The sequence below is a fragment of the Cupriavidus alkaliphilus genome, from assembly GCF_014191175.1.
GTDB lineage: Bacteria > Pseudomonadota > Gammaproteobacteria > Burkholderiales > Burkholderiaceae > Cupriavidus > Cupriavidus alkaliphilus.
Genome location: NZ_JACHWE010000001.1, coordinates 1,181,572 through 1,295,588, shown reverse-complemented (window position 1 = coordinate 1,295,588; position 114,017 = coordinate 1,181,572). Strand labels below are relative to the sequence as shown.

The window sequence follows — 114,017 nt, the reverse complement described above, 5'->3', positions numbered from 1 at the left end:
GCCAGCATTGCCAAGCACCCGATCCATCCGATGCTGATCACCATCCCCATCGGCTTGTGGATCTTTTCCTTTGCCTGCGACCTGATCCGCTATTTCGGCGGCGACAGTCCCAACTGGCCGGTGGTGGCCCTCTATGCCATGGTCGGCGGCATCATCGGCGCGCTGATCGCGGCCCTGCCCGGCCTGGTCGACCTGCTGTCGCTGCCCAGCGGCATCCGCCGCATTGCGCTGCTGCACATGGGCATCAACCTGACGGTGGTCGCGCTCTATGTGATCAACGCCTGGTGGCGCATGCGCGGCGCCGGTGCCGGCGCCATCGTGCTGTCGGCGATCGCGATCGGCCTGCTGGTGGTGTCCGGCTGGCTCGGCGGGAAGATGGTGCATGTCCACGGCGTGGGCGTGCAGACGCCGCCCGCACCGCTACGGTGACCAGGCTGGCCCTTACAGCAGGTCGCGCAGCCTGTAGTACCACATCCCCAGCACCAGCGCCGGGGTCCTGAACAGCGCGCCGCCCGGGAAGCGGTGATGCCGGATGCGGGTAAAGACATCGAATCTCGAGGCATCGCCGCTCATCGCCTCGGCGATCAGTTTGCCGGCCATGCCGGCAAACGACAGCCCATGGCCGGAGAATCCCTGCGCATAGTAGAGGTTGGTGCCGATGCGGCCCAGGTCGGGCGCCCGGTTCATGGTGATATCGACGAAGCCGCCCCAGGAATAATCAATATTCAGGTCCGCCGTCTGCGGAAACACCTGCAGCATGCGCGCGCGGATGCGTTGCACCAGGTTGCCGGGCGGGCGCGCGCTGAAGGTCTCGCCGGCTCCGAACAGCAGGCGGTTGTCGGCACTGAGACGGAAATAATCGACGATCAGGTTGTTGTCGGATACCGCGACCCGGCTCGGCATCAGCGCGGCGGCACGTTGCGCATCCATCGGCTCGGTCGCGATCATGTACGTCCCCACCGGCATGATGCGCGCCGCGATTTCCGGCGCCAGATGGTCGCCGAACTCGCCCAGGTAGACGTTGCCCGCCAGCACCACCTGCCGGCACCGCACTTCGCCCTCGGCGGTCTTTACCACCGGCGCCTGGTCGCGCTCGACGCGATAGGCGGGCGAATTCTCGAATACCTCGACACCCTGCCGGCGCGCCGCATCGCCCAGCCCCAGGCAATACTTGAGCGGATGCAGGTGGCCCGAGTGCGGGTCATACGCTCCCGCGACGAAGCGGTCGCTGGCGACATGGCGGCCCAGTTGGGAACCCTCCACCCATTCGAGCGGATAGTCATAGCGCTCGCGCATATGGCGCACCCAGCGGCGCAGGCCGTCGACCTTGTGCGCCCTCGGCGCCAGCGTCATGTAGCCGCGCACGTGGTCGCAGGCAATGCCGTAGGCGGCGATGCGCTGCTCCAGCAGCCGCATGCCTTCGACCGATGCATTCCAGGCAGCCTGCGCCACCTCGGCCGGGCACTGGCGCTCGATCGCGCCCTCGCCTTCCGCACCGAAGCCCACGATGGCCTGGCCGCCATTGCGCCCGGAAGCGCCCCAGCCGATCCGATGCGCCTCGAGCAGCGCAACATCGAAGCCGCGCGCAGCCAGCTCCAGCGCGCACGACAGGCCGGCATAGCCGCCGCCCACCACGCACACCTCCGCATCCGTGCGTCCCTGCAACGGCCGGCTCGGCGCCGGCCGCGCGACGCTCGCCTCGTAGTACGAGTTCTCGATGACGCCCAGTTCTTTCTGCAGCAGCCCCGACATCGCCTTCGGCTCCGGTTGCGCCTGGCCTGTGCTACGGCACGCGCACGTTGACGAACTGCCAGGGGTCTTCGTCGCCCGCTTCCGGATACAGCTGCGAGTGCTGCGTCAGCGGCGTCCAGTCGCCATAGACGCCGACCAGCTCGCCCAGGTAAGGCCGCGCCACGCGCAGCACCGCTTCGTAATCCAGGTCATCGGGCTCGACCACGCCCGCGCGCGGATGCTCGAGCGCCCAGACCACGCCGCCCAGGATACCGGCGACCACCTGCAGGCTGGTGGCGGTGTTGTGTTCCACCAGTTGCCGGGCATGTTCCGTGGTCAGCCGGGACCCGTACCAGTAAACGCCGCGCGCATTGCCCATCAGCAACACCCCGAGCTCATCCCTGCCGGCGACGATGTCGTCGCGCAGGATGCGCTGGTGGTCCTGCTTGCGCCCGCCGTTGCCCATCAGCTCGTTGATCGACAGCAGCGCATCGTCGCAGGGACGGTAGGCATAGTGAACGGTCGGCCGGTAGACCACTTCGCCGCTGTCGCGCAGCGTCAGGTGATCGGCAATCGAAATCGATTCGCCGTGGGTGATCAGGAAGCCGTGGTAAGGGCCGCCCAGCGGCGTCCAGCTGCGCACGCGCGTGGCGAATCCCGGACGCGTCAGGTAAACCGCCGCATCCGAGCCGAACCCGTGCCGCCGCGCATCGGCCGGCCAGTGCCGTTCGTGCGTGCCCCAGCCGAGTTCGGCCGGTTGCAGCCCCTCCTCGATAAAGGCGTCGACCGACCACGTGTTGATGAACTCATTGGCGGCCTTGCGCCGCTCGCCGACCTGGGTATCCTGCTCGGCGATGTGGATGGCACGGATATCCAGCTGCCGCGCCAGTGCCGCCCAGTCCTCGAAGCTTGCCGGCGTTTCATGGTCGACGTCGTTGTCCGCCGCGATATTGATTAGCGCCTGCTTGACCAGTGCCGACACCAGGCCCGGGTTGGCGCCCTGCGTCAGGATCGCGGTGGGCCCGTCGCGCTTGTCGAGGCGGAACGCCAGCACGCCTTCGCGCAAGGCATAGTTGCTGCGGCGTGAGAGCGGCGCGGCCGGGTCCGTGGCCGCGCCCGCCCACGGCTCGATCGAGGTATCCAGGTACAGCGCGCCGTGCTCCCAGCAATAGCGCACCAGCGCCTCGCTCGAGACGTTGACCGACAGGTTCAGCAGGAAGTCGCCCTTGCCGACGAGATCCTGCAGCACCTGCTTGTGATTTTCCTCGGTCAGCGCCTTGCTCACTACGCGGATGCCATAACCCTGCGCAACGGAGAGATCGTTGCCCGCCGGACAGATCACGGTGATCTGCCCCGGCGTGATGTCGAGATGGCGCAGCAACACCGGCAACACGGAACGCGCGATGCTGCCGAAACCGACGACCAGCATGCGGCCGGCCAGTCCGCCGAACTTCTTGAAAGTGGTTGCCGGCGAGTCCATCGCGTGCTCCCGAGATACCGCCGCTGCGGAGATGACTTCTATCTCTCATAAGCAATCCGCATGCCGGTCCCTTGAGGCGCGCCATGCGCAGCGATATGTCGCTGCCTGCTGCCGCGCACACCGACCGATGTGGCCTCAGGTAACTATTGCCACCGGACACCGGCAAACCTTGCAACGGTGTGCGCGCCACCATGCGCGCCGGGCTGGAACGCCCCTTGCGGCTGCCGTGCTTCCAACGCAAGGAGACGACGATGAAAGCTCGGACATGGATGATGGCGTGGCTTGCCTGCACGGCGCTGGCCAGCGGCGCGGCACTGGCGCAGGGCGCGGGTGGTGCTGGCGGAGGCGCCGGCGGCAGCTCGGGCGGCGGCAGCGCCGGCACGGGTCCGTCGGGCACGACCGGCACGCCGGGCAGCCCGGGCACGCCCGGGACCGGCACCAGCATGACCGACGGCGGCGGCAAGGCCGCCAGCGGCGACACGCACGGCAGCTCGCGCTCGTCGGCCGGCAAACGACATGGCACCGATGCCGGCGCCGGCCGCGCGGCGGGGGCATCGGGCGTGGCCGCGCCCTCGGGCTCGACGGGGTCGCCGTCGGTTACCGGGCCGGGGACCACGCGTAGCGGCGGACTGGACGCGCCCAGCACGGGCACCGGCGGCACCGGCACCACCGGACCGTCGGGCGGCGCGCCCGGAACCGGCATGGGTCGCTGAGCAGCGCGCGACTGAGCGCGGACAGCGGCGCGGGCGCGGCGCCCCGGCTAGAACGGCGCCGCGAACGTCAGCCGCACGCCTTGCTGCAGCCCGCCCATGCCGACCATCACGTTGTAGTCGAGTCCAAACGTCATCGAGCGCGTGCGCAGCTTGCCGCCCAGCCCCAGCTGCAGGCGATCGCGCCCGTATGGCGCGTTGACCACCGTGTAAGCAGGTCCGGTGCCGGCAAGGTCCGCGTACGCCAGCCCGGCCCCGCTCTGGCCGCTGAAATCATGCTGGTATTCCAGCCGCGCGAACGGCAGGAACAGGCCCCATCGCGTCGCCGTGGCGTATTCCGTGCGCAGCCCGAGCGTGCCGGACACCGTGGTCACGGTCTGGCCGAAATACTTGAGCGCGCTGAACCCGGCGCCGGTCTCGGTGAACGGGTCGAGCGTGCTGTCGGACACTGACAGCCGTCCGTACGGCGACACCAGCCAGGCCTCGCTCCGGTACTCGTATCCCGCCGACAGCGAGGCGAAGATCTGGTGACCGTCGCGCTTGCCGTAGGCGAACGCGCTTTCGTCGCCCACCCAGCGGCGCGAATCGAAGCTGAGCGAGCCGTAGCCGGCGACGCCGTCGATAAACAGCGACGGCCGCGGCCGGTAGCTGCCGTACAGCGCGGCGCTGAAACTGTCCGCCGTGCTGCGCGTGCCGGCCGAACCCACGTCGGTGCTGTCGCGGCCATAGCCGAAGCCGATGCCGAGCGTGAGCTGGTCGGAGAAGCGATAGTCGGCCCCGGCCGTCACGCCCCCCGTGGTGAAGCGGAAGCCCGAGCGCTGCGTTCCCGCATTGGCGAAGCCGAAGTCGACGGTGCCCGCGGTCCAGAATGCCAGGCGCGCGTCGTCCGCGTCTGCCACGGCAGGCTGGCCGCCAGGGTCAGCGCCGCCGGGCAGGTCCGGCGCATTGCCGGGGCCATTGCCGGCGCCATTGCCGACGTCTGCCGCCGCGCGCGCGGTGCGCGAGCCAGCCGCAGGGTCGGTGGCGCGCCCGCGCTGGCCGGCTGATGCCGTGCCGCGCAGGCAGGCATCGCGCGCGGCGAAGCCCTCGACCGCCTGGCAGCGTTCCGGATCGGCCTGGGCGCGCGGCATCACCACCGAAATCTGGTTGCCCGACGGCGCCCTGCCCCTGCCGTGCAGCGCCTCCAGGCGCTGGTTGTAGTTGGCGATCTGCGCGGTGGCAAAGCGCCGGGCCGCCTGGATCTGCGCGTTGACCAGCCCCACCACGTCAGGGTCGGTGGACGGGTCCCGGCGCGCTGCCACGGCCACCTGGATCAGCGCCGGCGACGACGTCGCCACGGCATTGCTGAGCGTATAGGTCACCACCGCGGTACCGGCGAAGGCGGCCGCGGGTACGAAGTTGACGGTGTAGGCGGTGGCGGCGACCTGCTTGCCGTCCGCGGCCGGCGTCTTCGGCGCGGCGCTGGCGACGGTGGCGGTGCCGGCATCGGCGGGCACCACCGACACGATCGCCGCGCCGGTAAACGGACCGCCGCTTGCGCCCTCGGTGACATCCACATCGACGGGCCGGCCCGCCAGCGTCGACACCTGCCTCTGCGCCACCGGGACCGGCACCGCATTGACCGTGACGGTCACCGGAACCGGCGCCGAGGTGCCGGCGCTGTTGACCAGCGCATACGTGAACGTGATCGGGCCCGACGCGGTCGGCACCGGCGTATAGACGATGTCCAGTCCGTTCACCACGGCGCTGCCGCTGGGTGGTGGCGTGACGATGCTGACGCCGGAGAAGGGGCCGTTGGCGGCATTGGCGGCGGCATGGATCGTCACCGGCGCATTGGACAGCGTGGTCACCGCCACCGGTGGCGCCGAGGGTATGCCCTGCCCCGTCGCCAGCGTATAGACGCGGCTGGTGCTGTACGGGGCGCCGGCGCCGGTGCTGCTGTCGCTCACGCGCACCGTGAAGGTATGGCTGCCGGGCGCCGACGGCGTGCCGCTCAATACCCCGGTGGACGCGTTCAGCGACAGCCCCGCCGGCAGCGTTCCGGCAGATACGGCAAAGGTATACGGCGCGATGCCGCCACCCGCCGTGAACGCCTGGCTGTACGCAACGCCTGCGACCGGCGCAGGCAGCGTCGCCGGCGACAGGCTCAGCGCCGGCGCGCCTACGGCGAGCGTGTAGGCGCGGCTGCCGGTATAGGGCCCGGTGCCGGTGCTGCTGTCGGTGGCACTCACGGTGAAGTTGTAAGTGCCACCGGCGGTCGGCGTGCCCGACAGCACGCCGCCTGCCGACAGCGTCATGCCGGCAGGCAAGGTCCCCGCCGTGATCGCAAACGTGTATGGCGCCGTGCCGCTGCCTGCCGTGACAGCCTGGCTGTAGGCCGTGGCGACGGTCGCCTGCGGCAGCGTCGCCGGGTTGATGACGATGGTCGGCGCTCCGATCGTGAGGCTGTACGCGCGGCTTCCGGTAAAGCCGAGGCTGTCGGTCGCCTGGACCGTGAAGCTGTAGCTGCCGCCGGCCGCCGTCGTGCCGGCAATGGCGCCGGTCGTGTTGTTCAGCGTCAGGCCGGGCGGCAAGGCGCCCGCGATCACGCTGTAGGTGTAGGGCCCGGTGCCGCCGCTGGCTGTCACGCTCTGGCTGTAAGCGATGCCCAGCGCAGGATTGGCCAGCGTCGCGGGCGCCAGCACCACCGTCGGCGTGGCGATGGTCAGCGTATAGGCACCGGCCACGCTGTACGGCCCCGTCCCCGTGCTGCTGTCGTTGGCCTGGATGGTGAACGACACGGTCCCCGCCGTGCCCGGCGTACCAGCCAGCACGCCCGTCGCGCTATTGAACGCCAGCCCGGACGGCATGATGCCGCCGGTGACCGTCATCGCGTAGGCATAGGGAGCGGTGCCGCCGCTCGCCGCGAAGGCCTGGCTGAACGGCGTTCCCGCCACCGCGCTGAGCCCGCCTGGCGACGGCGACAGGTTCATCGCCGCACCGCCCAGCACCAGCGACAACGGGCCGCTGATGACACTGAAAGGCCCGGTTCCGGTGCTGCTGTCCGTCACCCGCACCGTGAAATTGAAGATGCCGCCTGCCGTTGGCGTACCCGCAAGCAAACCCGATGTCGACAGGGTCATGCCGGCCGGCAGCGTGCCCCCCGCCAGTGCATAGGTGTAGGGCCCGGTTCCACCGGTGGCTACTGCCAGCGAGTGGCTGTAGGCGACGCCCACCGAGGCCGGGGGCGGCGACGATGGCGCATACAAGAGGGTCGGGCTCGCCACGGTGATCGTCACGGTAGCTGGCGCCGAGGTGCCGGACGCGTTGGTGGCCGTATAGGTAAAGCTGTCCGGTCCGGCATAGGACGAGTTGGGTGTGTAGCTGATCGACGTACCGGCGACGATCGCCGAGCCGTGGCTGGGCGACGACGCCACGCTGACGCTGCTCGCCGCTCCGCCCGTGATGTTCAGCGTGATGGGATTGCCGGCGCTGCCGTAGGCCACCGTGGCACTGACGCTGTTGGCCACCGGCGGGCCCGAGACATAGGTGAACTGATCGGCGGCGCTGATGGCGCTGGTGCCGCCGGCGGTGGTCACGGTGACGTCGATGGTGCCGGCCGGGCGCGCCGGCGCCGTGGCCGTCAGCGAGGTCGGGCTGTTGACCACGAACGATGCGGCGGTACCGCCGAAGCTGACCGCAGTCGCGCCGACGAAGTTGGTGCCGGTAACGGTCACCGAGGTGCCGCCGCTGACCGGGCCTGACGAAGGCGTCACCGCGGTCACGGTCGGCGGGCCGCCCGCTACGTTGAATTGCACCGTGCCGGCGGGCGCCCAGCTCGCGCCATTGTCGCTGGTGAAGAAAGTTGCGCTGTCGGTGCCGATGAAATTGGCGGGCGGTGTATAGACAAAGCCGTTTTCGTTCTGGCCGTTCGGCAGGTTGCCGTTGTAGATGTACAGCATGCCGCCCTGGGATGTGGGGGTGGCCTGGGTCGATGCGCCGAAGTTGCCGTTGCCGATGGCGTCATAGGCGATGCCGAACTGGTTCGGATCACAGGCGGCGTAATCCGCGGCGGTGAAGGCATAGACCTTCTGCTGGTTGGACGTGGCGGCGATGTTCAGCGTGCACGAGACGGCAAATGCCGGCGCCGCAGACCCCAGCAGCAAACCCAGACACAGTGCCACCAGCACCGACCCGAGCCGGCAACGCCGGCCCTGCCACCACCGTTGGACACGTGCGACGGCCCCCGCCGCCTGCCCGGCACGCTCCGCGCCGGCGCAACCCCTGGCTTCTCTTGACACCCGATTTCTCCCGACACCCGCGGCTTGCGGCGGGTTGCCATTGCCGTCGTCGAGCGCGGCGCGCCGATACTTGGCCGGGCGGCTCGGGACGGGCGTTGTTATTTTTGTTGACTTTCCGCTGGCATCGCCAACACTTCGGTCTGTCCGTGAATCGCGCGGGATGGCTGCGGAACGGGCCGCAATACTGACGCGGCCCGGAGCAGAAAATACGTCAAATCGATCAATACGTAATTGATCAAATTTGATATCAGATATCAAATTTAATTAAATCAGTATTGGTGCGGCGCCGTTGGGCAGGCAGGCGCCGCGTCTTGGGGTGTTGTTCAACCGGGGAGGCAGATCTTGGACCAGTATCTGGGAGAAATCCGTCTGTGCGCGTTCGCGTTTGCGCCAAAAGGATGGGCGCTGTGCAACGGCGCCTTGTTGTCCATCGCGCAGAACCAGGCGCTGTTCAGCCTGCTCGGCACGCAATACGGCGGCAATGGCACCACCAATTTCGCCTTGCCCGACCTGCGCGGCCGCACGCCGCTGCACCGCGATCCCGACGGCATCGCACAGGGCCAGACGGCCGGGGTCGAGTCGGTCACGCTGACCACTTCACAGGTGCCCGCCCACACCCATCCGTTCAACGTCTCTTCCAGCCCGGCGACGGCGCTGAATGTCGGCGTGTCGCAGGACCGCGTGCTGGCGGCCAGCAACCTGTATAACCCCAACGATCCGTCGGTCTCCGGTCCGGGCGAACTGTTGTACGGCACCCCGGACTCGCTCACGCCATGGCTGGACGAAGCCTGCGGCAGCACCGGCGGCGGGCAGCCGCACGACAACATGCAGCCGTCGCTGGTGCTGAACTACATCATTTCGCTGGTCGGCATCTACCCGAGCCGGGGTTGAGGAGACATCATGGCGCAACCGTTCGTGGGTGAGATCCGCATGTTCGCCGGCAACTTTGCCCCGGTGGGATGGGAGTTCTGCGCTGGCCAGACGCTCAGCATTGCCGAGTACCAGCTGCTGTTCTCGCTGCTGGGCACGCTCTACGGTGGCGACGGCACCACCACCTTCAGGCTGCCCGACCTGCGTGGCAAGCTGCCGCTGGGCCAGGGCAGCGGGCCGGGACTGAGCCAGCGCACCATCGGCCAGGCCTTCGGCAGCCCGAGCATAACCCTGCTGCCGGGCCAGATCCCCGGGCACACCCATCCGATCCAGGCGACCAATACCATGGCCTCGACCGTGACGCCGGGACCAGGCGTACTGCCCGGCACCACGCCGTCGCCCAACGCCTTCTACGACGCCGGCACCGCCAACCCGCCCGGCAAGAACCCCTTTGCGGCCGGCACGCTCGGCATGAGCGGCGGCACCCAGCCACACAGCAACCAGATGCCGACGCTGTCGCTGAACTACATCATCGCCACGGATGGAATCTATCCGTCGCAAGGCTGAACACGGAGGCCATATGTCAGACCAGTACCTGGGAGAAATCCGCATCTTCGGCTGCAACTACCCGCCGGCCGGCTGGGCTGCCTGCGACGGGCAACTGATTGCGATCCAGCAGAACCCGGCGCTGTTTTCGCTGCTCGGCACCCAGTACGGCGGCAACGGCACCACCAACTTCGCCCTGCCCGACCTGCGCGGCCGCGCCGTGACCGGCGCGGTCGACAACCAGCTGGGCAATCCGCAGGGCACGGCCACGGTCACGCTCACCGCGGCGGAAATGCCCGCGCACAACCACGCGGCATACGGCGATACCGCGCGCGCGGTGTCCACCGAGGCCAGCGCCAGGCTGCCCGCCCGCTTCATGCTGCCCAACAACCAGAGCTGCATCCCCGTCAATGCCTCGCCGGCACCGGTCATGACCACCTTGTCGCCGCAGGCCGTGGGCACGGCCGGGGCCAGCCAGCCGCACGAGAACATGCAGCCCTGCACGGCGCTGATGTACTGCATCGCGCTGAGCGGCGATTATCCGCCGCGTCCGTAGGCCGCCGATGACCGCCATCGCCGTGCCCGGCATCGCGCTGCGGCCGGTCGCCGCGACGGATGAAGCCTTCCTGGCACGCCTGTACGCCACCACCCGGGACGCGGAAATGCACCGCACCGGGTGGAGCGAGGCGCAGCGTGCCGGCTTCCTCGCCATGCAGTTCAAGGCCCAGCAGCGCGCCTACCAGGCCTACCCGGATGCCGAGTTCCTGCTGATGCTGCGTCACGGCGAGACCATCGGGCGCCTGTACCTGCAGCACAACGCCTGCGCGCTGCGCGTGATCGACCTGTCCTTGCTGCCCGAACACCAGAACCGGGGCATCGGCGGCAGCGTGCTGGCGGCGGTGTTGGCGCTGGCCGGTAGCACGGGCAAGACCGTCGACCTGCATGTGGAACGGCACAACCGCGCCCAGGCGCTGTATCGGCGGCTCGGTTTCCGGACGGTGCAAGACAACGGCATCTATCGACGGATGGTCTGGAACGGTCCGCCCTCCCTTGCCGAAGGGCCTGCGCAGGCCTGAGTTAAACGCCGCTTACTGCCAACGGCCGGCACCCCGCCCTGCCCTCTCACCCTAATCCCGATGAGTAATGGCGACCGGCATGGCGCGATCCTATATTGCCCCAGCAGCATGCATGTCCGGCGCAACGCGCAACGCGACATCGCTGCACGGAGCGCGGGCCACAGCAAGTCCTTAGCCGCCACCCCGCGCTTGCGTCACGCATCCCGACCAATAAGGCGGCACATTGTTGCAGGGGTAAATGCCGTTCCCGTTGCTTCATGACCGATTCAAGATCCGAGGGGTAACACCATGAACGCTCCAACCGTCAGCGCATTCGACTTTTCATCGCCCGGCGCCGTGCAGTTCAATGCCGGCGCGCCAGCCATCATCCTGGGGGCCAGCACCGTGCACGTGCTGGCCTGGATCTACGTGGACAGCGCGGGACTGCCCGCCGACCAGAAAGTGTTTTCGCTCAGCCAATCGCTGATCCTGGGCGTCGGCACCGGCGATGGCGACGTGCCGATGCTCTATCCGGAGGTGTGGGACAACGCCGGCAACCGCTACACCTTCCAGGCCGGCCAGATCCCGACCGACCAGTGGAGCCTGGTGGAGATGATCTGGACCCAGGGCCAGAGCCTGGTGGGCCTGATCAACGGGGTGCAGGTGCAATCGGTGCCGGTGTCCGGCAATCCGCTGCAACAACCGGTCAGCAGCGGCACCAGCTACGTGGGCGCGTTCTGGGACGGCACTTCGTATCCGTTCTGCGGCATGGTGCAGTCGGTGCTGCTGACCAACGGCGCGGACCAGACCGCGACCCAGGGCTTTGTGCTCCAGCCATCGGGCGCCATCAGCAACTGGGGGCCGAGCGACCCGGTTTTCATGGGCAATGCCAGCACCGTGACGCTCGACACGCCACCGTCGACGCCCTACGTCGCGCCGGCCCAGCCGCCCGCGCCCACTTACGTCGGCGAGCAAATGCCGGGCACCGTGGCTGCCAGCACACCGTTCATCATGCTGGTGCCGGGTACGGACAGCAGCACCTACACCATCCTCAGCATCAGCCAGGTATGGCAGCAGCTGGTGGAACTGACCGGGCAGCCCGGCCTGGACACCGGCTACGAGGTCGACGTGACCACCGGCGTCAGCATCACCGACAGCGAAACGCAAACCCTCGGGGTCAGCCTGGGGCTGGAGTCGGGTTTCGACATCGGCGTGTTCAGCGCCAAGGTCAACCTGACGCTGTCCTATTCGATGTCGTTCACCGAAGAACTGTCGATCAGCGAGGCCACCACGATCGCGAAGAAGTTTGAAATCGACAAGCCGGAAGTGACCACGACCGGCGTCTGGTGGCAAGGCCTGCCCACCCTCACGACATTCCAGGTGATCGACAACATGAACACCGTAGGCGCCTGCGTGCAGGATCCGCTGCCGGAGATCGCCGCCACGGTCTATCCGCCGCAAAGCCAGCGCACGCTGAAGACCGTGACCAGCGCGCTGGCGGGCAAGTCAGACGCGGCGCGACCTTCGCTCAGGCTGTAGCGGTCAGGGTGGGCGCGGGCACGCGCCGGTCAGGCGGCGGCCCCTTGCGCGGGGGCGGCCGTAGGCAGCGTCCACAGCGGTGGCCACTGCGCGAACGGCGGCACGGTATGGGCAAGCGCCGCCACGCCGTGCCGTCCGTCCGCGCCGACCTTGTCGTAGATCACGCGCGCATGCACCTTCACGGTGTCGACGCTGACGCCGAGGATGGCCGCGATGTCCTCGTTCGACTTGCCTTGCGCCAGCCATCCGCACACCTCGAGCTGGCGCGGCGTCAGGGTCGGGAATGCCAGCCGCAGGCGCTCGGCCGGCCCCAGCCTGGCGACGGTGCGCTGCTGCGCCTGGCGATAGCAGCGCAGCAAGTGCGGGCGCAGCGCCTGCAGGCGGTCGCGGTCGCCGTCGCTGAACGGCGGGCTGCCGCTGACGCGAAAGCTCACCACGGTGACCGCATAGCCTTCGTGCTGGAACACGATCGCCAGCAGCCGCCGCGCATTCGACGGCAGCAAGGCTTCCCGCGCCATCGGCAGCGCCATGAACTCGTCGTCGCTGAAGAAATCCGATTCGCGCAAGGCGCGTTCGCCATAGAACGCGGGGTCGTACTGCCAGAACGGATGGCTGTGGCGGTGCCTGGCAAAGGCCTGCATGCCGCGCGCCCGCGCGGCGGGGTCGTCGTCCACCGAGACCAGCACGCGGAACGCCTGGCTGCGATGGTGGAATTCGGCATAGCCGATGACGTCGCCGTCGGTAAGCCTGGCCACGCCGGGGAACAGCACGCCCGGCAGCGCCAGCAGGTCGGGCTCGTGCTCGTACAGGGAGATCACTTCATCCCGGAATGCCTGCAGCTTCTTGTCCTCTGACGTCAGGGCGGTCGGTGAGGGGCGCATACTTGCCTTTCGCCTGCGGCGGCACAAGGGTAACGACAAGAATGATGAAAATGCCAGACCGTCGGATTGTAGCGTGCCGCACGCGCAGGCGACATGCGGCGGCGCCACGCGACCGGAGCCACGAACCGACCACCTGCGGCGAGTGCGACCGGTGCCGAAACTTTGCCCCCGGCTCCGCGTTCTAAATTTTCATATGCTGAGCAAATTGTCTGCCACATTGTCTGGGAAGCGGCACACCCTCCGGCACGCGATCTGGTTCTGGCTGGCGCTCGGGACCGTGGCCGTGCTGGTGGTCGCGGTCGCGATGTCGCCCGCCTTCAAGGATCTGGTCGGACAGGCGGTCGACTGGGCGCGCGAGATCATGGCACAGCACCCTGTGATGGGGGCGCTGGTGTTCTTCGTGTTCTCTGGGGTGTCGGCGATGCTGGCCTTTGCCTCGAGCGTGGTGCTGGTACCGGTGGCCAGCGAGGTATGGGGCAAGCCGCTGACGGTGCTGCTGCTGTGGGCCGGCTGGCTGGTGGGCGCGTGCGCGGCCTTCGGCATCGGCCGCCTGGCCGGTCCGCTGCTCGCCCGTATCGGCTACGCGGACAAGCTGGAGAAATACCGGGGCTATGTGTCGAAGCGGATGAAGTTCTGGGCGGTGCTGCTGTTCTGCATCGCGGTGCCTTCGGAAATCCCCGGCTACCTGTTCGGCACCATGCATTACCCCTTCCTGAAATTCCTCGCGGCCATGGCCCTCGCCGAAGCGGGCTATGCGTTCGGCATCGTGGTCGCGGGCGAAAGCCTGGCCATCGACCAGCCCCTGCACTTCCTGGTCGCCGTGGGTGTCCTCGCAGTGGTGGCGGTCGCGGCCGGCCTGGCGCTGCGTGCGCGCAAGCACCGCTCGCGCCGCCTGCCGCAGCGCTGAAACGACTGATATGCGGGGGCGTTGGCGCCACCCGCGGCGAGTTGGCCGAGCCCGGCATCTCACAGGTTTTGCCCGGTAATCCACAAATACAGGTAATAGCCTGTATGTATGAATAACAGGCCAAAGCTTGTAAATCCGTGCAACAGGCAATATCCTGTATCTGTCCGGCCGCCGGCCGGGTCCGGGATCGCGCCATGCACTACGCCATCAAGACCGTCCACCAGTTGCGTCCGATTCTGCAGGGATTCCGCAAGTCCCGCGGCATGACCCAGGCCGCGATGGCCGCGCACCTCGGGGTCACGCAGCAGACCTATGCCGAACTGGAAGCCAACCCCGCCGCCGTCAGCGTCGAACGCCTGCTGCGGGTGCTGCGCGTGCTCGGCGTCGAGCTCGTGCTGTCGCAGACGGAGGCTGGCGCCGCCGCGCAGCCCGCGCCCGCCCGCCCTCGTGCCAAGCCCGGGGCGCCGGCAGGCAAGACCGGGCCGGCCCGCCCCGCGACTGGCCGACGCCCGCGCGAGGACTGGTGACCATGGCGCGCGCGCGGCAAGGCAACCGCCTCGACCTGTGGATGAACGGCATCCCGGTCGGCCATTGGGAAACCGGCGCCGGCGGTGACCGGCTGGTCTATCGCGAAGACTGGATCGCCGACCCGCAGGGACGCCCGCTGTCGCTGTCGCTGCCGTTCACGCCGGGCAACCAGCCGCATCGCGGCCCGGCGGTGGCCAACTATTTCGACAACCTGCTGCCCGACAGCGATGTCATCCGCCGCCGCATCGCGGCGCGCTATCGGGCCGGCGGCACCGACGCCTTCGCGCTGCTGGCCACGGTGGGACGCGACTGCGTCGGCGCCATCCAGATGTTGCCGCCCGGCGAAGCGCCCGAGGCGCTGCAGACGGTCAGCGGCCGCGCGCTCAGCGACGAAGACATTGCGACGCTGCTGCACGAAACCACGTCGGCGCCCGTGCTGGGCCATCGCGAACCCATCGACGACCTGCGGCTGTCGATCGCCGGCGCCCAGGAGAAAACCGCGCTGCTGCGCTGGCGCGGACAATGGCAACTGCCCCAGGGCAGCACGCCGACCACGCACATCTTCAAGCTGCCGCTCGGGCTGGTGGGAAACATGCGCGCCGACATGCGCACCTCGGTGGAAAACGAATGGCTGTGCGCGCAGATCGTGGCGGCTTATGGCCTGCCCGTGGCGCAGTGCGAGATCGCCCGCTTTGCCGGCACCAAGGCGCTGGTGGTCGAACGCTTCGACCGCAGGCCGTCGAGCCGGGGCACCTGGCTGCTGCGCCTGCCGCAGGAAGACATGTGCCAGGCCACCGGCATCTCGGCGCTGCAGAAATACGAGTCCGACGGCGGACCCGGCATCCGGCAGATTGCCGAGATCCTGTCCGGCTCGCGCGCTGCGGCGACCGACCGCCGGCATTTCTTCATGGCGCAGGTGGTGTTCTGGCTGCTGGCCGCAACCGACGGCCATGCCAAGAACTTCAGCATCAGCCACCTGCCGGGCAGCCAGTATGAGGCGACGCCGCTGTACGACGTGCTGTCGGCGCATCCGGTGATCGGGCGCGGCCGCAACCAGCTGGCGCCGCAGAAGGCGCGGCTGGCAATGGCGCTGCATGGCCGCAACACCCACTACGCCATCCATGAGATCCGCGCGCGCCACTGGTTTGCGCAGGGACAGCGCATCGGCTTTTCTCCCGCCGAGGTGGAGGCCGTGCTGGACCACGTGACCGGGCAGACCGCACAGGTCATCGACCAGGTTGCGTCGGGATTGCCGGCGGACTTCCCGCTGGATGTGGCCGACGCGATCTTCGACGGCATGCGCCGGCACAACCGCAGGCTGGCGGCGCGGGCCGAGACGGACCTGTGATCGCGGGCGGACGCCGGCGCAGGCATCGATCAACCAAAAGGGAAATAAGGCGGAAGGGAAATGGTGCCCATGGGCAGGATCGAACTGCCGACCTCTCCCTTACCAAGGGAGTGCTCTGCCACTGAGCCACATGGGCGGGTGTTCCGGCGTGGGACCACGCGGAATCAAATGGAGCGGGAGACGAGTCTCGAACTCGCGACCTCAACCTTGGCAAGGTTGCGCTCTACCAACTGAGCTACTCCCGCATGCTGGCTCCCCGACCTGGGCTCGAACCAGGGACCTGCGGATTAACAGTCCGTCGCTCTACCGACTGAGCTATCAGGGAACATATCGCCGTTCAGCGAAGCGCGAATTCTACAACATCATTGCGCCGAATTGAAAGCCCGATTTGAAAGCTTTTGCAGCGTTGCCTCCAGGGCCCGCGCCGGCGCTCACGCCGCGCCGCGCAGGCCACGCCCCGGCGCATGCCGGTCGACGTCGATCACGGCCTGCGCAAACGCCGTGGGCGCCTCCTGCGGCGGATTGTGGCCCACCCCGCCGCTCAGGGTCCGGTGCTGGTACCAGCCGGTGAACTTGCTGGCATAGGCACTCGGCTTCGGATGCGGCGCGCCGTTGGCATCGCCCTCGATGGTGATGGTGGGCACGCCGATGGCGGGCGCCGTGGCAAGCCGCTGCTCGATCGCGTCGAACCTGGCCTCGCCGGCGGCCAGTCCCTGGCGCCAGCGGTAGTTGTGGATGGTGATGGCGACGTGGTCGGGGTTGTCGAGCGCCGCGGCGCTGCGCGCGAAGGTGGCGTCGTCGAAGTTCCACTGCGGCGAGGCCAGTTTCCAGATCAGCCTGGCGAACTGGTGCGTGTATTGCTGATAGCCGGCGCGGCCGCGGTCGGTGGCGAAATAGAACTGGTACCACCACTGCAGCTCGGCCTCCGGCGCCAGCGGCTGCCGGCCGGCGGCCTGGCTGCCGATCAGGTAGCCGCTGACCGACACCAACGCGCGCACGCGCTCGGGCCACAGCGCCGCCATGATGTCGGCGGTACGCGCGCCCCAGTCGAAGCCCGCGACCACGGCATTCTGTATCTTGAGCGCGTCCATCAGCGCGATCATGTCGGCGGCGATCGCCGAAGGCTGGCCGTTGCGCAGCGTGTCGGCCGACAGGAAGGTGGTCGAGCCATAGCCGCGCAGGTAAGGCACGATCACGCGATAGCCGCGCGCCGCCAGCAGCGGCGCCACGTCCGCAAAGCTGTGGATGTCATAAGGCCAGCCGTGCAGCAGCAAGGCCACCGGCCCGTCGGCCGGGCCGGCCTCCGCGTAGCCGACGTTGAGCACGCCGGCGTCGATCTGCCGGATCGAGGCAAAGCTGGTATGCGTGCCCGGCGCGATGGTCGGCAGCGCGTCCGCCGGCGACACACCGGCCTGTGCGCGCGCCGCGCGCGCCAGTCCGAGCGAACCGGCCGCCAGCGTCACCGCGGCGGCACCGAGAAAGCCCCGACGGGGCAGATTGATGGCGTTCGACATGTTGTTCTCCTGTATGCGTGGTGTGAATCCGAACGCAAGTCTAGGAGGCCCGTGCAAGCGGCATGTGTCTGAAACCGGGCCTTGTGTATCGCCGTGTATCGGGATGGGGATCGCCCCATACGGTGATACAAAGCGGCGATACAAAATGGCCCGTCGCTTCGGCGCAGCGCTACGCGTAGGTCTCGCAATTCCCTGTCATGGCGGCTTCGCTCCATGCCAGGCCCGGGCGGATGCGATGCCCGATCTCGCGCTCGGCCACCGCCACCGGCGGCACGGCATAACGCTCCCGATGGGGCTCCGGCTGGCGCTGCGGCCGCGTCGCCGGCTCGTGCGTCTCCAGTTCGAGGCAATGCCTGAAGTCGCTCGCCGCCAGGCGCGCGCCGATGAACTTGCCAAACGCATCGAGCTGGACCTGCGAGGTCATGCCGGCGCTGCCGCCGATCGCCGGACAGATGATCCACGTCGTGTCGCCCCGGGTGAAGAGGTGCAGGCGCCTGGCCTGGTCCGCCGGCCGCAGCGCGTGCTCTTCGCCGGCAACGCCGTCCAGCGAAAAGGCTTCGATATATTCGTCGGTATGGCGGTGGCTCAGGCAGATGACCACCTTCGGACGCCAGCGCTCGCAGGTCCTGGCGATAAAGCGGAAGCGTTCGCCCTCCCGGCACAACGCGACATAGCGCTTCTGCGGAATCAGTTCCGGCTGGCCCCGGAACGCCTTGGACCAGGTGGTTCTGCCGTCGACATGCGCGGGCAGCGGAAACAGGCTCAGCCTGAATTCCGCGCCCGCCGGCGAGTACAGATGGCCCCAGTAGTAATGTTCCCAGTCGTTGTCGCCGAGCCGCACCCCTAGCGCCTCCGCCCGCGCGGCGGCCATGATGCGCGCCACGCACTGGTGGCCGAACCACTTGGCCATGTCCTGTCGATGCTGCTGGCGGAATACGGCATCCCATGCCGGTGGTGCCAGGTGTGGATGAAGCGGTGCGACGATGGGCTCGGACCAGGCCGGGCTGCGGTCGCATATCCAGACGGCAGCCCCTGGATTGCCTCCTTCCATGCCGACGTAGGAGGCAAAATAACGGTCCAGTTCCTGGCGCGTGAACATCCGTGAATGCTGCATTTTATCCCTTGCTGCTTAGTGGGACCCCCAATATTTAATGCCGCAGCATGCCGCCGCCGCAACGGGCGTACGTACTGCCGTGGTCATATGCAAATTCTTTTTTATACAGGGCAGGAAAATAGACGGAGGCAGAATGCCCCTCCCCCGAGCGGCATGCTTCCATCGTTTTTTATAATGTCCCGTACGGCCTGCTTTACGGCCTGCCGAGTGATTGGAACAGGCGTGTTCCGGCGCGCGACGCCGCCCTGGCAGGCGGTTCGGTCGCGGCTGGGTCGAGCACCATTGGTGGCCCCGGGAGGACGCTTGGCGTCAGCGCTTAATTAATCAGGCTGCAACTTATTCATTATTTTACTTCCCCCATAAATACAAAAAATTACAAATGTTTCGAACCTGTAAAACGAAGCCGTGCACCATATAAGCGAGCACGCCGTCCATCAAACGCACCATGCCGGTGCCGGTTCGACTGATATAGGGTTCTTATAGCCCTTTGTTGATCGAGATGATTTTATCCAAAGCCTTCGGATATAGGAATTTCAATCTTCTAAGGTCTGAAATAAGCGATCTGCTGCGGCGCAATATATTTTGGGTGCGATTTTCCATCCCCTCGCCGGAGGGGATAAAAAACAGCTGACGAATTACCCAAAAGCCGGGCTGCGCCGCGCGCTTGCGGCTCAGAATCCGGAAAAGCGGATGCCGATCGAGCCGTAGCCGTAGTAGCGATCCAGCTTGCCGGCGGTGGTCGCGTTGTAGAGGAACGGGATGGTGCCGACGAAGTTGTACAGCGAGGCCTGCCCGCGCAGGAACACCTCGACGTTCTTGGCCACCCCATACGACAACTCCAGCCCCAGCGTATGGTTGGAGCGGATCGGCGCGTTGCCATAGGTTTCGGCGCGGCTGTCGACGTTGCTGCGCAGCAGGTACTGGAACTGGTAGCCCAGGCGCGCGGCGAAGCGCTCGTATTTCCAGCGCCACGAACCGCCCAGGTTCAGGTAGCCGGCGGTGTAGTTGAAATCGTCGTTGAAATCCAGCCCGAACTGGCTGGCATTGACCGAAAACGAGGCGGACTGCAGCGTGACGTTGCCCACGTTGCACGGCGCCGCGAGCTGGCCGTTGGCGAGATTGTCGGAGCCGATGGCAACATTGAAATTGCAGTTGCCGCGCTGCAGCCGGGTATTGAGGCTGCCGACCGTGACGCGGCTGATGCCGAGCCCGACAAAGCCGGTGAGCTGGTTGCGCTCGCTCAGCTCGCCCGAGAAGATCACGTCGGCCTGGGCCTGGACATCGTTGGCGTTGTTCACGGTGAGGCTGTTGAACGTGGTGTTCCGGACCATCACCGGCGACGAGCGCTCCAGGCTGCCGGCGTGGTCGCCCCACAGCGAGAAACGCAGCATGATGCGGTCGCGCGCGCCGGCCTCGGCCAGCGGGTCGTAGTGCATTGCCAGCATCCAGGTATCGATGTGGTTGCGGTCCTGCCCGTACTCGATGCCGCGGCGCCAGTAGGTGGCCGAGCCCGACCAGTGCGGCGAGAACTTGTAGCCCAGCATCAGCTTGCCGCCGCGGTAGTCGCCCGCATTGTCGGACACCGGGCCCTGGCGCCCGCGCAGGTTGAACACATCGACGGTGCGGTTGACCATGTCGTAGCTGGCCTCCACCCGCACCGAGGTGAACTCGCCGGTGGCGGGCTCGGCCTGCATGAACACATCGTCGGGGGCGGCCCTGGCCGTGCCGGCGGCACACAGCCCCAACATCAGGGCGCAGGCGCGGTCGAGCCGGCGCTTTCGAAGCAGCTGCATAGGAAACTCCGAGGCCGCTGGGCGAGCCTCATGCAGGGCGCGTTCCGCGAAAAGCGCCCGATGCAGGCAGAACATGACCCGGTCATCCTCGGCGCAACGCTTGCGGCATGCCGCACGCGATCGGATGACCGGGAACCTGGCCTTCCCCGTGCGGGCGGAAGGCCACCACTACGGCGCTACGCGCCGGTCACGGGTTGAGCGTGACCGTGGTCTTGAGGCCGTCGCCGACCACCATTTCAGCATCGGTCTTGACCAGTGCCGTCTTGGCGAATGCGATGTCGTTGTTGACCAGCATGCCCACGCGCACATCCCTGCCGGGCAGGCCGGTGGTGGTGGCGAACGTCACCGGGAAGGTGCTGGTCGCCTTGGGCGTGAGCGCGTCGACCTGCGCCTGGCTGAGCGCGCCGGAAGAGCGCAGCTTGCCCAGGAAGGTGGTGAACGGCAGGTTGAGCGAGCCACCGTTGGCGCTGGAGAACAGGCTGTCCGCGGCGGCGTTGGTCAGGCTTGCCGCGACCGACAGGCCGCCGCTGACACGGAACGAATACGCGGTGTTGGCCGGCACCACCGCATCGACCAGTTGCGAGCCGTTGAAGGTCAGCGTCACGTTCTCAATGATCACGTCGACCTGGTTGCCGTTATAGGTGTAGCTCAGCCCCGCGCGCACTTGCGTCGGCCCGCCGTTGAAGGCATCGCCGTTCTGTGCCACGCCGACCTGGATCGCATCGAGCGAGCCGCCGGTGGCGGTGATGGTGTCGGTGATCGGCTGCGACACACCGTTGATGGTCAGGTTGGAGAGCACCAGCGAGTTCTTCAGCCGGACCGCATCGGCCACGCTGTTGATGGCGCCGGCATCGACCACGCCGCCGAGGTTCGCCGCGACCTGCTGGATCTGGGCGGCACTGCCGCTCGATACGGCGTCGCCGAGCTGCGCGAGCCCCGCCGCGTTCGCGGCATTGGTCAGCGCGCTATCCGTGACCGCCTGCACCAGCGCCGTGGTCGTGGCCGCCTGGGCGCTCTGCGTGACGATGTTGATCGATCCGCCTTCGATCAGGGCCGACAGCGTTTCGGTGGGGCTGCTGCTGATGTCGATCGCTTCCAGCGCGGTGCTGACGCTATCCACTTCGCCGGCGATCACCGGCGCGGCCAGTGCGGCCACGTTGGTGGCCACAGCGCCGATGTTCGATTGCAGGCTGGCGGGCAGCCCCGCTTGCGCGTTCTGCACGGCGCTGGACACGACACCCGCCACCAGCGCACCGCTGCTCAGGTCCGCCGTGCCCGGCGCGCTCGCCACCGCGGTGGCGACCGCCTTCGACGCCGCCGCGGCCGAATCCGCCGGCGTCAGCGTGCCGCCCTCGCCCAGGCCGGTCAGCGTCTTGGTGACATGGTCGACCAGCTGCTGCACCACCACCGCCGCGCGCAGCGCTTGCGCATCCTGCATCGGGTCAAGCGTGGCCAGGTCCTTGCCGGCGAGGCCCAGGCCCGTTGCCAGCGGCGCGACCGAGCCTGCCCCGAGCTGCACCGCCAGCGTGGTCAGCGGCGATACCACCTGGGTCACGCCTTCGCGGAAATCGATCGCCGGCGCCTGCAGCACCCCGGCGAACGGCAGGTTGGTGCCGACGTCGGTGCCGCCGGTCAGCCTCAGCGCGCTCTTGGTGCAGCCTGCCGGGAACGTGAAGTCGCCCGTGGCATTGGTGACCGCGGTCTTGTTCTCGCAGTCAAGGAAGGTGACGGTCGAGCCCGACAGGTAGAAGTCCACCGCCTTGCCGCTGACCGTGGCCGACGGTTGGGACGGCTGGCCGGGCGCTGGCGCATCGTCGCCACCGCCGCCGCAAGCGACGAGCGTTGCCGCCGCGCCTGCCATGATGCCAAGGATGAAGATGTTCCGGGTTTTGGTTTGCACGCTGCTCTCCTGAGATCAATACTTCGCTACGACGAAACATGGTGGGGAAGCCTGCGACGGTGAACCTGCCGCACGCAGTCTGCGACGCCCTGCGCTGCCCCTGCTGCCACGCGCGACGCTGCAGGCCGATACCGCGGCAGCAGCTTGCAGGTCGCGGCAGCCCGCAGATAAACGCATCCACCAATCGGTGTCACCCCTACGTGGCGGGGGAAACTCAAAGCGTCGGCGCGGCACATGCCGGGGGCCGGGCTGGGGCGTCCATGACGCTCGCTGGCGAGGGTTCATGGCTGGCTCACCGGCTCCTGCGCCATGCCGATGACGTGTCCGGGGAAATCGTCCGGGCGCAGCCAGCGCGACAGGTACTGCCCCATCGCGTCGAGCAGCACGTCGGACATCATTCCCCCGGCCCCGGCCAGCGGCGGACAGATCAGCCACGTGGTGCCGTCGCGTTCCAGCACGCGCAGCGTCTTGGGCTGGTCGGCGGGTTGCAGCACGTGGTCGGTGGCGTGCGCCTGCGCCAGGCCGAAGGCCTGCGCGAAGTCGTCGGCATGGCGCTCGCCCAGGCATATCACCACCTTCGGCTTCCACAACCGGCGAATCCCGTCGATGAAGGCAAAGCGTCGGCCTTCGCGGCACAGGTCGAGATAGCGCTGCCGCGGAAACAGTTCGGGCTGGCCGCGAAACGCCTTCGACCACGGGATCTCGTCGGTCAGGCGCGCCGGCAGCGGAAACAGGCTGAGCTTGAACTCGGCGCCCTGCGGGCCGTAAAGGTGATGGTCGAAGTAATGCCTCCAGTCCTGCTCGCCCATGGTGGTCTTGAACACCCTGGCGCGCGCCGCGGCCATGATGCGCGCGATCTTCTGGTGCGATTGCCAGCGCTCCATGTGGTGCCGGTACTTGTAGCGGTAGGCAGCATCCCAGGCGGTGGGCCGCGCATGCGGAACCAGCGGTCCCGACAGCGGCGCCACGCCGGGATGCGGAGAGCTGTCGCAGAACCAGACCGCAGCGCCTGGATTGCCGCCTTCCATCCCTACGTACGACGCGAAATACGAATCCAGCTGTTCGCGCGTGAAGACCGTCAGTGGCTCTGTGTTCTTTCTCATTCCTCTACCGCGGTGGAGTGAAGGATGCCCGGACGCTGCACCGCATCCGCCGTGCCGGTGCCTAGCACCAGGCCGGCGGTTCCGGACCTGCTCGTCATCGCTTTTTATTCTCACCCCCGGAGCGAGGGGTGCGCTGCCCTGTCGTTTCCCTCCTTGCGCGGGGTAACGCAGAAGCCCGAATAGCGGCATTTTCGCGCGCGAAAAAACGCGCGAAAGTCGGTCACGTCCCCCACGATTTGCACTGCAGGCACCAGCGCAAGACCGGTTCACACGCGTGCGGAGTTTCCCTTCCGATGAAGGGTACCGACGCTTTTGGCCGCATCGCACTATTCGCTCCTGAAAACACCGAGCACGCCGGGGCCTTCAGCGCACCGGCAGAACGAGAGCGTTGCAGTTCCATGGACGGCCTTCATCGATGCGGCCCGTGGCAGGTCATGCGCTGACCGCCGCCACACCATGGAACCGCTGCCGCAAGGCAGCACCGCACGACTCTGCTTGATCACGCCATGAGCATGCACGCGCAGAGGCATGCCATGCGACGAGCCTGGCCGCCACTTCGCGCGGACCGGGAGTTCGGAGGAGACAACAAGGGCGTGGGCACTCGCATGGGTGCCCATTACTCAACGCTTCTGGGAGAAGCAATTGGGTATCTATCGCGATATGTTTGCCAGGCACCACGATCAGCTCGCGCTGATGGCTCGCCTGCTCGACGCCGGCGCCATCTGGGTGGCGGCAATCCTGGCCAGTGAAGCGCGGTTCGACACCGCGCAGGCGCCAATCCACCAGTTCATCCAGTACTTTGCCTGTGCCATTGCCTTCATCGTGCTGCCAGGCTTCGACGTGTACACGTCGTGGCGCGGACGCAGCCTGTTCTCGCTCGCCTGGCGGTTGTTGTCAGCGTGGAGCCTGGTCTGGCTGGTGAGCCTGCTGCTGACCTACCTGCTGCACCAGACCGACTCGCTGTCGCGCCTGTGGATGGTGTACTGGTACCTGTTCGCGCTGGCAGGGCTGGTGGCGCTGCGCGTGGTCAGCCGTGCCGTGCTCAACCTGCTGCGCGTTGCCGGCGCCAACAACAAGCGCGTCGTCATCGTCGGCTTCGGCCGCACCGGCCAGGAAATGTACCGCCGCGCCACCGCCAGCCACACTACCGGCTACAAGATCAGCGGCATCTATGCCGCCGAAGGCGAGCCCACGCCGGAAGGACGCCGCCGCATCAACGACAGCGCCGACATCGCCGCGTTCGCACGCGAGCACGGCATTGCCGAGATCTGGCTGACGCTGCCGATGAGCGAGCACCGCCTGATGCAGGAGATCGCCTTCTCGCTGCGCAATGACTTCATCGACATCAAGTGGATGCCGAGCGTGCTCGACTTCGACCTGCTCAACCACAACGTCGGCAATTTCCTCGGCATGCCCGCGGTGGAGATGAACAAGCCGCCGTCGCTGGGCGTGCGCGGCACCATCAAGGCGATCTTCGACCGCACCTTCGCCGCGCTGGTGCTGGTGGCGCTGTCGCCGCTGTTCCTGCTGATCGCCGTGCTGATCAAGCGCGACTCGCCCGGGCCGGTGTTCTTCAAGCAGGAACGTCTCGGCCTGGACGGACGCGTCATCCACGTCTACAAGTTCCGCAGCATGAAGGTGCATGCCGAACACGGCGTCGTCACGCAGGCCACCAAGGGCGACAGCCGCATCACGCCGATCGGCGCCTTCCTGCGCCGCACCAGCCTGGACGAACTGCCGCAGTTCATCAACGTGCTGAAGGGCGAGATGAGCGTGGTGGGCCCGCGTCCGCACGCGATGGCGCACAACAACATGTACAAGGAGCAGCTCGACTTCTACATGCTGCGCCACCGCGTCAAGCCCGGCATCACCGGCTGGGCGCAGATCAACGGCTATCGCGGCGAGACCGACACCCTCGACAAGATGGCCAAGCGGGTCGAGCACGACATCTTCTACATCCGCAACTGGTCGTTCTGGCTCGACCTGCGCATCATTTTCTGGACCGCCTTCCGCGGCTGGATGGGCAGCAACGCTTACTGAACCAGGCCAGCCCATGCCCATCCCTTCCGCGTCCATTCCGGCGCCTGTTTAGCCATCGAACCCGCAAGCCAATGATCAAAGTCCTGCACGTGACCGAGTGCCTGGGAGGTGTCGAGACCTACCTGCACCTGCTGGCCTCCCATATCAACGACCAGCGCATCAGCTTCCACTTCGCGCTGCCGAAGCAATGCTCGGTTTCGGCGATTGCCGATGCGCGCAATTTCGGCGTCAGCTACCTGCCGATTCCGCGCAAGCTCGATCCGCTCAACGACCTGAAGGCGGCACTGAACCTGCGCGCGCTGGTGAAGCGCGTGGCGCCGCAGATCGTCCACCTGCACAGCTCCAAGGCGGGGCTGGTGGGCCGGCTGGCCTGCATCGGCCTGAACGTGCGCGTGGTCTACACCCCGCATGCCTACTATTACCTGGGCCTGCGCGGCATCAAGCGCCGCGTGTTCCTGATGGCGGAGCGCTTCCTGCACCGGCTTACCGATGCGGTGCTGGCGACCTCGCCGTCGGAGCGCGACCGCGCCATCCATGAGGTGGGCCTGCCGCGCGAGCGCGCGCATTCCATCCTGAACGCCGTCGAACCCCGCTCCGTGCCGGTGGAAAGGCAGCTGGGCGCCGGCGTCAAGCGCGTGATCATGGTGGCGCGGATCAGCCCGCAGAAGAACATCCCCATGTTCCTGGACGTGGCCAGGCTGTTCCAGGGCCGTGCCGACATCGAGTTCATGCTGGTCGGCTACGGCCACTACGAGAACGACCGCGCCACGCTCGATGCCATGCTGCAGGAGCGCGGGCTGGTCGAGGGCAAGGACATCACCGCGATCGCCTGGATGAGCCGCGCCGAGCTGCTGGAACTGCTGGCGGATGCCGCGGTGGTGGTGCTGACCTCGCACTACGAGAGCTTCGGCTACGTGCTGGCGGAAGCCAATGCGCTGGCGATCCCGGTGGTCGGCACCGACGTCGACGGCATCAAGGACATCATCGTCGATGGCAGCAACGGCTTTATCGTGCCGGTGGACGACGCCCCCTCCATGGCCAGTTCGATCGAAGCCATCGTCGGCGATGCCACGCTGTGGCAGACCATGTCCGAACACGCCGTGACGCGGGCCAAGTCCGAGTTCAACATCGTGACCCAGGCCAGGAAGTTCGAGTCCTTCTACTCGCGCGCGGTGCTCGCCTAGCACCGCACCGGCCGTGCTGCCGTGCTGGTCAGGGCGGCGCATTGCCGCCGCCGGGCCAGCTGGCCAGCAGCATCCCGGCGTCGGCAAGCACGGTGCCGTCCTGCAGCGCCGCGCACGGGCGCGCGCCTGCGGCGCTGCCCAGGGCCCTCACCTTGCAGCCGTCCGGCCCCGCGTGCGCCAGCGCCTCGCGCAACAGCGCCCGCCCTTGCGGCCCCCAATAGATGCGATGCACCGCGCCATCCTTGCGCAGCGACAGCACGAAGCTGTCCTGGCGCTGGCGCCAGTGGGCGTCCTGCGCCCCGGCAAGCAGTCCCAGCAGGTCGCGCAGCATGGCGATGACCGGCTTCTCCGAGCCATCGTTCCTGAGCAGGCCGAAGTTCGCCTCGCGGTCCCATCTTGCCTGGCCGCGGTCGCGCCATGCATAGATGCCGAGCATGGGCACCTGCGCCATGACGCCGGCGAGCACCTGCCTGGCGATCAGCGTCGCCTGCGCGGCTTCGCTGCGCACCGGCAGGTACGAGGCATAGCCCCATTCGCTGACGATCAGTTGCGCGCCCGGACGCGGCGAATTGCGGATGCGGCCGCCCAGCTGCCGATAGTCGCGCAGCAGCGTCTCGGGCGTGGCGCGGTACGGATGGATGCTGAGCCCCTTCATGCAGCCCAGCCGCGGATCGGTCAGCAGGCGCGACAAGGACTGTTCCGCGACGGGATTTGCCGGCCCGGGCAGCCGCGCCAGGCCGAACAGGTAAACGGACGGCGGCGGCGCCGTGCCGGCCTGCGCCAGCGCGTCGCAGATCTTGCCGGCGGTCGAGAGCAGCCGCGAAATGGGTACCGACGGATGCAGGAAGGTCTTGTTGTCGGGCTCGTTCCAGATCTCGTACGACAGGTCCGGCCCGGCGTTGCGCTGCATGAACTGGCTGGCGAACGCGGCGAAGCTGGCCTCGCTGGCGTCGCTGCCACCGTCCTCGCCCTGGTCGCCCCAGATATACCGCCCGCCATACAGCGTGACCAGCATCTGCAGGCCGGCCTGGCGTGCCTGCGCAATGACCTGCGCGTAGCGCTGCGGCGCCAGGTGTCCGCGCACCACCCCGGGCCGCACGCCGAAACGCACGTGCGAGAAGCCGAGGCGCCGGATCTCGGCGAAGTCGCGGGCCGACACCGTGGCCGGATCGATCTGCACGGCAAAGGCCGGCATCGACGCAATCCGGCCGGAGGCCTGCCCGTTCTCGGCATGCGCCTGCCGGGCGGGCCACCAGCCCGAGACCGCGATCAGCGCGGCCAGCGCCAGCGCACGCGTCTGCGCCCCGCGGCGCGGCGATGCGGCGCTACGCGGCGACATGCCTGCGCAGTACGCCCATGGCGAGCGCACCGGTCTGGAACAGCGCGATGACGAGGAACGACACCAGCATGACCTGCGCCGCCACGAGGTAGTCCAGCTGCGGATATCGCCATGCCCCCAGCACGACGCCGGCAAGCAGGCCGATGCCCGCGGCCAGGAAGATGGCGCGCGCCATGCCGAATGCCTTCAGCAGGGTGCGCAGGCACATCACCACCGCAAACACGATCGGAAACAGCGAAAAGAAGCGCACGTCGAGATCCCCATACGCTGCGCCGAACAGCATGACCACGACCTGGTCGCCAAACAGCAGCAGCAGCACGCTCAGCGCGCCGGACAGCACCACGCCGCCCAGCACGAAGCCGGCCGCGTTCCGGGCCAGCGTCAGCGTGTCGTCCTGCCGGAACGACGCCGCAAACCTCGGCATCAGGTGGTAGCCCAGCGCCATCAGGATATATTGGGCCGGCAGCAGCACCGTCAGCAGGATGCGGAACTTGGCCGAATCGGCGAAGTGCCCGAGCGAGCCGAGCAGCACCACCAGGCCCGGCCCGACCAGCCAGCTCATCAGCTGCGCGCTGGCCGAGCTGGCACCGAACCCCAGCCACTGGCGCGGCGACTCCGGCCGGCCCGGGATCAGTTCGATGCGGCCGCGGCGGCGCAGCGTGGCGGCCGCGATCAGGGTCGGCAGCAGGATCGCGGCCGCGAGCAACAGCATTGCCGCAGGCGCCGGCTGCGTGCCGGAGGCCAGGCCGATCATGGCCACGCCGCCGCCGATCAGGGTGTGGCAGACCAGCAGGCCGGCATAGCCGCGCGTCTTCGCGCCCACCGTCCTGAGCACCCAGTACGCGGTGTAGCTGGCAAACAGCACCGCGGCGGCCGCGCAGGCCGACGTGCTCAGGCCATGCCCGTACAGGTAGAGGATGGACCCGGCCGCGACCGGAAGCACCGTCAGCACCGCGACTTCGGCCGAAAAGCGCACGCGCAGCTTGATCCCTTCGATCAGCGCGGGCTCGTGCAGGAACGAAACATAGAAGATGTTGATGAACACCACCAGCGATAGCACCACCGCCACCAGCCCATAGCCCGCCACGTCCATCGAGCGGGCCAGCGCCACGTTGATGCCGAACTGCACCGCCGTATATGCGGCCTGCTCGAACACCGCGCCCAGCGCCGACAGCATGCGGCGCATTACGGCGTCCCCTTGAGCGAAGGCGCCGCGTCGAGCGGCGCCGGCGCGGCCGGCGCCGCCAGCTTCTGGCTGAACAGCTGCGCCAGGCCTTGCGTAATCTCGCGGCCCAGCCGCGCCGAACGCTTGAACTGCGCCGCGCCCAGCGAGCGCGCGTAGGTGAGCCTTTCGATCACGTCGTCAGCACCGGCACTCTGCCGCACCGCGAAATCGCCGCGCCCGCTCAGCTTGAAGAACGACGCGACCTTGGTGTCCCAGACGATGCCGACGGAAGGCACGCCGAAGCTGAAGGCGATGATGTTGGCGTGCATGCGGTGCCCGACCATGCTGTGGCAGCCCGCGATGATCGATGCCAGCTCCGCCGGGGACCTGGGCAGCATGTAGTCCACGCCCTCCGCAACCGCCGCACCCAGCCGGCTCCTGACCGTGGCCGCGGCGAGGTTGTCTTCCTCGGCGCCGTTGGTGAACAGCACCACGCGCTGTCCGCCCTGGCGCAGCTTGTGCACCAGTTCCACGAACATGCCCAGCCCGGCGCCCTGCTCCGATACGGCGACGAGGTCCGCGTTGTAGTGCAGCGATTCGACGTCCGAGACGCAGATCCCCACGTCCCAGCGCTTCTCCAGCCCATGCTCCGCATACAGCGACGAACTCAGGATGGCGGGATCGGGAATGATGGCGACATCGCAAGGCTCGCCCGCGCCAAGGCCGACGATATTGCGCCGCGAGCTTTCATCCCGCACCGAAACGAATTGCGGCGCCGCCAGCGCGAAGAAGCGCGACACCAGGTAGCGCCCCAGGCGCGACCAGCCGGCCGCCACGCCCACCGACACCAGCGCGACCTTCGCGTTGCCGCCAAGGCAGCGGGCCAGCAGGTAGAGCTTGAGGGGGAAGTTCAGGTCCACGTCGCACAGCAGCTGGCCGCCGCCGACCACCACCATATCCGCATCGGCCAGCTGCTGCTGCCAGCGGGTGCGCCATTGCCGCCGGTATTTCAGCCAGATGGCAGCGGTCAGCACCGGCACCCGGGCCCAGCCAGGCAGCCGCGAGAAGAGCCGCATCAGGCGGCCCTTCTTCAGCGAGTTTTCGCCCAGCCGGGTGCGCCCGGCGATGTCCAGGAAGCTGACCCGGCAATCCGGCACCGCCTGGCGGATCAGGTGGGCCAGCGTTTCGGCGATCACCGCATCGCCGAGGTTGTCACTGTATGGCACCGCGCATATGACGACGTGCTTCATCTTGTTTGGCCGGCAAGGCACTTAGCAAAGGGATGAGGAACAAGCTGACCGAGGTGAGGTGGCGAACATAGCTGCCCAGGTCCGGCTCGAAGATAAACTGCACCAGGATATGCGCCACCACCAGCGTGGCGAACCAGCGGCGCTTGCGCCCGGCCGCGGTCGCCGCCGGCGTGCCGGACAAGCCGCGCAGCGCCACGCGCAGGATCGCGGCATGCATCAGCATCATGGCCAGGTCGACCGGAGCGCGGAAGCTGATCACCGGCAGCACGAACATGACCGCCGCGTACAGGTAGTTGACAATGAAATTCACACCGGATGTGGGCGGGTACAGGTTCCAGATCATGGTGCGGTTGTCGCTGCCGATGCTCAGCGCATAGTTGTTCGAGATATCCCGCGGCGACTGCAGGATAAACAGGATCTCGGACGGCGCCACCAGGATCGCGCCCACCACGCAGGCCAGCACGATGGCCTTCCATGCCGGCGACAGCCGCGCCGACGCGCGGATGCCCAGCGCCAGCACCAGGATCATCGCGTAGTAGTTGCGGATAAAGAGCGCGTAGCAGCCGTACAGCACCATGGTCATGACCACCAGCGCGCGGTACGACACGCCGCGCGACATCCCGCCCATGACCAAGACGATCGACATCGCGATCACCACGGTCTCCTTGCCCGGCGACAGCAGGTTCAGCAGCATGCAGGGCAGCACGAACAGCCAGCGCGTGGCGAGGTCGCGCAGGCTCGCCAGCCGGCTCGACGCCAGCGCAAGATAGGCCACGCCGACCGTGGCGGTGACGACATTCACATACTCCGCCCCGAACACCGAGAACACTTTGGCGGTGGCGGCGAACGAATCGTCAAGGTCGGTCGAGCCGCTGACCAGGAATTCCAGCATCTTGTTGGAATCGGTGACCCATTTTTCCGGCAGCGAGTCGCGCCCGAAGAAATAGATCGTCAGGTACAGCAGGCTCAGCACCAGGCTCGCCACCGTGGCCAGCCCGCGCTCGGCCAGGACCCAGTCGCGGTCCAGTCTCGCGGCTTGCATGGCTTACGCCTTCTCGCTCTGCGAGTAGCCGTAGTAGGCATAGCGATAGCGCCCGTACTTGGAGCCATAGCCGTAGCGGAAGGCGTTGGGGTCGAGGCCGTTGAAGATCACCCCCTTCACGCTCACGTTGACCTGCCCCAGCTGCTTGGCGCATTCCGAGATCTCGCCGATCGAGCTCTTGCCGAAACGCGTCACCAGGAACACCGTGGCGCAACGCTCGGCCAGGATCGCGGCATCGGCGACGGCCAGCACCGGCGGGCTGTCGATCATCAGCATGTCGTAGCGCGCGCTGAGCTCTTCCAGCAGCCTGACCATGCGCTCCTTCAGCATCAGTTCGGCCGGATTCGGCGGAATCGTCCCCGTGCCGATAAAGTCCAGTCCCTGCACCACGTCGCGGTGGATCACGTCTTCCAGCGACAGCTTGCCGGCCAGCACGTCGGACAAACCCGGCTCGCGGTCCTTGCCGAAGTACTGGTTCAGGTAGCCCTTGCGCATGTCGGCGTCGACCAGCAGCACGCGCTTGCCGCCGGAGGCCATCAACGCGGCCAGGTTGACCGAGACAAAGGATTTGCCCACGCCGGCGGTGGCACCGGTCAGCAGCACGCGGTTGTTGGGCGCATCCAGCATGGCGAACTGCAGCGAGGTGCGCAGGCTGCGCAGGCTTTCCACCGAGGGCTCGTTGGGGAAGCGGTCGGCCAGCAGATAGTGGCCACGCTTGCGCGCCTGGATGTCCTTGCTGATGGTGAGCTGGTGTTCGGACTGGGGCACCGTCGCGTAGACGTTGAGCCCGGTGTGTTCCTCGATGTCCTTGGGGTCGGTGATGCCGCCATACAGGGCATTGCGCACAAAGGCCACCACGGCCCCGGCCAGCACGCCAAGCACTGCCGCCAGCACGATCACCAGCGCCTTCTTCGGCTTGACCGGCTCCTCGGGCACCGGCGAGGTGTCGACCAGGCGCACGCTGCCGACCTTGCCCGCCTTCACCAGCTTGAGCTGCTGCATATTGTTCAGCATGCCGACATAGAGGTCGTTGTTGACCTGCACGTCGCGCATCAGGCGCACGGTATCCTGCTCCAGCGTCGGCAGGGTCTTGACCCGGCCAGCGACCGCTCCCACCTTGGCGGCAAGCGCGGCAATCTGCTTGTCGATGGCCTGCATCGACGGGTGGCCCGGCGCAAAGCGCGTCACCAGCTCGGCGCGCTTCTGCTTGAGTTCCAGCAGCGAGGTTTCGGCGGTCACGCTCTCCTGCAGGAAGGCCTTGCCCTCTTCGCTCAGGTTGAAGGTGCCGCGCTCATTGCGCATGGCGTTGTACTTCACTTCCGCGCGCTCGAGCTCGCCCTTCAGTTGCGGCAGCAGGTTATTGAGGAACAGCAGCGATTTTTCCGCTTCGGCGGCCTTGCGGTTGATGTTCTGCGCCACGTATTCGTCGCCGATCTCGTTCAGGATCGCCGCCGTCAGCCTGGCGTCATTGCCTTCCAGCGAAGCCCCGATCACGCCGCTCTGCTTGCCCTTCTCCGCAATGTTCAGCTGCTGCTGCAGCTGCTCCAGCGTCTTCAGCCGCGACTGGCGCACCAGGTTGAAGGCAATGCCAGGCTTGGCCTTCAGCGCCGTCACCAGCAGCCGGATCTCGCCCACCGCATGGCTGGCCTCGACCGCTTCGCCGACGCGGCCGACGATGGGCTTGTCCAGGCTGCTCTGCTCGAGCCGGTAGCGGCCATCGCCCAGGCTCACCAGCAGGAAGTTCTCGCCTTGCAGCGCCTCGGGCACGTCGAAGGTCGGCACCTCGATCGATTCCCCGGCCCACGCATAGCCGCCCATGCCGAACAGGCCGGGTTCGGACAGGCCCTTCGACTGGCTGGCGATCCACGGCCCGACCAGCGGAAAATACTTGGGCTTGGCATCGATATAGAGCCGCAGGTTGTCGACCGCCTTGCCGACCACCATGCGCGAGCGCAGGATCTCGATTTCCGCGGTCGCCTGCGTCTTGACGTCGAACAGCGACGAGACATCGCCCAGCAGGCCGTTGGGACTGTTCTGGCTGTCCTCGACCTGCACCATGATGTTGGCCTCGTACACCGGACGCGCCAGGAACGCATAGGCAACCCCCAGCATCAGGACGGCAAAGGCAATGGCCGCGATCAGCCAGCGGTTTGCCACCAGCACGTCGAGGTAGCGGACGACGGCAATCTCGTCCGACTGGGCCGGCGCCGCGACGGGAAGATAAGTGGACTGGTTCATGGCAGGCAGGACAGTATCGGTTTAACCCAGGGCCCGGATGCGCGGCACCCAGGACTCCACGCCGCGCTGGATCAGTTGCAGCGCGCTCTCGAATGCCGCACGGGGCTGGCGGTAAGGGTCTGGCACATCGAACTTTTCCAGCTCGCCCAGGCGGAATACCCTTCCGGTGGTCGCCGGATGCAGGCGCTGGATCTCCTGCCGCTGCGCGCCGTCCATCACCAGTATCAGGTCCGCGCGCCGGATCAGCACGTGATTGAGCTGCTGCGCCCGGTGCCCGGATATGTCCACGCCCTGGCGGCTCATCAGGTCCACCGCATGCGGATCCGCGGCATGCCCGGACAGCGCGCCGAGGCCGGCCGAGACCACCTCGCCCTCGGGCAGCGCCTGCCTGAGCAGGCCCTGTGCCATCGGGCTGCGGCAGATATTGCCGATGCAGACCACGAGTACGGTCTTGATCATTTGACTGCGTTCGCGGTGGACGTGAAGAAGTTGCCGCTCGGCACCAGCTGGTTGATCACGCGGCTCCAGCGCACCACGCCCGCGGCATCGACATAGACCACGTCGCGCGGCTTCAGCTCGAAGGCCTCGGCCAGGGCAAACGCGACCGGTGACTTGCCGTCGAGGTGGAACACCTCGGCCTGCCCGTCGGCGGCCTTGCGAATTACGTAGAGCTCCTTGGCGTTGGCCGAATTGGGGTTCAGGCCGCCGGCTTCACCGATTGCTTCGCTGAGCGTGAGCCGGCCGTTGCGCGGCATCACCGGCGTCGGCTTGACGACTTCGCCGGTCACGAAGACCTTGCTGTCCTCGCGCTGCTCCACGCGCACGATGTCCCCGTTGCGCAGCAGGATGCGCGCCGGGTCGATGCCTTGCTGCAGCAGCGCCGGCAGGCTGACGTAGTAGGTCTTGCCCTCGCGCGAGATGCGGATGCGGCTGTTGTCGCCGGTCAGCACGTTGATGCCGCCGGCGCGGTTGAGCGCCTCGACCAGCGTCATCGGCACGTCGTCGATATTCTGCGGACCCGGCGTCTTGACTTCGCCGTCGAGGTAGACCCGCTTGCTGCGAAACGCCAGCACGCGCACCGTGACCTGCGGCATCGTGACCACCGGCTTGAGCTGGGTGCTCAGCTGCCCGCGGATCTGGTCCGGAGTCTGGCCAAGCACCTTGAGCACGCCGGCATAGGGAAACTGGATGGTGCCGGCCGGGCTCACCACGTAGCCCGGAATGTTGGCCGCGCCGCTGTAGCTGGGGATCTCGTACGCGGCGCCGATCGAGTAGGTCTGCGTGGGGAACACCAGTTCCGGGTGATCCCACACCACGATCGAGAGAATGTCGCCGACCCCCACGGTATAGGGCCCGGGCTCGCCGAACAAGGCCTCGACGCCGGCGTTCGCGGGCGGCGTGGCGGCCTTCAGCGTGCGCACCAGCGCCGGCGTGATCTGCGTGACCTTGGGCACCGACTCCGGGTCCTCCGGATCCAGCGGGCGCTGCGGGTCGAAGCGCATGCCCGGCGCCAGCGCGCACGATGCCAGCAACGGAACGATCCCCAGGCACATGACGGCCCTGCCAAACCTCAAGCTGCTTGAAAGCTTTAGCACTCTCGATGATTCCCTTGTTTGCAAGAAGACCCGCATGGCCCGCCGCCACCCTGTCGTAACGCACAGCGGTGACCCCGCTGGTCCGACATGGCACCCGGGGGTGCCTGTCCGCTTGTCTGCACGGCTGCGGAACTGAACCTGGCGGTGTTGACTGGTTGTGCCCGGCGCGCTGGGCGCGCTCTTTTCTGCACTGCGTCATCCGTAAATGACCGGCGAAGTTTATGGCTCGCGGGACTACATCTTCAAGGCGCGGCCGGCGTTTTTACCAAGTTTCCGATCCCCCCATCGGAGTGGAAACGAATTCCGTCCCAACGCGTGAGGGGTACCGCGGGTGGTGCGACGCAGCACAATCGCGGGTGGCACCCCGTGCCGACTTAAGGGTGTAGGCGATTGATTCCCTGTTGCGCCTACACCCTCTTTCTTTGCCGGCGGATGAAGGCAGGCCTCGCCGCCATCGCACCGAGCATTGCCGAACCTTTGAAGGGAACCACTGAAATGACAAGTCGCGTTAGCAAGGCCGTCTTCCCGGTCGCAGGCCTGGGCACCCGCTTCCTGCCGGCCACCAAGGCCAGCCCCAAGGAAATGCTGCCGGTGGTGGACAAGCCGCTGATCCAGTACGCCGTGGAAGAAGCCATGGCCGCCGGCATCACCGAGATGATCTTCGTCACCGGCCGTTCCAAGCGCGCCATCGAAGACCACTTCGACAAGGCCTTCGAACTGGAAGTGGAGCTCGAAGCCAAGAACAAGCGCGCGCTGCTGGACGTGGTGCGCTCGATCAAGCCCGCCAACGTCGAATGCTTCTACGTGCGCCAGTCCGAAGCGCTGGGCCTGGGCCATGCGGTGCTGTGCGCGGCCAAGCTGGTGGGCGACGCCCCGTTCGCGGTGATGCTGGCCGACGACCTGATCGACGGCAACCCGCCGGTGATGAAGCAGATGGTCGATGCCTACGACCACTACAACTGCTCGGTGCTGGGGGTCGAAGAGATCCTGCCGGAGCAGAGCCGCTCCTACGGCGTGGTCGAGGGCCGCGAGTGGGGCGAAGGCGTGATCAAGGTCTCGGGCATCGTCGAGAAGCCCGCGCCGGAAGAGGCCCCGTCCAACCTCGGCGTGGTCGGCCGCTACATCCTGACGCCGCGCATCTTCGACCACCTGCGCGCGCTGAAACCCGGCGCCGGCGGCGAGTTCCAGCTCACCGACGCGATCCAGTCGCTGCTGAGCCAGGAACAGGTGCTGGCCTATCGCTACCAGGGCACGCGCTATGACTGCGGCAGCAAGCTGGGCTACCTGAAGGCGACCGTCGAGTACGCGCTCAAGCACCAGGAAACCGGCGCGCAGTTCCGCAGCTACCTGGAGCAGCGCGAGCCTCAGCTGTTCCACAGCCTGGCGGCCTGACGGTCCCCTGCTTCGCGCCCCCTTCGAACCGCACAGCAACCACAAGGCAGCCGCCACATGATCGACTGGATCCACCTGGGCAAGGCATTCTTTCTCGGCCTGCTCGAGGGCCTGACCGAATTCCTGCCCATTTCGAGCACCGGGCACCTGATCCTGGTCGGCGACTGGATCGACTTCACCTCGCACGAGGCGCGCGTGTTCGACGTGGTGATCCAGCTGGGCGCGATCCTCGCCGTGTGCTGGCTGTACCGTGCCAAGATCACGGATCTGTGCGAGGGCGTGGTGCGGCGCGACCCCGACGCACTGCGCTTCGCCACGGCGGTGCTGGTTGCCTTCCTGCCCGCCGCGATCATCGGCGCGCTGCTCATCGGCCCCATCAAGCACCACCTCTTCGATCCGGCCGTGGTTGCCGCCGCACTGATCGCGGGCGGGCTGGTCATCCTCTGGGTCGAGCGCCGCAGCGCCGTGCCGCGCATCCACGCCATCGAAGACTTTGGCTGGAAACAGGCCATCGGCATCGGCTTCGCGCAGTGCGTGGCGATGATCCCCGGCACGTCACGCTCCGGCGCCACCATCATCGGCGGCATGCTGTCAGGCGTATCGCGGCAGGCAGCGACCGAGTTCTCCTTCTTCCTCGCCATCCCCACCATGCTCGGCGCCGCCACCTACGACGCCATGCGCCACTACCACCTGCTCAGCCTGCAGGACATCTGGTCGATTGCTGCCGGCTTCACCGCCGCCTTCCTGTCCGCGCTCTTTGTCGTCAATGCGCTGGTGCGGCTGGTGGCGCGGCATTCGCTGCGGGTGTTTGCTTGGTATCGGATCGGGCTGGGGGTGGTGATCGGGGTGGTGAGTTTGGGGTGGTCGGTTTGAGCGGGAGAACAGTCTGGCGGGGTGCAGGCAGATGATTGCCTTCTGGTGGCACCCTCCGTCGCAAAAAAAAAAAGGCGCCGCGAAGGCGCCTTTTTTGTTTGATCGCGGATCTCCGCGCAATCACTCCCACTCGATCGTCGCCGGCGGCTTCCCCGACACGTCATACACGACGCGGTTCAAGCCCCGCACTTCGTTGATGATGCGGTTGGAGCAGCGGCCCAGCAGCGCATACGGCAGGTGCGCCCAGTGCGCGGTCATGAAGTCGGTGGTCTGCACCGCGCGCAACGCGACGACGTAGTCGTAGGTGCGGCCATCGCCCATCACGCCCACTGACTTGACCGGCAGGAACACGGCGAAGGCCTGGCTGGTCAGGTCGTACCAGCTCTTGCCGACCTGATCGGGCTCGCACAGGCCGGCGGCGGCGTCGTGTTCGGTGGCGATGGTCTTGCGCAATTCTTCGATGAAGATGGCATCGGCGCGGCGCAGCAGGTCGGCGTAGTCGCGCTTGACTTCGCCGAGGATGCGCACGCCCAGGCCCGGGCCCGGGAACGGGTGGCGATAGACCATTTCGGGCGGCAGGCCCAGTTCCACGCCGAGCTCGCGCACTTCGTCCTTGAACAGGTCGCGCAGCGGCTCCAGCAGCTTCAGGCCCAGCGTCTCGGGCAGGCCGCCGACGTTGTGGTGGCTCTTGATGGTGGTGGCCTTCTTGGTCTTGGTGCCGCCCGACTCGACCACGTCCGGGTAGATGGTGCCCTGCGCCAGCCACTTGGCGTTGGTCAGCTTGCGGGCCTCGGCCTGGAACACCTCGACGAACTCGCGGCCGATGATCTTGCGCTTCTGTTCCGGGTCGGTGACGCCGGCCAGGTGGCCCAGGAACTGCTCGGACGCATCGACATGGACCACCTTGGCGTGCAGGCGGCCGACGAACATCTCCATCACCAGCTTGCCTTCGTCCTGGCGCAGCAGGCCGTGGTCGACGAACACGCAGGTCAGCTGGTCGCCGATGGCGCGATGGATCAGCGCCGCGGCCACCGACGAATCGACGCCGCCGGAGAGGCCCAGGATGACTTCCTCATCGCCGACCTGCTCGCGGATCTTGGCGACCGCTTCCTCGATATGGTCGCGCATGACCCAGTCAGGCTTGCAGCCGGCGATCTGCAGCACGAAGCGCTCCAGCATCTGGCGGCCCTTGACCGTGTGCGTGACCTCGGGGTGGAACTGCACGGCGTAATAGTGGCGCGTCTCGTCGGCCATGCCGGCGATCGGGCAGCTCGGCGTGGATGCCATCAGCTTGAAGCCGGGCGGCAGGCCGGTGACCTTGTCGCCGTGGCTCATCCACACCTTGAGCATGCCGTGGCCTTCCGGCGTGCGGAAGTCCTCGATGTCCTTGAGCAGCTCGGTATGGCCATGGGCGCGCATCTCGGCGTAGCCGAATTCACGATGGTCGCTCCACTCGACCTTGCCGCCCAGCTGGACCGCCATGGTCTGCATGCCGTAGCAGATGCCCAGCACCGGCACGCCCAGGTCCCACACCGCCTGCGGCGCGCGCAGCTGGTGGTCTTCATAGGTGCTGGCGTGGCTGCCGGACAGGATGACCGCCTTGGGGGCGAATTCGCGCACGAACGCGTCGCTGACGTCGTTCGGGTGGATTTCGCAATAGACGTGCGCCTCGCGGACGCGGCGGGCGATCAGCTGCGTGACCTGCGAGCCGAAATCAAGAATGAGGATTTTGTCGTGCATGATGGGCCGATGGCGTGTCTTCCGGGATGGGCTCGGTCACGACTTCCGTGCCGGGGCCATAGCCCGGCGGCGGCGTGATGACCGGCTCGCGCCGGTATTCTGGGGTATTCGTGGGGCGCGCCGCGGGGGCAACGCCGGGTTCCTTCCTGCTTTCCTGTTCCTGCAGCGCGCGTTCCATCTTCCGTTGCTGTTCGCGCACGCGCACGCGCTTGGCCGCCGGGATCTGCACCACGGCAAAGAACAGCAGCACCACCGCCATGGTCGGCAGCCAGATCTTGCCGGCGCCTTCCAGCGGCAGCTCCAGGAACACCATCCAGCCGATGATGAGCACCGCGCTGGCCAGGTTCACGTAGCCTGCCGTGCGCGCCACCGGCACCGTCAGCTGGCCGTTGAAGGCGGCTTGCCACAGCAGCACCGACAGACCCACCAGCGCCACGCCCAGCAGCTGCCCGAACAGCGCAGGCTGGGGCTGCGGCAGCTGCAGCGCCGCGTACAGCGTGGTGAACGGGGACATCAGCAGCAGGATGCCCAGCAGCAGGTCCACCAGGGCATCGAAAAACAGCACGGCTCGCAGCAACACCTTCATTGGCGCTCCTCGTCTTGGCCCCGGCCGGTGGTGCGGCGGGCATCAGGACAACGCCTGCATGGCGCGCGGCCAGGTTCGGATGGGATGGCGGGTCGGGCGCGGGCACGCGCTGGCGCGCCCGCGCCCGGATGCCGGCGGCCGCGCACCGCCTGCAGGGACGGTGCGCGGCCGTGGGGCATCAGTCGATATGGTAGTTCGGCGCTTCCTTGGTGATCTGCACGTCGTGCACGTGCGATTCACGCATGCCGGCTGCCGTGATCTGGACGAACTGGGCGCTGTCGTGCCAGTCGGCAATCGACTTGCTGCCGCAATAGCCCATCGAGGCCCGCACGCCGCCGGTCAGCTGGTGGATGATGGCCATCACCGAGCCCTTGTACGGCACGCGCCCTTCGATGCCTTCGGGCACCAGCTTGTCGACGTTGGCGGTGTTGTCTTCCTGGAAGTAGCGGTCGGCCGCGCCGTCCTTCATCGCGCCCACCGAACCCATGCCGCGGTAGCTCTTGAACGAGCGGCCCTGGAACAGGAAGGTCTCGCCCGGCGCTTCCTCGGTGCCCGAGAACATGCCGCCCATCATCACGGTGTGCGCGCCGGCCGCGAGGGCCTTGGCCACATCGCCCGAGTAGCGCACGCCGCCGTCGGCGATCAGCGGCACGCCGGTGCCCTTGAGCGCTTCGGCCACGTTGGAGACGGCAGTGATCTGCGGCACGCCGACGCCGGCCACGATACGCGTGGTGCAGATCGAGCCCGGGCCGATGCCGACCTTGACGCCGTCGGCGCCATGCTCGACCAGCGCGCGCGCGGCGTCGCCGGTGGCGATGTTGCCGCCAACCACCTGCACTTGCGGGAAGTTCTGCTTGACCCAGCGCACGCGGTCCAGCACGCCCTGGCTGTGGCCGTGCGCCGTATCCACCACAATCACATCGACGCCGGCCTTCACCAGCAGCTCGACGCGCTCGTCGTTGTCCGGGCCCACCCCGACCGCGGCGCCGACGCGCAGCTGGCCGTGGTCGTCCTTGCTGGCGAGCGGGTTGTCCACCGCCTTCTGGATGTCCTTCACCGTGATCAGGCCGCGCAGCTCGAAGGCCTGGTTCACCACCACCACGCGCTCGAGGCGGTGGCGGTTCATCAGCCGCTTGGCTTCTTCCAGCGGCGCGCCCTCGGCCACGGTCACCAGCTTCTCGCGCGGGGTCATCTTGGCGCGCACCGGGGCGTCGAGCTCTTCCTCGAAGCGCAGGTCGCGGTTGGTGATGATGCCGACCACGGCCTTGCCCTCGACCACCGGGAACCCGGAAATGCCGTGCTGCTGCGACAGCGCGATCACATCGCGGATCTTCATGTCCGGCGAAATGGTGATCGGATCACGCAGCACGCCCGACTCATAGCGCTTGACGCGCGCGACTTCGCGGGCCTGGTCGGCGGGCTTCAGGTTCTTGTGGACGATGCCGATACCGCCGGCCTGCGCCATGGAGATCGCCAGGCGCGCCTCGGTCACTGTGTCCATCGCCGCGGATACCAGCGGGATGTTCAGTTCAATGGAGCGGGTCAGGCTGGTGCGGAGGGAAACATCCCGGGGAAGGACGGCCGAATAGGCCGGGACGAGCAGCACGTCATCGAAGGTGAGTGCTTTCTGGACAAGACGCATAGCAATTCCTCTAGGCGCAAAACCGAATTATACAGGAATGCGCGATTTGCTGATGCCCGGCAACGGCCTTTCCCGGGTGCTGTCTGCTATGCTCGTTGTCTTTTTATCCGGGCACGGCGAAGTATGGGAATCGGCGTATTGTGCGGGCTGCTGGCTGGCGCGTTCTGGGGCATGGTCTTCATCGCCCCCAAGCTGCTGCCCGCGTTTTCGCCATGGGAACTCGCCATCGGCCGCTACCTGGCCTACGGGCTGGTGGCCTGCGTGGCGGCGCTGCCGCTGCTGCGGCGCATCGCGCGCAAGCTGACCCGCGCCGACTGCGTGGCGCTGCTGCGCCAGGCGTTTACCGGCAACCTGCTCTACTACGTGCTGCTGGCCTTCGGCGTGCAGCTGGCCGGGGTCGGCCCAACCTCGCTGATCATCGGCATCCTGCCGATCTCGGTCACCATCATGGGCCGGCGCGACCACGGCGCGGTGCCGCTGTCGCGTCTGCTGTGGCCACTGCTGGTGGTGGCCGCGGGCATTGCCTGCATCAACATCGACCTGTTCGGCGGCGGCCAGAGCGCCCATGCGGCGGCGGCCGGCGCCGTGGCGCGGCCGGTGTGGCAGAAGCTGGCCGGGGTCGGCTGCGCCGCCGGGGCGCTGGTCTGCTGGACGCTCTACGCGGTCGACAACGCGCGCTACCTGCAGCGCAACCCGCATTACAGCGGCAATGAATGGTCGGCGCTGTACGGGCTGTCGACCGGCGCGGTGTCCGCGGTGCTGGCACTGCTCGGCTGGGTCATCGCCGGCGATACCCTGAGCGCAGCCGACAGCGGCCGCGACTGGCAGTGGTTCTGGATGGTCAACGCCGCGGTCGCGCTGGGCGCTTCGCTGATCGGCAACAACCTGTGGAATATCGCCAGCCGGCGCCTGCCGCTGACGCTGTCGGGCCAGATGATCGTGTTCGAAACGCTGTTCGCGCTGGCCTATGGCTTTGTCTTCGACCAGCGCTGGCCCCGCCCGCTGGAAATCGCCGCGATCGTGTTGCTGATGGTCGGCGTGGCCTGGTCGGTGCGCTTGCACGCCACCGACAAGTCTGCGTAGACTAGCAAACCATGGCGCGGGGGTCACACGCGCCACCTAAAAATACAACGCACACCCAGGGTCAAACCGGCGCCACGCATTGCCTTGCATGCGGGGCGTCCAGGCTGTCGCCGCGCTGGCCTGCCGCGGCATCGCCACGCATGCAGCCGACGGCCCGTGCTTCCAGAGCCACTTTGAGACGTCCCGCCATGCAACGATCGTCCGCGCCGTGCCTGCTTGCCGCTGCCCTTGCCGCCGTTCTGGCCGTGCCTGCGCCAGCCCTTGCCTACTGGCAGTGGCGCGACGCCAACGGCCACATGGTCTACAGCGACGTGCCGCCGTCCACGGCGGCGGCCAGGGTCCTGCGCGCCCCGGGGCGGCATGCCGGCGACTTCCAGCCGGTCCAGGCGGCGCAGCCCGCGGACGCCGCCATGGCCGCACCGGCTCCCGCCAAGGCATCGGCCAGGCCCGCCGCGCCGACGCCCGAAGAAGCGTTCCAGAAGCGCCGCGAAGCCAGCCTGAAAGCCGCCGCCGAAGAAGCCCGCAGGGAAACCGAGGCGGCCGAGCGCGCCGTGCGCTGCGCGCAGCTGCGCAACTACGCCACCGGACTGCAACAAGGCATGCGCGCCGCGGTCGCCGGGCCGGATGGTTCGCTGCAGCACCTGAACAGCGAGCAGCGCCAGGCCGAAATCCTCAAGACCAGCGCCAACCTGGAAAAGCACTGCCACTGAAGCCATGAAAAACGGGGCCGCACGGGCCCCGTTTGGTTCGGCGGCAAGACGCGGCTCAGCTGTTGCCGCGCAGCCATTTCTGGCCTTCGCGCGTGCCGCTGGCGCGCTGCTTCTGGACCCGCTTGCGGCGCGCCTGCTTCGGATCCGCCGTCAGCGGCCGGTACACTTCGATGCGATCGCCGTCGCGCACCACCGTCTCCGGGGTCTTGAGCTTGCCGAAAATGCCCACGCGCATGGTGGCGGGATCGACCTCCGGGCAAGCCTGCTGCAGGCCGGAGCCGACGATCGCGGCGGCAATCGTGGTGCCGGCGGGCACGTCGATGGCCTTCAGGAACACGGCATCCGGACGCGCGTAGCAGACCGCGACATGCACCGTGCCGGCGCCACGTTCAGCTGGTGCCATACACCACCTCGGCGCGCTTGACGAAGGCATCGACAAAGGTATTGGCGATCATGCTGAAGACCGGCCCGATGAGCTTCTCCAGCAGCAGGCTGGAAAACTCGTAGTGCAGGTGGAACTCGATCTTGCAGGCATCTTCGCGCAGCGGCGTAAAGCGCCATGACCCGTTGAACGTCTTGAACGGCCCGTCGGCAAAGGTCATGTCGATACGCGTGGGGCGTTCCTGGGTATTGCGCGTATGGAAGAACTGCTGGATGCCCTTGAAGTGGATATGGATCTTGGCGTCGAGTTTGGTCTCGGTCTGCTCGAACACCTCCACGCCGCCGCACCATGGCAGGAACTTGGGATAGTCCTCCACGCGGGTGACCAGGTCATACATCTGCGCGGCGGAGTAACCGAGCAGGACGGATTTATGGACGTCTGCCATGTAAGGGGAAATCTGGCTTGCGGACCTGCCGCGCGCGCTGCGCGGCAGGCATGCGCCTGTGCCGGGGGCTGGTTTGCTAGAATCCCGATTTTAGCCGACCCGCGCGTCCCGCGGCATCCCGCCATGCGGCGCTGCAGCGAGCCGGCCAGAATCCACCCTACCGCACCCTACCCGCACGCATGACCATTGCAGATAACAAGAAGGCCTTCTTCGACTATTTCATCGAGGAACGATACGAGGCCGGGATCGTGCTGGAAGGCTGGGAGGTCAAGGCGATCCGAGCCGGGCGGGTGCAGATCAAGGAAGGCTACGTGGTCGTGCGCGACGCCGAGATGTTCCTGATCGGCGCCCATATCAGCCCGCTGCAAAGCGCCTCCACCCACGTCAAGCCCGATCCGGTGCGCACGCGCAAGCTGCTGCTCAAGGCCGACGAAATCAAGAAGCTGATCGGCAAGGTCGAGCAGCGCGGCTACACGCTGGTGCCGCTGAACCTGCATTACACGCGCGGCCGCGTGAAATGCGAGATCGGCCTGGCCAAGGGCAAGAAGCAGTTCGACAAGCGCGAGACCGAAAAGCAGCGCGACTGGCAGCGCGAGAAGGCCCGCATCATGAAGGGCGACACCAAGCACTGAGCCGCCACGCCGCGGCCAGGCTTTCGGCCGCCCTTCATTCCACCCCGCCTCAAGCGGCCTTCTGCTGTCCCTTCACGATCTGCAGCGCGGTGGCGATCATGCTGCTCATGTCGCCCATATTGCCCGGCACGATGAGCGTATTGCCCTGCTTGGCGAGGTTGCCGAACGCAGCCACGTATTCCTCGGCCACCTTCAGGTTGACCGCGTCCATGCCGCCTTCGGCGCGGATCGCATTGCCGATCTTCTGGATCGCCTGCGCATTGGCCTCGGCCACCGCCAGGATCGCGCTGGCCTCGCCCTGGGCCTTGTTGATGGCTGCCTGGCGCTCGCCCTCGGACTTCTGGATCGCCGCCTCGCGCGCGCCGGTGGCCAGGTTGATCTGCTCCTGGCGCTTGCCTTCGGACGCCGCGATCAGCGCGCGCTTCTCGCGCTCGGCGGTGATCTGCGCCTGCATCGCATGCAGGATCTCCTTGGGCGGGGTCAGGTCCTTGATCTCGTAGCGCAGCACCTTCACGCCCCAGTTGGAGGCGGCCTCGTCCAGCGCGTTGACCACGCTGTGGTTGATGAACTCGCGCTCCTCGAAGGTCTTGTCCAGTTCCAGCTTGCCGATCACCGAGCGCAGCGTGGTCTGCGACAGCTGCGTGATCGCGACCACGAAGTTGCTGGAGCCGTACGACGCCTTCATCGGGTCGGTGACCTGGAAGTACAGCACGCCGTCGACCTGCAGCTGCGTGTTGTCCTTGGTGATGCAGACCTGGCTGGGCACGTCCAGCGGGATTTCCTTGAGCACATGCTTGTAGGCGACGCGGTCGACGAACGGCACCACGATCGACAGCCCCGGCGTCAGGGTCGCGTGATAGCGGCCCAAGCGCTCCAGCACCCAGGCGTGCTGCTGCGGCACGATCTTGATGCCCTTGGCAATCAGCACGATAACGGCGATAAGGATGATCAGCGGCAGCAAACCAAGCTGAAAAGCAAGCATGTAACGACCCTCCAGGCAGAACACATCGGTACGACGCCGCCGGTCGGCGGCAGGCGGAACGCACCGCGGCCGCGGCCGCGATGCGTAAAGGATCCGGAAGACAGGGCTTCAGCGGGGCGACACCACCAGCGTGCTGCCGCGCACCGCGACGATGCGGTAGCGGCCCGGCGCCAGCGCGCGCTCGGGGGGACAATCGGGCGCCAGCTCGACGGTCCAGTCGGCGCCGCGATACGGCACGCGCGCGCGCCGGTTGGCGTCCCACGCCGGCACGTCGAGCTCCTGGCCGATATCGAGGTTGACGTTGGGATCGGCCGCGGCATTGCCGCGCCGCAGCTTGCCGAAGCGGGTGCGGCGCAGCCCGGCGATCAGCACCGCCGCGACCAGCGCCCCGACCAGGGTCTGCGCCGCGGGCGAGGCGCCGAGCAAGGCCGCCACCCCGGCGGCGGCCAGGCCCACCGCCACCATCAGCAGATAGAAGGTGCCGGTGTTCAGTTCGACGATCACCAGCAGCACCGCCGCCACGAACCAGATGTAGTACGCCATCCAAGCTCCCGTTCGACCACGGATTTCCCGAAAAAGTAAAAACCCCGCAGCGCCATACAGCGTCTGCGGGGCTTTGCAACACCTGACGCAGGGCCGGTGCCTCCGCCGGCTGCCCGAGGGCGCCGGCAATCGTTATTGTGACGTCAAATGCCTCAGGAAGCCAGCTTTTGCCAGGTCTCGACCACCGAGTCCGGGTTCAGCGAAATCGACTTGATGCCTTCCTTGGCCAGCCATGCGGCAAAGTCCGGATGGTCCGAAGGACCCTGGCCGCAGATGCCGACGTACTTGTCCAGGCGGATGCACGCCGAGATCGCGCGCGACAGCATGAAGCACACCGCCGGATCGCGCTCGTCGAAATCCTTGGCCAGCAGCTCCATGCCCGAGTCGCGGTCCAGGCCCAGCGTCAGCTGGGTCAGGTCGTTCGAGCCGATCGAGAAGCCGTCGAAGAACTGCAGGAATTCTTCGGCCAGGATCGCGTTGGACGGCACTTCGCACATCATGATGATGCGCAGGCCGTTCTCGCCGCGCTTCAGGCCATGCTTGGCCAGCAGCTCGATCACCTTCTCGGCCTGGCCGAGCGTGCGCACGAACGGCACCATGATCTCGACGTTGGTCAGGCCCATTTCGTCGCGCACGCGCTTCATGGCCTTGCATTCCATCTCGAAGGCTTCGGCGAAGTCTTCGGCGATGTAGCGCGAGGCGCCACGGAAGCCCAGCATCGGGTTTTCTTCATCCGGCTCGTAGCGCGAGCCGCCGATCAGCTTCTTGTACTCGTTGGACTTGAAGTCCGACAGGCGCACGATCACGGGCTTCGGGTAGAAGGCCGCGCCGATGGTGGCGATGCCCTCGGCCAGCTTGTCGACGTAGAACGCGCGCGGGCTGGCGTGGCCGCGGGCCACGCTTTCGACCGCCTTCTTCAGGTCGGCATCGACCTGCGGGTAGTCGAGGATGGCCTTCGGGTGGACGCCGATATTGTTGTTGATGATGAATTCCAGGCGGGCCAGGCCGACGCCGTTGTTCGGGATCTGCGCGAAGTCGAACGCCAGCTGCGGGTTGCCGACGTTCATCATCAGCTTGACGTCGATTTCCGGCATCTCGCCGCGCTGGACCTCGGTCACTTCGGTTTCGAGCAGGCCGTCGTAGATGCGGCCTTCGTCGCCCTCGGCGCACGACACGGTGACCAGCGTGCCATCCTTCAGGATGTCGGTGGCATCGCCGCAGCCGACCACGGCCGGCACGCCAAGTTCACGCGCGATGATGGCGGCGTGGCAGGTACGGCCGCCACGGTTGGTGACGATGGCCGAGGCGCGCTTCATCACCGGCTCCCAGTTCGGGTCGGTCATGTCGGCCACCAGCACGTCGCCGGGCTGCACGCGCTCCATCTCGGACGGGTCGTTGATCACGCGCACCGGGCCGGTACCGATCTTCTGGCCGATGGCGCGGCCGCTGGTCAGCACCGGGGCCGTGCCCTTGAGCTTGAAGCGCTGCTCGGCCTTGCCGGCCGACTGGCTCTTCACCGTCTCCGGGCGAGCCTGCAGGATGTAGATCTTGCCGTCCTTGCCGTCCTTGCCCCACTCGATGTCCATCGGGCGGCCATAGTGCTTCTCGATGATCATCGCGTAGCGCGCCAGCTCGGTCACGTCTTCGTCGGTGATCGAGTAGCGGTTGCGCAGTTCGCCCGGCACGTCGACGGTCTTCACGCGGCCGGCTTCGCCCGGCTTGGTGAATTCCATCTTGATCAGCTTGGAGCCGATCGAGCGGCGGATGATAGGGTACTTGCCGGCTTGCAGCGTCGGCTTGAAGACGTAGAACTCGTCCGGGTTGACCGCGCCCTGCACCACCGTTTCGCCCAGGCCGTAGCTGGAGGTGATGAAGACCACGTCGGGGAAGCCCGATTCGGTGTCGATGGTGAACATCACGCCGGAAGCGGCCAGGTCCGAGCGGACCATGCGCTGGATGCCGGCGGACAGCGCCACCACGTCGTGGGCAAAGCCCTTGTGCACGCGGTAGGAGATAGCGCGGTCGTTGTACAGCGAGGCGAACACGTGCTTGATCTTGTCGAGCACGTCGTCGATGCCGCTGACGTTCAGGTAGGACTCTTGCTGGCCGGCGAAGGAGGCGTCGGGCAGGTCTTCGGCCGTGGCCGACGAACGCACCGCGAACGAGGCCTCGGCGCCTTCGCGCTCGGACACGCGGGCATAGAACTCACGGATTTCCTGTTCCAGGCGCGGCTGGAACGGCGCGGTGGCGACCCAGTCGCGGATCTCGGCGCCGGCCTCGGCCAGGGCCTTGACGTCGTCGACGTTCAGGGTCTTCAGGCGCTGCGAGATGCGCTCGGTCAGGTTGTTGTGGGCAAGGAAGTCGCGGAAGGCGAGCGCGGTGGTGGCAAAGCCGCCCGGAACCCGGACGCCGGCTTCCGCCAGCTGGGAGATCATCTCGCCCAGCGACGAATTCTTGCCGCCGACGATTTCCACGTCAGCCATGCGCAACTGCTCGAACGGCAGCACATAGGCGCCGTTATCTGCCTGGTTAGTCATGAGAGCCTCAAAACAAAGTAGAAAACTGGTTGCGCATGCCCGGTATGTTGTTGATGTTCTGTTCCCGGACGGATCGCTTGGCTAAGCAACCCCGAACTGGCGCTGCGGACCTGGCGCTACGGCTCTCATCGCGTAGCGCGCATTGTCGACAATTCCTGGCGCGGTTTGTGGCGCGGGCATGTTGCGGAGCCGGCCACCCTATGGAATTGCTTAGCGAAAAGATCGCCGCTATTCTACCGTGCTGCGCCGCACTTTTCTGCGGAAGATTGAATCTATTTATTCCAACCCTCCCCATGTCCCAGCCAGAAGCGCCCGGTACGGCGACACCCGGGTCACAGCCTGGAATGCAAGCCGAAACCCCTGCGGCGCCGGCGCCCCAGGCGGCCGACCGCCCCGCGGTGCGCACCGTGTTCATCGTCTCGGATGGCACCGGCATCACCGCCGAGACCTTCAGCCACTCCATCCTGGCCCAGTTCGAGATGCGCTTCCGCAAGGTGCGCATGCCCTTCGTCGATACCCCGGAAAAGGCACATATCGCCGTCGGCAAGATCAACGAGGCGTTCCACAACGAGGGCGTGCCGCCGATCGTCTTCACCACGCTGGTCAACCAGGAAGCGAACAAGGCACTGCGCCGCGCCAAGGCGATGATCCTGGACATGTTCCAGACCTTTATCGAGCCGCTCGAGAAGGAACTGGGCCTGAAGTCCACCCACGCCATCGGCCGCTTCCACCAGAATGCGGACACCGAGGCCTACAAGAACCGGATCGAGGCGATCAACTTCTCGCTGGCGCATGATGACGGCCAGTCACACAAGAACCTGGAAGAAGCCGATGTGATCCTGGTGGGCGTGTCGCGCAGCGGCAAGACCCCGACCAGCCTCTACCTGGCGATGCAGTACGGGCTGAAGGCGGCCAACTATCCGCTGATTCCCGACGACTTCGAGCGCGGCAGGCTCCCGTCGGCGCTGTACGCCTTCAAGCCGAAGATCTTCGGCCTGTCGATCGACCCGCACCGCCTGACCGAGATCCGCAACGAGCGCCGCCCCGGCAGCAAGTATGCCGCGCTGGAAAACTGCCGCTACGAGGTCAACGAGGCCGAGGCGATGATGCGCCGCGAAGGCATCAAGTGGCTGTCGTCGACGCACAAGTCGATCGAAGAGATCGCGACCACGATCCTGCAGGAGATCAAGGTCGATCGCGACAACTACTGAAGCAATAAAAAAAGCGGCCGCCCGGGCCGCTTTTTTTATTGGCCGCGCCGCCGCGTTCAGCCGGCGCGCCGCTGGCGCACCGCCTCGAACAGGCAGATCGCCGTCGCCGCGGCCACGTTCAGCGACTCCATCCCGCCCGGTTGCGGAATGCCGACCTTGCGCGTGACATGCGCCATCCAGCCCTCGCTGACCCCTGCCCCTTCGTTGCCCACCACCCATGCCACCGGTCCGCGCAGGTCGGTATCGAACACCGCGGCGTCGGCATGCGACGAGGTCGCCAGCAGCGGGATCGCCAGCCGCGGCGCCAGCGCCTCGAGCGAGCAATGCTCGACGATATTCAGGTGGAAGTTCGCGCCCATGCCGGCGCGCAGGGTCTTGACCGACCACGCGAAGGCACAGCCGGTGGCGAGGAAGGCGTCGCGGATGCCCGCCGCGGCCGCGCTGCGCAGGATCGAGCCGACATTGCCCGCGTCCTGCACCCCGTCCAGGATGATGCAGTCCTGCTCGATGCGCGCCGGCAGGTGGCCCGCCGGCGTCTCGATCACCAGCATCAGGTCGATGCCGTTGACCACGCCGCTGATCTGCGTGAACAGCGCATCGGCCAGCACCACCACGCGCTCGCTGTCCACCTCGGCCAGCAGCGGGGCTACTTCGGCGTGGTCGTAGTGGCGCTCCGACACCACGCAGGTCACGGGCTGGCCGCGCGCGGCCACATAGGCCTGCGCCAGGTGCACGCCATCGAGCAGCGACTGGCCGGCCTTGCGGCGCTGGTGTGTGGAACCGGCAAGCGCCTTCAGGTGCTTGAACAGCGCGTTGTCGCGCGAGGTGACGTGCTTCACGATGCTTCGGGTGGCAGGAAGGTGCCGAGCTGGGTGGCGGCCTCGGTCGCGGCAGCGGCGAAGATGCCGGCGTCGGCGACCGCAATGTCTTCAGTCACCGGCGCGGCGGCGACCATGGCGGTAAACAGCGGGCGCTGCGCCAGCGCCTCGCGCACGGGCGCGAACGAGCGGCGATGGTGCGGGGTCGCGCCGAATTCGGCCAGCGCCGCCATATGCTGCGGCGTGCCGTAGCCGACGTGCGAATCGAAGCCGTACTGCGGGTAGGCCACGTGCAGCTCCATCAGGGCGCGGTCGCGCGCCACCTTGGCCAGGATCGAAGCCGCCGAGATCGCCTTGACCAGCGCATCGCCCTTGACGATGGCTTCGACCGGGTACGCGACCTGCGGACAGCGGTTGCCGTCGACCTGCACCAGGTCCGGCACCACGCCGCTGGCTGCCAGGCCCTGCACGGCACGCTGCATCGCCAGCATGCTGGCGTGCAGGATGTTGATGGAATCGATTTCCTCGACCGTGGCAAAGGCGATATGCCAGCCCAGCGCGCGTTCGCAGATCTTCTCGTACAGCGCTTCGCGCCTGGCGGCGGTCAGGATCTTGGAATCGGCCAGGCCACGGATCGGGCGTTTCGGGTCGAGCACCACCGCGGCGGCATAGACCGGCCCCGCCAGCGGGCCGCGGCCCGCCTCGTCGACGCCGCACAGGCGCTGGACGGCGCCCGCGCCGGGCGCCAGGTCCAGTCCCAGTTGCGGAGAAGCAGCATTGCGCCGTGCCATCAGGCGGTCCCCCGGCTGCGCATCAGGTCGACCACGACATCGGCCGCCAGTTGTGCGGTGTTGCACTTGAGCGTCTCGTGCATGCGGGTGAAATGCTCGTACAGGAAGGCGGTATTGCCCTCGTCGTTGAGCTGCAGCAGGGTCTCGCGCGCCAGCGCCTCGGGCGTGGCGTCGTCCTGCAGCAGCTCGGGCACGACAAAGCGCCCTGAAAGGATATTAGGCAATCCCACGTAGGGCAGATAACCCTGGCGCTTCATGATCTGCGCGGTCAGCCAGGGCACCTTGTACGAGATCACCATCGGTTTCTTGTACAGCGCCGCCTCGAGCGTGGCGGTGCCGCTCGCCAGCAGCACCACGTCGGCGGCTTCCATCGCCTGGTGCGACTTGCCGTCGACAATGGTCAGGCACAGTTCCGGATGCTGGTGGTGCAGGTCTTCGACGATGGCGCGCAGCGGCGCGCTCGCCACCGGCAGCACGAACGCCAGCTTCGGGTCCATGCGCTGCATGCGAGCCATCGCCGCGAAAAAGGTGGCGCCGAGGTTGCGCACCTCTGACTGGCGGCTGCCCGGCAGCACCGCCACCACGCGGTGGCCGGCCGGCAGGCCCAGCGCGGCGCGCGCGCCGGCCACGTCGGGCACCATCGGGATCACGTCGGCGAGCGGATGGCCCACGTAGGTGGCCGGAATGCCGGCCTTGGCGTAGATCTCGGGCTCGAACGGGAACAGGCACAGGATGTGGTCGACCGCGCGCGCGATGGTGCGGATGCGCCCGCCGCGCCAGGCCCAGATCGACGGGCTGACGAAATGCACCACCGGGATGCCGGCGCGGCGCAGCGGCACTTCCAGGCCGAAATTGAAGTCCGGGGCATCGACCCCGATAAAGCACAGCGGCGGCTCGGCCAGCAGCCAGTCGCGCACCGCGCGCCGCGTGGCGAGGATCTCGCGCAGCGAGCCCAGCACCTCGACATAGCCGTTGACCGACAGCGTTTCCATCGGCCAGCGCGAGGTGAAGCCCTGCGCCATCATGCGCTTGCCGCCGATGCCGGCGTAGTCGACCGCCTTGCCGGTCTCGGCCAGGCGGGCCTGCAGCCCGCCCATCATCAGCGAAGCCAGCAGGTCGCCCGAGGCCTCGCCGGCCACCATGGCGATGGTGCCGCGCTTGCCCGCGGCGCTGCCGCTGCCCGCGGGCAGGTCCTTCCGAATCGCGGCGTCAGCCATGTGGGTCCGGTCTCAGCGCACGATGCCGCGCTGGGTGGCGGCAAGGAAGTCGACAAAGGCCTGCAGCGGCGCCGCGGTGCCGGCATCCACCTGGGCCAGCAATGCGGAAATCTCGTTGCGCGCCTCGTCGAAGCTGAGGTCGGACTTGTAAAGCAGCTTGTAGGCCTGGCGCAGCGCGGCGATCTGGCCGGCGTCGAAGCCGCGGCGGCGCAGCCCTTCGACATTGATGCCGTGCGGCGTGGCCTTGTTGCCGCTCTTGTCGCTGGCCGCGATCACGAACGGCGGGACATCCTGCACCAGCGCCGAGGCGCCGCCCAGCATCGCATGGGCGCCGATGCGCACGAACTGGTGCACGCCGCTCATGCCGCCCAGGATGGCCCAGTCACCGACCTCGACGTGGCCGGCGATCTGCGCGTTGCTGGAAAACACGGTGTGGTTGCCGACCATGCAGTCATGGGCGATATGGACGTAGGCCATGATCCAGTTGTCGTTGCCGATGCTGGTCAGGCCGCGGTCCTGCACCGTGCCGGTGTGGATCGTGGTGAATTCGCGGATGGTGTTGCGGTCGCCGATCTCGAGCCGGGTCGGCTCGTTGCGGTACTTCATGTCCTGCGGCACGCCGCCGACCGAGGCATAGGGGCCGATGTTGTTGCCCGCGCCGATCGTGGTATGGCCCTCGACCGTCGTATGCGAGCCGATCCGGGTGCCGCTGCCGACCCGCACGTTGGGGCCGACGATGGAGAACGGGCCGACGCTCACGTCGGCGGCCAGCTCTGCCTTCGGGTCGACCAGTGCGGTGGGGTGGATTTGCGTCATGCGTACTGTCCTGTGATGGGTCTGGTGAAGGATGGGCCAATGCGCCGGGCAAAGGTTCCCGTCCGGGCCATGCGCCCCCGCGGCGCGGGGACGCGGCAGTCAGCCCGCGGCAGCGCCGCGGGCCGCGGGCGGCCTCACTCGGCCTGCTTCACGGTGCACATCAGCTCCGCCTCGCAGGCCACCTTGTCGTCGACCGTGGCAAACGCCTTGAACTTCCAGATGCCGCGGATATAGCGCTCGACCGTCACGTTCATGTGCAGCTGGTCGCCCGGGTACACCACCTGCTTGAAGCGGGCGCCGTCGATGCCGACGAAGTAGTACAGCGCGCCTTCCTTGCGCTCCATGTCGGCGCCGAAGGTCAGCAGGCCGGCCGACTGCGCCAGCGCTTCCAGGATCATCACGCCCGGCATCACCGGTTGCTCGGGGAAATGGCCCTGGAAGTACGGCTCGTTGATGGTGACGTTCTTCAGGGTCTTGATCCGCTTCTGCGCCTCGAACTCCAGCACGCGGTCGACCAGCAGGAACGGGTACCGGTGCGGCAGCAGCTTGAGGATCTTGCGGATATCGATTTCGGCCGCGCTCATGATGATTTCTCTTTAGTCTTGTGAGGGTTGGGACCCGGCGGCCTGGCCGCGCAGGCGGCGTTCCAGCGCCACCACCCGTTCGCGCAGCTTGCTCAGGCCGCGCACGATGGCTGCGTTGCGCTCCCACTCGCCGTGCGGCAGGAACGGGAAGACGCTGGTGAAATGGCCGCCGGGCTTGGTAATGGATTTGGTGATCGAGGTGCCGCCCGACACCGTGGTGCGGTCGGCAATGGTCAGGTGGCCGGCAAAGTTGGCGGCGCCGCCGATCACGCAGAAGCGGCCGATGCGCGTGCTGCCCGACACCGCGGCACAGCCGGCGATGACCGTGTGCGCGCCGACCCGCACGTTGTGCGCGATCTGGACCTGGTTGTCGATCTTGCAGCCGTCCTCGATCACGGTGTCGGCCATGGCGCCGCGGTCGATCGCGGTATTGGCGCCGACCTCGACGTCCTGGCCCAGCACCGCGCGCCCGGTCTGCGGGATCTTCACGTATTCCACGCCGGTCGCGCTGATGTCCGGCGCGAAGCCGAAGCCATCGGCACCGATCACCACGCCGCTGTGCAGGATGGCGCGGGCGCCAACCACGCAGTGGTGGTAGACCGAGACATTGGCGTAGAGCAGCGCATCGTCGCCGATCTCGGCATGCGCGCCGACATAGCCGTTGGCCAGGATGCGCACGCGCTCGCCCAGGCGCGCGCCGGCTTCGATGACCACGTTGGGGCCGATGTAGCACGAGGCCGGCACCAGCGCGTCGGGCGCCACCGTGGCGCGCGCGTCGATGCCGGTGCGCGCATCGGTATTGGCGGCGCGGTCGAAACGCTGCGCCACGCGGGCAAAGCAAACGTAGGGATTGCGCGCCACCAGCCAGTTGCGGCCGTCGGCCTTGCCTTCGGCGCGCACGCGCTCGAGGTCGGCGGCCGAGACGATCACGGCGCCGGCCCTGGAATCCAGCGCCTGCTGCAGGTAGAGCGGATTGGACAGGAACGAGAGCTCGCCCGGTCCGGCCTGGTCCAGAGGGGCCAGGCCGGTGATCGCCAGGTCGGGGTCACCCACAACCTGCGCGCCGTTCTCGGTGGCGAGCTGACCCAGTGTGGGTGTCTGCATGGCGGTACTTCCTGATGAAAGAACGAACGAAGGAACGAACGACGAAGCGGCGGCGGCTTACTTGCCGCCGGCGTTCAGCACCTTCATCACGTCGTCGGTGATATCGATGCGCGGATTCACGTACACCGCTTCCTGCACGATCAGGTCGTACTTGCGCTGCTCGGCAAGCTGGCGGATCACGCGGTTGGCGCGCTCCAGCACCTGGGCCAGTTCCTCGTTGCGGCGCTGGTTCAGGTCCTCGCGGAATTCGCGCTGCTTGCGCTGGAACTCGCGGTCCAGGTCAGCCACTTCGCGCTGGCGGCGCTGGCGGTCGGAATCGGCCAGCACGGCCGTGTCCTTGTCCAGCTTGTCGGCCATGCCCTTGATCTTCTGGGCCATGTCCTGCAGCTCGCGGTCGCGCTTGGAGAACTCCTGCTCCAGCTTGACCTGGGCTGCCTTGGCCGGCTGCGAATCGCGCAGGATGCGCTCGGAATTGACCGCGGCGATGCGCGCTTCCTGGGCCGAGGCCGGCAGCGCGGCACACAGCGCCGCGGTGGCGAGCGCGGCGGCGCCCAGGGACTTGACCAGTTTGGATGTTGTAGTCATGAAAACAGATCCTTTTTCAGAATCAGAATGCCGTGCCGATCTGGAACTGGAAGCGCTGGACCTTGTCGTTGGTGTCGCGCCTGAGCGGGAAGCCCATGCTGAGCTTCAGCGGCCCGATCGGCGACAGCCACGACATGCCGAAGCCGGTCGAGTACTTCAGATCGCTGAAGCTCAGCGGCTCGCCTTCCTGATAGACGTTACCGAAGTCGAAGAAGGTGAACAGGCGCAGCGTGCGGTCCACGCCCGAGCCCGGCAGCGGGAAGATGAATTCGATATTGCCGATCATCTTGGAGGCGCCGCCCACCGGGTTGCCGTTCTGGTCCTTCGGGCCCAGCGTGCTGGTCTGGTAGCCGCGCACCGAGCCGATACCGCCGGCGTAGAAGTACTTGAACACCGGGAACGGCGTGTTGCCGTAGCCGTGGCCGTAGGCGACCTCGCCGTTCAGTGCCAGGGTGAAGGCCTTCGAGATCGGATAGAAGTACTGCTGCTGCACGCTGGCGCGGTAGTACTGCGTATCGCCGCCCGGCAGGCCGACTTCGAGGTTGGCCTGGGTGTACGGGCCCTTGGTCGGGACCAGCGCGCTGTCGCGGCGGTCGCGCGCCCAGCCGATCGTGAACGGGAAGTTGTTGATGCCGTCGCCGGAGCTCTTGCCGATCTTGTTCAGCCAGTCGGTGTACTGGGTCGGCGTGTTGACCGAGGTGTACACCTGGGTGCGTTCGTAGCCGATGCCGAAGAACACGGTATCGACTTCCGAGAACGGCACGCCGAACTTGAAGCCGCCGCCGGCCGAGACGATCTTGTAGTCCTGGTCGCCGGTGTAGTACAGCGGGCGCGAAGTACGGTAGTAGATATCGGTCGAGCGGCTGATGCCGTCCACCGTGAAGTACGGGTCGTACTGCGTCAGCGCAATGGTGCGGAACGACTTGGCGGTGTTCACGTCCAGGCCCAGGCTGGTACCGGAGCCGAACACGTTGTCCTGGCGCAGGCCGGCCTGCAGCACCAGCTTGTCGGTCGACGAGAAGCCCACGCCCAGGCTGATCTGGCCGGTCGGCTTTTCGGTCACGTTGACGTTCACATCGACCTGGTCGGGCGCGCCCGGCACGTCTTCGGTGGTGATGTTAGTGTCGGTGAAGTAGCCGGTACGGTTGATACGTGCCTGCGACTGCTGCAGCTTTTCGCTGTCGAACCACGAGCTTTCCATCTGGCGCATTTCGCGCCGCACCACTTCGTCGCGGGTCTTGCTGTTGCCGACCACGTTGACGCGGCGCACGTAGACGCGGCGGCCCGGATCGACCATCAGGGTCAGCGCGACTTCACGCTTTTCCTTGTCGATCTGCGGTTGCGGGTTGATGGTGGTGAACGCGTAGCCATAGGTGCCGAGCAGGTCGGTAATGGCCTTGGTGCTCTGCGTCAGCTTCTCGGACGAGAAAATATCGCCCTTCTTCAGCTGCAGCAGCTTTTCCATTTCCTCCTGCTTGCCCAGCAGCTCGCCGGCCAGGCGCACGTCGGAAACCTTGTACTGCTCGCCTTCCTTGATGTTCAGCGTCAGGAAGATGTCTTTCTTGTCGGGCGTGATCGAGACCTGGGTCGATTCGATGGCGAATTCCAGGTAGCCGCGGTTCAGGTAGTACGAGCGCAGCGCTTCCAGGTCGGCGGTCAGCTTCTGCTTCGAGTACAGGTCGTTCTTGGTGTACCACGACAGCCAGTTGGGCGTGGACAGCTGCATCTCGTCGCGCAGCGTGCTTTCCTTGAAGGCCTTGTTGCCGACGATATTGATCTGGCGGATCTTGGCGACCGGACCTTCGTCGACATTGAACACCACCGAGACACGGTTGCGGTCCACCGGCGTGATCGTGGTCTGCACGTCGGCGGCATAGTAGCCGCGCGCGACGTACTGGCGCTTGAGCTCTTGCTCGGCCTTGTCGATCAGCGCCTTGTCGTAGTAGCGGGCCTCGGCCACGCCGACCGCGCGCAGCGAACGGCGCAGCGTGTCCTTGTCGAATTCCTTGATGCCGACGAACTCGAGCTGCGAGATCGCCGGGCGCTCTTCGACCTGCACCACCAGCACGCCGTCTTCGGAACGGATCTGCACGTCCTTGAAGAAGCCGGTATTGTAGAGGGCACGGATGGCATCGGCGCCCTTGTCATCGGTGAAGGTTTCCCCGACGCGCACCGGCAGGTAGCCAAACACGGTACCCGGTTCGACGCGTTGCAGTCCCTCAACGCGGATGTCCCTGACGACGAACGGATCGGCAGCCCAGCCCGCCGGGCTCCAGGCTGCAATAACGGCACTCGCCAGCAAACCCAGCGAAATGCGCTTATGTCTGATCAATGTTGATCCCCTCTTTGATTCCATCCAGGATTGCGCTCCGATGCCTCATTGGACTGCGCCTGGCAAATGGCGTCCCCGGCGACGGTGTCCGACGACACCACCACCCCCTTGCCGACACACGTTTCTAGCCGTTCGCCAGAAACATTCGGCTGACGTCATTGAACAAAGCGAGCGAAGTCAGGAGCAAGATGCAAGCGATGCCAACCTTCTGCAGCATTGCCTGCCAGTGGTCTGGGACGGGCCGGCCAGTCAAAAATTCCACGCAATAATACAGCAAATGCCCCCCATCCAGAACCGGAATGGGTAACAAATTGAGTACGCCAAGACTAACGCTGACCAGTGCCAGGAAGCTGACAAAGGCTTGTATACCGAGGTTTGCGGCACGTCCGGCGTAGTCGGCGACGGTCAGTGGACCGCTCAGGTTCTGCAGCGAAGCCTGCCCCACCAGCATCTTGCCCAGCAGCTTGAGCGACAGCGCGCTGGTATCCCAGACCTGTCCCGCCGCGCGCGCCAGCGCCTGGTCGGGCCGGTAGCGCACGGTCTCCATCTGCACCGCCTGGCTCAGCGCCGCGCCCAGCTTGCCCGCGGGCGCCGGCGCGGCGCCGCTGGCATCCGTGGCGCCATCGCGCGCCGCGGCGGTGTCGAGCGTGACCGGCACGTCCAGGCGCTGGCCGTCGCGCTCGATGCCCAGCGTCACGGCCTGGCCCGGCTGGCTGCGCACCGCCTTGATCAGCGCGCTGGCCTGCGTCAGCGGGCTGCCCTGCCAGGCCACGACGCGGTCGCCCTTGCGCAGCCCGGCGCGTTCGGCGGCCGAATCCGGCAGCACCTCGGTGATCGTCACCGGCCCGCCCTTCAGGTTCAGGCCGAGCGTGGCCAGCGGGTCCTGCTCGGGGTTGCCGCCGGTATTGGGCAGGCGCGGCAGCGTGACGTCGCGCTCGGCACCGTCGGCGCCGCGCACGCGCAGCACCGCGCGCGCATCGCCGAAGCCTTCGGCAAACACCGCCATGCGCAGGTCGTTCCAGGAGCGGACCGGCTCGGTGTGGCCGTTGGCGGTCAGCGACAGCACCCGGTCGCCCTCGCGCACGCCGGCCTGCGCCGCCATGGTGCCGGCCGCGGGCGCCGCCACCACCGGCACGGGCTCGCGCATGCCGCCGGCGAACAGCGCGAAATACAGCACGATCGCCAGCGCGAAATTGGCCAGCGGGCCGGCCGCGACGATGGCGAAGCGCTTGCCCACCGGCTGGCGGTTGAAGGCACGCGGCAGGTCGGCCGGGTCGATGGGCGTGTCGCGCGCGGGATCGATCTCGCGCTCGTCGAGCATCTTGACGTAGCCGCCCAGCGGGATCGCCGCCACGGTCCATTCGGTGCGGTCGCGGCTTTTCGAAATCCAGCGCAGCAGCGGCCGCCCGAAGCCGATGGAAAAACGCAGCACCTTCACGCCGCAGGCGCGCGCGGCCAGGTAGTGACCCATTTCGTGCACGTAGATCAGCACGCACAGGGCAACGATGAAAGCGAGTACGGTTTGCATGGTGCGGGACGTCGGTAAGATCGCTGGACCGGCCTGCGCGGTCCCCCGGGGGACCGGCCGGCGCAGCCGCTATTGTCGCAGATGCGGCAGACCGCCCCGCCGGATCAGCGGGCCGCGGCCCGCGCGGTGACGCTGGCCCTGGCCGCCTCGCGCGCCAGCGCGTCGGCGCAGAGCACGGCCTCGAGCGTGTCGGCGGAGCCGTTCGGTGCTTCTTCCAGCACCTGGCGCACGATGCCGGCGATATCGGTAAAGCGTACCCGGCCGGCCAGGAATGCTTCCACCGCCACTTCATTGGCGGCATTGAGCACCGCCGGCGCCACCCCCGCCGCGCGCAGCGCGTCGAAGGCCAGCCCCAGGCACGGGAAGCGCACCAGGTCCGGCTTCTCGAAATGCAGGCCGCCGGCTAGGGTCAGGTCGAGCGGGCTCACGCCCGCGTCGATCCGTTCCGGGTAGGCCAGGCCATAGGCGATCGGCGTGCGCATGTCCGGGTTGCCCAGTTGCGCCAGCACCGAGCCATCGGCATAGGCCACCATCGAATGCACGATGCTCTGCGGGTGGATCAGCACCTCGATGCGTTCGGCCGGGGCGCCGAACAGCCAGTGCGCCTCGATCACCTCGAGGCCCTTGTTCATCATGGTGGCCGAATCGACCGAGATCTTGCGGCCCATGACCCAGTTGGGATGGGCGCAGGCCTGGTCGGGCGAGATATCGTGCAGCGTGGCCGGGTCGCGCGTGCGGAACGGCCCGCCCGACGCGGTCAGCAGCACCTTGGCCACGCCGCGGCCGTAGCGCGGGTCGTCGGCGGGCAGGCACTGGAAGATGGCGTTGTGCTCGCTGTCGATCGGCAACAGCGTGGCGCCGTGCTCGCGCACCGCGTCCATGAAGATGCGCCCGGACATCACCAGGGCTTCCTTGTTGGCCAGCAGCACGCGCTTGCCCGCGCGCGCCGCCGCCAGCGTCGGGCGCAGGCCAGCCGCGCCGACGATGGCGGCCATCACCGCATCGGCCTGCGCATCGGCGGCGATGGATTCCAGAGCGGCTTCGCCGTAGCCGACCTCGGTCGGCACGCCGGCATCGCGCAGCAGCGTTTCCAGTTCGCGCGCCGCCTCGGCCGTTCCGACCACGGCGCGCGCCGGGCGGAATTCGATGCACTGGTCGGCCAGCTTGCGCACCTGCCGATGGGCGCTGAGCGCATGCGCCACGTAACGGCCGGGATGGCGCCGGATCACGTCGAGCGTGCTTTCGCCGATGGAGCCGGTGGCGCCCAGGATGGTGATGCGATGCATGGCAGACGGCTTCAGATAAAAATCAGCATCAGGGCGGCCAGCGGGAACACCGGCAGCAAGGCGTCGATGCGGTCCAGCACGCCGCCATGGCCAGGCAGCAGCCGGCTGCTGTCCTTCTTGCCGACCTGGCGCTTGAGCAGGGATTCGAACAGGTCGCCCACCACGCTCGCCGCGGCCAGCAGCGTGGTCAGGGCGGCGACGAAGCCCAGCCCGCCACGGTCGCCCATCACCGAGAACCAGGTCGGGGCAAAGGCGTGGGTGGCGGCCAGCGCGAGGCCGATCACCAGCGCCAGCACCCAGCCGCCGATCGCGCCCTCCCACGACTTGCCCGGGCTGATGCCGGGCGCCAGCTTGCGCCGGCCGATCGCCTTGCCGGTGAAGTACGCGCCGATATCGGCGGCCCATACCAGCACCGCGGCGGTCAGCAGCACGCCGATGCCGGCGCCGCGCAGGATCATGGTGGCATGGACGAACGCGGGCAGCATCACCAGCCCCAGCACCGCGCCCAGCGCCGTGAACGCCGGGGTGGCGGTGCGCACGCCGCGCGCCAGCAGCAGCACGGCTACGACCCAGCACACCACCGCGGCCTCGAGCAGCCAGGTGGTGGCGTGGCGCAGCGGCAGGTCATGCCAGGTGATGGTGGCGATCAGGCAGGCCAGCGCATAGACATAGGGCCACGGCCCGCGCAGTCCGATCAGGCGGCCGAATTCCCAGCCGGCCAGCAGCACGATCACGCCGAGCAGTCCCGCCAGGCCCGCCGGCGGCGCCAGGAACAGGATCGGCAGGATCAGCAGCAACAGGCACAGGGCGGTGATGACGCGGGTGAGGAGCATGCGCTGCAGTCCCGTGAAAAGTTGGAGTGGCCAGGGTCAGGCCGTACCCGAAAGTCCGGGCGCGACCAGCTGCGCGCTGGTGCGGCCGAAGCGGCGTTCGCGCTGGCGGTACGAGGCAAAGGCCTTGTCGAGTTCCGCGGCGTCGAAATCCGGCCAGTAGACGTCGGTGAAGTACAGCTCGGAATAGGCGAGCTGCCACAGCAGGAAATTGCTGATGCGCTGTTCGCCGCCGGTGCGGATGAACAGGTCCGGCTCGGGCGCATAGGCCATCGCAAGGTGCGGCGCCAGCAGCGATTCGTCGATGGTTTCGGGATCGAGCATGGGCGAGCGCGCCAGCATCTTGCGCATGGCCTGCAGCAGGTCCCAGCGTCCGCCGTAGTTGGCCGCGATGGTGACGGTCAGGCCGGTATTGCCGGCGGTGCGCGCTTCGGCATCCTTGATCAGGCGCTGGATGCGCGGGCTGAAGCGGCCCAGGTCGCCTACCACCCGCAGCCGGATGTTGTTGGCGTGCATCTTCACCACTTCGCGCCGCAGCGACATCATGAACAGCCGCATCAGGAACGAGACTTCGTCGGCCGGACGGCGCCAGTTCTCGGAGCTGAACGCGAACAGCGTCAGGTACTGCACGCCCCGGGCGGCGCAGGCTTCCACCACCGCGCGCACAGCGTCCAGCCCCCGGCTGTGCCCCGCCACGCGCGGCAGGTGCCGCTGGGTCGCCCAGCGGCCGTTGCCGTCCATGATGATGGCGACGTGCCTGGGCACGTAGGAAGTATCGGGTACGGCAAGCGTCGAGCTGATGTGCTGCATGGGCGTGAGGCGGTCGCTGACAGTCCCGGCAAGGCCGGGACGGACGTCAGACCGTCATGATCTCCTTCTCTTTTTCGGCGACCATCTTGTCGATCTCGGCCACGTACTTGTCAGTCAGTTTCTGCACCTCGTCCTGGCCGCGGCGCTCTTCGTCTTCGGAAATGGTCTTGTCCTTGACCAGCTTCTTGAACTGCTCGTTGGCATCGCGGCGCAGGTTGCGCACCGCTACCTTGGCACCCTCGGCCTCGCCCTTCACGACCTTGGTCAGCTCCTTGCGGCGCTCTTCGGTCAGTGCAGGCATCGGCACACGGATCACTTCGCCCATGGTGGCCGGGTTCAGGCCCAGGTCGCAATCGCGGATGGCCTTCTCGACCGCGCCCACCATTTTCTTTTCCCACGGCTGCACCGTGATGGTACGGGCATCGGCCAGGCCGATCGCCGCCACCTGGCTGATGGGCACCATCGAGCCGTAGTAATCCACCTGAACGTGGTCGAGCAGGCCGGTGTGGGCACGGCCGGTGCGGATCTTGGCCAGATCGGCCTTGAAGGCTTCGATCGACTTCTGCATTTTCTGCTCGACGCTCTTCTTTGTGTCGGCGACGCTCATTTTTACCTCCGGAAATCAGCCAACCAAGATCCCCTCTGGTGGGGATCGAAAATGAATCATTCTACTCTTTGCCCGGCGGGATACCAGCGCCGCGGCGCGGCATCCGTTACCGGACTCACAGATGCGGCTCAGCGACGAAGCTCACACATGCACCAGCGTACCCTCATCCTCGCCCAGGATGACGCGCTTGAGCGCGCCCGGCTTCACGATCGAGAACACCTTGATCGGCAGCTTCTGGTCGCGGCACAGCGCGAACGCGGTGGCGTCCATCACCTGCAGGTTGCGCGAGATGGCCTCGTCGAAGCTGATGGTGGTGTAGCGCGTGGCGCTGGGATCCTTTTTCGGGTCAGCGGTGTACACGCCGTCGACCTTGGTCGCCTTCAGCACGATCTCGGCCCCGATCTCGGAGCCGCGCAGCGCGGCGGCGGTGTCGGTGGTGAAGAACGGGTTGCCGGTGCCGGCGGCGAAGATCACCACCTTGCCCTCTTCCAGCTGGCGGATCGCGCGCGGGCGGATATAGGGCTCGACCACCTGGTCCATGCGCAGCGCCGACTGCACGCGGCCTTCGATATTGGCGTGGCGCATCGCGTCCTGCAGCGCCAGCGCGTTCATCATGGTGGCCAGCATGCCCATGTAGTCGGCAGTGGCACGGTCCATGCCGGCAGCGCCGCCGGCGACGCCGCGGAAGATATTGCCGCCGCCGATCACCACCGCCACCTGCACGCCGAGCTTCACGATCTCGGCAATGTCGTTCACCATCGCCTCGATGGTGGAGCGGTTGATGCCGAAGGCATCGTCGCCCATCAGGGCTTCACCGGACAGTTTCAGAAGGACGCGCTTGTAGGCTGGCATGTTTACCCTCGGAAGGAGCAGTTCGCTCGGTCGAGACGGCTCGGTTGAGACCGCTCGGTTGAGACACACTGGGACGTATGTTTGGCACCGGCGGCACGGGTCATCGTGCCGCCGGCAGGAGAAAAGCCGGTTTTCGGGGTGCCCCGGCCGGGACCGGACCACCGCGGAAACAGACTGCTGCAGCGCAACGCCGGCTGCGCCGTGCTGCACTACTTATGCAGAGGGGCACCTTGCGGCGCCCCTGCGGCATTATAGGCGCCCGGACCGGCCACGATGGCCAGCCTGGCGCCCCGGACATCAGCCCTTCTGGGCAGCGGCCACCTGCGCGGCGACTTCAGCGGCGAAGTCGTCCTGCTTCTTCTCGATGCCTTCGCCCACGACGTACAGGGTGAAGCCCTTCACGGTCGTGTTGGCGGCCTTCAGCATCTGCTCGACGGTCTGCTTGTCGTTCTTCACGAACGGCTGGTTGAACAGCGAGACTTCCTTCAGGTACTTCTGCACCGAACCCTCGACCATCTTGGCGGCGATCTCGGCCGGCTTGCCCGACTCGGCAGCCTTCTGCTCGGCGATGCTGCGCTCCTTGGCGATCAGGTCGGCGGGGACCTGCTCGGCCGACAGCGACACCGGCTTCATCGCGGCCACGTGCATGGCGACGTCCTTGGCGGCGGCTTCGTCGCCGTCGAACTCGACCATCACGCCGATGCGGGTGCCGTGCAGGTACGAAACCAGCTTGCCGCCGTTGGCGTAACGGACAAAGCGGCGGATCGTCAGGTTCTCGCCGATCTTGCCGATCAGGGCGGTGCGGGTGGCTTCCACGCTGACGCCGTCGATTTCCAGCGCCGACAGGGCGGCCACGTCGGCCGGGTTCTGCTTGGCGATCAGTTCGGCAACCTTGGCCGAGAAGGCCAGGAAGTCGTCGTTCTTGGAGACGAAATCGGTTTCGCAGTTCAGTTCGACCAGCACGCCGGTGGTGCCGTCGATGAACGACGCGACCACGCCTTCGGCGGTCACGCGCGAGGCGGCCTTGCTGGCCTTGTTGCCCAGCTTGACGCGCAGCAGCTCTTCAGCCTTGTTCAGGTCGCCGTCGGCCTCGGTCAGGGCCTTCTTGCATTCCATCATCGGCGCGTCGGTCTTCGCGCGCAGTTCTGCAACCATGCTTGCGGTAATTGCCGCCATTTGTCACTCCTTGAATGGTTCGCGCCGGCTGCCGGCAGTCGCCCGCGGCACCCGGTCGGTGGGTCTTCAGCGCACCCGCGGCAGATCTTGCCTGGCGCGGATGACAACAATTCAAATTCGAAAAAAGGGGGCGCCAGATGTGCCCCCTTTTTTTTGCCCTGCTGCCGAAGTACCCCGGCTTGCGCCCTGCGCGCTGCCCGGCGTGCCGGGCGGCAGGCGATGCCTGCCTTGTCTTATGTTGACGTGCGCGCTATCGGGTTCCTTTCAGCAGCGGGCCGGGAGGCTATCAGCCTTCCTGCACTTCGACGAATTCGTCGTCGCCGCGGGCGGCTTCAACGACTTCCTGCACGGCATTGGCACGGCCTTCCAGGATGGCGTCGGCCACGCCGCGCACGTACAGGGCCACGGCCTTGCTCGAGTCGTCGTTGCCCGGGATCACGTAATCGATGCCTTCCGGCGAGTGGTTGGTATCGACCACGCCGATCACGGGGATGCCCAGCTTGTTGGCTTCGGTCACGGCGATCTTGTGGTAGCCGACGTCGACCACGAAGATCGCGTCAGGCACGCCGCCCATTTCCTTGATGCCGCCGATCGACTTTTCCAGCTTGATCATCTCGCGCTCGAACATCAGCGCTTCCTTCTTGCTCATGGTTTCCAGCGCGCCGGCTTCCTTGGCGGCTTCCATGTCCTTCAGGCGCTTGATCGAGGTCTTGACCGTCTTGAAGTTGGTCAGCATGCCGCCGAGCCAGCGGGCGTCGACGTAAGGCATGCCGGCACGGCCAGCTTCTTCAGCCAGGATTTCGCGCGACTGGCGCTTGGTGCCCACGAAAAGGATGGTGCCGCGATTGGCCGCCAGCTGACGCACGTACTTCATGGCGTCCTGGAACATCGGCAGCGTCTTTTCGAGGTTGATGATGTGGATCTTGTTGCGATGGCCGAAGATGAAGGGGGCCATCTTCGGGTTCCAGAAGCGGGTCTGGTGGCCGAAGTGGCAACCGGCTTCCAGCATTTCGCGCATGGTCACGGACATGTAAATCTCCAAAGGGTTAGGTCTGAAGCCCGCCCCGACATTCCTGAAAAGGAACACCCCGGATAGGCGGGCCAGCGATTTCAAGCGGCAGGAAAGGTTCCTGCCAAAATAACCGACCTGGCCGGCGCAATTGCTGCGACGCAACCAGATCAGCCCGCTATTCTAGCAACAAAAACGCCGCCCGCTCAAGCCGCCCCGCTCTGTTCCGCCTCCGGCGCCCCCCTCCGGGCGGCCCGGAACAGGCTGCGATCCGGCCTCGATGGTGCGATAATCCCACTTTGATCCTTCGATTCCGGCGCGGCCAGTGGCCCCGCCATCACTTTATTCTGGCGACGCAGCATGAGCATTTACCTGAACACCGCCGAAGACATCGCCCACATGCGCGTGGCTTGCCGCCTTGCCTCCGAAGTCCTCGACTACATCACGCCCTTCGTGCAGCCCGGCGTCACCACCGGCGAGCTGGACCGCCTGTGCCACGCCTACATGCGCGACGTGCAGGGCACCGTGCCGGCGCCGCTGAATTATGCGCCCCCGGGCTACCCGCCCTTCCCCGGCGCAATCTGCACCTCGGTCAACGACGTGATCTGCCACGGCATTCCCGGCGAGCGCGTGCTCAAGAGCGGCGACGCCGTCAATCTCGACATCACCGTCATCACCAAGGATGGCTACTACGGCGACACCAGCCGCATGTTCATCGTCGGCGAAGGCTCGATCCTGGCCAAGCGCCTGGCTCAGGTGACCTACGAGTGCATGTGGAAGGGCATCGCGCAAGTGCGCCATGGCGCGCGCCTGGGCGATATCGGCCACGCCATCCAGGTGCATGCCGAAGCCGCCGGCTACAGCGTGGTGCGCGAGTACTGCGGCCACGGCATCGGCAAGAATTTCCACGAAGACCCCCAGATCCTGCACTACGGCCGTCCCGGCACCGGCGCCGAGATCAAGGCCGGCATGATCTTCACGGTGGAGCCGATGATCAACGCCGGCAAGCGCGATATCCGCACCATGCCCGACCAGTGGACCGTGAAGACCCGCGACCGCAGCCTGTCGGCGCAGTGGGAGCACACGGTGCTGGTCACCGAGACTGGCTACGACGTGCTGACGGTGTCCGCCGGCACCCCGGCGCCGCCGGCCTTCATTACCGATTCCGTGGCGGCCTGACGCCGCGCAGAAGCCAGGGGCGCCTGACCGGGCGCCCTTCTTTTTCCAGCCGTGCCGACGAACCCTTCCGCCCTCTCCATGGATACCACGCCGGAACTGCTGCTAGCCGCGCGCGTGCGCGACCAGCTCAAAGCCGACAAGCAGGCGCTGTTTGCGGACTTCAACGCGAGCGCCAACGCCGGCACGCTGACCACGCGGCTGCGCCGCGCCGTCGATGCCGCGCTGGGCGAAGCCTGGCGCGGGCTGGCGATGCCCGCCGACGCGGCGCTGGTGGCGGTGGGCGGCTACGGCCGCGGCGAACTGTTCCCGTACTCCGACGTCGACGTGCTGCTGTTGCTGCCCGCCGAGCCCGACCGGGATACCGCGGGCAAGCTGGAACGCTTTATCGGCCTGTGCTGGGACCTGGGGCTCGAGATCGGCTCGGCCGTGCGCACCGTCGACGACTGCATCCGCGAGTCGCGCCAGGACGTCACCATCCAGACCTCGCTGCTCGAGGCGCGCCTGCTGACCGGCAACCGCAAGCTGTTCGAGGCGCTGCGCAGCCGCTACCAGGCCGACCTGGATCCGGCGGCGTTCTTCCAGGCCAAGCTGCTGGAAATGCGCCAGCGCCACGCCAAGTACCAGGACACACCCTACGCGCTCGAGCCCAACTGCAAGGAGAGCCCCGGGGGGCTGCGCGACCTGCAGGTGATCCTGTGGATGACCAAGGCCGCGGGCCTGGGCGACAGCTGGAAGGAATTGTTCGAGAAGGGCCTGCTGACGCAGCGCGAAGCGCAGGAACTGGCCCGCAACGAGCGCCTGCTGAAGACCATCCGCGCGCGCCTGCACCTAGTCGCCGGGCGGCGCCAGGACGTGCTGGTGTTCGACCTGCAGACCGCGCTGGCGGAGGCCTTCGGCTACCGCCAGAACGCCAACAAGCGCGCCAGCGAGCAGCTGATGCGCCGCTACTACTGGGCCGCCAAGGCGGTGACCCAGCTCAACAGCGTGCTGCTGCTCAATATCGAGGCAATGCTGTTTCCGAGCGAGTCACAGGTGACGCGCGTGCTCAACGAGCGCTTCGTCGAGCGCCAGGGCATGCTCGAAATCACCAGCGACGACGTCTACGAGCGCGACCCGCACGCCATCCTCGAGACCTTCCTGCTGTACGAGCGCACGCCCGGCGTGAAGGGACTGGCGCCGCGCACGCTGCGCGGCCTGTACAACGCGCGCACGGTGATGGACGCGCGCTGGCGCAAGGATCCCGAGAACCGCCGGCTGTTCCTGGCCATCGTGCAGGAGCCGCAGGGCATCACCCACGCGCTGCGGCTGATGAACCAGACCAGCGTGCTGGGCCGCTACCTGATCAACTTCCGGCGCATCGTCGGGCAGATGCAGCACGACCTGTTCCACGTCTACACCGTGGACCAGCACATCCTGATGGTGGTGCGCAACATGCGCCGCTTCGCCATCGTCGAGCACACCCACGAGTTCCCGTTCTGCAGCCAGCTGATGGCCAGCTTCGACAAGCCCTGGGTGCTGTGGGTGGCGGCGCTGTTCCACGACATCGCCAAGGGCCGCGGCGGCGACCATTCGCGCCTCGGCACGGTCGATGCGCGCCGCTTCTGCAGGCAGCACGGCATCGCGCGCGAGGACGCGGACCTGATCTGCTGGCTGGTCGAGCACCACCTCACCATGAGCCACGTCGCGCAGAAGCAGGATCTGACCGATCCGGACGTGGTCCATGCCTTCGCCGAAGTAGTCGGCAACGAACGCTACCTGACCGCGCTCTACCTGCTGACCGTGGCCGATATCCGCGGCACCAGCCCCAAGGTGTGGAATGCGTGGAAGGGCAAGCTGCTCGAAGACCTGTACCACATCACGCTGCGCGTGCTGGGCGGCGCGCGGGTCGACTCGCATTCGCTGTGGTCGCAGCGCAAGGAAGACACCATCTCGGAACTGCGCCTGAAGGCGTTCGACCCGGCGCTGGGCAAGTCGCTGTGGGCGCAGCTGGACGTGGCCTTCTTCCTGCGCCACGATTCCCACGATATCGCCTGGCTCACGCGCCATCTCTACAACAAGGTCGACAGCCCGGTGCCGGTGGTCAAGGCGCGCGTGTCGCCGGCCGGCGAAGGCCTGCAGGTGGCGGTCTACATCAAGGACCAGCCCGACCTGTTCGCGCGCATCTGCGGCTATTTCGAGCGCAAGGCGTTCTCGATCCAGGACGCCAAGATCCACACCACGCGCCACGGCTACGCGCTCGATACGTTCCAGGTCACCGACCCCGGCATGGCCGGCGATGGCGGCAATTACCGCGACATCATCGCGTTGGTCGAGCACGAACTGTGCGAGCGGCTGCGCCTGCAAGGCGCGCTGCCCGAGCCGACCCAGGGGCGGCTGTCGCGCCAGTCGCGCAGCTTCCCGATCAAGCCGCGCGTCGACCTGCGCCCGGACGAGCGCGGCCAGTATTACCTGCTGTCGCTGTCCGCCAACGACCGCACCGGCCTGCTGTACGCCATCGCCCGCGTACTGGCACGGCATCGCGTGTCCGTGCATACGGCGCGCATCAACACCCTGGGCGAACGCGTCGAAGACGTGTTCCTGGTAGACGGCAGCCGCCTGGCCGCCGACAACCGATTGCAGATTCAGCTTGAACAGGACTTGCTCGCCGCCCTCGCCATCTGAGGCGGGCGGGCAGCATCAACATATGACCGACAGCAATTCGCCGAAGCGCAAGACGCTAGGCATCAAGGCCGCCAGCGATACCGGCACGGCCGCACGCAAGGGCGGCACCCGCCCCGTGCGCGTGTCCGACCTGAACCGCAAGCGCGTGCAGGCCGTTTCCGAGGGCATCAAGCGCGCCCAGCAGCGTGCCGGCGGCAAGACCGCCAGCGGGGGCCAGGGCGAAGCGCCGGCCCAGCCGCGCGCGCCCCGCCCCGCCGACGGCGAGCGCCAGGCGCGTCCGCGCCGTGCGGATGCCGGCGAGGCGCGCCCGCGCCGCTTCGGCGACGAGGAAAGCCGTCCGCGCCGCTTCGAAGGCGGCGAAGCGCGTCCGCCGCGACGCTTCAGCGACGACGACAACCGCCCGCGCCGCACCGGCAGCGACCGCGGCGAAGCGCGCCCGCGCCGCTTCGAAGGCAGCGAATCGCGTCCGCCGCGACGCTTCGGCGATGACGACCACCGTCCGCGCCGCACTGGCGACGATCGTGGCGAAGCGCGACCGCGCCGCTTCGAAGGCGGCGAAGCGCGTCCGCCGCGCCGCTTCAGCGACGACGACAACCGCCCGCGCCGCACCGGCAGCGACCGCGGCGAAGCGCGCCCGCGCCGCTTCGAAGGCAGCGAATCGCGTCCGCCGCGACGCTTCGGCGATGACGACAACCGTCCGCGCCGCACTGGCGACGATCGTGGCGAAGCGCGCCCGCGCCGCTTCGAAGGCAGCGAAGCGCGTCCGCCGCGCCGCTTTGGCGACGACGACAACCGTCCGCGCCGCACTGGCGACGATCGTGGCGAGGCGCGACCGCGCCGCTTCGAAGGCGCCGACACCCGCGCGCGCCGCTTTGGCGACGACGACAACCGCCCGCGCCGCTTCGAGAATGCCGACTCGCGTCCGCGCCGCTATGGCGATGACGACCGCCGCCCGCGCCCCGCGCCGTCCGGGGAGCGCCGCCGCGAAGGCACGGCGCCGGCACGCCGCTTCAGCGACGCGGCCGACCGCATCCGCACTGCCGGCCCGGCACGCCAGCACGCACCGGCCGCGCGCCAGGAAAAGCATGCGCCGGTCCGCGACGAGTCCACCCACGACGACGGCCTGGTACGCCTGTCCAAGCGCATGTCCGAGCTCGGCCTGTGCTCGCGCCGGGAGGCCGACGAATGGATCCCGCGCGGCTGGGTGCTGGTCGACGGCAAGCCCGTGACCGAACTCGGCAGCCGCATCCGCCCCGACGCCGAGATCGAGATCCTGCAGGAAGCGCGCTCCGAGCAAGGCGAGCGCGTCACGGTGCTGCTGAACAAGCCGGTAGGCTACGTTTCGGGCCAGGCCGAGGACGGCTACGAGCCCGCCGCGGTGCTGTTCGCCCCCGAGAACCAGTGGGAAGGCGACCCCACGCGCAAGCACTTCGCGCCGTGGCAACGCAAGAACCTGGCGCCGGCCGGCCGCCTCGATATCGACTCCACCGGCCTGCTGGTGCTGACGCAGGATGGCCGCGTCGCGCGCGCGCTGATCGGCGAGGATTCGACGGTCGAGAAGGAATACCTGGTGCGCGTGGTCTGGCACTCGCCGCACGGGCCGGTGGAGCGCAACATCAGCGCGGAATTCCCGGCCGATGACCTGGAACTGCTGCGCCACGGCCTGTCGCTGGACGGGGTGCCGCTCAGGCCGGCCAAGGTCAGCTGGCAGAACGAAGAGCAGCTGCGCTTCGTGCTGCGCGAAGGCCGCAAGCGCCAGATCCGCCGCATGTGCGAGCAGGTGGGCCTGCAGGTGGTGGGCCTCAAGCGCGTGCGCATGGGGCGCGTGGTGCTGGGGGATCTGCCGCCTGGCAAGTGGCGCTTCCTGGGGCAGTTCGAGAAGTTCTGATAAAAAGAAAAGCGGCCGCGATGGCCGCTTTTTTTATGGGTTCTGGCAAATCACCACACCCTCGTTTCTCTACCGCTTCCGGCGCCCTCAGTCGTCGCTGTTCGCCGGCAGATCCGGGAACAACACCTCTGTAAACCCAAACTGCCGGAAATCCTTGATCCGCATCGGATAAAGAATCCCCTGCAGGTGGTCGCACTCATGCTGCACCACGCGCGCATGGAAGCCTTCGGCCACGCGTTCGATCCGGTTGCCCATCAGGTCGTAGCCGCTGTACTTCAGCCGCAGGTGCCGCGGCACCACGCCGCGCAGGCCCGGCACCGACAGGCAGCCCTCCCAGCCGTCTTCCATCTCCTCGGACGGCATTTCCAGCAGCGGGTTGATCAGCACCGTCTTGGGCACGGTGGGCGCATCCGGGTAGCGCGGATTGCGATCGAAGCCGAAGATCACCACCTGCAGGTCCACGCCGATCTGCGGCGCGGCCAGGCCCGCGCCGTTGGCATGGTCCATGGTGTCGAACATGTCTTCGATCAGCGTGCGCAGCTCCGGCGTATTGAAGCGCTCCACCGGCCTTGCCACCTGCAGCAGGCGCGGATCGCCCATCTTGAGAATTTCGCGGATCATGGTTCTGTTCCCGGTTATTCCTCGGCCGGCGCGGCGCCGGCTTGCGCCAGCAGCGCCAGCATGCCGGCCTCGTCCAGCACCGGCACGCCCAGCGCCTCGGCCTTGTCCAGCTTGCTGCCGGCCTCGGCGCCGGCGACCACGTAGTCGGTCTTCTTCGACACCGACCCGGCCACCTTGGCGCCGGCGGCTTCCAGCAGTTCCTTGGCGTCTTCGCGCGACAGCGTCGGCAGCGTGCCGGTCAGGACAAAGGTCTTGCCCGACAGCGGCGCCGGCGCTTTCGCCACCGGCTCGCTTTCCGGCCAGTGTACGCCCGCGGCGCGCAGCTGCTCGATGACCTCGACGTTATGCGGCTCGGCGAGGAAGTTGGCGATCGACTGCGCCACCACCGGGCCGACGTCGTTGACCTCGAGCAGCGCCGCCTCGTCGGCCGCCATCAGCGCGTCGAGCTTGCCGAAGTGCCGGGCCAGGTCCTTGGCGGTAGCTTCGCCGACGTGGCGGATGCCGAGCGCGAAGATAAAGCGGTTCATGGTGGTCGCGCGCGACTTGTCGATCGCCGTGACCAGATTGGCGGCCGACTTGTCCGCCATGCGTTCCAGCGCGGCCAGCTTGGCCACGCCGAGCTTGTACAGGTCGGCCGGCGTGCGCACGATGCCCTGGTCGACCAGTTGCTCGACCAGCTTGTCGCCCAGGCCCTCGATATCCATGGCGCGCCGCTGCGCGAAATGCAGCAGCGACTGCTTGCGCTGCGCCGCGCAGATCAGGCCGCCGGTGCAGCGGGCAATGGCCTCGTCCTCGAGCTTCTCGATATGCGAGCCGCACACCGGGCAGGCGCTCGGCATCACGAAGGCACGGGCATCGGCCGGCCGGCGCTCGGTCACCACGGCGACGACTTCCGGGATCACGTCGCCGGCGCGGCGCACGATCACGGTGTCGCCGACATGCACGTCCTTGCGGCGGATCTCGTCCTCGTTGTGCAGCGTGGCATTGGTCACGGTCACGCCGCCGACGAACACCGGCTTGAGCCGCGCCACCGGCGTGATCGCGCCGGTGCGCCCGACCTGCACCTCGATGTCCTCGACGATGGTGGTCATCTCCTGCGCCGGGAACTTGTGCGCCAGCGCAAAGCGCGGCGCGCGCGAGACAAAGCCCAGGCGCTCCTGCTCGGCCAGTGCGTTGACCTTGTAGACCACGCCGTCGATGTCATAGGGCAGCTCGTCGCGGCGCTTGCCGATCTCGCGGTAGAAATCGAGCAGCCCCTGCGCACCCTTCACCACCGCGCGGTCCTTGCACACCGGCAAACCCAGCGCGGCGAAGCCGTCGAGCATCGCGCTGTGGGTAGGCGGCCGCTCCACGCCCTGCAGCTCGCCCAGCCCGTAGGCGAAGAACGACAGCGGACGCCGGGCGGTGATGCGCGGATCGAGCTGGCGCAGGCTGCCCGCGGCGGCGTTGCGCGGGTTGACGAAGGTCTTCTCGCCGGCCTCGGCCTGGCGCGCGTTGAGCTTGTCGAAGTCGCGGCGGAACATGAAGACCTCGCCACGCACCTCCAGCACCGCGGGCGCCTGGCCGCGCAGCTTGAGCGGGATCGCCTTGATGGTGCGCACGTTGACGGTGACGTCCTCGCCGGTCTCGCCATCGCCGCGCGTGGCCGCCTGCACCAGGCGCCCGTCTTCATAGCGCAGCGACATGGCGAGGCCGTCGAACTTCAGCTCGCAGGCGTATTCGACCGCGTCGGCGGCGCTGAATAGGTCGGCCTCCCCCGCCGCTGGCGCGCTGCGGCCCAGGCCCTGGGCGCAGCGACGGTCGAAGTTCAGCACGTCGTCGTCAGCGAAGGCGTTGTTGAGCGACAGCATCGGCACGCGGTGCCGCACCGAGTCGAACGCCGCCAGCGCCTCGCCGCCCACGCGCTGCGTGGGCGAGTCCGGCGTCTGCAGCTCGGGATGCTCGAGCTCCAGCGCCATCAGTTCGCTGAACAGCGCGTCGTACTCCGCATCGGGTACGGTGGGCGCATCCAGCACGTAATACTGGTAGTTGTGGCGATCCAGCTCGTCGCGCAGCCAGGCCACGCGGCTGGCCGCGGCGTCGGCCGGCAAGGCGCCGACGGGCGCGGAGGCATCTGCCTGCGCGCCGCGGTGTTTTGCGGTCATGGCAGGCTCCGGCTAGTTGCTGAACAGGCGCAGCGCCACCGGCGAACCGGCCGGCATGCCGCGCGCTTCCAGCTTCTGGTACAGCGCTTCGAGCTGGCTGAAGATGGCGACGAACGAGGCTTCGGTCAGCGGCCGCATATTGTCGTCGACCAGCTGCGCGCCCATGCGCTGCGCCAGCGTATGGCCGTACTCGCACACGGTCTTGAACGGCCTGGCGGCCTGGTCGGCCACCGGCACGTCGAGCAGCAGCGTGATCTGGCGGCCGGCCTTGACGGTGAGGTCGTCGCGCAGGAAGTTGGTGTCGCCGAACTGCAGCGTGAACAGCGGGCGCTGCACGCCCTCGGCATTGGCCTGGTAGCGGATAAAGCGGGTGCCGTCGCGCGACAGCACCAGCCCGTCCTGCGTCGCCACGTTCTGCACATAGGCGGCCGACCACGGCGCGCCGTCGGAGATCACGTTGACACCCAGCTGCACGTCGCAGGCGGCGGCAAAGGCGTCGAGCTCGCGCGCGTTGGCGACGGTCTCGCCCATGTCGGGCAGGTCGGCCGAGGCGTCGAGCGACTCGGCCAGCGACTCGACCGCGGTGATGAATTCGGAGAACTCCAGCGCGTTGAGCGGGCCGCCACGGTTGGCCAGCTGCACGCCGACCTGCAGGTCTTCGTACTGATGGCCGGCGGTGACGGGCTCCCACGCGTTGGCTTCAGCACGCAGGCCTTCGATATGGACCGGCTTGGTGCCGGCGCGGCGCAGCCGGCCGGTCAGCGGCAGGATGCGGTCGCCGGACGCCTTGCGTTCCAGGTGCAGCGGCACGATGCAGTCGATCAGCGGATCGACGACTGCGGGCGCGGGCGGGCCGTCGGGCACGGCAGCGACCGGCGCAGGCGCAGGCACTGGCGCGGGTGCGGGCGCCGGTGCCGGTGCCGGTGCCACGGCGATAGCGGCATCCGCCTCATCCTCCGCTGCGCGCGACGCCGCGGCCCCGACCGCGACTTCCTCGGCGACGGCTTCGTCGGCATCGGCGGTGCTGGCCGCCGCGGCCGCGGCGGCAGCGGCGTGGTTGTTGTCAGTCACGGTGGCGCCGGCGCTGGCCGGTGCCTGCGAAAAGGTGGGCTCGCGCCGCGGCGGCTGCTCGGCGGCGGTTTCATGCAGGCGTGCGGCGGTTTCCGGCGCGGTGCTCTGGCCGACCACCGGCTCGCGCATCGGCGGCAGGTCGTCTTCGGGCCGCAGCTCGCGCGGGCGGCGCGCCTTGCGGATCTGCCACTGGTTGTAGCCGAACACCAGCACCACGAAAACCAGGCCCGCGACGATCAGCGCGGTCTGCAGGTCCATGTTGAGCTTCATGCCGCAATCTCCAAAGCGCCCCGGTTGGTTACAGCACGGTAGTGTCGGTTGCGCGCAGCATTCGCTGACGTGCGCTTCCCCGCTGCGCGGGGTCCCTGCTTACTGCTCATGCTGCCTCCGCCATCGACACTGCCGCGTCCATATCCACGGCCACGATCCGCGAAACGCCCTGCTCCTGCATGGTCACGCCAATGAGTTGATGAGCCATTTCCATGGCGATCTTGTTATGTGAGATGAAAACGAATTGGGTCTTGTCCGACATGCGCGCCACCATATTGGCGTAGCGCTCGGTATTGGCGTCGTCGAGCGGCGCGTCGACCTCGTCCAGCAGGCAGAACGGCGCCGGGTTCAGCTGGAACATCGCGAACACCAGCGCGATCGCGGTCAGCGCCTTCTCGCCGCCCGACAGCAGGTGGATGGTCGAGTTCTTCTTGCCCGGCGGCTGCGCCATCACCTGCACGCCGGCGTCGAGGATTTCCTCGCCGGTCATGATCAGGCGCGCCTGGCCGCCGCCGAACAGCGACGGGAACAGCTCGCCGAAATGGTGGTTGACCTGGTCGAAGGTGCCCTGCAGCAACGCGCGGGTTTCCTGGTCGATCTTGGCGATCGCGTCCTCCAGCGTGCCAATGGCGTCGTTCAGGTCGGCCGACTGCGCGTCGAGGAAGGTCTTGCGTTCGCGCGCCGCGGCCAGTTCGTCGAGCGCGGCCATGTTGACCGGGCCGAGCGCGTTGATGGCGTTGTTGATGCGCGTGACTTCGCCCTGCAGGTACGACGGCTTCAGGTCGCCGGTCAGCTTGTCGGCCAGCGCGGCCTCGTCCACCGCGGCGCCGGTCAGCTGCTCGCTGAACTGCTCCTGGTTCAGGCGCGCGGCCTGCTCCTTGAGCTGCAGCTCGGTGATGCGGTCGCGCAGCGGCTGCAGGCTGCGCTCGGCCGCCAGGCGCTGCTCGTCGTGCTGGCGCAGCTGCGCCGACAGCGCATCGAGCTCGGTGCGCGCGATGGTCAGCTTCTCTTCCTTCTCGGCACGGCGCTCCAGCGCTTCCTGCAGGCCGGTATGCGCGGTCTGCTCGTTGATGGTCTCGAGTTCGGCGCGGGCGTTCTCGAGCGATTCGGCGATGCGCTCGGCCTGGTCCGCCGCCACCTGGATATTGCGGCGCAGCTCGTCGATGCGGCTGGCCAGGTTGCGCTCGGCAAACAATGCTTCCTGCGCGGCGCGCTCGAGGTCGCGCAGCTGGTGGCGCGCGCCGGAGAGCTTGCTGTCCAGCGCCTCGAAGGCCATCTGCTGGTCTTCGTGGGTGGCCTGCATCTCGGCCAGCGCGGCGTCGTGCTGCTCGAAACTGGCTTCGGATTCGGCGCGGATGGCGCGCTGCTCTTCGATCTGCGCGTGGATCTCTTCCAGTTCCTCGCGGATCTGGCCGCTGCGGGCGGCATAACGCTCCATCGCCTGCGACAGCTTGAGCACGTCCATCTGCAGCGCGTGCACGCGGCGGGTGGCCTGCTCGGCGCGGGCGCGGGCGTCGCCCAGCGCCTGGCTGGCCTGGGTATAGGCCGCTTCGGCGCGCACTGCCTCGGTCTTGGCCTCGTCGGACAGCAGCAACTGCGCGCGCGCCTGCTTCTGCAGGTTTTCGATTTCCTGCTCGCGCGCGAGCATGCCGGCCTGCTCGGAATCGGCGGCGTAGATCTGGATCGCGTTGCGGCCCACCAGGTGGCCCTCGGCGACCACGAACGAGGCGCCGTCGGGCAGCGTGTTGCGCGCGGCCAGCGCCTGCGTCATGTCGGTGGCGACATAGACGTCGGCGAGCCAGTCCTGCATCACCGCGCGGATGCCGGGCTCGGTGATCTGCACCAGCGCCATCAGCGGGCGCAGGCCGGGCGGCGATTCGAGCGGACGGGCCGCGGCCGGCGGCGAGTAGAACGCCAGCTTGGCCGGCGGCGCGTCGGACAGGAAGGCCTTGACCCAGTCCAGGTTCGACACTTCCAGCGCGGCGAGCTTCTCGCGCAGCACGGATTCGAGCGCGTTTTCCCAGCCCGGCTCGATATGGACCTTCTTCCACAGCCGCGGCAGCTCGGCCAGTTCATGCCTGGCGAGCCAGGGCTGCACCTTGCCGTCGGTCTGCACGTTTTCCTGCAGCTGGCGCAGCGCCGACAGGCGCGCCTCGAGCGTGGCGATGGCGGCGGCTTCGCTGTGCACGCGCGCCTGCGCGGCGCGGCGCGCCTCGTCCAGGCGCGGCACGTTTTCTTCGGCGTCTGCGAGCACGGCCTGGGCTTCCTCGACCAGCGCCTCCTGCTCGGCCAGCTCGGCGCGGGCCTGCTCCAGGCGGGTCTCGTCGGGGCGGTCCAGGCCCTTGTCTTCGGCCGACAGACGCTCGCGGCGCTGTTCCAGCTGCTGCAGCATCTGGTCGGCGCTGCGCTGCTGCGCGGCCTCCAGCTTCAGCGCCTGCTCGGCCTGCATGATGCCGGCGCGCTGCTCGTTGAGCAGCTGCTGGGCATCGCGCCATTGCGCCTCCAGCGTCGGCAGCTCGTCGTTCTGCTGCGCCACGGCCTCCTGGGCCTCGACCGTACGGCCCTCCGCCACGGCGAGGTTTTCCTCGGCCTGCGCCAGTTCGTCGGTGGCCTGTTCGGCCTTGCCCTGCCACTGCTCGCGCTGCGCCGTCAGCGCCGCGATCTGGGCCTGCACGCGGTTGCGCGATTCCACCACGTAGCGGATCTCGGCCTCGAGCTTGCTGACCTCGGCATTGGCCTCGTACAGCGCGCCTTGCGCGGCGTGCATGCCGTCGGACGCGGCATAGTGCGCGGCGCGCATGGTTTCCAGCTCGGCCTCGACATGGCGCAGCTGCGCGGTCTGCGCTTCCAGGTCGATCTGGGCCTGTTCAATGGCGCGCTGGTGGCGTTCCTGCTCCTGCTGGGCCTCGCGCTTGCGCAGCAGCCACAGCAGGTGCTGCTTCTCTTCGCCGTCGGCCTGCAGCGTCTTGAAGCGCTGCGCCACTTCTGCCTGGCCCTCGAGCTTTTCGAGGTTGCTGCCGAGTTCGCGCAGGATGTCTTCGACCCGGGTCAGGTTCTCGCGCGTATCGGACAGCCGGTTCTCGGTCTCGCGGCGGCGCTCCTTGTACTTGGACACGCCCGCCGCCTCTTCCAGAAAGATGCGCATGTCATCGGGCTTGGCCTCGATAATGCGCGAGATCATGCCCTGGCCGATGATGGCGTACGCGCGCGGGCCCAGGCCCGTGCCCAGGAAGATGTCCTGGATGTCGCGCCGGCGCACCGGCTGGTTGTTGATGTAGTAGGACGAGGTGCCGTCGCGGGTCAGCACGCGCTTGACCGCGACTTCGGCGTACTGGCTCCACTGGCCCGCGGCACGGCCTTCGGCGTTGTCAAACACCAGTTCGACGCTGGCCCGGCCGGCCTGCTTGCGCGCCGTCGAGCCGTTGAAGATGACGTCCTGCATGGACTCGCCACGCAGCTCGGACGCGCGTGACTCGCCCAGCACCCAGCGCACCGCATCGATGATGTTGGATTTGCCGCAGCCGTTGGGACCGACGATGCCGACCAGTTGGCCCGGCACCTGAAAATTGGTGGGATCGACGAATGACTTGAAGCCCGCCAGCTTGATCGAGGATAGTCGCACGGTTTCTCGTGTGGTATCGGCCACTCCGGCAGGAAAGCGGGAGTCGGGCCTGGTATCGGGGCTATTGCACTGTTCAGGAAAGCCGGGCCGCGCGGGAGCCGGCGCGGCGTGACGCCAGCACCTCAAAATACCCCTCGGGCCCGAGAATTGGGGCTAATCATACCATCGCAGATGCCTTCGCCGGCCCGTTTGGGCTTGCTCCGGGGATGGTGCCGGATGGCGGAATCTCTTTGCGTTTCTGACTCTTACAAGCGGTTTCGCAAGCACTTTGGCAATCCAGCGGTGAGCAGTCGGCCGTACTTGCCGGGGGTTCGGCCTGAAACTAATTAGGGTAAATGCTAGTCTCTGCTCTGTCGGCGTGATGCCGGATGCGCTCCGGCCCCACGCACCATGAACGCCCCCCGCAGCCTTTGGGCCAACCAGGAGGACAGAGCATGAGTGAAGCGTCAGCGGCCGCCCGGCCGTGGTCGGTCAGCGACATCCGATACGAGGCGATCGACGTCGCGCGCGTGCGCGGCGACCGTGACCTGTTCTACCTGCTGGTGTGCGCATCGTTTATCGAAAGCGGCTCCGACACCTATGCGGGCAACCTTGCCACCTATTACGCGCGCGTGCCGGACGCCGCCGGCTGGCTGTCCGAGCATTGGGAAGCCGAGGAGCTGCAGCATGGCCTGGCGCTGCGGCGCTATGTCGAGCATGTCTGGCCGGAATTCGACTGGGCGCGCGGCTATGCGCGCTTCTTCGACGAGTACAGCCAGACCTGCTCGATCGACCAGTTCGAGCCGACCGAGGCGCTGGAGATGGCGGCCCGCTGCGTGGTGGAAACCGGCACGGCGGCCTACTACCGGGCGCTCGAGCAGGCCAGCGACGAACCGGTGCTGCGCGACCTGACGCGGCGCATCTCCAACGACGAGGTGCGGCACTACAAGCACTTCTTCCACTTCTTCAACCGCTTCGCCGAGGCCGAGCGCCTGGGCCGGCTGCGCGTGCTGCGCGCGCTGGCGCGCCGGCTGCTGGAGATCAAGAACGAGGACGCGGCGATCGCGCTGCGCAACGTGCTGCGCATGGAACGCGGGGTCGAGTCGGTGCCCGAGGCGGAAGTGCGCGCGCTCAATACGCGCGTGTCAGGCGTGATCCGCCGCAACATCCCGATCGAGATGACGGTCAAGATGCTGCTGCGGCCGCTGCACCTGCACCGCGGCGTGGAACGCGCGGTGCGCGCCCCGCTGGTGGCGATGGTGTCGCGGGTGATCCTGCACTGAGCCGCGCCGGGGCTAGTGGCAGGCCGCGGCCTCGGCCCCCGCCGTCGGCGCGGGCACGGCGCGGCTGCGGTGCACCAGCCCGGACAACGCGCCGGCGGCGACGATGCACAGGCCGCCGGCGGCCTCCTTCCAGCTCAGCACCTCGGTTGCCAGCCACCATGACGACACCGCGGCGATGACGATCTCGAACAGCATCAGCAGCGATACGCGGTTGGCCGGCAGCCGCTGCAGCCCGTACTGCACCACCGAGTTGCTGACCACCAGCACCGCCGCCAGCCCGAGCACCAGCATGGCCGCGCTGACCTGCGCGCCCGGCATGATGGCCACCGCCGGGCCGTCGAGCAGCAGCGCGGCCGGCACGCCGACCACGGTGCAGCCCAGGTAGACCACCACCGTGCGCACGCGTGCGTCGGTGTCGGGAAAACGCTGCCCGGCACGGCGCGACAGCACGTTGTTGACGGCAAAGCCCATGCCGCCGATCAGTCCCGACCATTCCGCGGCGGTGCCCGGCAGCGGCACGCCCACCGCGGGCGTCCACAGCATCAGCCCGGCGCCGAACAGCGCCAGCCCCACCAGCGACAGCCCGGGCGCCGACAGCCGCTCGCCCAGGAACAGCCGCGCGAACAGCGCGGTCCACACCGGCGTCAGGTAGAACAGCAGCAGCACCCGCATCACATGCCCGTTGACGCTGCCCCAGACGAAGCCGGCATTGGTCACGCCCGCCGCCAGGCCGATCGCGACGAACAGCCAGTGCGGGCGCAGCCCGCCCAGGTGGCGGCGGAAGGCCAGCAGCGACAGCACCGCCGCCACCGCGCTGACCAGCGCTGCGGCATGCATGCCGCCCAGCCCCCAGCCGGCCAGCACCCGGTACGGGAACCAGGCGATGCCCCACACCGAGGCGCCGATCAGGATGGAAAGCGATGCCTTGACCGCATGGCGGTCGGCCGGCGCCAGCGGTGCCGAAATTGTCTTTGTGCTCATAAAGGGAATCGGTGCGAGGCGAGCCGGGCCGCCCGCCATGCGCGGCAGGCAGCGTACGGACGGCGCCGGCGGCATCACCGTGGCGTGATGCCCGCCATCCGTGGCGGCCCAACCCTCGCCAAAGACCGCCTGGCGGGCCGGGCCGGCGCACGGAAACCCGCGCCGTTCCTCTATAATGCGTCGTTTTAACCGGCCCCGACTGACACTGTGAATCCGCGCCTCGACCTGCTCCAGCCCTACCCGTTCGAGAAACTGCGGGTGCTCTTTGCGCAAGTAAAGGCTGCCGACAAGCCGGCCATCAGCTTCGGCATCGGTGAACCCAAGCATCCGACGCCGGCGTTCATCAAGCAAGCGCTGGCAGAGTCGCTTGCGGGGCTGGCGAATTATCCCACAACGGCAGGTTCCGATGCACTACGGCAGTGCATTGCCGGCTGGCTAGAGCGCCGCTACGGCCTGCCCAAGATCAACGCCGCCACCGAAGTGCTGCCCGTAACCGGCTCGCGCGAGGCGCTGTTCGCCTTTGCCCAGACCGTGGTCGACGGCACCCGGCCGGGCGCGCTGGTGCTGTGCCCCAACCCGTTCTACCAGATCTACGAAGGCGCGGCGCTGCTGGCCGGCGCCACCCCGGTATTCGCCAACAGCGATCCAGCGCGCAATTTCGCCCCGGCGTTCGACCGCATTGGCGACAAGGTCTGGCAGCATGTGCAGCTGCTCTTTGTCTGCACGCCCGGCAACCCGACCGGCGCGGTGCTGTCGCTGGAGGACTGGAAGCAGCTGTTCGCACTGTCCGACCGCTACGGCTTCGTGATTGCCTCCGACGAGTGCTATTCCGAGATCTATTTCGACGAGGGCCGCGCGCCGCTGGGCGCGCTCGAGGCCGCGCACAAGCTCGGCCGCGCGGATGGCGCCAACCGTTTCGAGCGCCTGGTGGTGTTTTCGAGCCTGTCCAAGCGCTCCAACGTGCCCGGCCTGCGCTCGGGCTTCGTCGCCGGCGACGCCGCGCTGCTGAAGCAGTTCCTGCTGTACCGCACCTACCACGGCGGCGCCATGAACCCGGCGGTGCAGAGCGCCAGCATCGCCGCGTGGAACGATGAAGCGCATGTGCGCGAAAACCGCGCCGCCTACGTGCGCAAGTTCAGCGAAGTCACGCCGATGCTGGCGGAAGTCCTCGACGTGGCGCTGCCTGATGCCGGCTTCTACCTGTGGGCCGACGTCTCGCGCACCGGCCTGTCCGATACCGAATTCGCCGCGCGGCTGCTGGCCGAGCAGAACGTGACCGTGCTGCCGGGCAGCTACCTGGCGCGCGAGGCCGACGGCATCAACCCCGGCGCCAACCGCGTGCGCATGGCGCTGGTGGCAACGCCGGAGGAGTGCGTGGAGGGGGCGCGGCGCATCGTGGAATTCTGCAAATCGCTGGCCTGAGGCCTGATTGTCCAATTGTGTTCTCCCTCTCCCCTCAAGGGGAGAGGGTCGGGGTGAGGGGTGGTTTAGCGAGGGACCACGCCCGTAGAACCGCCCACCCTCACCCCCTGCCCCTCTCCCGCAAGCGGGAGAGGGGAGCAAACAAGAGGTCGAGGCTGAGACTCGACGACCGAACATCAACATCAACCCTGAGAATCCAACCATGACGCAAGCTCTGCAAGCCCTGATCGACCAGGCCTGGGAAGACCGCACCAGCCTGTCGCCGAAGTCCGCCCCCAACGACATCCGCGAGGCCGTCGCCAACGTCATCAGCCAGCTCGATGCCGGCACCCTGCGCGTGGCCGAGAAGCAAGGCAAGGACTGGATCGTCAACCAGTGGGTCAAGAAGGCCGTGCTGCTGTCGTTCCGCCTGGAAGACAACGCGCCGATGAGCGCCGGCGGCTTTGCCCAGTTCTACGACAAGGTGCCGACCAAGTTCGCCAACTGGAGCGGCGACGACTTCGCAAAGGCCGGCTTCCGCGTAGTGCCGCCCGCCGTGGCGCGCCGCGGTTCGTTCATTGCGAAGAACGCCGTGCTGATGCCGTCGTACGTCAACATCGGCGCCTATGTCGATGAAGGCACCATGGTCGACACCTGGGCCACGGTCGGTTCGTGCGCGCAGATCGGCAAGAACGTGCACCTGTCGGGCGGCGTGGGCATCGGCGGCGTGCTGGAGCCGCTGCAGGCCAACCCGGTGATCATCGAAGACAACTGCTTTATCGGCGCGCGCTCGGAAGTCGTGGAAGGCGTGATCGTGGAAGAGAACTCGGTGATCTCGATGGGCGTGTACCTGGGCCAGTCGACCAAGATCTACGACCGCGAAACCGGCGAGATCCACTATGGCCGCGTGCCGGCCGGCTCGGTGGTGGTGGCGGGCAACCTGCCGTCCAAGGACGGCAAGTACAGCCTGTACTGCGCCGTGATCGTGAAGAAGGTCGACGCGCAGACCCGCGCCAAGACCAGCCTGAACGACCTGCTGCGCGGCGACTGATCGCCGCTCGCGGCCCGCATGGGCCGCGACGCCCCGGGGCCCGGCTCCGGGGCCGATTTACCGTCGTCACCCGCCTGGCCAGGCTGAACATGCCCTCCCTCCGCAAGCGACTCATGGCCCTGGATCCCACCACCGTCAGTACCGTGCTTTCCCTGCTGCCCACCATTCTCGAGCAGGCCAACAAGACCCTCGAGAAACTGAAGAAGAACAAGCGCAAGGACGGCACGCCCGATGCCGCGGTGGCCGACGCGCGCGATCCCGCGACGCGCATCGCCGAACTCGAAGCCGCAGTCGTACAGCAGGCGGAGGCCGTCAAGCTGCTGGCCGAGCAGCACGCCATCACCATCGACGCGCTGCGCAAGGAAGCTGCCCGGCTGGACCGGCGCCTGCGCCTGATGACGGCGGTGGCGATGGGCGGCGTGGCGCTGGGCCTGGGCGCCCTGGTGATCGCGCTGAACCTGCTGTTGCGCTGAACCCGCCGGATTCCCGACCGGATTCCGCATCGACTTACCCCGAGACCTGCCATGACCGTCCTGCTCTACGGCATTCCCAACTGCGATACCGTCAAGAAGGCCCGCACCTGGCTGGATGCCAACGGCGTGGCCTACACCTTCCACGACTTCAAGAAGCAGGGCGTGAACGAGGCCATGCTGCGCGGCTGGCTGCGTCACGTGCCGCTGGCCACGCTGCTCAACCGCAAGGGCACCACCTGGCGCGCGCTGTCCGACGCCGACAAGGCCCGCGCCGACGAAGAAGCCGGCGCGATCGCGCTGATGCAGCAAAGCCCGTCGCTGATCAAGCGCCCGGTGCTGGCCCACGATGGCAAGGTGATGGTCGGCTTCTCCGCCGACCAGTACGCCAGCCAGTTCTGATTTCCCATTCCGCCGTCCGATGAACCCCACCCTCGCCCTTACCGAAGACCTGATCCGCCGCCGCTCCGTCACGCCCGCCGACGAAGGCTGCCAGGCCATCCTGGAAACCCGCCTGAAGGCGCTCGGCTTCGACTGCGAAGCGCTGGTCAGCGGGCCCGACGATTTCCGCGTGACCAACCTGTGGGCGGTCAAGCGCGGCACGCAGGGCAAGGACGGCAAGCTGCTGGTGTTCGCCGGCCATACCGACGTGGTGCCGACCGGCCCGCTGGAGCAGTGGCATTCGGACCCGTTCGCGCCGACCCACCGCGACGGCAAGCTGTACGGCCGCGGCGCCGCCGACATGAAGACCTCGATCGCCGGCTTCGTGGTGGCGGTGGAAGAGTTCGTCAAGGCCCATCCCGCGCACGCCGGCTCGATCGGCTTCCTGATCACCAGCGACGAGGAAGGCCCGGCGCACGACGGCACCGTCAAGGTGGTCGAGGCCCTGTCCGCGCGCGGCGAGCGCCTGGACTACTGCGTGATCGGCGAGCCGACCTCGGTCAACGCGCTCGGCGACATGGTCAAGAACGGCCGCCGCGGCTCGCTCTCGGGCAAGCTCACGGTCAAGGGCATCCAGTGCCATATCGCGTATCCGCACCTGGGCCGCAACCCGATCCATGACGCCGCCCCGGCGCTGGCCGAACTGGCCGCCGAAGCGTGGGACCAGGGCAACGAGTACTTCCCGCCCACCAGCTGGCAGATGTCGAACATCCACGGCGGCACCGGCGCCACCAACGTGATCCCGGGCCACGTCACCATCGACTTCAATTTCCGCTTCTCGACGGCCAGCACGCCCGAGGGCCTGAAGGCGCGCGTGCACGCCATCCTGGACCGCCACAGCCTCGACTACACGCTCGACTGGACCCTGGGCGGCGAGCCCTTCCTGACGCCGCGCGGCGAACTGTCCGAGGCGCTGTCGTCGGCGATCAAGGCCGAGACCGGCTTCGACACCGAGCTGTCGACCACCGGCGGCACCTCCGACGGCCGCTTTATCGCCAGGATCTGTCCGCAGGTGATCGAGTTCGGCCCGCCCAACGCCAGCATCCACAAGATCGACGAGCACGTCGAAGTGCGCTTCATCGAGCCGCTGAAGAACGTGTACCGCGGCGTGCTTGAACGCCTGATCGCCTGAATTTTTCGCAAAGACATACCATCCATGGCAACGCCCTCTCCCCTGCGCACCGTGCGCGACCTGCTGCGCCTGGCCGTGTCGCGCTTTACCGCCGCGCGCCTGTCCTTTGGCCACGGCAGCGCCAACGCCTATGACGAGGCGGCCTACCTGGTGCTGCATACGCTCAACCTGCCGCTCGACACGCTCGATCCCTTCCTCGATGCGCGGCTGCTGCCCGAGGAAGTCGAGGCCGTGCTCAAGGTGATCGACCGCCGCGTCAACGAGCGCGTGCCGGCGGCCTACATCACGCACGAAGCCTTTATGCATGGCCTGCGCTTCTACGTCGATTCGCGCGTGATCGTGCCGCGCAGCTTTATCGGCGAACTGCTGCAGGAAGGGCTGGAGCCATGGGTCGGCGAAAGCGACAGCATCGGCCCGGTGCTGGAGCTGTGCACGGGCTCCGGCTGCCTGCCGATCGTGGCCGCGCACGTCTGGCCGAACGCCCGCATCGACGCGGTCGACATCTCGCCCGACGCGCTCGCGGTGGCGCACCGCAATGTGGCCGACTACAAGATGGAAGACCGCATCCGGCTGTACCAGGGCGACCTGTACGCGCCGCTGCCGCACGGCGCCACCTACGACGTGATCCTGACCAACCCGCCCTACGTCAACGAAAGCTCGATGCAGGCGCTGCCGCCCGAATACCTGGCCGAGCCGCGCATCGCGCTGGCCGGCGGCGACGACGGCATGGACGTGGTGCGGCGGATCATCGCCGGGGCCAAGGCGCGGCTGAACCCGGGTGGCGTGCTGGTGGTGGAGATCGGCAACGAGCACGCCAATGTGGAGGCTGCCTTCCCGGAACTGGAAATCGTGTGGCTGCCGGTCAGCGCGGGCGATGAGCAGGTGTTTTTGCTGACGTACGACGCGTTGCCGGGCTGACCAGGTCAGTGAAGGGGCTACGTCCGCGCAATCTGGGCGAACACCGGCCAACCGTTGATCTGGCAACGCGCGCAGGCTCTACACTCGCTGCAGAGAAAGCGCCACTGACGCCGTGACCCCCAGCAATATCCCTCCTCCCGGATCGCCCCCCGGCGCCGGCGCCCTGCCCGCCCGCAACGCGGCGACGTATGCCGTGCGCGGCATCGCCATCCTGACCTTCGCGTTCGCCCTCAGCCAGTTCTTCCGCTCTTGCCTGGCGGTGATGGCGCCGGAGCTGCAGCACGATTTCGGCCTGTCGCCGGCGGGTTTCGGCGCGCTGTCCTCTTCGTTCTTCCTGGCCTTTGCCGTGGCGCAGATCCCGGTGGGCATCGCCTTCGACCGCTATGGCGTGGGCCGCCCGACCGCGCTGCTGCTGGCCGTGGGCGCGCTGTCGTCGATCCTGTTCGTGCTGGCGCCCAACGGCGCCGCGGCCACGCTGGCGCAGGTGGGCCTGGGGCTGGCGTGCGCGCCGGTGTTCATGGGGCTGCTGCATTTCGCCTCGGAGCAACTGTCCGAGCGCGACTACACCCGCGTGGTCAGCCGCTCCAACGCCACCGGCATGATCGGCTCGCTGTGCGCGACCGCGCCGCTGGGCTGGGCCATCTCGCTGGTGGGCTGGCGGCCGTCGATGGCGGTGTCGGCGCTGGGCATGGTGGCGGCCTGCTATGGCGTGTGGCGCTGCGTGCGCGACCAGGGCCATGCCGAGGCCCGCAGCGCGTCGTGGCCGGCGATGCTGTCGCAAAGCCTGCAGTTGCTGAAGCTGGCACCGCTGTGGACGCTGATCCCGGTGTGCGTGGCGATGGCCGCCGGCACCGCCTTCCGCAATGCGTGGAGCGGCCCCTACCTGGCCGACGTGTTCAGCCTGGGCTCGGCGCCGCGCGGCGTGGCGCTGACGCTGCTGAGCCTGGCCGGCTTCCTGACCGCCTTCCTGCTGCCGGTGCTGGTGCGGCGCAGCACGCTCAAGGCCACCATCGCCGGCTGGTCGTGCTTTGCCATGGCGGGGGGTGTGCTGCTGTCGCTGTGGCCGGACCGCGGTATCGGCTATGGCGTGGCCATGATGGCGCTGCTGTCGACCATCGGCATGCTGCATCCGCTGGTGATGGCGCAGGGCCGCGGGCTGATCCCGCCGTCGCAGCGCGGGCGCGGGCTGGGGCTGCTCAATACCTTCGTGTTCCTGGGCTCGGCGCTGGCCTCCTGGGCCTTCGGGCTGATCGCCAATGCCGGCCATGTGCGCGGCTGGCCGCCGCCGTCCACCTATGCGGCCATCTTCCTGTCGGCGGCGGTGCTGATCGCCGCCGCGCTGGTGCCCTACTGGTTCAGCCCGGCGCATCCGACCAGCCATTAGCCGGAACCGGCTGCTGGCCGCGGATTCCCCGGTACCGCTTCGCCTGCAAAAAGCCAGACTTATCGATTTAAGAATTCCGCTGGCAGCCTGACGCCATTACCGTTGGTGACATCCACTTCCCCGCCGGATCCGGCGCAGGGACCCCGGCTGCGTGCGCGGCCGGCACAACGAGGAGACACCCGATGGCATCCACCCCCCGCCCCGCCCGGGGCCGCCCCGCATGGCTGGCCGCCATGCTGGCCACCGCAGCCGCAGCTGCCCTGCCCGCCAGCGCCGCCGCCGAGACCTGGCCGGCGCGTCCGATCCAGCTGCTGATCCCCTACCCGCCCGGCGGCAGCGCCGACCTGCTGGCGCGACCCGTGGCCGCGAAGCTGCAGGAACGGCTGGGCCAGCCGGTGGTGCTGGAGTACCGCCCGGGCGCCGGCGGCACCATCGCCAGCCAGGCACTCGCGCGCGCCAAACCCGACGGCTACACGCTGATCATGGTGCTGGCCGCCCATGCCATCAACACCAGCCTGTATCCCCGCCTGCCCTACGACACGCGCAAGGATTTCGCGCCGGTATCGCTGGTGGCCAACCTGCCGATGATCCTGGCGGGCAGCCCGTCGCTGCAGGCCACCAATGTGAAAGAGCTGATCGCCGAGGCCAAGGCCGCGCCCGGCAAGCTGACCTTTGCCTCGGCGGGCAACGGCAATACCGGCCACCTGGCGGGCGAACTGTTCGACTCCGTGGCGGGCATCAAGATGACCCACGTGCCGTACAAGGGCAGCGCGCAGGTCGTCACGGCGATGCTGTCCGGCGAAGTCCAGCTCACCTTCGACAGCATCTCGACCACGCTGCCGCATGTGAAGAGCGGCAAGCTGCGCGCGCTCGCCGTCACCGGCAGCCAGCGCGCCGCCGTCGCCCCCGAAGTCCCGACGCTGGCCGAGGCCGGCGTGCCCGGCATCAGCATTACCGGCTGGTACGCGCTGCTGGCGCCGGCCGGCACGCCGCAGCCCGTGATCGACCGGCTCAGCACCGAGATTGCAACCGTGCTGCGCCAGCCGGAGCTGAAGGCCACGCTGGCGGCCAACGGCTATGAGCCGGTAGGCTCGACGCCCGCCGCGCTGCGCACCCATATCGACGCCGAGATCGACCGCTGGAGCAAGGTGGTGAAGGACTCCGGCGCGCAGATCCAGTAAGGCTTGCCGCATCCACCAACACTGCCCCACATGACCCAGCCGACTCCGCTCCAACGTCCTTTCACCACCATGTCCGTGCTCGTGCGCGAGCATGCCGCGCAGCGCCCGGCGCAACCCGCCCTGATGCATGGCGAGCGCGTGCTCGACTACGCCGGGCTCGACGCCGCCATGGACCGCATTGCCGCGGCGCTGGCGCGCGACGGCGTGCGGCCCGGCGAAGCCATCGCCATCTGCGCCGCGTCGTCGATCGAATACGCCGCGGTGTACCTGGGCGCGGTGCGCGCCGGCGTGGTGGTCGCGCCGCTGGCGCCATCGTCCACGCCCGACAGCCTGGCCGGCATGATTGCCGACGCGGGCGCGCGCATCGTGTTCACCGACGCCAGCGTCGCCGACGTGCTGGCGCCGGTGCGTGCCAGGCTGGCCGGCACCCCCGTGGTCTCGCTGGACGGCAGCGACGCGGGCGCGCCGTACGCGGACTGGCTGGCGCCCGCCGGCACGCCGGTGACGGAACCCGAGATCCGCCCGGAGCTGCCGCTCAACATCATCTATTCCTCCGGCACCACCGGCGCGCCCAAGGGCATCGTGCAGTCGCACGGCATGCGCTGGGCCCACGTGTCGCGCGGTGCCGCCACCGGCTATGGCACGCACGCGGTCACGCTGCTGTCGACGCCGCTGTATTCCAACACCACGCTGGCGAGCTTCTTTCCCACCATCGGGCTGGGCGGCACGGCCATCCTGATGGCGAAGTTCGATGCGGGCCAGTACCTGGCGCTGGCGCAGCGGCATCGCGTCACGCACACCATGCTGGTGCCGGTGCAGTACCAGCGCCTGCTGGCGCATCCGGCGTTCGACCAGCACGATCTGTCCGCCTTCCGGCACAAGTTCTGCACCAGCGCGCCGTGCAGCCCGGCGCTGAAGGCCGAGATCCTGCGGCGCTGGCCCGGCGCGCTGACCGAGCTCTACGGCATGACCGAAGGTGGCGGCGGCTGCCTGCTGTTCGCCGACCAGTTCCCGCACAAGCTGCACACCGTCGGGCGCCCCGCCACCGGCGCCGACGTGCGCATCATCGACGAGGCCGGCCGCGAGCTGCCGCCCGGCAGCACCGGCGAAGTGGTGGGCCGCTCGGCGGCGATGATGAACGGCTACCACAATCAACCCGAAAAGACCGCCGAGACCGAATGGCATGACGCGCAGGGCCAGCGCTTTATCCGCACCGGCGACATCGGCCGCTTCGACGAGGACGGCTTCCTGGTGCTGCTGGACCGCAAGAAGGACATGATCATCTCGGGCGGCTTCAACATCTACCCGAGCGACCTCGAGGCGGTGGTGCGCGAGCATCCGGCAGTGTCCGAAGTCTCGGTGGTCGGCGTGCCGTCGGAGCGCTGGGGCGAGACCCCGGTGGCCTTTGTCGCCCTGCGCGCAGACGGCGGCGCCAGCGCGCAGCAGGTGCTGGCGTGGGCCAATGAGCGGCTGGGCAAGACCCAGCGGCTGGCCGCGATCCATGAGGTGGAGCGCCTGCCGCGCAGCGCCATCGGCAAGGTGCTCAAGCGCGAACTGCGCGACCGTATCGGCACTGCCTGACGCGCCCTGGCAAGCACCCACGCAAAAAGTCGCACCGGGTGCTTGCGCAATCGTGAAGGGCTCTCTATAATTCGCGCCTTCGCTAGGCTCGTAGCTCAGCTGGTTAGAGCACCACCTTGACATGGTGGGGGTCGTTGGTTCGAGTCCAATCGAGCCTACCAACGCACAAGGGAACACGGACGGTACGCAATCGCGCACCGTCCGTTTTTTCTTTTGCGGGTCCGCTTCAGTCGCCGATGCCGAACTCCGCCAGCACCGCCCCGGTATGCTGGCCAAGCACCGGCGCATCCCCTGCCGGCCCGTCTCGTCCCGCCATGCCGGGCAGGTTGGCCCAAGGCACCTCGCCTATCCCTGCCAGAGGCAGCCGGCCGAACACGCCCGCCTGCGCGCACTGCGCACTCTGCAGCAGGTCGCGCGCATGGCCAACGCGCGCGAACAGCACATCGTGCTCGGTCAGCAGCGCCTCCCAGTGCGCCAGCGGCTGCGTGGCCAGCGCCTGCGCCACGCGCCGGCCCAGTTCCGCCGCGCGCGGCAGCCTGCCGGCACTGGTATGCAGCGAGGCATCGGCAAGCCAGTCGTCGCACCCCAGCAGCGCGGCCAGCCGCAGGAACATCGCGTCGTTGAGCATGCTCAGGTACAGCGCGCCATCGGCCGCCTCGAACAGTCCGGTCGGCGCGTTGGCCGCCGCCAGCTCGGCGTCGGGGAACATGGCATCGTCGACCATCAGGTAGGACTGCAGCGCGGCGCTGGTCTCGAGCAGCGACAGCCGCACATGGCGGCCGCGGCCGCTGCGCGCGGCCTTGTACAACGCCGCCGACGCCTGCTGCGACGCGTACAGCCCGGTGGCCAGGTCGACCATGAAGAAGGCGATGCGGCGCGGCTGGCCGGCGGCGTCGCGATTCAGGTGCATCAGCCCGCTGTAGGCCTGCATGGTGGTATCCACCGCGGGCCGGTTCGCCATCGGCCCGGCATGGCCGTAACCCGAGATCGAGACATAGACCAGCGCCGGGTTGTGCGCGGCCAGGGCCTCGTAGCCGACGCCCATGCGCTCGGCCACGCCGGGACGGAAGTTCTGGATCACCACATCGGCGCGCAGCGCCAGCCGGCCGATGGCGGCCCGGCCGTCGGCGCTGCGCGCGTCCAGCACCACGCTTTCCTTGCCCGCGTTGCACGCGACCGCGATCGCGGTCTGGCCGGCGCGGATGCGCCCCATCTGCCGCGACCAGTCGCCGCCCGGCGGCTCCACCTTGATCACGCGCGCGCCCTGCTGGCGCAGTATCAGCCCACAGTACGGGCCGGCGATACCCTGGCTCAGGTCGAGCACGGTCAGGCCATCGAACATGGCATCGTCCGCGCTCGCCGCGGTTGCATCGTGCATAAGTTGGCTCCGTTCAGATATCCAGCATGACCTTGCCGATGGCGCGGCGCGACATGGTGGTGTCGACCGCGTCCAGCCAGTCGCGCAGCGCAAAGTGCTGCAGCACCGGTGGCGCCAGCCTGCCGCTGGCCGCCGCCTGCATGATCTCGCCGACCATGGCCTGCACGCGCGGCGCAAAGCGCCGGCGCTCGTCGGTCAGGCCCCAGCCGATGTAGTAGCCATAGTTGAAGCCGACCAGCGTCAGGTTCTTCACCAGCAGCAGGTTGGCCGGCACCGCCGGGATGCGGCCGCTGGCATAGCCGATCGACAGCAGCCGCGCGCCGGGCGCCGCGCAGCGCAGCGAGGCATCGAACAGGTCGCCGCCGACCGGGTCGAACACCACGTCGGCGCCGCCGGCCGGGCACAGCGCCTTGACCGCCGCCGCCAGCGTGGCCGGGTCCGGCTCCAGCGCGTGCGCGGCGCCGTTGCGCAGCGCCGCCTCGCGCTTGGCCGGAGTGCTGGCGGTGGCGATCACGCGCGCGCCCATCAGCCTGCCCACCTGTACCGCTGCGGTGCCGAGCGCGCCGCTGGCGCCGTGGACCAGCAAGGTGTCGCCCGGCTGCAGCGCCGCGCGCCACGCCAGCGCGGCCCACACCGTGCCGCAGGTGATGGGCAGCGCGGCGGCATGCGCCAGGGCCAGCCCGTCGGGGACCGGATAAACGGTGTCGGCGGTGGCCACCGCTTCCTCGGCGATGCCGCCCCAGTCCAGCGCCGCGGCCACGCGCTGGCCCGGGCGCAGCTGCGTGACGTCGGGCGCCACTTCGATGATCTCGCCCGCGACCTCGGTGCCCGGGGTGAACGGCAGCGGCGGCTTGCGCTGGTACTTGCCGGACACGAACAGGCTCAGCGCGAAGCCCACCCCGGCGTGCCGCACGCGGATGCGCACCTGGCCGGCTGCCAGCGGCCGGCGCGCGATGCGTTGCAGCGCCAGCTCGCTCCAGTGGCACCAGCGCGAACAGACCAATCCCTGGTAATCGTCGTCTTGCATCGGCGTCTGCGTCATTCGAGCGTGATGCCGACATCGCGGATGATGCGGCTCCATTTGTCGCGGTCGTTCTTCATCACCGTGGCGAAGGCCTCCGGCGTGCTGCCCACCGGCACCAGGTTCAGGTCCTGCATCTTCCTGGCGACCTCCGGCAGGCGCACGATGCGCGCGACCTCGCGCGACAGGGCGTCGACCCGCGCCCTGGGCACGCCGGCCGGGAACAGCAGGCCCATCCACGCATCCGGCTCGAAGCCCTGGTAGCCGGCCTCGCGGAAGGTCGGCACCCTGGGCAGCAAGGCCGAGCGCTCGGCACCGGCAAGCGCCACCGGCACCAGCTTGCCGCCCTGCAGCAGCGGCATCGCCGTGCCCACGGCGATAAAGCCCAGCTTCACATGCCCCGCCGCCAGGTCGGTCGCCAGCGGCGCACCGCCCTTGTAGGCCACGTGCTCCATCTGCAGGCCGGCCTCGCGCCTGAGCAGCTCGCCCAGGATATGCCCGGTGGTGCCGGCGCCGTAGGAGCCATATGGGTACTTGCCTGGATTGGCCTTGAGCAGCGCCACCACCTCCGGCAGCGTCCGCGCGGGAAAATCCGGCGACACCGCCAGCATGGTGGACGAGATCGCCACCTCGCTGACCGGCGTGAAATCCGCGATCGGGTCATAGCCGATGCCGCGGTACAGCGACGGGTTCTGCACGTGCGCGGTGAAGGTCAGCAGCACGGTGTAGCCATCCTTGGCCGACCTGGCGACGTGCTTGGTGCCGGTCGTGGTGCCCGCGCCGGGCTTGTTGTCGACGATCACGGGCTGGCCCCAGCTCTTGGTCAGCTCCTGGCCGATCAGCCGCGCCACGGCGTCGTTGACGTTGCCCGCCACCGACGGCACCACGATGGTCAGCGGCCGCGACGGATAGGGTTCGGCAGGGGCGGGATCGGCGGCCGCGGCTGCGGCCGGCATCACGGCGGGAACGGTGGCCAGCAATATGGCGGCCATGGCTGTGCGCAGCCACGCGGAACGGTATGGCATCGATGGGTCTCCTGTCTGGCTCCCTTCTGTAGTGCCCGCCGCAGTGTCCACTGCAGTGCGATGCGCGAGGGATGCCACGCAGTCTAGGCCAGCGTCCGGACCGGCGCGATTCCCGCGCGGCGCGAGCCAAGTCCTGCCAGGCATGGCGCTACAATGGCCCGCACCCCCAGCGCCATCCCGCCCATGCGATTCGAGGATCTAGAAGCCTTCCTGGTCGTGATCGACCAGGGCAACCTGCACCGCGCCGCCGAGACCCTGGGCATGACCCAGTCCGGGCTGTCCAAGACCCTGGCGCGGCTGGAAGGCGAAGCCGGCATGCCCTTGTTCGAGCGCACCCCGCGCGGGCTGGTGCCGACCGGCGCGGGCCGCACCCTTGCCGCCCATGCGCGCCGGATCTCGCTGGCCGCCGGCGACATGCGCAGCGAACTGGCCGAGCAGCGCGCGGCGCGCGCAGGCACGGTGCGCCTGGGCGCGATCCCCTACCTGCTGCCGTCGCTGCTGTCGCCGCTGCTGGCGCGCTTCTTCCTGAGCCGCCCGCTGGCCACGTTCTCGATCGAGACCCACCTGAGCGCGCGCCTGGTGGCGATGCTGCAGAACGGCGAGGCCGACCTGATCCTCGCTGCGCGCCCCGCCAGCGTGCCGGCGGAGGTTGCCTGGCTGCCGCTCGGGCCGCTCAGCATGCAGATCGTGTGCCGCAGCGCCCACCCGCGCCGCGACGGCTTTCGCACCCTGGCCGACCTTGCCGGCGAACGCTGGGTGGTGCCGGCCAGTTCGCTGTACCTGCGCCAGTGGCTGGAACAACGGTTTACCGCGGTCGGGCTGCCGCCGCCGCGCGTGGCGGTGGAAAGCACGGCGTCGCCGGTCGCCTTCGGCGAGTTGCTGCGGCACTCGGACCTGCTCGGCATCATGCCGCCGCGCATGCTGCGCCAGGCCGAGGGCCAGGGACTGGCCGCGATCGACGCCCCGGGCACGTCGTGGCAGCACGAACTGGCGGTGCTGTGGCGCGCCGACGGCTACCTGTCGCCGATCTGCCAGGACTTCCGCGATGCCGTGGTGGCGTGGTGCGAAGAGATGGCGTTGTAAGCCGCCGAGCGGATCAGGGCACCCACCAGTAACGCGTGACGTGGAAGAACACCGGCGCGGCGAACACCACCGAGTCGAGCCGGTCGAGCATGCCGCCGTGGCCCTGGATCATGTGGCCCCAGTCCTTGATGCCGCGGTCGCGCTTGATCGCCGACATCACCAGGCCGCCGAGGAAGCCCATCAGCGCGATCACCAGCGCGATCGCGCCGGCCTGCCACGGCGAGAACGGCGTGATCCACCACAGCGCCGCGCCCAGCGCGGTGGCGCTGGCGACGCCGCCGACAAAGCCCTCGACGGTCTTGGACGGCGACAGCAGCGGCGCGATCTTGCGCTTGCCGCACAGCTTGCCCCACACGTACTGCAGCACGTCGCTGCCCTGCACCACGATCACCAGGAAGGCGATCAGCAGCAGGTTGCGCCCGTCGAAGCCCGGGATCGGCAGCGTCAGCAGCGCCGGCACGTGCGAAATGCAGAACACGCACACCATCACCGCCCACTGCACCCCGGCGCAGCGCTCCAGGAAGCGCGTGGTCTCGGACGACAGCGCCGCCAGGATCGGCAGCACCAGGAAGGCATAGACCGGGATCAGGATCGAGAACATGCCGTACCAGCCGATATAGACCAGCACGTACTGCAGCGGCAGGAACACGAAGAACGCGGCGACGATGGCGCGATGGTCGCCGCGCCGCGTGGTGGTGATGGTGACGAACTCGCGCAGCGCAAAGAACGACAGCAGGTAGAACAGCGCGATCACCGCCGTGCGCCCCAGCGCAAACGCCACGCCCATGATGCCGATCATCCACCACCAGGCCCAGACGCGCTGCGCCAGGTTGTCGATCACCGCGTGCTGGCCGCCGCCCGCGACGCGCCAGCGCAGCAGCGCGGTCACGGTGGAAGCGAGCATCAGCACGCCGAACAGGCCGCCGAACAGCAGCCAGGTCTCGCGGCTCCAATGCAGGGTGGGCATGGCGTTCATTCCAGTTCCGGGGCAAGCGCGAGCAGGCCCGCGCGGCAGCGCGCAAGGAACGCATCCTTGCTGTCGTCGGCAGCCAGCCGCAGCGGCTGGCCGAAGGTCACGGTGCACAGCAGCGGCACCGGCACCACTTCGCCCTTGGGCATCACGCGGTTCAGGTTGTCGATCCACACCGGCACGAACTCGAGCCCCGGGCAGGCCCGCGCCAGGTGGTAGATGCCGCTCTTGAACGGCAGCAGGCGCGCGTCGGTGGTGTTGCGCGTGCCCTCGGGAAACAGGATCAGCGAATCGCCCGCCGCCAGCCCGGCCTGCATCAGCGCCACCGGGTCGCTGCCGGGCTCGCTGCGGGTACGGTCGATCAGCAGCGCGCGGAACACGTCGCGGCCGATAAAGCGGCGCAGCGGCGATTTTTGCCAGTAATCGGCGCCCGCCACCGGCCGCGTCACCGTGCGCAGGTCGGGCGGCAGACAACCCCAGATCAGCACGAAATCGCCGTGGCTGCTGTGGTTGGCAAAATAGACGCGCTGCACCGCGGCCGGGATGCAGCCCTGCCAGTTGGCGCGCATGCCCGTCAGCAGCCGGGCGAAGACGATGATGGCGCGCGCGGTGGCGCGGGCAAGCCACATGGTTGGTTACCTCAGGATCAGCGATAGCAAGGCCAGCAGCAGCTGGCACACGGCCAGCACGGCGCTGGCGCGTACCAGGCGCAGCGCGCCGCGGGCGCGTTCGGTCAAGGGGCGCGCGGCACGCCCGGCGGGCATCCAGCCCAGTTCGAGCAGCGCGGCATCGAGTCTGGCCAGGCCGGGCCGGTCCGACGCGCCGGCGGCGAGCGCACCGAACAGGCGATGGTCGATCGCGACGCGCAGCAGCAGCCAGAGCTGGGGCAGCGCCAGCAGCAACGCCAGCGCCGCCGGCCAGCGCGAGATCGCGTTGCCCGCGCCCAGCCACGCCGCCAGCATGCCGAACGCCAGTCCGGCCGCGCCGATCCACGCGGCCCCCGCCAGCGCGCCCGTCACCGCGTGCGCAATCCAGGCGTCGGTGCCTTGCACGAACTCAGGGTCCCGGTCAGCGGCCCGGTCAGCGGCCATCGCCAGGCTCCTCGGCAGCGGCACGATCCAGGCAACGCTGCAGCGATTCGACGTGCTCGGAGCCGAGCACCACCGCCGGCCGATGCCGGCGCAGTGCCGCCAGCGCGGCGCCGGCATCGCGCAGCCCCTGCCGCCGCGCCAGCCACGCCGCCGCCACCAGCGCGCTGCGCGAATAGCCCAGCGCACAGCTGACCAGCACGCCGCGTCCCTGCCGCTGCCAGGCGTCGAGCTGCGCCACCGCCAGCGCCAGCTGCTGCGGCGTCGGCACGGTCAGGTCCAGCACGGGTATGCAGCGATAGGCGAGTCCGGGCGCCGCGGCCGCGCGCGGCAGCTCGGCGCTGAGGTCAAGCACGGCATCTGCGCCGAGCGCGCGCAGCTCGGAGCGCGTCGGAAAGCGGCCCACCCAGACACCCGGCGCGATCGCGCTGGCCTGCGGCGCGCGCCGCGTCCACCAGCGCGAGTTGAGGAAGGCGCCCAGCAGGTAAGGCGCGAGCACCCAGCGCGCGGCCGGCGCCATCTTGCCGTCGGCATCCTTCTGGAACCACGCCGGCGCCGCCAGCGCGTAGATGCGCGCCACGCAGGCCAGCGCCAGCGCGGCCCACAGCAGCAGGAACGCCAGCGTCACCGATGCCCCCACCGCCAGCACCGCGCACAGCAGCGCCACCAGCGCGCCCACGCCGTAGCGGCGCGACAGCTGCCGCGAGCGCGCATCGGGCGCTCCGGCCGCGGCTGCGGGCAGCTGCATCGGCAACAGGTAAACGCACAGCCAGCCCACCAGCGCGCCGGTGGGCACGTCGATCAGGTGATGTTGCCAGGTGGTCAGCACCGAGATCCCGATCAGCGCAAACCAGCCGTGCAGCAGCCAGCGCCAGCCGCCGCGCAGGTGTGCCGCGAAGGCGACCCACAGGATCACCAGCAGGCTGATATGCAGCGACGGCGCCTGGTTGAACGGCAGGTCGAAGCCGCCCAGCAGCGTGAACAGCTGGCCCGGCAGGCCGTCGGCAGCGGGCCGCGCGAAGCTGAAGCGCAGCGGGAAAGCGATAAAGCACGCCACCGATACCAGTTGCGCCAGCACCAGCCGCTTCACGTGCGTCAGCAGCGCCGCGCGGCTGCGCCACAGGAAGAACGAGATGCCATACAGCAGGTCGATCGACCAGTACGGCACGATGGTCCAGGGCAGGAACGGAATGCCCCGCTCCCATTCGAAGTGGAACGACGGCACGTCGGCGCGCTGGCTCGCCAGCCAGTTGGCGAAGCCATAGCTGGAAAAGAAGAACGCGCCGGCCAGCGCCAGCAGCAGGCACGCCAGGCCCCACGGCCGCCGCGCATGCACCGCGGCGCCGGCCTGCGTCGGCACCGTGCTCATGCGCCGCGCCTGCGCGCCAGGCTGACGGTGAAGATGCCCCACGGGTCGATGCGCTGGGTTACCTTGTCGAAGCCGGCGGCCCGCACCAGTTCATCCATCTCGGCCTGCGAGCGGCGCCGCATCACCCAGGCGGCGCCGGCGCGATGGCTGGTCAGCGCGCGCGCGATGAATTCCAGCTGCGGATGCCAGGGCTGGCCGGTGTAGACCAGGTAGCCGCCCGGCGGCACCGCGCGCGCCAGGCCGTCGAGCGAGCGCCGCACCATGGCGTTGTCGGGGAACAGCTCGTACAGGCCGGACACCACCGCCAGCGTCGGCGCCGGCGCCAGCGCGGCCAGGCTGTCGCCGTCGAAGGCATCGCCCTGCTCGAAGCGGGCCACGCCCTGCAGGCCCTTGGCGGCAATCAGCGCGCGGCCCTGCTCCACGTTCAGCGCGCTGTAGTCGCGCAGCAGGATCGACTCGACCGCGCCCGCGCCGCCCTCCAGCGCGCCCAGCGCTTCCAGCACGTAGCGGCCATGGCCGGCGGCGATATCGACCATGCGCACCGGCATGCCGGCCGCGCGCAGGCGCCGCACCGCCTCGGCGATCAGCGCCTCGGCGTGGACCTTGCGCTGGCGGATGCCGCGCCAGCCGATCGCGTCCAGGTATTGCCGGTCGGCCAGCCGGCCCGGCGCGCCGCGGCCGGACGGCGTGTTGCGGTAAACGTAGTCGAGCGTCGAGCCCGAGTCGAAGCCGGTCTGATGGCCCAGCCGCACCCCGTCCGACAGCATCCCGCCCAGTTTCAGGTTGGCCCGCGCCGCGCGCCAGTACCAGGCCGCCAGCGCGCCCGGCGCCGATGCCAGCCGGTCCGCCTCCTCGCGGAACGGGCCGATCTGGTCGGCATCGAGCAGCGAGCGCGGCGCCGACGGCGTGTCGAATTCGCGCAGGATAAAGCGGCGCGCGGCATCCACCGCCAGCTTGCGGTCGCGCTCGCCGAGGGTGTCGTGGTAGAAGCCGTCCAGCACGATGCGCTCCTTGGTGCGCGCGCCCAGGCGCTCATAGAAGCGGTCCTGCGGTCCGCGGTGCACGACCCAGTCGGCGCCGGAGATCAGCAACTGCGTCGGCACCGTGATCGCGGCCGCATCGGCGACGATGCGCTCGGCGGTCTGGTACAGGTCGAGCAGGATATTGACCGCGATCGGGCGCGTGATCAGCGGATCGCTGTCATAGCTGGCGATGCGCTCGGGATCGTGGGTCAGGAACCTTGCCTTGACGTAGCTGTTGACGAAGAACTTGCCGCGCAGGCGCTGCATCAGCTTCAGCCCCGGCCGCGCGAACGGCACGTACAGCTTGACCTTGAACGCCGGCGACGCCAGCACCAGCGCGCGGATCGGCGGCGCGTAGTCGTGTACCCAGGTCGCGGCCAGCACCGCGCCCACGCTCTGCGCGACCACCGCGGTGTGTTCCAGCGCGATGCCATGGACTTCGGCGATATGCGCGGTAAAGGTCTGGATGTCGCGCACGGAATCGGCCAGGCTGGGGCTGTAGCCGCGTTCGCCGGGCGAATTGCCATGGCCGCGCGCATCCCAGGCAAAGATGTCGTAGCCGGGCAGGTTGAGCTCGTCGGCAAGGTGGGCGACCCGGCCGGAATGCTCGTGGCCGCGGTGGAACAGCACCACGGCGCCGCGCGCCGGGCCCTCCACCGCGGGCCAGTGGCGGTAGAACAGCGCCTGGCCGTCGTGGGTCTCGAACTGCCGCTGCAGCGGCTGGCGGGAAGACGGTCGGTCCATCGCGCTACTCCGCCAGGCGGGAGTGTGCCTCGGCAATGCCGCGGCGCACCCGGTTGGCCATCGTGAACAACGACAACAGCGACAGCAGCAGCCACAGCCAGCTGGCGGCCGTGCCGAAGCCCAGCCCCAGGCCGGCCCACAGCGCGATCGCGCCGACCGCGAAGGCCCGGTCGCTCTTGCCGAGCGGGCCGTCGTAGCGCCGGCTGGCGCCGGCCAGCGGCCCGATCAGTCCGGCCGCCTCGACCAGCAGCGCCAGCAGCGCGAAGGTGCCCACCTGCCCCAGGCTGAAGCCGGGCAGCGCGGCCAGCGGCAGGATCAGCGCCAGGTCCGAGACCATGTCGCCGAGCTCGTTCAGGTAGGCGCCCAGCACGCTCTGCTGGCCATGCTCGCGCGCCAGCATGCCGTCGATGGCGTTGAGCGCCATGCGCCCGAACAACCACAGCGGGAACAGCAGGAACAGCGCCGGGGTCTCGGCCACCAGCATGCCCAGCGTGGCCAGCACGCCCACCGCCAGCGATCCCGCGGCAGCGGCCAGCGTGACCTGGTTGGCGGTCACGCCTCGATGCGCCAGGTCTTGCACCATGGGGCGCAGCCAGGCCTGGAACCTGGGTTTCAGTTCATAGAGCGTCATCGCGCCGGCCTCCCTGCCGAGCAGATGCCGGAGGCGCACCGCGCGGCGGCCGCTTCCGTCTTGTTCTTGGTGTTGGTCTGGCTCCTGGCCCGGCCGCGGCATACCCCGCCCAGGGCATCGCGGCAGTGCCTGGCTCGGCACTCTACCGCCAAGCCCGGACAATACCAGATGACGCCTGCGGCCTGAACCCCACTCGCTAGGCGGACGCGATCGTGCTGCGCACGGCGTCGGTCACCTGCGCCACCACGCCGTCGCGCCAGTCGTCGGCATCGCCGTAGAAGGCGCGCCACATCGCCTGGCGCACCAGCGCGCGCTGGTTCTCGTCGGCCTCGGGATGCCGGTGCAGCCAGTGGTCGCCGCGCAGGGCGTCGAGCACCTCGCCCACCGGCAGCGTGCCGAACTCGAGCGCGATGCCGGCGTAGTCCATCGCCGGCAGGGTCTGCGGCACGGCGTGCCAGGCCAGACCGGTCAGGTTGGCCGAGGTCGACGAGCCATCGTAGATCGAGGTCACGCGCTCGCCCCAGATGGCGCGCGTGCGCCGGATCGATTCCGGCGTGTCCGGGCCCATGTGGATGGGCTCGCCGTAGCCCCACGGGCCCAGGCCGGTATGGATGTCGATCCAGCGCAGCGCCGCGCGGCCGGCGCCGAAGCGCGCCAGGATGCGGCACAGCGTGTAGTTGCTCCAGGTAGCCTTGTCGCCGCCGTAGAACATGCCGCCCGGATCCTGGTACTGGCCGCTGCTGACCGCGGCCTGGTACCACGCCATGCCGCGCTCGGCGACCGCCTTCATCAGCTGTGCCTGGTCGGCCTCCGACGGCGGCCATTGCGCCGGCAGCAGCAGCGGCGCGATTTCGGCATAGGCGGCGTTATGCGGCAGCGGCTGCGAGAAATCCATGAAGTTGCGGTTCAGGTCGACGTTGTCCTCGTTGACCCGGCGCAGGTGCGAGAAGCCATAGGGATTGACCGCGTGCACCAGCAGCAGGCAGGCATCGGCGGCGGCGCAATCGGCAAGCAGCGCGGCGTCGTGCAGCAGCGCCGCCTGCGCTCCGGAGCCGGCAAAGCCCTCGGCACCGTGCGTGCCCGAGGTCACCAAGATGCAGCGCCCGGCCTCGGGCGCGCCGGCCAGCGCCACGTCGATCGCCAGGTCTTCGCCGGCGCTGCCGCGCCGGGTGGGATGCGGAAATTGCGCCAGGGCGGCGCCCGCGGCGCGGGCAGCGTCCAGGAAGGTCTGGCGCGCTTCGGCGTAGCTGCGAGAAAAATGGCTCATGGCGTCACCCGCGGATGCGATGCAGGCATTAGACGCCAATTCGGCGGGTCTCGCCAGTCGCGGCTAGAACAGCGAACCGGACTGGGATCTGCCCGCCGCGGGGAGCGGCTCGGGCTCGGGCCCCCAGATGCCGGCCGACGTGAACGCCTGCGGATGCATGGCGATCCCGGCCGCGGCCAGCTGCCCTGCGGTCAGCACCAGGTGCCGCGCCAGCCAGTCATGCAGGCTGCGCAGGAAGCGGACGTTGTCGACGCTGGTCGACGCCGCGATCAGCCGTTCCAGCTTCACGTGGGCGGTATAGACATCGAGCAGGTTGGTCGCGCGCAGGCGCGGCGGCGTCGACCGGCTGCGCTCGATCGCCAGGATGCGGCGCACCTGCGCCGGGGCGAGATCGCCGCTGCGCTGGTATTGCGCGTAGACGTCCTCCAGCGCCGGGAAGCGCACGGTGGGCTGCACGCGCGGCACCGCGGCCACCTTCTCCATGCGCAGCACCAGGTAGCGGATCGCCGCGGCGCGTTCGGCCGCACGGGCCTGCGCGGGGTCGCGCCGGCGCGGGCCGGCGGGCAGCTCCGGCAAGGCCGTGCGCGGCACCACGTCGCGCTCGGTGTAGTCGGGCACCTGCCGCAGCAGGGCCGGCTGCGCCAGCGCGGCGCGCGCGCAGTCCTCGCCGAACGGGTATTCGTGCCCGGCGGCGTCGCGCAGGATATAAGCCTGGCCTTCGGGAAAGCCGTGATGGCGGCGGCTGGCGCCGCGCGCGTGGCAGCGTGTGGCCGGATCGACGAAATCCTTGCGTACGGGGATCCAGCCGCCGTCGTGTGCCTGGGTCATGCGTTGCGGTGATGCGTGGAGATGGCTCGACCCGCCATTGTCGCCGATCTGCGCAACGTGGCCGGACCGCCGCGCTGCGCCGGCCTACTTCAGCATGAACGACATCGCCGACAGGCAGTTCAGCATGCGCACCGCGGCCTGCACCGAATCGGCCTGGAACGACAGCGTCACGCCGTCGCGCCGCTCCAGCGTGGGCCACTGGCAGAACAGGTCGGCATGCGCCGGCGTCTGGGTCTGCAGGGTGCAGGCCACCGGCGCGGCGATGCGCAGGCATTGCGCCTGCGCGCGCTCGCGCACCGCGGCCGCTGCCGCCGCGGCGATGGCTGCGCGCGCGGCCGCCGGCGACAGCGAGGCGCCGCTGCCGAAGCCGCCCGCGGTCTTGGTCTCGACATAGCGCACCCACGGCATCAGCGCGTGGGTTTCCTGCACGAACACGTCGTCGCCGCTGGCCATCAGCACCGGCGCACCGAATTCGCCGGCGAGCGCGGCGTACAGCCCGGCTTCGCCGAGCTCCTTGCCATTGAGCCAGACCCGCGCAAAGGCGCCGCTGTTGATGGTGTGCGCGAGCACGCCGCGGCTCTGCGCTCGGCCGTGGTAGCCGATCATCAGCACGCCGTCGACGCCGGCCTCGACGCCCGCCATCATGCCCAGGTAGCGCGGCTTGCCCAACACCACCCGCGCGCGCGGATCGAGCTGGTCGGGCAGCAGGTTGCGGAAACCGCCGTGCGAATCGTTGACCAGCACCTCGGCCGCGCCGCCGGCAAAGGCGCCTTCGATGGCCGCGTTGGCCTCGCCCGTCATCCAGGCGCGGGCGCGTTCATACTCGCCGTTGCCGGCGCGGGTCTGCTCGGCGTGGAAGACGCCGGCCACGCCTTCGATATCGGTGGAAACAAGGATCTTCATCAGCAGCTCTGGCGCAGTTCGGGCATCACGTCGGGCAGCGCGGCGCGGCCGTGGCCGTCGCGGCCGTGCACCGGCACGGCATGCCACAGGGCATGCAGGATGGCCTGCTCGACGCTGTCGGCCGCGGCCCGGAACAGCGGGTCGAGCAGGGTTTCATGCAGCAGCGCAATGGCCGGCATCGGCCGCGCCGCGTCGTCGGGCACGGTGTACGCCGTCGAGAACGCCAGCGCGATATCGCCGGAGCCATGCCCGAACACCGAACCGCTGCGCGCCAGCCCGGCGCCGGCGCGCAGCGACAGCCGGCGCAGCTGGCGCGCGTCCAGCGGCGCATCGGTGGCAACGACCATGATGATCGATCCCTTCTCCGATTCCGGCGCGCCAGCGGGCAGCGCCAGCCGGCGTGCCAGTTCGGGGCCGACCAGCCGGCCGCTCACGGTCAGCGATTCCGGCGTGCCGAAATTGGCCAGCACCAGCGCACCGACGCGATGGCCGCCGGCCACGCGCGAAGCCGAGCCGATGCCGCCCTTGACGCCGAACGCCGACATGCCGCGGCCGGCGCCCACGGCACCCTGTGCGAATCCGGCTCCCGCGTCGGCCAGCGCTGCATCGTAGTGCGAGCCCGCCACCGCCATGCGCTGGATATCGTTCAGGTAGCCGTCATTGCATTCGAACACCAGCGGATTGACGGTCGGCAGCGCGCGGCCGATTGCCGGGTTGGCTGCCACCGCCGCGCGGATCTGCGCCTGCGCCACGGCACCGACGGCAAAGGTATTGGTCAGGGCCACCGGGGTTTCCAGCACGCCCAGCTCGTCCACCTGCACCAGCCCGACGCTCTTGCCGAAGCCGTTGAGTACGGTGGCCGCGGCGGGCACCTTGTCGCGGTACGGATCGCCGCCATGCGGGCGGATCACGGTCACGCCGGTCTGCACCCCGCCCTCGGCCAGCGTGCAGTGGCCGACGGTGACGCCGCTGACGTCGGCAATGCTGTCCAGCGGCCCCGCGGGCAGGCTGCCGACGCGCGGCACGCCAGGGTTGGAGGCACGCATCTTCAGCGTCGGTCGATCTTGGGGTCGAGCGCGTCGCGCAGCCCGTCGCCCAGCAGGTTGAAGGCCAGCACGGTCAGGAAGATCGCCAGGCTGGGGAAGATCGCCACATGCGGAGCTGTGACCATGTCGGCGCGCGCCTCGTTGAGCATCGCGCCCCATTCCGGCGTGGGCGGCTGCGCACCCAGGCCGAGGAACGAGAGGCTGGCCGCGGTGATGATCGAGGTGCCGATCCGCATCGAGAAATACACCACGATCGACGACACCGTGCCCGGCAGGATATGGCGCATCAGGATAGTCCAGTCCGACGCGCCGATGCTGCGCGCGGCCTCGACGTAGGTCAGCCGCTTGAGCATCAGCGTATTGCCGCGCACCAGCCGCGCGAACGCGGGGATGCTGAAGATGGCGACGGCGAAGATCACGTTGGTCATGCCGTTGCCGAGAATGGCGACGATGCCGATCGCCAGCAGGATGCCGGGGAAGGCAAACAGCACGTCGGAGATGCGCATCACGATGCGGTCCCACCAGCCTTCGTAGTAGCCGGCCAGCAGGCCCAGCACGGTGCCGATCACCGCGCCGATGATCACCGACAGGAAGCCCGCCGCCAGCGAGATGCGCGTGCCGGCCAGGATGCGGCTGAAGATATCGCGCCCGAGCGAATCGACGCCCATCCAGTGCGCGGCCGACGGGCCGGCGTTGAGCGCGTCGTAGTCGAAGAAGTTTTCGGGGTCGTACGGCACGATATGCGGGGCCAGGATCGCGACCAGCACCAGCAGCAGCACGAACGCGCCCGCGCCGAGCGCCAGGTGCTGCTTGCGGAATTTGCGCCAGAACTCGGTCCAGGGCGTGCGCACGGCTTCCGGCGCGGAGGCGGTGGCGGATGCCGCTTGCGCCGCGGCGGGCGTGGAAAGCTCAGTCATGCCGGCCTCACTTGTAGCGGATGGTGGGATTGATCACGGTGTAGAGCATGTCCACCACCAGATTGATCAGGATGAATTCGAGCGAGAACAGCAGCACCTCGGCCTGGATGACCGGGTAGTCGCGCATCTCGACGGCATCGACCAGCAGTCGTCCCAGGCCCGGCCAGTTGAACACCTTCTCGACCACGATCGAGCCGCCCAGCAGGAAGCCGAACTGCAGGCCCATCATGGTCACCACCGGGATCATGGCGTTGCGCAGGCCATGCTTGGCCACCACCAGCGTCTCGCGCACGCCCTTGGCGCGGGCGGTGCGGATAAAGTCTTCCTGCAGCACCTCGACGAACGAAGCCCGGGTAAAGCGCGCCATCACCGCCGCCACCGCGGCGCCCAGCGTGACCGAGGGCAACACGTAGTGCTGCCAGCTGTCGGCGCCGATCGAGGGCAGCCAGCCCAGCTGCACCGAGAACACCTCCATCAGCAGCATGCCCAGCGCGAAGGCCGGGAAGGAAATCCCGGAAACCGCCAGCGTCATGCCGAAGCGGTCCGGCCAGCGGTTGCGCCACACCGCCGAGCTGATGCCGATGGCCATGCCGAACACCACCGCCCACGCCATCGACGCCACCGTCAGCAGCAGCGTCGGCATGAAGCGGTCGCCGATCTCCTCGCTCACCGGGCGCTTGGTGCGCAGCGAATTGCCGAACTCGCCGCGCAACGCATTGGAGAAGAAATTGACGAACTGCTCGTGCAAGGGCCGGTCCAGGCCCAGGTCCTTGCGCACCAGTTCGACCGTGGCCGAGTCAGCCTCCGGACCCGCCGCCAGGCGCGCCGGATCGCCCGGCAGCAGGTGGACGAACAGGAACACCAGCACCGCCACGATCAGCAGCGTGGGGATCACGCCCAGCACACGTTTGAGGAAGTAATTCAGCATCACACACCATGAAGAAAGGCCGCGGGCCGCCCGCCTGCGAACCCCGCGTCGCGAGGCAGGCGGCCGCTCTCGGCTTACTGCTCTACTGCTCTGTTGGACGGCTTGTCGCGGCGCGGAGGAAGCTGGTGCTGCAAGCGCCGGCCCGCACATTCCCGATCACTGCTTGATATCGATCTCGTCAAAATTGAACGACCCGTCCGGCATCACGTACGCGCCGCTCATGCGCTTGCTGCGCGCGAACAGCACCTTCTCGGTCACCAGGAAGGCCCAGGGCGCGTCCTTCCAGATGCGTTCCTGCGCGTCCTTGTACAGCCGCGCCTTCTCGCCGCGGTCGGTGGTGCGCAGCGCGCCGGCGATATCCGCGTCGACCTGCTCGTTCTTGTAGTAGGCGGTGTTCAGCAGCTTGGGCGGCATCGATTCCGAGGCCAGCAGCGGACGCAGGGCCCAGTCGGATTCACCGGTCGACGACGACCAGCCCACGTAGTAGATGCGCACGCCGGCGTCTTCGGGCTTGGGCACGCTCTCGACCTTCTCCACGCGCTGGCCGGCTTCCAGCGCCTGCACCTGCGCCTTGATGCCGACCTGCTGCAGCTGCTGCTGCACGAACTGGATCACCTTCTGCGCGGTGGTGTGGTTGTACGCCGACCACAGCGTGGTCTCGAAGCCGTTGGGGTAGCCGGCTTCCTTCAGCAGCGCGCGCGCCTTGGCCGGGTCATACGGCCACGGGCCCAGCTTCTCGGCATAGTCCACGCCGTGCGGCACCACGCCCTCGGCCGGCACCGCGTAGCCCGCAAAGGCCACCTTGGCCAGCGCCTCCTTGTTGATGGCGTAGTTGATGGCCTGGCGCACCTTGGGGTCGTTGAACGGCTTGACCATGGTGTTCATGGTCAGGTAGCGCTGGATGATCGACGGTGCCGCGATCAGGTCGACCTTGGCGCTGCTCTTCAGCACCGCTGCCTGCTCGAACGGAATGCTGAAGGCAAAGTCCGCCTCGCCGGTCTGCATGATGGCGGCGCGGGTGTTGTTGTCGACCACCGGCTTCCAGGTGATGGTGTCGATCTTGGGGTAGCCGCTCTTCCAGTAGCCGGCAAACTTCCTGCCCTTCAGGTGGTCGGGCTGCTTCCATTCGACGAACTCGAACGGACCGGTACCCACCGGATGGAAGGCAATGTCCTTGCCGTACTTCTGCAGCGCGGCCGGCGAGATCATCACCGCCGACGGATGCGCCAGCACGTTGATGAACGGCGAGAACGGCTCCTTCAGCGTGACCTTGACGGTATTGGCGTCGACCACGTCGGTCTTCGCCACGCGGTTGAACAGCGTGTAGCGCTTGAGCTTGTTGGCCGGGTTGGTGACGCGGTCCAGGTTGGCCTTGACGGCGGCGGCATCGAAGGTGGTGCCGTCGTGGAACTTGATGCCCTTCTTCAGCTTGATGGTGTAGGTCAGGCCGTCCTTGCTGGCCTCGTAGCTGTCGGCCAGCACGTTGACCAGTTTCATGTCCTTATCCAGCCCGAACAGGCCCTGGTAGAACGACTTGCTCGCGGCTTGCGATAGCGTGTCGTTGGAATCGTACGGATCGAGCGTGGTGAAAGTCGAGTACACCGCCATCACGGCATCCTTGGCGGCAAGGGCCGGGGTCGCGGACAGCATGCCCAGGACACTGCCGACAAAGGCGCCGGCGATCCATCGTGGCGCAACCCGTGGCGAAACCATACGTGCAGACATTGTCGATTCTCCTTGGTAATTTGGTGACTTCCAGAACTTCAATAAGCGCCGCCAACGGCGTGCCGCGCAACAAAATGGCCGAGCGCCCCGCTGCCCGCGACCGGCACCAGCGGCTGCACCACCGGCTCGTCGCCGACCGCGCGGATCGGGCTGGGGATCTCGTCGTTCAGCGGCTCGCGCCGCAGGTGGCGCCGCGCCGGGTCGGCGATCGGCACCGCCGACATCAGCTTCTTCGTGTACGGGTGCTGCGGGTTCTCGAAGATCGCGCGGCGCGGGCCGATCTCGACGATCTGGCCCAGGTACATCACCGCGACCCGGTGGCTGACGCGCTCCACCACCGCCATGTCGTGCGAGATGAACAGGAAGGCAATGCCGAGCTCGCGCTGCAGGTCCAGCATCAGGTTGACGATCTGGGCCTGGATCGACACGTCCAGCGCCGACACCGATTCATCCGCCACCACCACCTTGGGGTTCAGCGCCAGCGCGCGCGCAATGCAGATCCGCTGGCGCTGGCCGCCGGAAAACTCGTGCGGATAGCGCGCCGCGTGCGACGGGTCCAGCCCCACCTTGTCGAGCAGCCAGGCCACGCGCTGCTCGGCCTCCTTGCCGCTGGCAACCTTGTGCACCAGCAGCGGCTCCATGATCGAATAGCCGACCGGCACGCGCGGATCGAGCGACGCGAACGGGTCCTGGAAGATGAACTGGATATTGCGGCGCAGGGTCTGCAGCGCCGGTCCTTCCATCTTGCTGATGTTCTGCCCGTTGAATTCGATGGTGCCGCTCTGGCTTTCCACCAGGCGCAGCAGCGAGCGGCCGGTGGTGGACTTGCCGCAGCCGGATTCCCCCACCAGCGCCAGCGTCTCGCCGGGATAGAGGTCGAAGCTGACCTGTTCCACCGCATGCACGCGCCGCGTCACGCGGCCGAACAGGCCGCCGGGCACGTCGAAGCGCGTGACCAGGTCCTGCACCCGCAGGATCGGCGCCACGCCGGGCGCCACCGTATCCTGCGGCGCGGCCGGCTCGGGGCTGGCGCGGTCGAGCCGCAGCAGCGGGAACTTGGCCGGCAGGTCGGTGCCGCGCATGGCGCCCAGGCGCGGCACCGCCGACAGCAGCGCGCGCGTGTAGGGGTGGGCCGGGGCGCGGAACACGTCGTCCGAGGTGCCCTCTTCCACCTTCTCGCCGCGGTACATCACCAGCACGCGGTCGGCCACCTCGGCCACCACGCCCATGTCGTGGGTGATGAAGACCACGCCCATCTGCATCTCGGCCTGCAGGCCGCGGATCAGCTGCAGGATCTCGGCCTGGATGGTCACGTCCAGCGCCGTGGTGGGCTCGTCGGCAATCAGCAGCGCCGGCTTGCACGACAGCGCCATTGCGATCATCACGCGCTGGCGCATGCCGCCGGACAGCTGGTGCGGATAGCGCTCGAGCACGCGCCGCGCTTCGGGGATGCGCACCAGCTCCAGCATGCGCAGCGCCTCGGCCCGTGCTGCCGCGCGGCTCTTGCCCTGGTGCAGGCGGATCGATTCCGCGATCTGCTCGCCCACCGGGAACACCGGGTTGAGCGAGGTCATCGGCTCCTGGAAGATCATCGCCACGTCGGCGCCGCGCACGCTGCGCAGCGTGGCGTTGTCGGTGCGCGCCAGGTCGATCACCTCGCCGCCGCGCCGGCGCAGCGCCATGCTGCCCGACGCGATCTTGCCGCCGCCATGCTCGACCAGCCGCATCAGCGCCAGCGAGGTCACCGACTTGCCCGAGCCCGACTCGCCCACCACCGCGAGCGTTTCGCCGCGGTCGACATGGAAGGACAGGTTGCGCACGGCCTCGACGGTGCGCTCGGAGGTGGCGAAGCGCACGGTGAGCCCGTCGACCTGGACCACGCGCTCAGGCGGCAGGACCAGGCCAGATACGGGAACGCGCGCGGGGGCTGCGGTAGTGACCACGGGTACTCCTTGTATGGCGGGATGCGGGACAGGCTGGTGCGCGGCGCTTCAGCCGTAGATCGACACGTCGACGGCCTCGCCCACCCGGGCGAAACCGCGGTACATGCCTTCGGTGTTGAATGGCAGCGTGACGTTGCCGGCGCGGTCCACCGCGATCAGGCCGCCGCGGCCCTGGATCGCCGGCAGCTTCTCCATCACCACGCGCCGCGCCGCCTCTTCGAGCGACACGCCGGCATAGCGCATCTGCGCCGCGACATCGTGCGCGGCCACGGTGCGGATAAACATCTCGCCGGTGCCGGTGGCGGACACCGCCGCGACGTCGTCGGCATAGCAGCCCGCGCCGATCAGGGGCGTATCGCCGACGCGGCCCACCTGCTTGTTGGTGACGCCGCCGGTGGACGTGGCCGCGGCGAGGTTGCCGCGGCTGTCGCGGGCGACCGCGCCCACGGTGCCGAACTTGCTGTCGGGATCGATCGGCTCCGTGCCGCGCGCCTGCTGCGCGGCCAGCGCGGCGGCGTCGTGGTCGAGCAGGGCCATGCCGGCGTTGGCGCGCGCACGCTGCCACTGGTCGTGGCGGGCCTGGGTGAAGTAGTACTCCGCCTCTACCAGTTCCAGCCCCCGCGCCTGCGCGAAGGCCTCGGCCCCGGCGCCGGCAAACAGCACGTGTTCGCTGTGCTCCAGCACTGCGCGCGCGGCCAGCACCGGGTTGCGCAGGCGCGTGACGCAGGCCACCGCGCCGGCATCGAGGGTGGCACCATCCATTACCGCCGCATCCAGTTCATAGGTGCCGGCATGGGTCAGCACCGCGCCCTTGCCGGCGTTGAACAGCGGGCACTCTTCGAGCAGGCGCACCGCCTCGGTGACGGCATCGAGCGCGCTGCCGCCATCGGCCAGGATGCGCTGGCCGGCTTGCAGCGCGTGTTGCAGCGCTTCGATGTATTCGCGTTCGCGGGCCGCATCCATCGCCGCGCGGGTGATGGTGCCGGCGCCGCCGTGGATGGCAATGACAGCTGCTTGCATAAGGAGACTCGGGGATTCAGGACTTGCGGGTGTTGGACGACCGCGCGCGGCGCGCGCCGGTCTTGGCTTCGGTGGATGGCACTGGCATCGGCGCGGCGCGGCGCGCGGGCTCGGCCTCGGGCGTGCCATACAGCCACGGCAGCAGGAATTCGGTCATTTCGGCGGCGGCCTTGACCGGTCGTTCGGCCCGGTGCGCCACTGCGCCGCACAGCGCCTCGATCAGCGCCAGCACGGTGGCATCGGAGTTGGCCGAGAGGCGGTTGCCGGCCTGCGCATACAGCGCGATATCGGCCAGCGGCGCCAGCGGCGAGGTCGGGCCATCGGTCAGCGCCAGCACCTGCCCGCCACGCAGCTTTGCGCGCTGGGCCAGTTCGATGGTGTCGGTGACGTAGCGCGGAAAGGCAATCACGATCAGCAGGTCGCTCGGCTGCAGCTTGAACAGCTGCCGCGCCGCATGCGAGGCGCCGCCCGCGCCCGCCACCGAGGTCACCATGCGGCAATGCATTTCCAGCCCGTGCTGCAGCAGGCCCGCAAGGAAACCGCTGGCGCCGAAGCCCGCCACGTAGACGCGCTGCGCGGCGAGGATCGCCGCCACCGCGCGCTCGCACGCGGTCGGGTCGATATTGCGCCGGGTGGCTTCGGCATTGGCCGCGGCATCTTCCAGCGAGGCCGCGAAGACTTCGGCGGCGGTGGCGGGCCGCTCGAGCTCGCTGCGCAGCCGCTCCACCGGCGCCAGCGTGGCTTCGAAACCGCGCACCAGTTCGGCCCGGAACTGCGGATAGCCGTCGAATCCCAGCGCCCGCGCAAAGCGGTTGGCCGTCGCCACCGAGACCTCCACGGCCGCGGCAAATTCATCGATGCGCATGGTCGCCGCGCGAAACAGGTTGGCGAGCACGTATTCCGCCATGCGGCGGTGCGCCGGCGTCAGCGCCGGCAGGCTGCGTGCAATGCGGTCCGAGATCGAATGGCCAATGGGCATGGTGAAAGCGGCTGGTCTGGGCAGCGCGTCATGGTGCGCTTCGTTGTGAAAATGAATTTACACGCAACCGACTTTCAAGAAAATAGAGTTTTGCCAGACCGAGGGTAATCCCTAGATTTGTCCACCTTGCCGGCACTTTCGCGGTGCACGCGCCGACCCGCTTTGGCGCGGCGCCTGCACCGGCACGGCGTGCGGCGCACCGGAAACGCTACAATGCGGGCCAGCGCCACAGCGCCGGCCCCGGCCCGCGTTCACGGCGCTTTTTCTGTTTTTCACTCAGGCATTTCCCCTCTCGTGATCCGAATCGACCAGCTAGTCCTTCAGCGCGGCACCAAGGTGCTGTTCGACCACACCAGCGTGACGCTCAACCCGGGCGAGCGTGTGGGCCTCGTCGGCGCCAACGGCAGCGGCAAGTCGACGCTGTTCGCGCTGCTGCGCGGCGAACTGCATCCGGACGGGGGCGATGTCAGCGTGCCGGCGCAGTGGCGGGTCGCCCACGTGGCGCAGGAAACGCCGGCGGTCAGCCGCACCGCGGTCGACTACGTGATCGATGGCGACACCCGCCTGCGCGAGATCGAGGCCGCCATTGCCGCGGCCCAGGCCAGCGGCGACGGCAG

General features: G+C 68.2%; 97 protein-coding genes and 4 tRNA genes (2 of these 101 only partly in view). 34 read left to right on the top strand and 67 right to left on the bottom strand.

Going from position 1 to position 114,017, the window contains the following annotated elements; all coding sequences use genetic code 11:
• Window positions 1–429 carry the 3' portion of a DUF2231 domain-containing protein gene (locus tag FHX60_RS06130; protein ID WP_183282753.1) on the top strand. It extends 12 nt beyond the left edge of the window, so 429 of the gene's 441 nt are visible here — the last part of the coding sequence; the start codon falls outside the window, past its left edge; its stop codon occupies window positions 427–429.
• Window positions 430–441: 12 nt separating this feature from the next.
• Here FHX60_RS06130 and FHX60_RS06125 read toward each other — a convergent pair whose 3' ends face one another.
• On the bottom strand, window positions 442–1,752 hold the full coding sequence (locus FHX60_RS06125) for an NAD(P)/FAD-dependent oxidoreductase (protein ID WP_112774239.1): 1,311 nt from the start codon (window positions 1,750–1,752) through the stop codon (window positions 442–444).
• A gap of 31 nt (window positions 1,753–1,783) precedes the next feature.
• The gene (locus FHX60_RS06120) at window positions 1,784–3,211 is read right to left on the bottom strand and encodes a homospermidine synthase (RefSeq protein ID WP_183282752.1); all 1,428 of its coding nucleotides are present in this window, start codon (window positions 3,209–3,211) and stop codon (window positions 1,784–1,786) included.
• A gap of 251 nt (window positions 3,212–3,462) precedes the next feature.
• On the opposite strand from FHX60_RS06120, the gene FHX60_RS06115 reads away from it, so the two are divergent.
• The gene (locus FHX60_RS06115; RefSeq protein WP_244159774.1) at window positions 3,463–3,924 is read left to right on the top strand and encodes a hypothetical protein; all 462 of its coding nucleotides are present in this window, start codon (window positions 3,463–3,465) and stop codon (window positions 3,922–3,924) included.
• A 47-nt stretch (window positions 3,925–3,971) separates the two neighbouring features.
• Here FHX60_RS06115 and FHX60_RS06110 read toward each other — a convergent pair whose 3' ends face one another.
• Window positions 3,972–8,090 carry a putative Ig domain-containing protein gene (locus tag FHX60_RS06110; protein ID WP_183282751.1) on the bottom strand — a complete coding sequence of 1,373 codons (4,119 nt, stop codon included), beginning with the start codon at window positions 8,088–8,090 and terminating at the stop codon, window positions 3,972–3,974.
• Between the two features lie 453 nt (window positions 8,091–8,543).
• Between FHX60_RS06110 and FHX60_RS06105 the strand changes: the two genes are divergently transcribed.
• The 5 genes from FHX60_RS06105 (at window position 8,544) to FHX60_RS06085 (ending at window position 12,211) form a co-directional block, all read left to right on the top strand.
• Window positions 8,544–9,092 carry a phage tail protein gene (locus FHX60_RS06105; protein WP_112774235.1) on the top strand — a complete coding sequence of 183 codons (549 nt, stop codon included), beginning with the start codon at window positions 8,544–8,546 and terminating at the stop codon, window positions 9,090–9,092.
• A 9-nt stretch (window positions 9,093–9,101) separates the two neighbouring features.
• Window positions 9,102–9,638, top strand: coding sequence for a phage tail protein (locus FHX60_RS06100; protein ID WP_183282750.1), 537 nt, complete (start codon window positions 9,102–9,104; stop codon window positions 9,636–9,638).
• 13 nt (window positions 9,639–9,651) lie between these two features.
• A complete protein-coding gene (locus FHX60_RS06095; RefSeq protein ID WP_183282749.1) occupies window positions 9,652–10,173 on the top strand; it encodes a phage tail protein in 522 nt (173 codons plus the stop codon).
• Window positions 10,174–10,180: 7 nt separating this feature from the next.
• The gene (locus FHX60_RS06090) at window positions 10,181–10,693 is read left to right on the top strand and encodes a GNAT family N-acetyltransferase (protein ID WP_183282748.1); all 513 of its coding nucleotides are present in this window, start codon (window positions 10,181–10,183) and stop codon (window positions 10,691–10,693) included.
• A gap of 288 nt (window positions 10,694–10,981) precedes the next feature.
• Window positions 10,982–12,211 carry a hypothetical protein gene (locus FHX60_RS06085; RefSeq protein WP_183282747.1) on the top strand — a complete coding sequence of 410 codons (1,230 nt, stop codon included), beginning with the start codon at window positions 10,982–10,984 and terminating at the stop codon, window positions 12,209–12,211.
• 29 nt (window positions 12,212–12,240) lie between these two features.
• Here the strand turns inward: FHX60_RS06085 and FHX60_RS06080 are convergent, their stop codons facing one another.
• On the bottom strand, window positions 12,241–13,092 hold the full coding sequence (locus FHX60_RS06080; RefSeq protein WP_183282746.1) for a helix-turn-helix transcriptional regulator: 852 nt from the start codon (window positions 13,090–13,092) through the stop codon (window positions 12,241–12,243).
• Window positions 13,093–13,309: 217 nt separating this feature from the next.
• Between FHX60_RS06080 and FHX60_RS06075 the strand changes: the two genes are divergently transcribed.
• The 3 genes from FHX60_RS06075 to FHX60_RS06065 all read left to right on the top strand — a co-directional run bounded on the left by FHX60_RS06075 (window position 13,310) and on the right by FHX60_RS06065 (window position 15,875).
• Window positions 13,310–13,999, top strand: a complete 690-nt coding sequence (locus FHX60_RS06075; RefSeq protein ID WP_183282745.1) for a TVP38/TMEM64 family protein — start codon at window positions 13,310–13,312, stop codon at window positions 13,997–13,999.
• Between the two features lie 194 nt (window positions 14,000–14,193).
• Window positions 14,194–14,526 carry a helix-turn-helix transcriptional regulator gene (locus FHX60_RS06070; protein WP_183282744.1) on the top strand — a complete coding sequence of 111 codons (333 nt, stop codon included), beginning with the start codon at window positions 14,194–14,196 and terminating at the stop codon, window positions 14,524–14,526.
• A 2-nt stretch (window positions 14,527–14,528) separates the two neighbouring features.
• Entirely contained in the window at window positions 14,529–15,875 is a 1,347-nt protein-coding gene (locus FHX60_RS06065) for a type II toxin-antitoxin system HipA family toxin (protein WP_183282743.1), read from the top strand.
• Between the two features lie 61 nt (window positions 15,876–15,936).
• On the opposite strand, the gene FHX60_RS06060 is transcribed toward FHX60_RS06065, so the two are convergent.
• The 8 genes from FHX60_RS06060 to FHX60_RS06025 all read right to left on the bottom strand — a co-directional run bounded on the left by FHX60_RS06060 (window position 15,937) and on the right by FHX60_RS06025 (window position 23,299).
• Window positions 15,937–16,011: transfer RNA gene (locus FHX60_RS06060), tRNA-Thr, on the bottom strand.
• A 33-nt stretch (window positions 16,012–16,044) separates the two neighbouring features.
• Window positions 16,045–16,120, bottom strand: a tRNA-Gly gene (locus FHX60_RS06055).
• A gap of 4 nt (window positions 16,121–16,124) precedes the next feature.
• Window positions 16,125–16,200 (bottom strand) — tRNA-Asn (locus FHX60_RS06050).
• 106 nt (window positions 16,201–16,306) lie between these two features.
• Entirely contained in the window at window positions 16,307–17,389 is a 1,083-nt protein-coding gene (locus FHX60_RS06045; RefSeq protein WP_183282742.1) for an alpha/beta fold hydrolase, read from the bottom strand.
• 169 nt (window positions 17,390–17,558) lie between these two features.
• A complete protein-coding gene (locus tag FHX60_RS06040; RefSeq protein WP_243419595.1) occupies window positions 17,559–18,488 on the bottom strand; it encodes a transcriptional regulator in 930 nt (309 codons plus the stop codon).
• 686 nt (window positions 18,489–19,174) lie between these two features.
• Window positions 19,175–20,296 carry a hypothetical protein gene (locus FHX60_RS06035; protein ID WP_112774225.1) on the bottom strand — a complete coding sequence of 374 codons (1,122 nt, stop codon included), beginning with the start codon at window positions 20,294–20,296 and terminating at the stop codon, window positions 19,175–19,177.
• Window positions 20,297–20,483: 187 nt separating this feature from the next.
• Window positions 20,484–22,196, bottom strand: a complete 1,713-nt coding sequence (locus FHX60_RS06030; RefSeq protein ID WP_183282741.1) for a hypothetical protein — start codon at window positions 22,194–22,196, stop codon at window positions 20,484–20,486.
• Window positions 22,197–22,477: 281 nt separating this feature from the next.
• Window positions 22,478–23,299 (bottom strand): transcriptional regulator, encoded by an 822-nt coding sequence (locus FHX60_RS06025; protein ID WP_112774223.1) that lies wholly within the window; start codon window positions 23,297–23,299, stop codon window positions 22,478–22,480.
• A gap of 660 nt (window positions 23,300–23,959) precedes the next feature.
• Between FHX60_RS06025 and FHX60_RS06020 the strand changes: the two genes are divergently transcribed.
• Both FHX60_RS06020 and FHX60_RS06015 read left to right on the top strand, forming a co-directional pair.
• Window positions 23,960–25,339 carry an undecaprenyl-phosphate glucose phosphotransferase gene (locus tag FHX60_RS06020; protein ID WP_092308517.1) on the top strand — a complete coding sequence of 460 codons (1,380 nt, stop codon included), beginning with the start codon at window positions 23,960–23,962 and terminating at the stop codon, window positions 25,337–25,339.
• A gap of 71 nt (window positions 25,340–25,410) precedes the next feature.
• On the top strand, window positions 25,411–26,523 hold the full coding sequence (locus FHX60_RS06015) for a glycosyltransferase (RefSeq protein WP_183282740.1): 1,113 nt from the start codon (window positions 25,411–25,413) through the stop codon (window positions 26,521–26,523).
• Window positions 26,524–26,551: 28 nt separating this feature from the next.
• On the opposite strand, the gene FHX60_RS06010 is transcribed toward FHX60_RS06015, so the two are convergent.
• From FHX60_RS06010 to FHX60_RS05980, 7 genes are read right to left on the bottom strand one after another with little or no spacing between them, the layout of a single operon-like run.
• A complete protein-coding gene (locus FHX60_RS06010; protein ID WP_183282739.1) occupies window positions 26,552–27,862 on the bottom strand; it encodes a glycoside hydrolase family 5 protein in 1,311 nt (436 codons plus the stop codon).
• Entirely contained in the window at window positions 27,849–29,048 is a 1,200-nt protein-coding gene (locus tag FHX60_RS06005; protein WP_183282738.1) for a lipopolysaccharide biosynthesis protein, read from the bottom strand. Before FHX60_RS06005 ends, FHX60_RS06010 begins: the two co-directional genes overlap by 14 nt.
• On the bottom strand, window positions 29,048–30,277 hold the full coding sequence (locus FHX60_RS06000) for a polysaccharide pyruvyl transferase family protein (protein WP_183282737.1): 1,230 nt from the start codon (window positions 30,275–30,277) through the stop codon (window positions 29,048–29,050). The genes FHX60_RS06005 and FHX60_RS06000 overlap by 1 nt, the downstream gene beginning before the upstream one ends.
• Window positions 30,240–31,319: a hypothetical protein gene (locus FHX60_RS05995; RefSeq protein WP_183282736.1), complete on the bottom strand. Its 1,080-nt coding sequence runs from the start codon at window positions 31,317–31,319 to the stop codon at window positions 30,240–30,242. The genes FHX60_RS06000 and FHX60_RS05995 overlap by 38 nt, the downstream gene beginning before the upstream one ends.
• A gap of 3 nt (window positions 31,320–31,322) precedes the next feature.
• Entirely contained in the window at window positions 31,323–33,557 is a 2,235-nt protein-coding gene (locus FHX60_RS05990) for a polysaccharide biosynthesis tyrosine autokinase (RefSeq protein WP_112774217.1), read from the bottom strand.
• A 21-nt stretch (window positions 33,558–33,578) separates the two neighbouring features.
• Window positions 33,579–34,016 carry a low molecular weight protein-tyrosine-phosphatase gene (locus FHX60_RS05985; protein WP_092308539.1) on the bottom strand — a complete coding sequence of 146 codons (438 nt, stop codon included), beginning with the start codon at window positions 34,014–34,016 and terminating at the stop codon, window positions 33,579–33,581.
• A complete protein-coding gene (locus FHX60_RS05980) occupies window positions 34,013–35,152 on the bottom strand; it encodes a polysaccharide biosynthesis/export family protein (protein ID WP_092308572.1) in 1,140 nt (379 codons plus the stop codon). The genes FHX60_RS05985 and FHX60_RS05980 overlap by 4 nt, the downstream gene beginning before the upstream one ends.
• A 495-nt stretch (window positions 35,153–35,647) precedes the next feature.
• Here FHX60_RS05980 and galU point away from each other — a divergent pair, with 495 nt between their 5' ends.
• Together galU and FHX60_RS05970 are read left to right on the top strand one after the other, a co-directional pair.
• Window positions 35,648–36,544: a UTP--glucose-1-phosphate uridylyltransferase GalU gene (gene galU, locus FHX60_RS05975; RefSeq protein WP_092308575.1), complete on the top strand. Its 897-nt coding sequence runs from the start codon at window positions 35,648–35,650 to the stop codon at window positions 36,542–36,544.
• A gap of 57 nt (window positions 36,545–36,601) precedes the next feature.
• The gene (locus FHX60_RS05970) at window positions 36,602–37,417 is read left to right on the top strand and encodes an undecaprenyl-diphosphate phosphatase (RefSeq protein WP_183282735.1); all 816 of its coding nucleotides are present in this window, start codon (window positions 36,602–36,604) and stop codon (window positions 37,415–37,417) included.
• Window positions 37,418–37,537: 120 nt separating this feature from the next.
• Here FHX60_RS05970 and guaA read toward each other — a convergent pair whose 3' ends face one another.
• The 3 genes from guaA to guaB all read right to left on the bottom strand — a co-directional run bounded on the left by guaA (window position 37,538) and on the right by guaB (window position 41,385).
• Entirely contained in the window at window positions 37,538–39,157 is a 1,620-nt protein-coding gene (guaA, locus tag FHX60_RS05965; RefSeq protein ID WP_112774215.1) for a glutamine-hydrolyzing GMP synthase, read from the bottom strand.
• Complete coding sequence (locus tag FHX60_RS05960) at window positions 39,132–39,743, bottom strand: hypothetical protein (protein ID WP_092308587.1); 612 nt, start codon at window positions 39,741–39,743, stop codon at window positions 39,132–39,134. The genes guaA and FHX60_RS05960 overlap by 26 nt, the downstream gene beginning before the upstream one ends.
• Before the next feature lie 178 nt (window positions 39,744–39,921).
• Window positions 39,922–41,385 carry an IMP dehydrogenase gene (gene guaB / locus FHX60_RS05955; RefSeq protein ID WP_092308588.1) on the bottom strand — a complete coding sequence of 488 codons (1,464 nt, stop codon included), beginning with the start codon at window positions 41,383–41,385 and terminating at the stop codon, window positions 39,922–39,924.
• A gap of 123 nt (window positions 41,386–41,508) precedes the next feature.
• Here guaB and FHX60_RS05950 point away from each other — a divergent pair, with 123 nt between their 5' ends.
• On the top strand, window positions 41,509–42,468 hold the full coding sequence (locus FHX60_RS05950) for a DMT family transporter (protein WP_112774214.1): 960 nt from the start codon (window positions 41,509–41,511) through the stop codon (window positions 42,466–42,468).
• A gap of 188 nt (window positions 42,469–42,656) precedes the next feature.
• On the top strand, window positions 42,657–43,178 hold the full coding sequence (locus tag FHX60_RS05945; protein WP_112774213.1) for a DUF4124 domain-containing protein: 522 nt from the start codon (window positions 42,657–42,659) through the stop codon (window positions 43,176–43,178).
• A 55-nt stretch (window positions 43,179–43,233) separates the two neighbouring features.
• On the opposite strand, the gene FHX60_RS05940 is transcribed toward FHX60_RS05945, so the two are convergent.
• Both FHX60_RS05940 and FHX60_RS05935 read right to left on the bottom strand, forming a co-directional pair.
• On the bottom strand, window positions 43,234–43,581 hold the full coding sequence (locus FHX60_RS05940) for an RnfH family protein (RefSeq protein ID WP_112774212.1): 348 nt from the start codon (window positions 43,579–43,581) through the stop codon (window positions 43,234–43,236).
• A complete protein-coding gene (locus FHX60_RS05935) occupies window positions 43,568–44,005 on the bottom strand; it encodes a type II toxin-antitoxin system RatA family toxin (protein WP_092308601.1) in 438 nt (145 codons plus the stop codon). Before FHX60_RS05935 ends, FHX60_RS05940 begins: the two co-directional genes overlap by 14 nt.
• A gap of 179 nt (window positions 44,006–44,184) precedes the next feature.
• Here FHX60_RS05935 and smpB point away from each other — a divergent pair, with 179 nt between their 5' ends.
• Window positions 44,185–44,637, top strand: coding sequence for an SsrA-binding protein SmpB (smpB, locus tag FHX60_RS05930; RefSeq protein WP_018005677.1), 453 nt, complete (start codon window positions 44,185–44,187; stop codon window positions 44,635–44,637).
• 49 nt (window positions 44,638–44,686) lie between these two features.
• On the opposite strand, the gene FHX60_RS05925 is transcribed toward smpB, so the two are convergent.
• From FHX60_RS05925 to ppsA, 3 genes are all read right to left on the bottom strand, one after another.
• Window positions 44,687–45,619, bottom strand: coding sequence for an SPFH domain-containing protein (locus FHX60_RS05925; RefSeq protein ID WP_092308604.1), 933 nt, complete (start codon window positions 45,617–45,619; stop codon window positions 44,687–44,689).
• Between the two features lie 108 nt (window positions 45,620–45,727).
• Window positions 45,728–46,162, bottom strand: a complete 435-nt coding sequence (locus FHX60_RS05920) for an NfeD family protein (RefSeq protein WP_092308607.1) — start codon at window positions 46,160–46,162, stop codon at window positions 45,728–45,730.
• A gap of 152 nt (window positions 46,163–46,314) precedes the next feature.
• Window positions 46,315–48,699, bottom strand: a complete 2,385-nt coding sequence (ppsA, locus tag FHX60_RS05915) for a phosphoenolpyruvate synthase (protein WP_092308610.1) — start codon at window positions 48,697–48,699, stop codon at window positions 46,315–46,317.
• A gap of 407 nt (window positions 48,700–49,106) precedes the next feature.
• On the opposite strand from ppsA, the gene ppsR reads away from it, so the two are divergent.
• Window positions 49,107–49,910 carry a posphoenolpyruvate synthetase regulatory kinase/phosphorylase PpsR gene (ppsR, locus tag FHX60_RS05910; RefSeq protein ID WP_181486971.1) on the top strand — a complete coding sequence of 268 codons (804 nt, stop codon included), beginning with the start codon at window positions 49,107–49,109 and terminating at the stop codon, window positions 49,908–49,910.
• 56 nt (window positions 49,911–49,966) lie between these two features.
• Here the strand turns inward: ppsR and FHX60_RS05905 are convergent, their stop codons facing one another.
• The 16 genes from FHX60_RS05905 to rpsB all read right to left on the bottom strand — a co-directional run bounded on the left by FHX60_RS05905 (window position 49,967) and on the right by rpsB (window position 66,276).
• Complete coding sequence (locus FHX60_RS05905; RefSeq protein WP_092308618.1) at window positions 49,967–50,749, bottom strand: TrmH family RNA methyltransferase; 783 nt, start codon at window positions 50,747–50,749, stop codon at window positions 49,967–49,969.
• Window positions 50,746–51,519 (bottom strand): ribonuclease HII, encoded by a 774-nt coding sequence (gene rnhB / locus FHX60_RS05900; RefSeq protein ID WP_092308621.1) that lies wholly within the window; start codon window positions 51,517–51,519, stop codon window positions 50,746–50,748. The genes FHX60_RS05905 and rnhB overlap by 4 nt, the downstream gene beginning before the upstream one ends.
• A complete protein-coding gene (gene lpxB, locus FHX60_RS05895; protein WP_112774209.1) occupies window positions 51,519–52,736 on the bottom strand; it encodes a lipid-A-disaccharide synthase in 1,218 nt (405 codons plus the stop codon). Before lpxB ends, rnhB begins: the two co-directional genes overlap by 1 nt.
• Before the next feature lie 12 nt (window positions 52,737–52,748).
• Entirely contained in the window at window positions 52,749–53,552 is an 804-nt protein-coding gene (lpxA, locus tag FHX60_RS05890; RefSeq protein WP_092308629.1) for an acyl-ACP--UDP-N-acetylglucosamine O-acyltransferase, read from the bottom strand.
• 134 nt (window positions 53,553–53,686) lie between these two features.
• The gene (gene fabZ / locus FHX60_RS05885; RefSeq protein WP_010809590.1) at window positions 53,687–54,136 is read right to left on the bottom strand and encodes a 3-hydroxyacyl-ACP dehydratase FabZ; all 450 of its coding nucleotides are present in this window, start codon (window positions 54,134–54,136) and stop codon (window positions 53,687–53,689) included.
• Between the two features lie 12 nt (window positions 54,137–54,148).
• Window positions 54,149–55,240: a UDP-3-O-(3-hydroxymyristoyl)glucosamine N-acyltransferase gene (lpxD, locus tag FHX60_RS05880; RefSeq protein WP_183282734.1), complete on the bottom strand. Its 1,092-nt coding sequence runs from the start codon at window positions 55,238–55,240 to the stop codon at window positions 54,149–54,151.
• A gap of 57 nt (window positions 55,241–55,297) precedes the next feature.
• Window positions 55,298–55,825 (bottom strand): OmpH/Skp family outer membrane protein, encoded by a 528-nt coding sequence (locus FHX60_RS05875; RefSeq protein ID WP_092308635.1) that lies wholly within the window; start codon window positions 55,823–55,825, stop codon window positions 55,298–55,300.
• Window positions 55,826–55,847: 22 nt separating this feature from the next.
• Entirely contained in the window at window positions 55,848–58,181 is a 2,334-nt protein-coding gene (gene bamA, locus FHX60_RS05870) for an outer membrane protein assembly factor BamA (protein WP_181486966.1), read from the bottom strand.
• A gap of 100 nt (window positions 58,182–58,281) precedes the next feature.
• Entirely contained in the window at window positions 58,282–59,685 is a 1,404-nt protein-coding gene (gene rseP, locus FHX60_RS05865) for an RIP metalloprotease RseP (RefSeq protein ID WP_112774207.1), read from the bottom strand.
• Window positions 59,686–59,789: 104 nt separating this feature from the next.
• Window positions 59,790–60,971: a 1-deoxy-D-xylulose-5-phosphate reductoisomerase gene (gene ispC, locus FHX60_RS05860; protein ID WP_092308644.1), complete on the bottom strand. Its 1,182-nt coding sequence runs from the start codon at window positions 60,969–60,971 to the stop codon at window positions 59,790–59,792.
• Between the two features lie 11 nt (window positions 60,972–60,982).
• Window positions 60,983–61,804 (bottom strand): phosphatidate cytidylyltransferase, encoded by an 822-nt coding sequence (locus FHX60_RS05855; protein WP_183282733.1) that lies wholly within the window; start codon window positions 61,802–61,804, stop codon window positions 60,983–60,985.
• A gap of 36 nt (window positions 61,805–61,840) precedes the next feature.
• Complete coding sequence (uppS, locus tag FHX60_RS05850; RefSeq protein ID WP_092308646.1) at window positions 61,841–62,611, bottom strand: undecaprenyl pyrophosphate synthase; 771 nt, start codon at window positions 62,609–62,611, stop codon at window positions 61,841–61,843.
• 46 nt (window positions 62,612–62,657) lie between these two features.
• Window positions 62,658–63,218: a ribosome recycling factor gene (frr, locus tag FHX60_RS05845; RefSeq protein WP_018005692.1), complete on the bottom strand. Its 561-nt coding sequence runs from the start codon at window positions 63,216–63,218 to the stop codon at window positions 62,658–62,660.
• 141 nt (window positions 63,219–63,359) lie between these two features.
• Window positions 63,360–64,070 (bottom strand): UMP kinase, encoded by a 711-nt coding sequence (gene pyrH / locus FHX60_RS05840; protein ID WP_012352952.1) that lies wholly within the window; start codon window positions 64,068–64,070, stop codon window positions 63,360–63,362.
• Between the two features lie 297 nt (window positions 64,071–64,367).
• Window positions 64,368–65,246 (bottom strand): translation elongation factor Ts, encoded by an 879-nt coding sequence (gene tsf, locus FHX60_RS05835; protein WP_092308647.1) that lies wholly within the window; start codon window positions 65,244–65,246, stop codon window positions 64,368–64,370.
• A 286-nt stretch (window positions 65,247–65,532) separates the two neighbouring features.
• Entirely contained in the window at window positions 65,533–66,276 is a 744-nt protein-coding gene (gene rpsB, locus FHX60_RS05830; RefSeq protein ID WP_012352954.1) for a 30S ribosomal protein S2, read from the bottom strand.
• A 339-nt stretch (window positions 66,277–66,615) separates the two neighbouring features.
• On the opposite strand from rpsB, the gene map reads away from it, so the two are divergent.
• The 3 genes from map to FHX60_RS05815 all read left to right on the top strand — a co-directional run bounded on the left by map (window position 66,616) and on the right by FHX60_RS05815 (window position 71,983).
• On the top strand, window positions 66,616–67,434 hold the full coding sequence (map, locus tag FHX60_RS05825) for a type I methionyl aminopeptidase (protein ID WP_092308650.1): 819 nt from the start codon (window positions 66,616–66,618) through the stop codon (window positions 67,432–67,434).
• Between the two features lie 78 nt (window positions 67,435–67,512).
• Window positions 67,513–70,095, top strand: coding sequence for a [protein-PII] uridylyltransferase (locus FHX60_RS05820; RefSeq protein ID WP_092308653.1), 2,583 nt, complete (start codon window positions 67,513–67,515; stop codon window positions 70,093–70,095).
• A 22-nt stretch (window positions 70,096–70,117) separates the two neighbouring features.
• A complete protein-coding gene (locus FHX60_RS05815) occupies window positions 70,118–71,983 on the top strand; it encodes a pseudouridine synthase (RefSeq protein ID WP_183282732.1) in 1,866 nt (621 codons plus the stop codon).
• An 87-nt stretch (window positions 71,984–72,070) separates the two neighbouring features.
• On the opposite strand, the gene def is transcribed toward FHX60_RS05815, so the two are convergent.
• The 4 genes from def to smc all read right to left on the bottom strand — a co-directional run bounded on the left by def (window position 72,071) and on the right by smc (window position 79,711).
• Window positions 72,071–72,604: a peptide deformylase gene (gene def, locus FHX60_RS05810; RefSeq protein WP_112774203.1), complete on the bottom strand. Its 534-nt coding sequence runs from the start codon at window positions 72,602–72,604 to the stop codon at window positions 72,071–72,073.
• Between the two features lie 14 nt (window positions 72,605–72,618).
• On the bottom strand, window positions 72,619–74,748 hold the full coding sequence (gene ligA, locus FHX60_RS05805) for an NAD-dependent DNA ligase LigA (protein WP_112774202.1): 2,130 nt from the start codon (window positions 74,746–74,748) through the stop codon (window positions 72,619–72,621).
• Between the two features lie 12 nt (window positions 74,749–74,760).
• Window positions 74,761–76,089 carry a cell division protein ZipA C-terminal FtsZ-binding domain-containing protein gene (locus FHX60_RS05800; protein WP_183282731.1) on the bottom strand — a complete coding sequence of 443 codons (1,329 nt, stop codon included), beginning with the start codon at window positions 76,087–76,089 and terminating at the stop codon, window positions 74,761–74,763.
• A gap of 106 nt (window positions 76,090–76,195) precedes the next feature.
• Entirely contained in the window at window positions 76,196–79,711 is a 3,516-nt protein-coding gene (gene smc / locus FHX60_RS05795; RefSeq protein WP_183282730.1) for a chromosome segregation protein SMC, read from the bottom strand.
• 434 nt (window positions 79,712–80,145) lie between these two features.
• Between smc and FHX60_RS05790 the strand changes: the two genes are divergently transcribed.
• On the top strand, window positions 80,146–80,973 hold the full coding sequence (locus FHX60_RS05790; protein WP_183282729.1) for a ferritin-like domain-containing protein: 828 nt from the start codon (window positions 80,146–80,148) through the stop codon (window positions 80,971–80,973).
• 12 nt (window positions 80,974–80,985) lie between these two features.
• On the opposite strand, the gene FHX60_RS05785 is transcribed toward FHX60_RS05790, so the two are convergent.
• Window positions 80,986–81,954: a DMT family transporter gene (locus FHX60_RS05785; RefSeq protein ID WP_183282728.1), complete on the bottom strand. Its 969-nt coding sequence runs from the start codon at window positions 81,952–81,954 to the stop codon at window positions 80,986–80,988.
• A 207-nt stretch (window positions 81,955–82,161) separates the two neighbouring features.
• Here FHX60_RS05785 and dapC point away from each other — a divergent pair, with 207 nt between their 5' ends.
• The 10 genes from dapC to FHX60_RS05735 all read left to right on the top strand — a co-directional run bounded on the left by dapC (window position 82,162) and on the right by FHX60_RS05735 (window position 91,674).
• Entirely contained in the window at window positions 82,162–83,376 is a 1,215-nt protein-coding gene (dapC, locus tag FHX60_RS05780) for a succinyldiaminopimelate transaminase (RefSeq protein ID WP_112774197.1), read from the top strand.
• Window positions 83,377–83,578: 202 nt separating this feature from the next.
• Window positions 83,579–84,406 carry a 2,3,4,5-tetrahydropyridine-2,6-dicarboxylate N-succinyltransferase gene (gene dapD / locus FHX60_RS05775; protein WP_112774196.1) on the top strand — a complete coding sequence of 276 codons (828 nt, stop codon included), beginning with the start codon at window positions 83,579–83,581 and terminating at the stop codon, window positions 84,404–84,406.
• 89 nt (window positions 84,407–84,495) lie between these two features.
• Entirely contained in the window at window positions 84,496–84,879 is a 384-nt protein-coding gene (locus FHX60_RS05770; RefSeq protein WP_092308676.1) for a hypothetical protein, read from the top strand.
• A gap of 51 nt (window positions 84,880–84,930) precedes the next feature.
• The gene (locus FHX60_RS05765) at window positions 84,931–85,278 is read left to right on the top strand and encodes an ArsC family reductase (RefSeq protein WP_183282727.1); all 348 of its coding nucleotides are present in this window, start codon (window positions 84,931–84,933) and stop codon (window positions 85,276–85,278) included.
• 19 nt (window positions 85,279–85,297) lie between these two features.
• Window positions 85,298–86,449, top strand: coding sequence for a succinyl-diaminopimelate desuccinylase (gene dapE / locus FHX60_RS05760; RefSeq protein ID WP_183282726.1), 1,152 nt, complete (start codon window positions 85,298–85,300; stop codon window positions 86,447–86,449).
• 24 nt (window positions 86,450–86,473) lie between these two features.
• Window positions 86,474–87,367, top strand: a complete 894-nt coding sequence (gene prmB / locus FHX60_RS05755; protein WP_092308683.1) for a 50S ribosomal protein L3 N(5)-glutamine methyltransferase — start codon at window positions 86,474–86,476, stop codon at window positions 87,365–87,367.
• Between the two features lie 112 nt (window positions 87,368–87,479).
• On the top strand, window positions 87,480–88,751 hold the full coding sequence (locus FHX60_RS05750; RefSeq protein ID WP_112774194.1) for an MFS transporter: 1,272 nt from the start codon (window positions 87,480–87,482) through the stop codon (window positions 88,749–88,751).
• Between the two features lie 182 nt (window positions 88,752–88,933).
• Window positions 88,934–89,932, top strand: coding sequence for a tripartite tricarboxylate transporter substrate binding protein (locus tag FHX60_RS05745; protein WP_183282725.1), 999 nt, complete (start codon window positions 88,934–88,936; stop codon window positions 89,930–89,932).
• Between the two features lie 30 nt (window positions 89,933–89,962).
• Complete coding sequence (locus FHX60_RS05740) at window positions 89,963–91,513, top strand: class I adenylate-forming enzyme family protein (protein WP_183282724.1); 1,551 nt, start codon at window positions 89,963–89,965, stop codon at window positions 91,511–91,513.
• Window positions 91,514–91,597: 84 nt separating this feature from the next.
• Window positions 91,598–91,674: transfer RNA gene (locus tag FHX60_RS05735), tRNA-Val, on the top strand.
• Between the two features lie 65 nt (window positions 91,675–91,739).
• Here the strand turns inward: FHX60_RS05735 and FHX60_RS05730 are convergent.
• Genes FHX60_RS05730 through FHX60_RS05720 form a run of 3 tightly spaced genes read right to left on the bottom strand, consistent with a single transcriptional unit; the run spans window position 91,740 to window position 94,937 of the window.
• Window positions 91,740–92,891, bottom strand: a complete 1,152-nt coding sequence (locus FHX60_RS05730) for a CaiB/BaiF CoA transferase family protein (protein WP_183282723.1) — start codon at window positions 92,889–92,891, stop codon at window positions 91,740–91,742.
• A gap of 13 nt (window positions 92,892–92,904) precedes the next feature.
• Window positions 92,905–93,918 carry an NADPH:quinone oxidoreductase family protein gene (locus tag FHX60_RS05725; RefSeq protein ID WP_183282722.1) on the bottom strand — a complete coding sequence of 338 codons (1,014 nt, stop codon included), beginning with the start codon at window positions 93,916–93,918 and terminating at the stop codon, window positions 92,905–92,907.
• A gap of 11 nt (window positions 93,919–93,929) precedes the next feature.
• Entirely contained in the window at window positions 93,930–94,937 is a 1,008-nt protein-coding gene (locus FHX60_RS05720; protein ID WP_183282721.1) for a tripartite tricarboxylate transporter substrate binding protein, read from the bottom strand.
• A 183-nt stretch (window positions 94,938–95,120) separates the two neighbouring features.
• On the opposite strand from FHX60_RS05720, the gene FHX60_RS05715 reads away from it, so the two are divergent.
• Window positions 95,121–96,020 (top strand): LysR family transcriptional regulator, encoded by a 900-nt coding sequence (locus FHX60_RS05715; protein WP_183282844.1) that lies wholly within the window; start codon window positions 95,121–95,123, stop codon window positions 96,018–96,020.
• A 13-nt stretch (window positions 96,021–96,033) separates the two neighbouring features.
• Here FHX60_RS05715 and FHX60_RS05710 read toward each other — a convergent pair whose 3' ends face one another.
• The 16 genes from FHX60_RS05710 to FHX60_RS05635 form a co-directional block, all read right to left on the bottom strand.
• Window positions 96,034–96,996, bottom strand: coding sequence for a phosphatidate cytidylyltransferase (locus FHX60_RS05710; RefSeq protein WP_112774189.1), 963 nt, complete (start codon window positions 96,994–96,996; stop codon window positions 96,034–96,036).
• Window positions 96,993–97,619, bottom strand: coding sequence for a lysophospholipid acyltransferase family protein (locus tag FHX60_RS05705; RefSeq protein ID WP_112774188.1), 627 nt, complete (start codon window positions 97,617–97,619; stop codon window positions 96,993–96,995). The genes FHX60_RS05710 and FHX60_RS05705 overlap by 4 nt, the downstream gene beginning before the upstream one ends.
• Window positions 97,620–97,625: 6 nt before the next feature.
• On the bottom strand, window positions 97,626–98,081 hold the full coding sequence (locus FHX60_RS05700) for a hypothetical protein (RefSeq protein ID WP_183282720.1): 456 nt from the start codon (window positions 98,079–98,081) through the stop codon (window positions 97,626–97,628).
• Window positions 98,071–99,447 carry a phosphatase PAP2/dual specificity phosphatase family protein gene (locus tag FHX60_RS05695; RefSeq protein WP_183282719.1) on the bottom strand — a complete coding sequence of 459 codons (1,377 nt, stop codon included), beginning with the start codon at window positions 99,445–99,447 and terminating at the stop codon, window positions 98,071–98,073. The genes FHX60_RS05700 and FHX60_RS05695 overlap by 11 nt, the downstream gene beginning before the upstream one ends.
• Window positions 99,444–101,213: a bifunctional alpha/beta hydrolase/class I SAM-dependent methyltransferase gene (locus FHX60_RS05690; RefSeq protein WP_183282718.1), complete on the bottom strand. Its 1,770-nt coding sequence runs from the start codon at window positions 101,211–101,213 to the stop codon at window positions 99,444–99,446. The genes FHX60_RS05695 and FHX60_RS05690 overlap by 4 nt, the downstream gene beginning before the upstream one ends.
• Window positions 101,214–101,217: 4 nt before the next feature.
• Window positions 101,218–101,844 carry a CDP-alcohol phosphatidyltransferase family protein gene (locus FHX60_RS05685; RefSeq protein WP_092308722.1) on the bottom strand — a complete coding sequence of 209 codons (627 nt, stop codon included), beginning with the start codon at window positions 101,842–101,844 and terminating at the stop codon, window positions 101,218–101,220.
• A gap of 196 nt (window positions 101,845–102,040) precedes the next feature.
• Window positions 102,041–103,111 carry a M14 family metallopeptidase gene (locus FHX60_RS05680; protein ID WP_183282717.1) on the bottom strand — a complete coding sequence of 357 codons (1,071 nt, stop codon included), beginning with the start codon at window positions 103,109–103,111 and terminating at the stop codon, window positions 102,041–102,043.
• 63 nt (window positions 103,112–103,174) lie between these two features.
• Window positions 103,175–103,939 carry a hypothetical protein gene (locus FHX60_RS05675; protein WP_183282716.1) on the bottom strand — a complete coding sequence of 255 codons (765 nt, stop codon included), beginning with the start codon at window positions 103,937–103,939 and terminating at the stop codon, window positions 103,175–103,177.
• Between the two features lie 84 nt (window positions 103,940–104,023).
• The gene (locus FHX60_RS05670; RefSeq protein WP_112774182.1) at window positions 104,024–104,842 is read right to left on the bottom strand and encodes a M55 family metallopeptidase; all 819 of its coding nucleotides are present in this window, start codon (window positions 104,840–104,842) and stop codon (window positions 104,024–104,026) included.
• Window positions 104,842–105,888: a DmpA family aminopeptidase gene (locus tag FHX60_RS05665; protein WP_183282715.1), complete on the bottom strand. Its 1,047-nt coding sequence runs from the start codon at window positions 105,886–105,888 to the stop codon at window positions 104,842–104,844. The genes FHX60_RS05670 and FHX60_RS05665 overlap by 1 nt, the downstream gene beginning before the upstream one ends.
• A gap of 2 nt (window positions 105,889–105,890) precedes the next feature.
• Window positions 105,891–106,805 (bottom strand): glutathione ABC transporter permease GsiD, encoded by a 915-nt coding sequence (gene gsiD, locus FHX60_RS05660; protein ID WP_092308737.1) that lies wholly within the window; start codon window positions 106,803–106,805, stop codon window positions 105,891–105,893.
• A 7-nt stretch (window positions 106,806–106,812) separates the two neighbouring features.
• A complete protein-coding gene (gene gsiC, locus FHX60_RS05655) occupies window positions 106,813–107,733 on the bottom strand; it encodes a glutathione ABC transporter permease GsiC (RefSeq protein WP_112774180.1) in 921 nt (306 codons plus the stop codon).
• A gap of 156 nt (window positions 107,734–107,889) precedes the next feature.
• On the bottom strand, window positions 107,890–109,458 hold the full coding sequence (gene gsiB, locus FHX60_RS05650; protein WP_183282714.1) for a glutathione ABC transporter substrate-binding protein GsiB: 1,569 nt from the start codon (window positions 109,456–109,458) through the stop codon (window positions 107,890–107,892).
• A 38-nt stretch (window positions 109,459–109,496) separates the two neighbouring features.
• On the bottom strand, window positions 109,497–111,401 hold the full coding sequence (locus tag FHX60_RS05645) for a dipeptide ABC transporter ATP-binding protein (protein ID WP_112774178.1): 1,905 nt from the start codon (window positions 111,399–111,401) through the stop codon (window positions 109,497–109,499).
• Window positions 111,402–111,449: 48 nt separating this feature from the next.
• The gene (locus FHX60_RS05640) at window positions 111,450–112,421 is read right to left on the bottom strand and encodes an isoaspartyl peptidase/L-asparaginase family protein (protein WP_183282713.1); all 972 of its coding nucleotides are present in this window, start codon (window positions 112,419–112,421) and stop codon (window positions 111,450–111,452) included.
• Window positions 112,422–112,437: 16 nt separating this feature from the next.
• A complete protein-coding gene (locus FHX60_RS05635) occupies window positions 112,438–113,400 on the bottom strand; it encodes a MurR/RpiR family transcriptional regulator (protein ID WP_183282712.1) in 963 nt (320 codons plus the stop codon).
• Between the two features lie 294 nt (window positions 113,401–113,694).
• Here FHX60_RS05635 and FHX60_RS05630 point away from each other — a divergent pair, with 294 nt between their 5' ends.
• On the top strand, window positions 113,695–114,017 hold the 5' portion of the coding sequence (locus tag FHX60_RS05630) for an ATP-binding cassette domain-containing protein (protein WP_183282711.1). It continues 1,612 nt past the right edge of the window; the window shows 323 of its 1,935 coding nt (coding positions 1–323); it begins with the start codon at window positions 113,695–113,697; its stop codon lies off the right edge, out of view.

What these genes read in the sequence shown, in the direction of transcription:
- lpxD (WP_183282734.1), bottom strand. Translation starts at nt 55,240, where the DNA reads ATGCAGACACCCACACTGGGTCAGCTCGCCACCGAGAACGGCGCGCAG.
- FHX60_RS05685 (WP_092308722.1), bottom strand. Translation starts at nt 101,844, where the DNA reads ATGACGCTCTATGAACTGAAACCCAGGTTCCAGGCCTGGCTGCGCCCC.
- gsiC (WP_112774180.1), bottom strand. Translation starts at nt 107,733, where the DNA reads ATGCTGAATTACTTCCTCAAACGTGTGCTGGGCGTGATCCCCACGCTG.
- FHX60_RS05665 (WP_183282715.1), bottom strand. Translation starts at nt 105,888, where the DNA reads ATGCGTGCCTCCAACCCTGGCGTGCCGCGCGTCGGCAGCCTGCCCGCG.
- uppS (WP_092308646.1), bottom strand. Translation starts at nt 62,611, where the DNA reads ATGCAGCACATCAGCTCGACGCTTGCCGTACCCGATACTTCCTACGTG.
- FHX60_RS05790 (WP_183282729.1), top strand. Translation starts at nt 80,146, where the DNA reads ATGAGTGAAGCGTCAGCGGCCGCCCGGCCGTGGTCGGTCAGCGACATC.
- map (WP_092308650.1), top strand. Translation starts at nt 66,616, where the DNA reads ATGAGCATTTACCTGAACACCGCCGAAGACATCGCCCACATGCGCGTG.
- FHX60_RS05730 (WP_183282723.1), bottom strand. Translation starts at nt 92,891, where the DNA reads ATGCACGATGCAACCGCGGCGAGCGCGGACGATGCCATGTTCGATGGC.
- smpB (WP_018005677.1), top strand. Translation starts at nt 44,185, where the DNA reads ATGACCATTGCAGATAACAAGAAGGCCTTCTTCGACTATTTCATCGAG.
- tsf (WP_092308647.1), bottom strand. Translation starts at nt 65,246, where the DNA reads ATGGCGGCAATTACCGCAAGCATGGTTGCAGAACTGCGCGCGAAGACC.
- FHX60_RS06010 (WP_183282739.1), bottom strand. Translation starts at nt 27,862, where the DNA reads ATGTCGCCGCGTAGCGCCGCATCGCCGCGCCGCGGGGCGCAGACGCGT.
- frr (WP_018005692.1), bottom strand. Translation starts at nt 63,218, where the DNA reads ATGAGCGTCGCCGACACAAAGAAGAGCGTCGAGCAGAAAATGCAGAAG.
- FHX60_RS05855 (WP_183282733.1), bottom strand. Translation starts at nt 61,804, where the DNA reads ATGCTCCTCACCCGCGTCATCACCGCCCTGTGCCTGTTGCTGCTGATC.
- ppsA (WP_092308610.1), bottom strand. Translation starts at nt 48,699, where the DNA reads ATGACTAACCAGGCAGATAACGGCGCCTATGTGCTGCCGTTCGAGCAG.
- FHX60_RS06005 (WP_183282738.1), bottom strand. Translation starts at nt 29,048, where the DNA reads ATGCGCCGCATGCTGTCGGCGCTGGGCGCGGTGTTCGAGCAGGCCGCA.
- FHX60_RS05705 (WP_112774188.1), bottom strand. Translation starts at nt 97,619, where the DNA reads ATGTGGCTTGCCCGCGCCACCGCGCGCGCCATCATCGTCTTCGCCCGG.
- FHX60_RS06085 (WP_183282747.1), top strand. Translation starts at nt 10,982, where the DNA reads ATGAACGCTCCAACCGTCAGCGCATTCGACTTTTCATCGCCCGGCGCC.
- ispC (WP_092308644.1), bottom strand. Translation starts at nt 60,971, where the DNA reads ATGCATCGCATCACCATCCTGGGCGCCACCGGCTCCATCGGCGAAAGC.
- FHX60_RS05635 (WP_183282712.1), bottom strand. Translation starts at nt 113,400, where the DNA reads ATGCCCATTGGCCATTCGATCTCGGACCGCATTGCACGCAGCCTGCCG.
- FHX60_RS05765 (WP_183282727.1), top strand. Translation starts at nt 84,931, where the DNA reads ATGACCGTCCTGCTCTACGGCATTCCCAACTGCGATACCGTCAAGAAG.
- FHX60_RS05925 (WP_092308604.1), bottom strand. Translation starts at nt 45,619, where the DNA reads ATGCTTGCTTTTCAGCTTGGTTTGCTGCCGCTGATCATCCTTATCGCC.
- FHX60_RS05745 (WP_183282725.1), top strand. Translation starts at nt 88,934, where the DNA reads ATGGCATCCACCCCCCGCCCCGCCCGGGGCCGCCCCGCATGGCTGGCC.
- FHX60_RS06120 (WP_183282752.1), bottom strand. Translation starts at nt 3,211, where the DNA reads ATGGACTCGCCGGCAACCACTTTCAAGAAGTTCGGCGGACTGGCCGGC.
- FHX60_RS05815 (WP_183282732.1), top strand. Translation starts at nt 70,118, where the DNA reads ATGACCGACAGCAATTCGCCGAAGCGCAAGACGCTAGGCATCAAGGCC.
- FHX60_RS05920 (WP_092308607.1), bottom strand. Translation starts at nt 46,162, where the DNA reads ATGGCGTACTACATCTGGTTCGTGGCGGCGGTGCTGCTGGTGATCGTC.
- gsiB (WP_183282714.1), bottom strand. Translation starts at nt 109,458, where the DNA reads ATGTCTGCACGTATGGTTTCGCCACGGGTTGCGCCACGATGGATCGCC.
- FHX60_RS06125 (WP_112774239.1), bottom strand. Translation starts at nt 1,752, where the DNA reads ATGTCGGGGCTGCTGCAGAAAGAACTGGGCGTCATCGAGAACTCGTAC.
- dapE (WP_183282726.1), top strand. Translation starts at nt 85,298, where the DNA reads ATGAACCCCACCCTCGCCCTTACCGAAGACCTGATCCGCCGCCGCTCC.
- galU (WP_092308575.1), top strand. Translation starts at nt 35,648, where the DNA reads ATGACAAGTCGCGTTAGCAAGGCCGTCTTCCCGGTCGCAGGCCTGGGC.
- FHX60_RS05875 (WP_092308635.1), bottom strand. Translation starts at nt 55,825, where the DNA reads ATGACTACAACATCCAAACTGGTCAAGTCCCTGGGCGCCGCCGCGCTC.
- rpsB (WP_012352954.1), bottom strand. Translation starts at nt 66,276, where the DNA reads ATGTCCGTGACCATGCGCGAAATGCTGGAAGCCGGTTGCCACTTCGGC.
- FHX60_RS05785 (WP_183282728.1), bottom strand. Translation starts at nt 81,954, where the DNA reads ATGAGCACAAAGACAATTTCGGCACCGCTGGCGCCGGCCGACCGCCAT.
- lpxB (WP_112774209.1), bottom strand. Translation starts at nt 52,736, where the DNA reads ATGGCTGACGCCGCGATTCGGAAGGACCTGCCCGCGGGCAGCGGCAGC.
- FHX60_RS06065 (WP_183282743.1), top strand. Translation starts at nt 14,529, where the DNA reads ATGGCGCGCGCGCGGCAAGGCAACCGCCTCGACCTGTGGATGAACGGC.
- fabZ (WP_010809590.1), bottom strand. Translation starts at nt 54,136, where the DNA reads ATGAGCGCGGCCGAAATCGATATCCGCAAGATCCTCAAGCTGCTGCCG.
- FHX60_RS05990 (WP_112774217.1), bottom strand. Translation starts at nt 33,557, where the DNA reads ATGAACCAGTCCACTTATCTTCCCGTCGCGGCGCCGGCCCAGTCGGAC.
- ligA (WP_112774202.1), bottom strand. Translation starts at nt 74,748, where the DNA reads ATGACCGCAAAACACCGCGGCGCGCAGGCAGATGCCTCCGCGCCCGTC.
- def (WP_112774203.1), bottom strand. Translation starts at nt 72,604, where the DNA reads ATGATCCGCGAAATTCTCAAGATGGGCGATCCGCGCCTGCTGCAGGTG.
- FHX60_RS06000 (WP_183282737.1), bottom strand. Translation starts at nt 30,277, where the DNA reads ATGAAGCACGTCGTCATATGCGCGGTGCCATACAGTGACAACCTCGGC.
- FHX60_RS05720 (WP_183282721.1), bottom strand. Translation starts at nt 94,937, where the DNA reads ATGCCATACCGTTCCGCGTGGCTGCGCACAGCCATGGCCGCCATATTG.
- FHX60_RS06020 (WP_092308517.1), top strand. Translation starts at nt 23,960, where the DNA reads ATGTTTGCCAGGCACCACGATCAGCTCGCGCTGATGGCTCGCCTGCTC.
- FHX60_RS05800 (WP_183282731.1), bottom strand. Translation starts at nt 76,089, where the DNA reads ATGAAGCTCAACATGGACCTGCAGACCGCGCTGATCGTCGCGGGCCTG.
- FHX60_RS06100 (WP_183282750.1), top strand. Translation starts at nt 9,102, where the DNA reads ATGGCGCAACCGTTCGTGGGTGAGATCCGCATGTTCGCCGGCAACTTT.
- guaB (WP_092308588.1), bottom strand. Translation starts at nt 41,385, where the DNA reads ATGCGTCTTGTCCAGAAAGCACTCACCTTCGATGACGTGCTGCTCGTC.
- FHX60_RS05710 (WP_112774189.1), bottom strand. Translation starts at nt 96,996, where the DNA reads ATGAACGCCATGCCCACCCTGCATTGGAGCCGCGAGACCTGGCTGCTG.
- FHX60_RS06035 (WP_112774225.1), bottom strand. Translation starts at nt 20,296, where the DNA reads ATGCAGCTGCTTCGAAAGCGCCGGCTCGACCGCGCCTGCGCCCTGATG.
- FHX60_RS05695 (WP_183282719.1), bottom strand. Translation starts at nt 99,447, where the DNA reads ATGAGCACGGTGCCGACGCAGGCCGGCGCCGCGGTGCATGCGCGGCGG.
- lpxA (WP_092308629.1), bottom strand. Translation starts at nt 53,552, where the DNA reads ATGACGCAAATCCACCCCACCGCACTGGTCGACCCGAAGGCAGAGCTG.
- FHX60_RS05940 (WP_112774212.1), bottom strand. Translation starts at nt 43,581, where the DNA reads ATGGCACCAGCTGAACGTGGCGCCGGCACGGTGCATGTCGCGGTCTGC.
- FHX60_RS05680 (WP_183282717.1), bottom strand. Translation starts at nt 103,111, where the DNA reads ATGAGCCATTTTTCTCGCAGCTACGCCGAAGCGCGCCAGACCTTCCTG.
- dapD (WP_112774196.1), top strand. Translation starts at nt 83,579, where the DNA reads ATGACGCAAGCTCTGCAAGCCCTGATCGACCAGGCCTGGGAAGACCGC.
- pyrH (WP_012352952.1), bottom strand. Translation starts at nt 64,070, where the DNA reads ATGCCAGCCTACAAGCGCGTCCTTCTGAAACTGTCCGGTGAAGCCCTG.
- FHX60_RS05945 (WP_112774213.1), top strand. Translation starts at nt 42,657, where the DNA reads ATGCAACGATCGTCCGCGCCGTGCCTGCTTGCCGCTGCCCTTGCCGCC.
- FHX60_RS06040 (WP_243419595.1), bottom strand. Translation starts at nt 18,488, where the DNA reads ATGTTCACGCGCCAGGAACTGGACCGTTATTTTGCCTCCTACGTCGGC.
- FHX60_RS05740 (WP_183282724.1), top strand. Translation starts at nt 89,963, where the DNA reads ATGACCCAGCCGACTCCGCTCCAACGTCCTTTCACCACCATGTCCGTG.
- FHX60_RS06115 (WP_244159774.1), top strand. Translation starts at nt 3,463, where the DNA reads ATGAAAGCTCGGACATGGATGATGGCGTGGCTTGCCTGCACGGCGCTG.
- gsiD (WP_092308737.1), bottom strand. Translation starts at nt 106,805, where the DNA reads ATGACTGAGCTTTCCACGCCCGCCGCGGCGCAAGCGGCATCCGCCACC.
- FHX60_RS05675 (WP_183282716.1), bottom strand. Translation starts at nt 103,939, where the DNA reads ATGACCCAGGCACACGACGGCGGCTGGATCCCCGTACGCAAGGATTTC.
- FHX60_RS05725 (WP_183282722.1), bottom strand. Translation starts at nt 93,918, where the DNA reads ATGCAAGACGACGATTACCAGGGATTGGTCTGTTCGCGCTGGTGCCAC.
- FHX60_RS05820 (WP_092308653.1), top strand. Translation starts at nt 67,513, where the DNA reads ATGGATACCACGCCGGAACTGCTGCTAGCCGCGCGCGTGCGCGACCAG.
- FHX60_RS06080 (WP_183282746.1), bottom strand. Translation starts at nt 13,092, where the DNA reads ATGCGCCCCTCACCGACCGCCCTGACGTCAGAGGACAAGAAGCTGCAG.
- FHX60_RS05960 (WP_092308587.1), bottom strand. Translation starts at nt 39,743, where the DNA reads ATGAAGGTGTTGCTGCGAGCCGTGCTGTTTTTCGATGCCCTGGTGGAC.
- bamA (WP_181486966.1), bottom strand. Translation starts at nt 58,181, where the DNA reads ATGGAATCAAAGAGGGGATCAACATTGATCAGACATAAGCGCATTTCG.
- FHX60_RS06025 (WP_112774223.1), bottom strand. Translation starts at nt 23,299, where the DNA reads ATGAGAAAGAACACAGAGCCACTGACGGTCTTCACGCGCGAACAGCTG.
- FHX60_RS05690 (WP_183282718.1), bottom strand. Translation starts at nt 101,213, where the DNA reads ATGGACCGACCGTCTTCCCGCCAGCCGCTGCAGCGGCAGTTCGAGACC.
- guaA (WP_112774215.1), bottom strand. Translation starts at nt 39,157, where the DNA reads ATGCACGACAAAATCCTCATTCTTGATTTCGGCTCGCAGGTCACGCAG.
- FHX60_RS05770 (WP_092308676.1), top strand. Translation starts at nt 84,496, where the DNA reads ATGCCCTCCCTCCGCAAGCGACTCATGGCCCTGGATCCCACCACCGTC.
- FHX60_RS05935 (WP_092308601.1), bottom strand. Translation starts at nt 44,005, where the DNA reads ATGGCAGACGTCCATAAATCCGTCCTGCTCGGTTACTCCGCCGCGCAG.
- FHX60_RS05715 (WP_183282844.1), top strand. Translation starts at nt 95,121, where the DNA reads ATGCGATTCGAGGATCTAGAAGCCTTCCTGGTCGTGATCGACCAGGGC.
- FHX60_RS05640 (WP_183282713.1), bottom strand. Translation starts at nt 112,421, where the DNA reads ATGCAAGCAGCTGTCATTGCCATCCACGGCGGCGCCGGCACCATCACC.
- FHX60_RS06070 (WP_183282744.1), top strand. Translation starts at nt 14,194, where the DNA reads ATGCACTACGCCATCAAGACCGTCCACCAGTTGCGTCCGATTCTGCAG.
- rseP (WP_112774207.1), bottom strand. Translation starts at nt 59,685, where the DNA reads ATGCAAACCGTACTCGCTTTCATCGTTGCCCTGTGCGTGCTGATCTAC.
- FHX60_RS05950 (WP_112774214.1), top strand. Translation starts at nt 41,509, where the DNA reads ATGGGAATCGGCGTATTGTGCGGGCTGCTGGCTGGCGCGTTCTGGGGC.
- FHX60_RS06090 (WP_183282748.1), top strand. Translation starts at nt 10,181, where the DNA reads ATGACCGCCATCGCCGTGCCCGGCATCGCGCTGCGGCCGGTCGCCGCG.
- FHX60_RS05700 (WP_183282720.1), bottom strand. Translation starts at nt 98,081, where the DNA reads ATGGCCGCTGACCGGGCCGCTGACCGGGACCCTGAGTTCGTGCAAGGC.
- prmB (WP_092308683.1), top strand. Translation starts at nt 86,474, where the DNA reads ATGGCAACGCCCTCTCCCCTGCGCACCGTGCGCGACCTGCTGCGCCTG.
- FHX60_RS06045 (WP_183282742.1), bottom strand. Translation starts at nt 17,389, where the DNA reads ATGTCGAACGCCATCAATCTGCCCCGTCGGGGCTTTCTCGGTGCCGCC.
- FHX60_RS05670 (WP_112774182.1), bottom strand. Translation starts at nt 104,842, where the DNA reads ATGAAGATCCTTGTTTCCACCGATATCGAAGGCGTGGCCGGCGTCTTC.
- FHX60_RS05970 (WP_183282735.1), top strand. Translation starts at nt 36,602, where the DNA reads ATGATCGACTGGATCCACCTGGGCAAGGCATTCTTTCTCGGCCTGCTC.
- rnhB (WP_092308621.1), bottom strand. Translation starts at nt 51,519, where the DNA reads ATGGCACGGCGCAATGCTGCTTCTCCGCAACTGGGACTGGACCTGGCG.
- FHX60_RS06015 (WP_183282740.1), top strand. Translation starts at nt 25,411, where the DNA reads ATGATCAAAGTCCTGCACGTGACCGAGTGCCTGGGAGGTGTCGAGACC.
- FHX60_RS06095 (WP_183282749.1), top strand. Translation starts at nt 9,652, where the DNA reads ATGTCAGACCAGTACCTGGGAGAAATCCGCATCTTCGGCTGCAACTAC.
- FHX60_RS05985 (WP_092308539.1), bottom strand. Translation starts at nt 34,016, where the DNA reads ATGATCAAGACCGTACTCGTGGTCTGCATCGGCAATATCTGCCGCAGC.
- FHX60_RS05995 (WP_183282736.1), bottom strand. Translation starts at nt 31,319, where the DNA reads ATGCAAGCCGCGAGACTGGACCGCGACTGGGTCCTGGCCGAGCGCGGG.